This window comes from Paenibacillus puerhi (assembly GCF_009846885.1).
Classification (GTDB): domain Bacteria; phylum Bacillota; class Bacilli; order Paenibacillales; family NBRC-103111; genus Paenibacillus_G; species Paenibacillus_G puerhi.
Genome location: NZ_WUWM01000009.1, coordinates 115,344 through 226,395 on the forward strand (window position 1 = coordinate 115,344; position 111,052 = coordinate 226,395).

The following is a 111,052-nucleotide window of genomic DNA, read 5'->3' on the forward strand; positions in this document are numbered from 1 at the left end:
GCTGAGCAAGACGAGCTTCCTGATTGGAAGGCATGGCAGTGAGGTCGATTATGTACTGGATGAAGCAGGCGTCTCGCGTTTGCATGCTGAATTCATCGTGGAGCATGAGGGAGCGGTTGTGAAGGACCTCGGTTCCAGCAACGGCACCCGAGTGAACGGCGAGCTTCTGGTCCCCTACCAGGGAAGGCCATTATGCGATGGCGATAAGATCATGATCGTCACGACCGAGTTTACCTACAAGGCGTAGGCAAGTAAACAGAAAGAGCTGTCACCTGTATTTTTAGTTAAAGAGGAGACCTGATTACGGTCTCCCCAATTCTAATTAGAAAGGACTTCCTCAATAAGCTCAATAATATCTTGTGACTTGACAATGGCATTCGTTTCTTGAAGGAAATTAATAATTCCAATAAAGGAATTGTTTTCATGTTGGGTTGAGGTGTGTTCATTTTCAAGGTAAATAAATGTTATCTATAGGAAAATCCATAAAGTACTTTGTTAGATATGGCGTCGACGACAACGCTATATTCGGTGAAGGTTTTTGGAACTTGGCCTCTCACGCTCGTTTTACCCGGTCTTTCAATACCTATAAAAGTAACTATAAAGCATGGAGCGTTAGATATAAATCCGTTTTTGGATAATGTTGGATTACTTTTTAAGGCATCTTCAGAGAATAACTTAAAATCAGAATTCGTGATATGATGAAACTCCACTTCAATTATTTTAGCTTGCTCTGCGTAGCCTGGAGCATCTGTCTTTGCGGCATTTACTGCATCTTCGGATTGCTTTGCAGAAATGGAATGATCGTTTGGCTTTGAAAGATCATCATTAATCTGTATACCCAATTCTTTGAGTTCCGCCGGATCATGATGTGAAGATTCGATAAACTGAATTTTACTAGATATAGTGGATTGAGAAGCATCACTATTTCCAATGACCAATGCAGCAGCAGATAGACAAATAACAGCAATAATTAATAATCTCTTATTGTTCAATTTATCCTCCATTTCCATGAGTACTAGTAACTATAGTATATGTATATAAATTCCATCAGTCGTTATCCTCTTCCTCATGTGGAAAGCATACTCCCTAAGATGGGGAATTCTGGCTATTTTATTATAAAGGATGTTCCCTGCAATGGACAGTAGGAGGATGGGGCTCGTTATTGCTCACGTAAAATCAGGTATAGCCACTCGCTTCCATTCACGGAAGTAAGGTGGCTTTTTTATATGGTCAGATGTTGAGAAAAGGCAGCAAACCTAGGCATTTTCTGAACAATATTAGCTGCTGCACATTGGTTGGCTAAGAGCTATACCATCCGAAAACAGGCCGCTGTCGCCCGCGGAATGAGTTCGTTGGATGGGGGTTATATACGGTATAGTCGGCGGTACAGATAATGAGGATTGTAGCCGCTTCCATGGCGGACCAGCCATCCTGTGCCGGGTAAGCTATGAGGTCTCAGGTTATCATCTGATGATGCCCAATCAAACAAGAAAGAGAAGCTTCAGCCGGCAGGCCAATTCTATCGAAGGAGGGGTTGCGATCTGTTTTCGCATTCAGTTCGTTTAAAAGTCTCAAACAAAGCTGACCACAAAATTTAAGCAACACGCTCGGAGAGGAGGCTATCTGATGAAAAAATATGTATCTATCCTGCTTGCGGCTGCAATGCTTTTTTCCTGCATGCCTGCGAATGTCAGTGCGGATACCGGGAGCAGCACTCAGCTTCCGGCATTTCCGGGAGCCGAGGGAGGGGGCAAGTATACGAGCGGCGGCAGGGGAGGCGACGTGTACGAGGTGACCACGCTAGCCGACTATGGCGTCGGTGAGGCGCCGATCAAGGGCTCGCTTCGTGATGCGGTGAGCGACAGCAATCGAACGATCGTCTTTCGGGTAGGGGGCACCATTCGCCTTAAGCAAAGCTTGAAAATTACCGGCTCTAACCTGACGATTGCCGGTCAGACGGCCCCGGGTGACGGAATTACGGTAGCGGATTATACGACAACGATCGATGCGGATAACATCATTATGCGTTACATGCGTTTCCGGTTAGGGGACCGGTACCCCAGCGAGGATGACGCATTTGGCGTGCGCTACCACAAGAACATTATCATTGATCACTGCTCCTTCAGTTGGTCGGTGGATGAGGTTGTCAGTCTGTACGACAACAAGGATACTACCGTTCAGTGGTCTATCTCGCAAGAAAGCATGCTGATGACGACTCATCAGAAGGGACGGCATGGCTATGGAGGTATTTGGGGTGGCCAGAATGCCTCCTATCTGCATAATCTGATCGCCCATAGCGTAAGCCGCAATCCCCGCTTCGCTACAGCGGTTCTCATGTATCCGGACTATGTGGAAGCCTCCAATAATATCATCTATAACTGGGGCTTCATGTCCACCTATGGCGGCGGAGACAATTTCTCCTATAACCTGACCAACAACTATTACAAATACGGGCCAAGCACGTACAAGAACGTCCGGAGCCTGCTTTTTGGGGAGCTGTCCTCGGGCAGCCATATGTATCTAAACGGCAACATTATGGATGGTAACCTGGCGGTGACCGCCGATAACTGGAAGGGCGTACAGAAAATTGAGGACCGACAGGCTTCCGAACTGTCCGCGCCGATTCGGATTGCAGACGGTTATTCGCCCGAATCCGCTCAGGCTGCTTACGAGCATGTGCTGGCCGATGCCGGAGCTAATCTGCCCAAACGGGACGCTTATGATGCTCGCGTCATTCAAGATGTAAGAAACAGAACGGGCCAGCATATCAATTCCCCGCTGGAAATCGGAGGCTACCCGGATTATGAAACGGTGCAGTCGACGGTGGTCGATGCTGACCATGACGGCATGGACGACGCCTGGGAGCTCGCCAGAGGGTTAACTCCCCTTAGTGCCGAAGACCGCAATGGAACCGAGCTGTCTGCGGAAGGCTATACGAATCTGGAGGTCTATCTGAACGACCTGATCGTACAGTTGAAAGCGAACGGAGAGTATGCGGACAACCCGGCGGTGACCATTACGGCTCCCGCCAATAATACGGTTGTGGAGGCCGGCAGCAGCGTATCGGTAGCGGCCGACGCAAGCGATATCGACGGCATTGCGCGGGTGGAGTGGATACTGAACGGCAACAAGGTGGGCGAAAGCACATCCGCTCCGTATAGCTACACGTGGAATCATGCTACGGATGGCACTCATTACTTGGTAGCCAAGGCAGTAGATACCAAGGGTTTGTCTACCCAATCGAACAATGTGGCGATTCACGTCAATACCCCCGGCCCCATTGTTCCGTGGACTGCGAGCGATGTCGGCGATGTCGGCATTCCCGGCCACACGCAGCTTATTAACGGCGACCCGTCTGCTGTAGTTATAAAATCCTCGGGAGACGTCGGTCAGCCCATGACGGCGGAAGACGGCAAGCCGGTGCACGATGCGTTTCAATACGCTTACCAGTCCTTGACCGGCAACGGCGAAATCGTCGCGCGTGTCGATCGGATTACGGCGACGGATGACAACGCGGAAGCAGGCGTCATGATCCGCGATACCCTGGACCCCGGCTCCAAGATGGCTATGCTATCCATGGCCTATGTGAAATTCGGCAAGACGGCCGTCATGATGACCCGCAATACGGCTAATAAGGCCGCCACTCGCAAGGAGTCCGAGGATTTTCTGAACTTCCCTTACTATGTCAAGCTGGTCAGGTTAGGGAATGAGGTTACCGGGCTCATCTCGGCAGACAAGTCGGAATGGAAGGTCGTATCCACGGCAAACGTTCCGATGGGAGAGAAGGTTTACTTCGGTCTTTTCGCGGATGCATCTAAAGCAAACGATGAGATCCATAAATACAATACCTCCGCCTTCTCCGATGTCGTGGTACGGGAGCTGGCGGACGACTATCCGCAGATGCCCCAAAATCTCGCCGGTCAATCGGGAGACAGGCAGGCTGAGCTGAGCTGGAGTGCCGCAGAGACGGCTGTATCGTACAAGATCAAGCGCAGCGAGGTTCCGGGAGGGCCGTACAGTCTGATTAAAAGCGATGTGACGGAAAACGGATATATCGATGCCGGGTTGACCCCGGGCAAGCCTTACTATTATGTCATCACTGCGGTCAATGACCACGGCGAAAGCTTCCCTTCGCAAGAGGTAAAGGTCGAGCCTGCTGGCGAGCTGGAAAATGTTTATTATGTCCATGATGATTATGAAGCGGTGGAGCTGGAAACCGTGCCCGCTAACTATACGGTAACGCCGGACCCGAAGACGGACAAGCAAAAGACGGTAGTCGCCAGCGTACCCGGTACCAACACCGGCAATACGTCCGAGAGAGCCTTGTATCTGTATGATGCCGCAGTCGGAAATGTTGGCTTCACCCGGGCATTCGCCCCGCAGACGGGAGCATTCATCCTGGAGACGGATATGATGTTTCCTCAGGAGTCCGGCACCTCGGTAGCTCTGCAGGCAAGACAAGTCGTGGGGGAGCCGTTTATTTGACGGCATCAACTACACGCTCCTTGGGCTTATTGCCCTCATTACGATTCTCCCATTTATCAACGTCATTGCTGGCTCCTTTACGACCGTCCAGGAGCTGGCGCAAAAGCAGTTCGTCATCATTCCGACCGTATTTTCCCTTGATGCTTACCGGTATATTTTCTCCACCAATACGATATTCCGAGCGATGGCCGTATCGATCGGCGTGACAGGGATCGGCACCTTGGTCAGCATGGTGCTGACCAGTCTGATGGCATACGGGCTCTCGAAGCGCGAGGTGGTCGGGCGAAGTCAGGTCATGTTCCTGGTGATGTTTACGATGCTGTTCAGCGGGGGGATGATCCCTACCTTCTTGGTCGTCAAGGCGATGGGGCTGATCGATTCGTACTGGTCTCTCATTATTCCCGGCGCCATCAATGCTTTCAATCTGATCATTATGCGCAATTTTTTCTCGAATCTTCCGGACGGGCTGGAGGAGTCCGCCAAGATCGATGGCTGCTCGGACTGGGGCATTCTGCTGAGGATTGTCATCCCGCTCTCCATGGCCGCGATCGCCACGATCTCTCTGTTCTATGCGGTCACGTATTGGAACACGTATATGCAGGCGGTACTGTATCTGAACGACTCGACAAAATGGCCGATTCAGGTTATCCTTCGCCAGATCGTCATTCTGGCCAGCGGGATAAGCGCGGATACGTCCGGCTTCGACGATAGCTTCATTACGCCTCCGGAGCAAACGGTAAAAATGGCGGTCATTGTCGTCGCTACGCTTCCCATTCTGCTCGTATATCCGTTCTTGCAAAAGCATTTTGCTAAAGGGGCGCTTCTCGGCTCCGTTAAAGGATAGGCGGCTTGTACCCCTATGGAAACATCATTCGAATTACCTCCCTGGGTAATCCGATGAATGCCAAGGGGTATTTTTTTATGGACCTACCTCCGGTGGAGGTGAAGGTGGGGCAGAGCCCGTCGTCATGCAGCGAAACACCACGCACGGGAGCTGCGAAGTCACGGAACGAGACAAAACGGGATGCAACGAGATTAGACAAGACGAGACGAGACGTAACGTCAGTCAAGTACGACGCGAAAGAAAGGGGGCTTAGGAGGATTAGCAGGAACATGAGCTCAGCAGCATAAATGATGTGTAACATGGCGCATTGACAATGGTGTGTATTCTGTGTATTCTGTGTATGTAATAGATATACAGTTGTGGCTATTGGAGGATATATGAAAATTATCATTTCGAATGCGTCGGATCCGCCGATCTATCAGCAAATCAAAAATCAAATCAAGGATGCCATCATCCGGGGGGAATTAAAAGAAGGAGAAATGTTACCTTCTATACGAGCGCTGGCGAGTGATCTGCATGTAAGTGTGCTTACCACCCGAAGAGTGTATGACGAGCTGGAATCGGAAGGCTTTATTACAACCAGAGCAGGCAAAGGCTCTTACGTGGCTAAGGAAAATCTGGAGCTGCTGTGGGAATCCAAGCGGCATATGGTTGAAGTCAAGCTAAGCGAAGCTTGGGATACGGCCCGTTCATTGGGGATAAGCAAGGAAGAATTATATGCCATGATGGACCTATTGTTCGAGGAGGGGGACGCATGAAACCTATACTGGAGGTAAAGGGGCTAAATAAACAGATAGGCCAATTCAAGCTCGAGGATGTCAGTTTCTCGTTGACCGAGGGTTGTATTACGGGCTTCATCGGTGTGAACGGTGCTGGCAAAACGACAACCATTAAACTTCTTCTCGGATTAATACTTAAGGACGCAGGGGAGATCCAATTTTTCGGAAAGGATATTCAAAAGAATGAGCGGGAATTTAAAAATCGGATAGGAATTGTATGGGACGAAGGCTACTTCTATGACAACCTCACTTTGCTGGAAATGAAGAGCATCATTGCGCCGGCCTACAGCAGCTGGGACAACTCGCTGTTCCACCGGAATATAGAGCGATTCGGGCTGCCTTTGAATCAAAAAATAGGAACGCTCTCCAAAGGGATGCGCATGAAGTATGCGATTGCTTTGGCAATTTCCCACCATGCCGATTTATTAATTATGGATGAACCGACCAGCGGTATCGATCCTCAAGTCAGACGGGAGTTGACGGACATTTTTCTTGATTATGTCAGTGACGGAAAAAGTGTTTTTCTATCGTCCCATATTACATCTGACCTGGATAAAATGGCGGATATGCTTATTTTCATCGATAAAGGTCGAATCGTATTCAGCGAAGAGAAAGATACGCTATTGGACGCGCATGGGCTTGTCAAAGGAGATAAAGCGGAACTGAATGATCACAACCGAGCATTATTTCTGGCTCTGCATGAAACCGAGGTAGGCTTCTCAGGCTTGACGAATGATAAAGCAGCCGTCCGCCAGCAAATGAAACAGATTCTTATCGAAAGACCCACGATCGAAGACGTTATGCTAAGCTACATCAGGAGGTGATGGCGATGCTTTTTCATCTTGTGAAAAAGGATTTCCTGCTCGCGAAGCCCTATTGGATCATCATGCTTATTGCAGCGGCTGCGCTGCCCGTTTTTATTCATACGAGGCTGATTCATAGCGGGGGAGGAGGGTTCCTGCCTTTTTTCCTAAGTACGCTATACGTTATTTTCTTGCTGTTCAGTACGGTCTCGACGATGGAATACAAATACAGAGGAGCAGCGCTTCTTTGTGCGACTCCTTATACAAGAAAAGCTATCGTAAGATCAAGGTATTATTTTATTATGACTCTTTTTCTCGTTTGCTATATGATCTATGGCCTCACGGCTCTATTCAGTCCGATTAAAATCGAAATGCTTCACTTCGCCGATGTGGGACGTGCTTTCCTCCTGATTATGGTTGCATTCGGAGTGATTATCCCCGTTCAATATCGGTTTGGTTATGAAAAATCAAAATATATCTTTTTCTTTCTCGTATTTCTGACGCCCTTCGTCTTACCGTATTTCGCGAATCTATTCCAAACTAGAAGTAGTTTGCTTCCTATCGCCCCTCCTATTTCGCCGTTTTTCATGGAATGGTTCTTTATTGTAGCGGCATTAGCTATTGGGGAGCTATCATCGAGGATATCTATTCGGGTGTACGCGAACCAAAATCTTTGATGAGGGGTTACAAACGAGAGGAGAGGGGAAAGCGATGAACACCAATCGGAAAATAGCGCTATATTGTTTATTAGGGACAGTTCTTGCGGCAACCGCTCTAAGCCAAGCCATCGAAAAAAATGCCCTTGCCCTATTTCCATTCCTAGGTTCGGCCGCTTTCTTCATGTACGCATGGCGGACGAAAAATAAGTAAGGTCGAACTCAAACGAGGAGAGAGAAAACTGGTACACATCGTTTCATGACCGTACCAGTTTTCTTATTGCTGGATGGGGATGCCGAGGTGGAGCGGAAGTACCTATGGTGACAGTTCATCAAGAGTGGTTAGACCGCTTTTGGAGGACTGTTATTTATTATGTAAGCCAGTCGTATCCTGGGGAGGGGCAGTGCCTTGGCTAAGCTCCGCAGGTTTGTCCATAGTAGCAAGTGCGATTGCGAAAGGTCCCTTCAATTGAACAGCCAGCTTACGGATATCGATTGAGATTTTCATAGCGACGCTCCTTCAAGTGAAGATTTATCATAGTGTTCGGGAGTTATTACCAAAATAGCGTCCAGAATGAGGAAAATGGTGCTTAGCGCCTATGTACCATTAGGGAATGATAGAGGGGGCAGAAGGTCCCGAATCAAGAATATTAATCGCGTAATACGACAGGAAGACGAACTAAAAAAGGCAATAATATCCCCTTGTATAGGGAACATGTGTTTGGATATAATGAAAAACAAACATATGTTCTTATCCGGAGGCGGGTAGAGATGGAAAAATACGTGGGTCGGACGGTTGAAATCATATATATGGGCCGCAATAACCGAATATCCCAGCGGGTTATTGAAATTCGGCACGTAGAAGCAGGCGTCGTCAAAGCCTATTGCTTGACCAAACGGGCGCCGCGGATCTTTTTGATGGCCAGCATTTTGGCCGTGCAGCCCGTTCCGCGAGCAGTTGTTTCGTAAGGCCTCGGTCAGTCGAAGGTAAAGCAGAGCTTGCCTCCCCGGTCTATAAGGTTCTTCTCCGTAACAATTAGGGACAAGAGATGGTATAGTAGAAGAAGAACGTTGTAACGCCATTATCCTCCGGGGAGCTAAGGACCATTGAAAACAACCATTGCTGTCCACTGGCAGTACGGTGCGGCCACGCATAGCGGATGGCAGCGCACGTTTAACGATGACCGTTCTTTATTACGGATGGGCATGACGATAAAAGGAACCCCGTATGCCGCAGCGGCGTTGGCTGACGGAATGGGCGGCCTTGCGGGGGCCGGTCAAGCTGCGGAGTCGGCGATCGGGGGGCTCAGATCCTGGCTGGAGGAGGAGCTGCCCGGGCTGCTGGAGCACCGAAGAGGATGGGCCGTACTGGAAGCTTCGGTCCTGCAGCAGTTCGAAGCGATTCACGGGGCCACCCGCGAGCGTACGCGCAGCCAAGGGAAGAGACAAGGGACGACGCTTACGCTGCTGCTTCTGTTCGATTCCGTGTATTGGATTTTTCATATCGGCGATTGCCGGGTCTACCGGCTTGCCCGCCCCGGGAAGCGGCCGGTCCGATTGACCCGGGATCATACCTGGGTTGCCCGGCAGGTGCGGCTCGGGCTCATGTCGGCTGATGCGGCCCGCAAGCATCCGAGGCGGAATGTGCTGCTCCGTTATCTGGGGATGGCCGGTAAAGCCAGGGTCGACGTGAGATGCGGCTTGTATGATCCGCAGACTTTGTTTGTGCTGTCCAGCGACGGTCTTCACGGTCCGCTTACTGAGCCGGTCTTGTCGAAGCTGCTCGGAGAGGGCGGCAGCCGCCATAAAGATGTGCAGGCCTTGTGCGATGCGTTATTATCCAAGACGCTCGAGGGAGCTGCGCCCGATAATGTCAGCGTCCTTGCGATAAGGCCGATTGACCGGGGAAGAAGAGGGCTGCGGAGGTTCCGGGCTGCGTTGTCACTGATCGCTCATCGTATCCTGCACCCGAGGTTCGCTTTTTCGTTTCGCGAGTAAAACGTTCCCTGGCTTCGAATCTCTCTGGATTCGGGCACGAGGTAGATGCTATAATGAATTGTCAATCATAGCCTGAGTAAGGAGAAATGGAACTTCCATGAGTTTGTTAACTGTAGAGGACTTGAGCCACAGCTTCGGCGGGCGTGTATTATTTAAGAACGTTTCCTTCCGCCTGCTGCCCGGCGAGCATGTGGGCCTGGTGGGAGCGAACGGGGTAGGCAAGTCGACTTTGATGAACATTTTAACGGGGCAGCTGGTCAGGGATTCGGGCAAGGTCGAGTGGACGCCCAAGGTGCACTATGGCTATCTGGACCAGCATACGAAGCTGACCCCGGGCAAGACGGTGAGGGAAGTGCTGCAGGATGCTTTCCTGCCGCTGTTTGAGCTGGAGAAAGAGATGAACCTGATCGCGGAACAGATGGGGGATGCCGATCCCGACAAGCTGGAGCGTCTGCTCGAGGAGATGGGCGAAATTCAGGATCGCCTGGAGAACAGCGGGTTTTATCTGCTGGACATCAAGGTCGAAGAGATGGCGAACGGCCTCGGCCTGGACGCGGTCGGCCTGGATCGCGATGTCGCCCAGCTGTCCGGCGGACAGCGAACGAAGGTACTGCTCGCCAAGCTGCTTCTAGAGCAGCCGACGGTCCTGCTGCTGGATGAGCCGACCAACTATTTGGATGTCGAGCATATCGACTGGCTCACGAATTACCTGCAAAGCTATCCTTATGCGTTCATGCTCATTTCTCACGATACGGAATTTATGAATAAAGTCGTCAGCGTTGTCTATCATCTGGAGTTCGCCAAGCTGACGAGATATACGGCTAATTACGAGCGCTTCCTGCAGATGGCGGATATGAATAAGCAGCAGCATATCGATGCCTACGAAAAGCAGCAGGAGTTTATTAAGAAGCAAGAGGATTTCATCCAGCGCAATAAAGCGCGCTACTCCACGTCGGGCCGGGCGAAAAGCCGCCAGAAGCAGCTTGAGCGGATCGAGCGCATCGACCGTCCGGAGGAAGCGATGAAGCCGACCTTTAATTTCAAGGAGGCGCGGGCGAGCGGTCGTCTTGTTTTCGAAGGTAAGGATCTGGAGATCGGGTACGGCCACGCGCTGCTTCCCGCTATGAACGTTACGGTGGAGCGCGGTGATAAGATCGCCGTCGTCGGCTGCAACGGGGTCGGCAAGTCCACGCTGCTGAAGACGATTCTCGGCTTGATCCCGGCCTACAGCGGTAAAACGTACCTGGGAGATTTCCTGTTCCCGTCTTACTTCGAACAGGAAGTGAAGGCGCCTAATCTGACGCCGATCGATGATGTGTGGAACGAGTTCTCCCACATGAACCAGCACGAGGTAAGGGCGGCGCTGGCGCGCTGCGGGTTGAAGAACGAGCATATCACGCGTCCGATCAGCAGTCTGAGCGGGGGCGAGCAAGCGAAGGTGCGCCTGTGCAAGCTGCAAATGAGAGAAAGCAACTGGATCGCATTCGACGAGCCGACCAATCACCTGGACGTAGCGGCCAAGGAAGAGCTGAAGCGCGCGTTGAAGGAATTCAAAGGCACCGTCATTCTCGTCTGTCACGAGCCTGATTTCTATGAGGATTGGGTGACGAAGGTGTGGAATGTCGAGGAATGGTCCACGGTCAAGGCTAACAGCTAGAGGAGAATCAAATCCAAAGATAAGGGAGAATGAATAGATGCTGACTCATGTCGTTTTTTTCAAATTAAAGGATCGCAGCCCCGAAGCGATACAGGCTACAGCGGACGTGCTTCGCAACATGGAGGGCAAGATCGAGGTTCTGCGCCATATCGAGGTAGGACTGGATGTGCTTCACTCCGAGCGCTCCTATGACATCGCGCTGATCACGAAGTTCGATTCGCTGGAGGATCTGGGCGTGTACGACATTCACCCGCTGCATATGGAGGTTAAGGCCCATATGAAGCAGGTGCTTGACGGTACTAGCGTTTGCGTGGATTTCCAAAACTGAGGCATTCAACTCCTCTTGAGGCGCGCTTCTGAAGCAGATCAGCCCCATAAAGCAGGCTTCATGACCATCAGTCCGAGCATGACGAACAGCACGAACAGATATAAATATAGCGATCTGGCCAGCTTCCTTACGAGCGTCGTCCGATCCTGACCCTCTTGGCGGAAGCGGCGTATCGTCGGCGAGAATGCGCGGGCCATGAACAGCAGCGAAGCGAACAGGACGACGAACGTGCCGAATATCCAGGGCGTCGTCCAGGGATAGCCTCCGATCCACATCAGCAGAAGGCCGGAGACGACGAGGACATGGCCGGTATGCTTGGACAGCCGTACGACGAAGGTGAACGAGTCCAGATAAGTGTCGAGACGGTCTCCTTCGGCGTCCTTTAGCTTGCGTAGCATCGGCATCAACACAAAGAACGGTCCGATGGACACGATCGCGCTGATGACATGAATATAAAGAAGCCACTTATACATGAGTGCTATTCCTTCCTATTTGGGGGAAATCGTACGGTGAACAAGTGCAGCGGGTGATCGCTCAGGCGTCCTGGCGGTATCGCCGGGCGTACGGCAATCCCCGCTGCACTGTTTTGTTTGGGCGGCCTGAGCGGCGCCGCCCTGTGCGGTCCGCGAGTGTTACAGCTCGCGGAATTCGTGGACCCAGACCTTCATCTGAGGCATCCAGGGCATCCCGGCATGCATCGATGTGATGTACTCTTTGTACGCTTCCACCGTCGGGTAGCCTTCGGATTGAATGATCTCGTCCGTCAGCTCGCCGAGCGTCTGACGGTACACCTTGGTTACCACAAAGCGCCGGCCGCGCAGCTCGAGAATTTCTCCCGGGTCCGCATAGCGGCCGTTGCGGCGTGTAGACGTTTTTTGACCGCTGAGCACCTTTTCCACATCGGCTTCGACGGTGATCATGCGATCGATGGAACAGGTTTTCGGTGGCAAAGCTTCTGCTTCGGTAGACATGTACAGTTCCTCCTCGAGTAAAGGGCGATGCATCAGCCCAAGTGTAAATTCATCCCAAAGCTTACACGAATGTCGGCCGGGAATCAAATAGGAGGCGAACTTATGGCAATCCAATTGAACGAAGATTACATCATACGGCTGCTGAAAAGGCTTCTCGAAACCCCGAGCCCGACGGGATACTGCGGGACTATCATGAGGTTGATCCGCGAAGAAGCCGAACAGCTCGGCTTCACGATGGCCTATACGCCCAAAGGGAATGGAATCATCGCCGTCGAGGGAGCGGATCAGGGGCCTGCCATCGGGATCAGCGCTCACGTGGATACTCTGGGAGCGATGGTTCGCGCGGTCAAGCCGGGCGGAACTTTGCGGTTCACGCTGATCGGCGGCTATATGCTCGGTTCCGTGGAGAACGAATACTGCGTAGTCCATACGAGAGACGGACGGGCTTACACAGGGACCGTGTTGACCAACAAGCCGTCGGTTCATGTGTTTACCGACGCCCGAGATTTGAAGCGCGAGGAAGCGGTTATGGAGGTGCGGCTGGATGAGCCGGTGAAGTCAGCGGCGGATGTCAAGGCGCTCGGGATCGGGGCAGGAGACTTTATTTCCTTCGATCCCCGCGCGCAGCTGCTTGCCAATGGGCTTATCAAGTCCCGCCACCTCGACGATAAGGCAGGGGTCGCTGCCGTCTTCGGCATGCTGGAGTGGCTCAAGCGGGAAAAGGCTCAGCCGGCCCGTCCGCTCCGTATCCTGTTCAGCACCTACGAAGAGGTCGGGCACGGGGCAGCTTGGCTGCCTGCCGATATCAGCGAGCTGCTGGCCGTGGATATGGGCGCGATCGGGGACGATCTATCCTGCACGGAGTACGATGTCTCGATCTGCGCCAAGGATTCCTCGGGCCCATACGATTACGCGATGACCACGAGGCTGATCGAGCTGGCCGAGCGCGAGGGACTTTCCTACGCGGTCGATGTATACCCGCATTACGGCTCGGACGCCTCGGCCTCTCTGCGCGGGGGGAGCAACATCCGCGCAGCCTTGCTCGGTCCTGGCGTGCACGCGTCCCATGCGATGGAGCGTACGCACCGTCAAGCGATCCTCCATACCGCTTCCCTGCTCGGCGCTTACGTTCGGGAGCCGGCGGCAGCGTACGAATGAGCGTGCCGACACCCGTATAGGGATTAAGCGAGCTGGTGTACAACCAAGAAAGGAGCATGCCGCATGAATATCATTTCGGTAGACGATTTATACAAAAGCTACGGCGAGAAAGTGTTGTTCGACGGCATCGCATTTCAGATCAACGAGAAGGAACGGATCGGGCTTGTCGGCGTCAACGGGACGGGCAAGTCGACCCTGCTGCGCGTGATGGCGGGTCTCGAGCCGACCGAGCGCGGGAAGCTGACTCATGCCAATCATTTTCACGTCGAATATTTGCCGCAGCAGCCGGAGTTCGATATGGACTCGTCGGTACTGGAGCAGGTGTTCCATGGTGATACCCCGATTATGAAAGCGCTCCGGGCCTATGAGGTAGCGCTCGCGGAGCTGCAGCTTGCGCCGGAGGAAGAGAAGCGCCAGTCCAAGCTGTTTGCGGCACAAACACAGATGGATGCGACAGGCGCCTGGGATGCCCAGACGACGGCCAAGACGGTTCTCTCCAAGCTGGGGATCCGCGACTTCGGGCAGCGTGTCGGCACGCTGTCCGGCGGCCAGCGCAAGCGCGTCGCCATGGCCCGCGTGCTGATCCAGCCAGCCGACCTGCTCATCCTCGATGAGCCGACCAACCATATCGACCACGAGACGGTCGAATGGCTGGAGGGCTATCTGAGCTCATGGAAGGGCTCGCTGCTGCTCGTTACGCATGACCGTTATTTCCTGGACCGGGTGACGAACCGGATGTTCGAGCTGGATCGCGGTCAGCTGTACAGCTACGACGGGAACTACGCTTCCTTCCTGGAGAAGAAGGCCGAGCGGATGGAACGCGAGGCTTCGATGGAGGACAAGCGTCAAAATCTGCTTCGCCGGGAGCTTGCCTGGCTGCGCCGCGGCGCGAAAGCGCGAACGACGAAGCAGAAGGCGAGGATCGACCGCGTGACGGAGCTGCGGGACCGCAAGGTGGACGGTCCATCGGCGAATCTGGATATGACGCTCGGAGCGAGCCGGCTCGGCAAGAAGATCATGGAGCTGGAGGATGTGAGCAAGTCGTATGGCGATCGCAGCCTGATCCGGGACTTCAGCTATATCGTGCTGCCGGAGGACCGGATCGGTATCATAGGTCCGAACGGCTCGGGCAAGTCGACGCTGCTGAACATGCTGGCCGGGCGGCTTGAGCCGGATGGCGGGCGGATCGATACGGGAACGACCGTGAAGCTGGCCTACTATACGCAAGAGAATGTCGAGATGGACGATAAGCAGCGGGCGATCGACTACATCAAGGAAGCCGCCGAGGTGATCCGCACGGCCAGCGGAGATACGATTACGGCCGGGCAGATGCTGGAGCGCTTTCTGTTCACGCCTTCCCAGCAGTGGACGCCGATCGGCAAGCTGTCCGGCGGCGAGCGCAGAAGGCTGTATCTGCTGCGTACGCTGATGGGCGAGCCCAATGTGCTGCTGCTCGATGAGCCGACGAACGATCTGGACATTCAGACGCTGACCATCCTGGAGGAATATCTGGAGGATTTCCCGGGCGTCGTCATTACGGTATCCCATGACCGTTACTTCCTGGACCGGACGGCGGACCATCTGTTCGTCTTCGAAGGCGGCGGGACGGTACGCAAGTTTTTTGGCAACTACTCGGAGTATTTGGAGCAAACGAAGCAGGAGCGCCAGCAGGAGAGCGAAGCGGCGCGTTCCGTCAAGCCTGCAGCCTCTCCGGCTCCCGGTCAGCCGGAGCACTCGGCTCAGCAGACAGACGGCAGACGCGATGCGGGACGCCCCAGGAAGCTGAGCTTCAAGGAACAGAAGGAATGGGATGAGATCGAGGGCAAGATCGCCGAGATGGAGGAGAAGCTCGCACAGGTGAAGCGAAGCATCGAGCTGGCGGGCAGCGACTACGGCAAGGTCCAGGATTTGTATCGGGAGGAGCAGGAGCTTGGGGCGCAGCTGGAGCAGGCGATGGAGCGTTGGTCCGAGCTGTCGGAGCTGGTCGAAAGCATAGCGGCCCAGAAATAACCGCATCTTGTAACAATTCTTTGGGAAACAAGCTCAAGTTATGGTATAATCAACGTTTGGAAGCGTTTGGATTTCTGGCTGTCGCTTCAGTACTATAACCGAAAGTGGGTCAGCGAATAATGATTACGGTAACCGATGTCACGTTAAGATACGGAAAGAGGGCTCTGTTCGAGGATGTAAACGTCAAGTTTACGCCGGGCAACTGCTATGGTTTGATCGGCGCCAACGGTGCGGGCAAGTCGACATTCCTCAAAATTTTGGCCGGAGAGATTGAGCCGAATAAAGGAGAGGTCAGCATCACACCAGGCGAGCGTATGGCCGTCCTGAAACAGAACCATTACGAATACGATGAAATTGAAGTATTGAAAACGGTTATTAAAGGGCACACGCGCCTTTTCCAGATTATGGAGGAGAAGGACGCACTCTATGCCAAGCCTGACTTTTCGGAAGAGGACGGCATGAAGGCAGCCGAGCTGGAGGGCGAGTTCCAGGACCTGGACGGCTGGCAGGCGGAGTCGGATGCCGCTGAGCTATTGCTCGGCCTCGGGATTCCGAAGGAGCAGCATGATCAGAAAATGAAGGAGCTCGACGGCAACCAGAAGGTCCGCGTACTCTTGGCGCAGGCGTTGTTCGGCAACCCGAATATTCTGCTGCTCGACGAGCCTACCAACCATCTGGACATTGAGTCGGTGCGCTGGCTGGAGAACTTCCTGTCCCGTTATGAAGGCACGGTTATCGTCGTATCCCATGACCGTCACTTCCTCAACCAGGTATGTACGCATATCGCGGACATCGACTTCAGCAAGCTTCAGCTGTATGTTGGCAACTACGACTTCTGGTACGAGTCGAGCCAGTTGGCTCTCAAGCTGGTACGGGAACAGAACAAGAAGACGGAAGAGAAGCGCAAGGAGCTCGAAGAGTTTATCCGCCGCTTCAGCGCCAATGCTTCCAAGTCCAAGCAGGCGACATCCCGGAAGAAAACGCTGGAGAAGCTGCAGCTGGAGGATATCAAGCCTTCAACCCGCAAATATCCGTTTATCAAATTCACGCCGGAGCGCGAAGCGGGCAAGCAGCTGCTGACCATCGAGCGCTTGAGCAAATCGATCGACGGACAATTGGTCATCAACGATATTTCCCTGACCGTCAACAAAGGCGACAAGATCGCGCTAGTCGGATCGAACGGTATCGCCAAAACGACGCTGTTCCAAATTCTGATGGGCGAGATCGAAGCGGACTCCGGCGAATTCAGCTGGGGAATCACGACCACCCAGGCTTATTTCCCGAAGGACAACTCGGCTTACTTCCAGGACGATGTGAGCCTGGTGGATTGGCTGCGCCAGTACTCCAAGGATCAGGATGAATCGTATCTGCGCGGCTTCCTTGGCCGGATGCTGTTCTCCGGCGAAGAGGCCCTTAAGAAAGCGAGCGTGCTTTCGGGGGGAGAGAAGGTCCGCTGCATGCTGTCGAAGATGATGATGAGCGGAGCCAACGTGCTGCTGCTCGACGAGCCGACGAACCACTTGGATCTGGAATCGATCACGGCGCTGAACAACGGCATGATCGACTTCGACGGTACGATGCTGTTCGTCTCCCATGACCATCAGTTCGTACAAACGGTAGCCAACCGGATTATCGAGCTTACGCCGACCGGACTCATCGATAAGGTTATCAGCTATGACGAATATCTGGAGAATGAAGATATCAAACGCCAGCGCGAGCTAGCGTATGCTTAATCGAAGCTTGCCCGCTTAGGCAGCGGGCAGAGCTTCGGCTGACAACAAGAAAAAGGATGAGCGGCTTCCCGACCGGGAAGTCCTCATCCTTCTTTCACACCTGTGGGCCGATTAGCTCCCGCCGGTGCGGCGTCGCTGATTATTCGGCTTCTTGTTGTTCTGGCTGCGCATCGTAGCCTCGTTGCCGGCCCGCTGCTGCGGATTATTCTTGGCGTCGGCCTGGGCCTGCTTCTTCTGAGCCAGCTTCTGCTTCATAGCTTCCGCCAAGCTGATCTTGCGCGGTTCTTCCGGTTGATTGGTCTCTGACATAAGTTTCACACCTGCCTGTAGGTCAATATAGTACCATCATACCGGATTTGTCCACTTGTAAGCAACCATGAATCCGTCAAAGGAGCGTTATCCGTTTGAAACTGCCGGAATGGAACGAGCAGGAGCTTCTGTGCCGGAACCGCGTACTTAGCCTGTCCGAGCACAAGGCAGGCCCGCGATATGTGCTGCTGGTCACCCCATTTTGCGGAACCTGTCAGGCCGCCCGGCGCATGCTGGAGATCGTTGCGGTCATGGAGCCTGCGCTGCGCATCGGGATCGCCGACATCAATCTATGCCGGGAACTCACCCGGGAATGGCGCATAGAGAGCGTGCCGTGTCTGGTCGAGGTCCAAAGCGGACGCATGCTTCGCAAGCGTTATCGGATGGAAGGCGTTCCGGCTTTGCGCGAGTGGATGGCTGCTCCTTCGTTATGAAGAACGATAAGGAAAGGAAGAAGTCCTATGACAACACATGCATGTAAAGCAGGCGATATCGTCAAAGCCTCCTATAAAACCGGCGAATATATCGGCGAGGTCGTCGAGCTGATGGAAAGCGGTAAGCTCGCTGTCCGTATCCTGGCCGTCTCGGGGCATCCTACCCAAGGTGATTTGCATAATCCGATGGATCCGGATGTTCCTTTTTTCCATGAGCGCCGTGCGCTTGCCTACCAGGAAATTGCCTTGATGCCGCCCCAGACCGTACGCCCGTATCACGGCGCTGTACCGGAATATAAAGCTTCGCTGCTGCAGGCGCTCGATCAGGAGCATGCGCGGCTGGATCGGATGCGCAGATGGGCCCAGCGCTGTCAGGATGAGCTGGAGAAGCTGAAGCGGGATTACACATAGGGACGGATGTGATCGATCGTGCTGTTTGTGCTCGTAGGTCTGTGGACCATCGGCATTCTGCTACTCCTAACCGATCCCAAAAGGCTGACCACCCGCTGGATCAGCAGCATTGCTTTCACGGGTGGGTCCGGAGGCTTGTCGGCGGTTATTGCCGATCATATTATCCCCGCCTTTTCGGAGCGCGGCTGGCTGACCGAATCTAGCGCAGAGCTGCTCAGCCGTGCCGAGAACGTATCTTCGCTGCTCTGCTATTACGGCCTTCCTTACACCTTCCTGATGTTTGCACTCGTCTACCATCCGGGCTATCCTCATTGGCAGCGCGGCAGATGGCTGGCTTGGGCTTTGCTGGTGCCAGTAGCAGGCTCGCTGCTGTTCGAAGCGAAGCCGGGTGCCCCTATTCCTTACGGATATGTCACGGCCTGGGCGACGCCCTATATCTTGGCCGGCATCGGCTTGCTGCTGTCGGTAACCCTGCAGGAGCGGAATTCCTTCCTGCGCCGCAACCGGATGCTGGTGACGGCTGCCGCGGTTCCGACGCTGCTGTTCGCCTTGTTCACGCTGTATCTGCTGCCGACCTTCTTCGGGATGTACGAATGGTGGAGGTATAATACGGTGGTCATCGCCTTCACGATAGCTGTTATTATCGGCTCCAGCTTTCGATATGGCTTCATGGGACTGCAGATCTCGATCCAGAATCAGAAGCTGGATTACACGCTCCGCGCGATTACGTCGGGTACCTCGATCCTGAACCATGCGATCAAAAATGATGTCGGCAAAATCCGGCTCTTCGGGGAGAAGATCAAGCTGGACGCAGAGGATGGGCTGACCGAGCCGGAGGAACTGATCCGTGACGTGGAAGTGATTATGAGAGCCTCCCAGCATATTTACGATATGATCTACCGGATCCAGGGGCAGACTCAGGAGATATCGCTGCGCCTGGAAGAGGTGCAGCCCGCCGAATTGATGAAGGAATGCCTGACGATGCTTGCCCCCGACTTGCAGGCGGTTGAGCTGAACGAGGAATACGCTTATAAAGGCACGCTGCTGGCGGATCGTGCTCAGCTTTGCGAGGTGTGGACCAATGTGCTGACCAACGCGCTGGAAGCGATGCCGCAGGGCGGCGCCTTGACCGTAAGAGTATCCGAAACCAAGCGCAAAATTGTCGTGGAAGTTAAAGATAACGGCTGCGGAATGGAAAAGCATCAGCTCAAACGGGTATTCGATCCTTTCTACTCCACGAAAAGCGGCAAAAAAATGAACTTCGGATTAGGACTGTCGTATTGCTATGCCATCGTGCAGAAGCATAAGGGCACCATGAATATTCACAGTAAGCCGGGCCAGGGAACGAGCGTATTCATGCAGTTCCCGAAACCGAAGCAGAGCTTGTCGGGTGGGCCTGACACTGCTGGGCGGGAAGGCAAACAGTCGGAAGGGGGCTAAAGGAAGCATGGAAACGAACGACGTAATACGGGTGGTCATCGTAGAGGATGATCCGGAGTGGCTGGCCGGCTTGAAAAGCTATTTGCGCAGAGAAGCGGACATCGAAGTGGTCGGGACGGCTTCCGGGGGCGAGGAGGCGGTAAGGCTGCTGGAGAAGCTGGAGGCGGATGTCGTCCTGCTGGACATCATGATGTCTGACAACCCGGAGGGCTTGTGGGCGGCGGCCGAGATCGTCAAGTGCAGCGGAGTGAGAGTCATCATGCTGTCCTCGATGGAAGAGAAGGACATGATCTTCGAGGCGTTCAAGGCCGGCGCCGTCGATTATATGGTCAAATCCGACTTCAAGGACATTCCCCAGACGATCCGCAGCGCCTATGCCCACAGAAGCGCTATCCATCCTAGCGTCGCGGCCCAGATGCGCGAGGAATTCCGCCGGCTGAAGCAGCTTGAGCAGGAGGTCCGGGTGAAGGAGCTCCGCGATCTGCTGACTCCAACAGAGCTTCAGGTGCTTGACCTGATCGAGAAAGGGCTGACCCAGACCCAGATCGCGGATAAGCTCTTCGTCTCGATCCGTACGGTCAAGGTGCATGTCGGCAATATTCTGAAAAAGCTCGGCGGCAAGAGCAGCAAAGAGGCTGCGCAGAAGGCAAAAGATATGGGCATCCTCTAACGGTTGTGATATAGTAGGTACGACATTTATAAACCGACCCAGGGAAAAGTGGAGGAATCAAAAGCGATGGCTGCAAATGATCAAATCCAAATCGGTATTATCGGAGCCGGAGGCATCGGCAATGAGCACATTAAGGGCTTCCAGGCAACGGAAGGCGCCGTTGTTTGTGCGGTAACGGATACGTTCCAGCCGCTTGCGATCGAGCGCGCCAGCCAGTACGGCATCCCGAAGATTTATGCGACCTACCAAGAGCTGCTGGCCGATCCGGGCATTGACGCCGTAGTAGTTGCCGTTCCGAACGACGTGCATGCGCCGATCGCGATCGAAGCGCTTCAGGCAGGCAAGCATGTGCTGCTGGAGAAGCCGATGGCGCTGAATGCCGCATCCGCCAAGCAGATCGTCAAGGCATATCTCAAGAGCGGCAAAGTGCTGATGATGTCGCACCAGAACCGCTGGGAGTCCATCTATATGCTGGCCAAGGAGCAGATTGACAAGGGCGCTCTCGGTCATATCTACAACACCAAGACCGGCTGGATGCGTCGTAAAGGCATTCCGGGATGGGGCACCTGGTTCACGCAAATGCACAAGTCAGGCGGAGGTCCGCTGATCGACATCGGGGTGCACATGCTGGATCTGTCCCTGCATTTTATGGGCAGCCCGAAGCCGGTGTCGGTATTCGGCTCGACGTATGCCGAGTTCGGCCCGCATAAGAGAGGGATCGGCAACTGGGGCAAGCCGGATTGGAACGGCTTCTACGATGTGGAGGATCTGGCTACCGCATTGATCAAGCTGGATAACGGCGGCACGATTACGCTGGACGTCAGCTGGGCCGCTCATACGTCGTTCCAGGACAACGGTCCTTACATTAACCTGATGGGGACCAAAGGCGGTGCATCACTAAAGCCGTTCAAGGGGACGCTGCATACCGAGCTGTTCGACCGCACGGCCGATGTGGAGCTGGACTTTCCCGATGGAGACACGGGACCGCGTCTGCGGATGAACGCGCATTTTCTGGATTGCGTCCGAAACAACCGCGAACCGCTGACGTCCGCCATGTCGGGACTTGCGAACAGCCTGGTGCTGGAAGCGATATACGAGTCGTCGCGGACCGGACAGCTCGTTAATCTGGATTGGAGTCTAGATTAATCGCATGGATGAGCTGCTTCAACTTAACCTACAGCTTTTCAGCATGATCGGCACGATCGCGTTCGCTATCTCGGGCGCGGTCGTAGCTATGGAAGAAGAATACGATATTCTGGGCGTGTTCGTACTAGCCCTCGTCACTGCATTCGGTGGCGGGGTCGTTCGCAATGTGTTAATCGGCATCCCGGTTACTACGCTTTGGGAACAAGGGAATTTATTCAAGACTGCACTTATAGCGGCATTTCTCGTCTTTATCGTACCGGTCAGCTGGATTCGGAAGTGGAAAACCTGGGAATCGTTATTCGACGCCATCGGTTTGGCTGCGTTTGCTATACAGGGAGCTTTATATGCCAAGCAGATGAATGTACCGTTGTCGGCCGTGATGGTAGCGGCGATGCTGACGGGGATCGGCGGAGGGATGATCCGCGACGTGCTGGCTGGGCGCAAGCCGCTAGTGCTACGCGACGAGATCTATGCGGTATGGGCCATGCTGGCGGGGCTGTTGATCGGACTGGGCTGGGTGCAGGGCTCCTGGCAGCTGCTGACCCTCTTCGCTATCGTCGTCCTGCTGCGGATGCTGTCCGTTATGCGGAAGTGGCGGCTGCCGCGGCGTACGCTCAAGCTGTCGGACGAGCCATCGATGGAGAAAAGCTAGCAAGGCGAAAGGAGTCGTGCATGCTCTATGGAGCAAAACGCGGAACTATCCTGGAAGGAACGGAAGCTTGTATCCTCGGAATCTATGCAGGAGAGACTGGAGACGGTCCGCACCTTGCGAGAGGATGAGCTGGAGTTGTATGAAATCGGCAAGGACCGGTCAACGGGCGAGCATTATTTGCATTATGCCTACCTTCACCGGAACGTCGCTGCGATAGGAACAGGCGGACAGGATGAAATCTTCCATCAGCTGCTGCCACTGGAGTCCGACGATGTGCTGGGCATTCTGTTTGGCGAGCAGCCGTATGCTTATCCTGAGCATTGGGGCAAGCCTTTTCTGCGCAACGGCCCGGATGGCGACTATGTCTGGTTCGATCCCTCTTATGCGGAAGAGGAAGAAGATTATGAGGCGATCGGCCGGCAGATCGTGGAGGAGCTGAACCTTTTTAAGGCGCAGGGCGATTTGTCCGAGGCTGCCGTGGAGCGGCTGCTTCGGCGCCTGGAGCCGGGCGAGAAGGATTCGGAGGAAAAGTAGCGGGCCCTGGCGCATGAATTTGCTGCAGATGATTCATCCTAAACCTGGAGTCTCCACTAGCAGGAGAAACAGGAGGGAAGTGCAGGATGAATATCAGGATAACGGGCAAAGCAGCCGCTTATGGTCTCTGTCTGGCTGCCGTTTCAAGCTTGCTGCTAAGCGGCTGTTCGGGCAACAAGCCTTCCGACAGGGGGCCGGGGGCGGGGCTTGCGGATTATCGCCAGCATGCGCTGTATGACCGCGACTCGCGAAATAATGAAGATCCGTCGCTTGGCGTGAAGGACCGCTGGGTGAAGGATCAGGAGGAGCGTAAAGCTCCCGAATACATCGGCCGGACCCAGCTCGACATGACCAACCGTCATTTGGCGAATACGATCGCGTTCGACCCGGGTATCGCGGCCAAGATCGCCGAGCTGCCCGGAGTGCGGTCTGCTCAGGTGCTGATGACCGAGGTGAATGCTTATGTAGCGGTCGTCCTGGAAGGCCATAATCCCGACGAGGAAGCGAATCCTGACACGATGAGCCATCGGATGACGGAGAAGGGCGGTGCCGGTTTGTTCGGCACCGGACAAGGGACGCCGAACCGGATCTCCTGGACGGAGAACGGCGGTCTCGGCTACAGCAAGGCCGACGAGATCCGGAAGCTGGTGCATGCGGCCGCTCCTACGAATATTCAGGAGGTCTTTGTGTCCGCTAACCCGAACTTTGTACAGCGTGTGCGTTTGTATGCCAAGGAAGAGCAAGGTCCGGTCGGCCTTACACCGTACGTGAATGAGTTTAATACGATGATTCAATATGTGTTTCCGGATAATGCCGATACGCGTAAGTAGCGATCGGTTATCGACAGCCTTCTATCCCACTGCTAAGGTGGATGGGGGGCTTTTTTTAAACGAAATTTAACTTCCTATCCCGCCTGGAGTCCCCTAGAATATAAGGAACTTTAAGCGCGATTGAACGACTTTGAGATGGAGAAGCTGCCTATGAAAAGAATCTTGTATATCGAAGACGACGAGGAAATCGGCAATTGGGTGAAAACGGATCTGGAGCGGCGAGGATACTGCGTAACTTGGCTGACATCTGGCGAAGGGGCAGTGGAAGAAGCGAAGCAGGCCGATGTCGTGGTGCTGGACGTCATGCTGCCCGGTCTGGATGGATTTTCGGTCGGTCAAAGGCTGAAGCGGGAAGCGCCGCGGGTGCCTATTCTGATGCTGTCGGCGCTGGCCTCAATGGAGGACAAGCTGCAGGGACTTAGCTTTGCGGACGATTATATGACCAAGCCCTTCCATCCGGACGAGCTGGCGGCGCGTCTTGACGTATTGCAGCGGAGGTTCGGCCATGCTTTCGGTCAAGAAGTTCGTCTGGGACATATCCGGGTGCGGCTGGATCAGCAATCCGTCATCGATGAGCGGAGCGGCGAGGAAATTCAGCTGACCTCCAAGCAGCTGCATATTCTTCGTTTTTTCATCAAGCATGCCAATCAGATCGTGACGAAGGAACAAATCTACGAGTCCGTATGGGGCGAGCCTTATCTAGAAGGGGATAAAACAGTGATGGTTCACATTCGTTACCTGCGCGAAAAAATAGAGATTGAGCCTAGTGAGCCGGCGATTATCGAAACGATCCGAGGCCTGGGCTATCGGGTGAAGCTATGAGGGCATGGTTCCGGAACTCGCTGCTATCGAAATATATGCTCATCATTCTGGGGGCGCTGGTGCTGCTTCCGGCAACCTTCATCCTTGTGCCTATCCTGATGTTTCTGTCGATTGACACGATGGGCGGAGATAGCGGCGGCAAGGAGCGGTATGAAAGCGCAGTCCGGTTGGAAGCCATGTGGCATCGAGAAGCGGCGAAGCTTGGCGGTGCGTCCCCGGAGACGATAACTCGGGAACTGGCGGTGCTTCAGGAGCGCTATCCGGAAGCAGGCATGCTCTATGTGGACGCAGCGGGCGCTACCCGGGTACAGCTTCCAGTGACAAACGAGTATCCTGAAGTGTGGACATCCTCGTATTCGATTCGATTTATGAAGGAGCGGATTAACGGCGATCCGTTTACGGTCGTTGCTTTCCTCGGAGAGGCTCAGGAGGAAGGGTTCCTGATCTTTGAGCTTCCGCGTGAGTATCTGAAGCCGCAAGGAGGGCTGCTGTGGGAGAGCCATGGGACATTCGTTATGACAGGCATGCTGCTTATCATAGCGGCTTTCCTGAGTATCTCCTTCCTGTTCTTCAATCAGATCAGGCGGCGGCTCGTTCGCATGCAAAAGGCGATGACGGAAGCAGCCGACCATGGCCTGCCAGGTCCGATCACCGTGCAGAATGAGGACGAAATCGGACGGCTGGAGGCGACGTTTAACGATATGGTGCGGAAGCTGGAGGACAGCCGGACACGTGAAGCCGGAGAGGAGGCGCTGCGCAGAGATCTGATCGCCAAGCTGTCGCATGATCTGCGCACCCCGCTGACGACTATCCGCGGTCATGCGTATAGCTTAAGAGGCGAGAAGCTGTCGGACAGAGGGATCGAATCCACCCGGCTGATCGAAAGCAAAATCGATCATCTCAGCCGACTGATCGACAACCTGTTCTCGTATTCGCTGCTAGCCGCCGGCAAATACCCGTATCAGCCCCGTTCCGTCGAGATGGTGCGGACCGTTCGGACGCTGTTTGCAAGCTGGTATCCGGTCTTTGAGCAGGCAGGCTTTACGATGGACCTGGATGTAGATGACAAATCCGTCTATTGGCAGGTTGATCCGGCTTGGCTGGAGCGCGTATTGGACAATTATTTGCAGAATGTGCTCCGTCATGCCAGCTCTGGCCGCTATATCGGTTTGCATGTGACAAGTGAGCATGGAGGGGCCATTATCATCACCGATCATGGTCCGGGCATGACCGGAGAGTCTCCGGAGAAGGGGGCCGGACTTGGCTTGTCCATCATTTCCTTGATGCTGAAGGAGATGAGGCTGAAGAGCTCCATCTCAAGCAAGACCGGAGAGACCATCATTCGCATCTCGCCTAAAGCTCACGCTGGCGGAGTCGCCGACTCCGGTTAGCGTGTTTTTTCTGTGGGAGAGAGCTCAGGAGCTCCCCGAGAAGGACACGTTTCTGGTCCTTGCCGATTTTTAAACGAATTTTAAACGGAACGGGCTCCGGGATTTAACCTTGCGCATGTAAGATAGGTTGCGAGGTGATAGAAGGATGAATTCATGGATCGTAGAAACTGAGAAACTAACGAAAGCAATAGGTGGGAAGGCGGTCGTAAACGACGTAAAGATTCAGATCGGACAAGGAGATATTTACGGGTTCCTGGGGCCGAACGGCGCAGGTAAAACGACAACTATCCGCATGCTGCTGGGCCTCGCCAAGCCGACTCAGGGAAGTATCCGCATATTCGGAAAGGATCTGAGAAAAGAAAGGCTGTCCATTCTGCGCAAGGTAGGTTCGCTCGTCGAGTATCCGTCCTACTACGGGCATTTGAATGCACGAGAGAATCTGGAGGTTGTCCGCCGTCTGCTCGGCGCGCCGCGCGCCAGGATTGGTGAAGTATTGGACGTGGTGCGGCTGACGGCAGAATCCAGCAGGCCTGTAAAAGGCTTCTCGCTCGGCATGAAGCAGAGGCTGGGCATCGCCACCGCTCTGCTGGGGCAGCCTGAGCTGCTGATTCTGGATGAGCCGACCAACGGCCTGGACCCTGCGGGCATTCTCGAGATCCGTGAGCTGATCAAGCGCATGCCGAAGGAACTGGGGATGACCGTTCTGGTATCGAGCCATCTCCTGTCGGAGATTGAGCAAATGGCGACGAAAGTCGGGATTATTGCTAAGGGAAGAATGCTATTTCAAGATTCCATCGGTGCGCTGCGGGAAAGGGCGCAGGCAAAAGTCCGGCTCGGGGTAAGCGATCCGGAATCGGCTTGGAGGCAGCTGCTCGCGGCGGGCTATGAGGCGGAATGGGACCGCAGCCGGCTGACCGTGAACGGGGCATCCGATTCTAGGATTGCAGCTATCGTAGCCAGTCTGGTCCGGCAAGACTTCGACGTCTACCGCGTGGAGGAGGAGGGAGCTTCATTGGAGAGCATCTTCTTGAAGATGACCGGCGGGGAGGGGAGTCTATGATCGTTCGTGTGCTCATGACAGAGCTGTTGAAAATCCGCAAAAAGCTGATCTGGTTCCTGATTGTGCTGGGACCGCTCGGAGTAGTCGGTTTGCAAGGATTGAATTACGCTCTTCGTTACGACTACTTGATGAAGAGGTACGCGTCCGATCCGTGGAGCAGCTTGCTGGGCAATGTCTCGATGCTGACCGTGCCGACGCTCTTCATCGGGTTAACCCTGATCGCTTCCTTGACGGCCGGCATCGAGCATCAGATGAACGCCTGGAAGCAGACGCTTGCGCTGCCCGTGACGAAGACTCAGGTGTACATGGGCAAATTTCTGCTGACCTTGCTGCTGCTCGGCTGCTCGGCGACACTGCTTGCCATCGGGACGATCGGTCTCGGTGCGGGTCTTGGATTTGGAATAGGTCTGATCCCGTACCGTTCCCTGCTCATGATGGCTTACTACCCGTACCTGGCTATCGTCCCGTTCATCGCGCTGCAGGTATGGCTTTCCGTAACGATGCACAATCAAGCTGTTCCGCTCATGATCGGAATAGCCGGAACTGTGTTTTCGCTTTTTTCGGTCCGGTTCGGCGATTGGATGCCCTATAAATGGCCGTATTTGCAAAATGCAGCCGGCAACCCGCTTGATTCGGTAACATGGGGACTTCTCGGAGGGATAGTAGTCCTAGGTGCGGGCTTGCTCGAATTTATACGTAAGGATGTGAAGTAGTCCATGATCGCTATGATACGTTCGGAATGGCTCAAGCTCCGGAGAACGGTCATCTGGATGCTGGCTGCAGTCAGCCCGCTGCTTGCGGCGTCCATCGGTTTTTTTGAAGGTGAACGTGCTCAGGACTCTTCGGCGTGGCTGATCCTGCTATCCGAGATGTCTGTGCTGCATGCCATGCTGTTTCTTCCGTTACTGACAGGCGTTTACGCGGCGCTGGTATGCCGTTATGAGCATATCGGCGGAGGCTGGAAACAAATGCTTGCCCTTCCTGTCACGCGCAGCCAGGTATTTTTGGTGAAGCTTGGATTCGTCGTCCTGCTGCTTGTCATCACGCAACTGTTATTTCTGGGAAGCTTGCTGCTTGTCGGGATGGCATTAGGGCTAGCATCCCCGATCCCTTGGATAGTGCTGCTGCGCTCATTATTAGGCGGTTTGCTGGCTTGTTTGCCGCTGGCTGCGATGCAGCTGGGAATCTCGATGGCGTGGTCTAGCTTCGCGGCGCCGCTCGCCGTCAACGCTATTTTTACCTTGCCCAATATGCTGATTACCAACTCCGCCGACTATGGACCTTACTACGCCTGGGCTCAGCCGATGCTGGCCATGATGCCCGGCAGTCCTACTGCATTCGGCGCTTTCAATGTGTCTGCAGCCACGTTGTTCGGGATTATACTGGGCGGGTTTGCGCTGTTCCTGCTATCCAGTATGGTTTATTTCTCGAAGAAAGCGATTTGACTAGGTTTGGGCGGCTCAGCCGCAGATTCGGTTAATCCTCCAAAGCAGTAAGCAGAGCTACTAGCTACTGCTGTCGGATTGTTGCTCGTCCGCTTATCCAGATGCCGATCTGCTGCAGCAGATCGGCATCTGCTATGATAAGAAAGACCCGGTTTCGAAGTAAGACAGCATTAACATAGAAATACATTCCCCCCAAAAAAACACATCCACGGTCTTCCAATAAACTTTCATGCAGCTCCTCTCCGGATATATGCTCATAATAGGGGATGCCAAGCCCTCCCATTCGGCCATACCCTGATAAATAATCGGACCAACCCGTTTAGTTAACTTGGAGGTCAAGGGAGCTTAATGGGCAAGACCAGTTCTCTCCCGCGAATAAAAAAAATACCGTCCGGGGGTACGGGACCTCCGAACGGTCTTGATGCGGGCTCGTCCAAGGGAGGAGAGCCTACAGCCTACATCTCGAACTTATAGCCGACTCCCCATACCGTCTTGATGTGCTTCGGCTCCTTAGGTTCGCTTTCAACCTTCTTGCGCAGATTGGTGATATGAACATCTACAGACCTCTCGGTCACGAACGAATCGATCCCCCGGATTTTATTCAATAATTCCTCTCTAGAGAACACTTTGCCCGGATACAGCCAGAAGTTTTTCATAATTTCGAATTCCGAGTAGGTCGTTTCGATAGGCTGCTTGTGAATATAAATACAGCGTTTCTCCATATCGAGCACGATATCCCGCTTATCCTCGGCTACCGTTTCGGTTCCCGGAGCAGCGCTTGTTTGATGCGTCAGGGCCGAGCGCCGCAGCAGAGCAGTCGTTCGCGCGGCAAGCTCCCTCATACTGAAGGGCTTGCATAAATAGTCATCCGCGCCGTTCATCAAAGCGTTGACCCTCTCGGAAACTTCGTTCTTGGCCGAGACGATCATGATGGGGACGGAGGAGACCTTGCGGAGCTGCTTGCACAGATCAATGCCGTTCGTGTCCGGCAGCATCAGGTCGAGAATAATAACGTCGGGATGGTGTTCATTGAACATCCGGATGCCCTGTTGGCCGTCAGAAGCCCTGTTGACCGTATAGCCTTCCTCGCTCAAATAAATGGACATCATATCTGCGATACCATGATCATCTTCAACCAGCAATATTCTAGACATGACAGCCACCTCGACAATCGAAAATATTAGGAACTTGTTAGAGATATTCATATCTTATAAATTCCTTGCTGCTACTTTTCAAAACATTAGCATGCATAATAGGAATAAATGGAGATACGAAAAGAAAATACAGTTGGACTGGTTTCCAGCATTTTGAAATGGTTAAAGATAATGTAACAGAATGTAAGCGATAAAAACTATCTCGGTGTGGTTCGTAAGTACGAACACACGAATAGGAGGAAGCGACCTTGATTAAGACGTGTACCCGCCTGGAGCGGCAAATTCAGAAATGTGTCGATGAACTGGGCCAGCTGATTTCCGGCCAAAATTTGCAGTTAACCGACCCGAAGGTAGTCAGAAAGAGCATGGAGCTGGACCAGCTGATCCTGAGGGCCATGCGCGATTCCCGTCCGATCCGTAAAACCTCTTGATGAATTCAAGAGCGGCTCGATTCCGCAAGGAAGGACAGGACGGCTGCTTCGATCCTTCGAGCGTTAATTTTCCATACGGGGGTCTCTACAGATCCCCAATAACGATTATGTAGTTCATCAGAGTATGTCCCGGACGATCGGCAGCGATTCGTCCTTTTCTTTTTTACCTGATCATGATGAACCGGAGGGAGGACACCCGCAAAGCGCGAAGGAGCTGCGCAGGCTCCTCGGATGTCCCGAGCCAACCTGACGGAAGCGCTTTATTGAGTTATCGGCGGAATCCCTCCGGTAACAAGAAGGAAGAAGCGCGGCTACTCCTTCATGCACCACGATTCTCCCCAATGCTGGACGGCTTCCATAACCGGCTGCAGCGCTTTTCCCTTTTCAGTCAATTGGTATTCGATACGCACCGGCGTCTCGGGATATACGTGCCTGCTGATGACTCCGACGGCTTCCAGCTCCTTGAACCGCTCCGCCAGCATCCGGTCGCTCATACCGGGTATCATCTCCGAAATATCTTTAAATCTCCTTGGACCTTGCAGCAGCGCACGGACAATCAACCCCGTCCATCGTTTCCCCAAAATTTCAAAAGCTGCTTCAAACCTCGGACACATCGCTTGTGGATGATCGGACATCGTTCTCACCTCTTCTGTATTCATTTTAGCATAAGTTACTTCGATTAAGTAAGGTTTTTGTGTCGAGTTTGCGCATCTTGTCCGATTTTTGCTAGTCGGCAGCCAATTCGAAAGGGCTTTCTTGTCGACTGTTGCAATTTTTGGTTGAAAAAAAGCGTCAAATCCAGTATAAATGCGATAGGAGTCTGCAACATTATCGACAGGAGGAATAGGCAAACATGTACGGAGCACCTTATACAGGACAAGCCAAAAAGATGCTGCTGCTTGGTTCGGGCGAGCTTGGCAAGGAGGTCGTGCTCGAAGCGCAGCGTCTAGGCGTCGAGACCGTCGCCGTAGACCGCTACGCCCACGCCCCGGCTATGCAGGTAGCGCATCGCTCCCATGTGATCGATATGCTGGACGGCGAGGCGCTGAGGCGCGTGATCGAAGCGGAACGTCCGGACCTGATCGTGCCGGAGATTGAAGCCATCGCTACCCAGACGCTTGTCGAGCTGGAGGCAGAGGGCTATATGGTCGTTCCGACGGCCAATGCGGCTCGATTGACGATGGATCGGGAGGGTATCCGTCGCCTGGCAGCGGAGACGCTCGGTCTGCCGACCGCCCGATATGCGTTTGCGGACAGTCTGGAGGAACTGAAGGCGGCCGTAGCCGAGATCGGCACTCCTTGCGTCATCAAGCCGATCATGAGTTCGTCGGGCAAAGGTCAGAGCGTATGCCGGACGCCCGAGGACGTGGAGCATTCATGGAATTATGCGATGGAGGGCGGACGGGCTAAGAAAACCCGGGTCATCGTTGAGGAATTTATCCGATTCGATTCGGAAATAACGCTCCTGACCGTCCGCTCTGTGAGCGGAACGACTTTTTGCGCGCCGATCGGGCATATTCAGAAAGATGGCGACTATATTGAATCTTGGCAGCCGCACGGGATGAGCGATGCGCAGATTCAAGAAGCGCAGCAGATCGCCGGGGCCGTTACGGAAGCGCTCGGAGGCTGGGGCATCTATGGCGTAGAGCTCTTTCTTGCTCCGGACCGCGTTTATTTCAGCGAAGTAAGTCCGCGTCCGCATGATACGGGCATGGTGACGATGGCGACCCAGGATTTGTCCGAGTTCGCGCTGCATGTCAGAGCCATTATGGGCTTCCCGATCCCGGATGTTCGGCTACTGACGCCGGGCGCCTCATACACGCTCAAGGCGGATCGCGATAGCCGGGATTTCCGCATCGGGGGGCTGGAGGACGCTTTGGCCGTGCCTCATGCGCAAGTCCGCGTATTCGGCAAGCCCGAGACGAAGCCTGGACGCCGTATGGCGGTAGCTCTTGCCTCGGCTGATCGCGTGGAGACTGCCAGAGACCGCGCCAAGCAGGCAGCGCATTCGCTGCGATTGGAATACATAACGAGGAGTGGATCGGATGAACGCGCATGAGATTGATTACCGGATCGAAGGCTCGGAGATGCAATTTGTCGAAATCGAGCTGGATCCGGGCGAAAGCGTAATTGCTGAAGCGGGCAGCATGATGATGATGGACCAAAACATCACGATGGAAACGATCTTTGGCGATGGCAGCGATCAAGACAAGGGACTCGTCGGCAAGCTCTTCGGAGCGGGTAAGCGGCTTTTGACGGGAGAAAGCCTGTTTATGACGCTGTTTACGAACCGGGGACACGGCAAGGAGCGCGTAAGCTTCGCATCCCCTTATCCGGGCCGCATTTTGCCGATGGATTTGTCGGAGCTAAGCGGCAAGCTGATCTGTCAGAAGGATGCCTTCCTGTGCGCGGCCAAGGGAGTGTCGGTCGGCATTGATTTCCAGCGTAAGCTGGGTGTGGGCTTCTTCGGAGGCGAAGGCTTCATCATGCAGAAAATCGAAGGGGACGGACTTGCCTTTGTCCACGCCGGAGGCGCGATCTGCGAGCGGGTGCTGCGGCCGGGAGAAATGCTTCGCGTCGATACAGGCTGTCTGGTGGCGATGACACAGGATATCGACTACGATATCGAATTCGTCAAGGGAGTCAAGACAGCTCTGTTCGGAGGAGAGGGCTTGTTCTTCGCCACGCTCCGCGGACCGGGACGCGTATGGATCCAGTCTCTGCCGTTCAGCAGGCTGGCAGACCGGGTTCTGAGCGCTTCGCGTGCAGGAGGACGGAAGGAAGAAGGCAGTATCCTCGGGGGCCTCGGCAATCTGCTTGACGGCGACCGTTAAGAACGTTATCATTCTTAATACAGAGTTTTGACATTCAAAATGCTCAAGTGGAAAAGGAGTGCTGAAGATGGCATATAACCCACAGGTCGTCGATGCCAAAATCGTCAGCCACAATCCGAAGAATGGATTGTTCGAGATCGTAGCCCAACTCAAAGACCGGACCGTATGCCGTCTGATCTATGATACGGACGCCACCGGCAGTCTGCAGCCGACACATATCAACAGGCTGCTCAAGGAGCCCTGCCCGATTTGCCGCAAAGATTTCTTATGCAACTGCATGTCCAAGTTCAAAGGGACGATCTCCGAGCAAGCTCTGGAGATTGCAGGTAACCCGAACTGACGCCTGCCGTAATGAAAGCGCGATGAACCGCCCGCCCTGGAGGCGAGGCTGCTGAACAAGTGCTTTGACACAGAAAAGGTACAGCCCCTCAGACATGAGGAGGCCGTACCTTTTTTATTTGGATACTGGTTGGATGGCAGCGGCCAAAGAGTACTACATAAAGATAGTACTGGCCGGATTGCGGAAAGCTGGTAAGATATAACTATCAACACCAGGTACTAAAAGCTAATCATAAACTTAATATGAAGAGGTGTCGGACATGATGAAAAAACGGAATACCGGAGCTTTTACCTTTCTGGCTTGGGCCTCATTTACTTTCGCGCTGCTGGCCATGTTTATCGGCATTTATACGCTGGAAGAAACGCTTTCGGTGAAGGGATATTACGCAGTCACCGCCCTGTACCTGACGATGGCTTCGTTCGTTCTTCAGAAAACGATTCGCGACAACCAGGAAGACGGAGAAGGGGAGAGCCGCAGAAGAAATACCGGCGCGTTCACCTTCCTGTCCTGGACGGCCTTCGGAACGGCGCTGCTGGCCATGTTTATAGGGATCTTCAATCTGAACCAGCCGCTCTCCGTTCAAGGGTATTATGCGGTTACGGCATTGTTTCTGACCATGTCGTCCTTCGTTCTCCAGAAGACGGTACGCGACAACAAGGAGGATCAGGATGTATACGGCAGGACGGAAGTCCTCGAATAGCTCGTTAACCAAGGAGACCATCCGAGATGCGGAAGGTCTTTTTTGTTCTCGCCCGGACAATTATGGTAGAATGATATACACAGCCGCAAAGGAGATGAAGCATGCGTATCGGTATCGTGTCGGACACACACTTATACGATCACAAGCCGGAGCTTCCGGCCGCCTTGGTCGAGGGCTTGAGCGGTGTGGACTTGATTCTTCATGCCGGGGACTGGATCGCAGAGTCTATCGTTGATCGGTTCGCTGCGATCGCGCCTGTAGACGGGATTGCAGGCAATAACGACGGGCCGGGGATCGTCCGTCGATTCGGCAGGAGCAAGGTGCTGGAGCTGGCCGGGTACCGCATCGGTCTCGTTCATGGAGACGGAGGGCGCTCAACGCCGGATACGGCTTACCGGACCTTCTGCGCTTCTGGCGGGGAGGCGTCCGTCGATATCGTGCTGTTCGGACATTCGCATATTCCGTATCAGGACATGCGCGGCGGCGTTCTGCTCTTTAACCCCGGATCGCCTACCGACAAGCGGCGTCAAGACATGTACTCCTATGGCATTCTGGAGCTTACCGAACAGATCGGAGCCCGGCATTATTATTACACGGACCGCAGTCCGGCTAAATATTCATGAGATGGAGGATAAGCAAATGGCCAGTTGGAAGGAAATCAGCACGAACGAGGAATGGGAGCAAGCTCTGCAAAACAGCGATAACAAAGCACTCGTGGTGCTGAAGCACAGCACGGCTTGCCCGGTCAGCTTCAACGCGCTTCAGGAGTACGAGGCCTATTTGGGCAAGTCTCCGAACACTGAGGTTGACTATCTGCTGGTGAAGGTGATCGAGTCCCGTCCGGTATCCAATCAGATTGCCGAGGACACGGGAGTCAAGCATGCCTCGCCGCAAGTGCTTTATGTAAAAAACAAAGAAACCGTATGGAATACCTCGCATTGGGCGATTACCGAGGAACATCTGAACGCCGTCTTGAACTAAGGGCAGGACAAGGGCGAGAGGGGAAGTAATATGGGCCATTTCATTCCGTTTTCCTTTTTTTCCGGTTCGTTGTTTGCTCGAAAGGTTTGTCAGGTCTATCTCCCTGCCGGATATGAGGACGGCGAGGACAACCGTTATCCCGTCGTTTATTTGCTTCATGGGCTGAATGGAGACGAAACAAGCTGGACGGTAAAGGGGAACGCCGAAGCGACCCTCAATGCGATGATGGCAGCGGGGGAACTTAGTGAAAGTATCGTCGTGATTCCGAATGACGGCGGTTACGGTCACGGAACATTCTATGTGAACTGGTATGACGGCACCGGCCGCTTCGAGGATTATTTCTTGTATGACCTGATTCCGGCGATTGACCGTGAATTCCGTACGATCGCCGATCGCACTCGCCGCTCGCTTGTGGGCCTGTCCATGGGCGGCTACGGCGCCTTTTCGCTGGCCTTGCGCAATCCCGAAACGTTCGGGGCCGCAGGCAGCATAGCCGGAGCGCTGATCTCCACCTCCCTGCTGACGCCGCAGGAGTACAGATCGGAGACGCCTCGTATTATGGGCCCGCTGCATGGTCCTTATGCCAAGCAGCTTGATTTACATGTGCTTGCCGCACAGCGCGTCCGGGAAGACCTGAGGCCCGCTTTGCATTTCAACTGCGGGCGCGGGGACTATTTATTCCCGGCTAACCAGGCGTTCAAGGCGCTGCTCGATCAGATCGGCTATGAGCACGAGTATCTGGAATTCGAAGGGGAGCATCAGTGGTCCTACTTCGCCGAGCATCTGTCCGACGCTCTGCGTTTTGTAGAGCGGGAGCTTCACGGCTAAGCGCATCCGGCGCAGGCCAGTTGGCAAAAAACCGTGGGTTTTCTCTGGTCTTGACGACAGGAAAGTCCCACGGTTTTTTGCTATTATTTTTTTCCTGCAAGGTCGCCCTAGGAGGTAGGGACGGCCGGGTGGGAGTCGGGCTCGCGAAGACCGGCATTTTTATCCTGCTCGTCTTGACGCTTGGGCAGAACGACATGGAAGGAGGTGCCTTCATCCAGGAGGGACACACAGTCGATACGGCCTCCGTAATGCTCCGCATAATTTTGGGCGATATGCAGGCCAAGCCCCGAATTGGCCGATTCGGACTTGGTCGAGAAGCCTTTATCAAATATTCGCTTAAGCTTCTCTTCTGGAATATATGAGCCGGTATTAAACACGGTAAGGTGGTAGCTGTCCGGCCGCTCCGCAATCGTCAGCTTGACCGTCCTGAGCGTATCTTCATCGGGGATCGCTTCAACGGCATTCTTAAGTAAATTATGAATAATGCTTGAAAAATAGCTGATGGGCAGCGTAAGCTGCTCGAACGTGCAGTCAAGATCCCCGCTAATCTGGAGCTCGATCCGCTTGGAAATGCAGGTAAGAGAGAGGTGGTTTAGCACGACCCCAAGCACCGGGAATTTGACGGAGCCGACAATCGATTGGTGGACGATCTCCTTGCACCAGACCGAGATATAATCTTTGGCCATATCGTATTTATTCATCATCAATAGCGCATGAACCGTTTGAACGTTATTGATCAGCTCGTGCTGAGCCTTGCGGATATTCAGCATAGTCGCTTCGGATGACTGAACCCAGCGCTCCTTCTCGCTCAGTTGCAAACGGATACTCTTCTCCTGCTCTTCCAGCATCTGGAGCTTGTAATTTTTGGATTCCAAATGCTCCCAAAGCTTGGCATTCTCGATCAGTACGGCAATTTCCGAAGCAAGAAGCTTCAGGGTGTGCAGACGCTCCTCATGAAACACGTAGGTCGCGAGATTGTTTTCCAGATACAGCACGCCGACCAGCTGGCCTGAACGGGCGATCGGCACCGACAGAACCGAGCGAGGCCGGTGGGACTGAATGTACGGATCCTTCGCGAATAGCTCCGATCGTACCGCATCGACGAGCAGGACCGGCTCTCCCGTTCGGGCCGAATACTGCATCACGGAGACCGCGGCATGTTGGCAATGCTCAAGGGAGGAGCCGTGCAGAGCCTCGAACGGAGCATGCAGAGCTTTCTCCGCTTCGATGAACAGCCGCCCGTCCCGAACGAGCGCAAGCAAGCCTCGTTCGGCGCCAGCGTTCTCCAGAACGACCGCCATGATAAGGTCCAGCATTTGCTGGAAGATCGCTTCGCTATACATGGCCTGGGAGGCCTTCACGATGCTGGACAAGTCGATGGAGGACTCGGCCTGGCCCCGTTGAACGAGATGCGGATACCGTTCATCCAGCTCGGCGGCCTTCCGAACCATCCCGCATTGAAGATACAAGCTGCGCGCCTCGAGCAAATAGGGGCGGGCAACTTTCAGCTTGCCGAGCTGCCAATAGTGCTTGGCTGCACATTCGTTGGCCATTGCCTCATAGTGGACGAAGCGGAATTTACCCGCATAATGAATGGCCTGATCATACTTCTCCTCCGCGACGCTGCGCGACCCCGTTAACCGGTTCCACTCTGCTTCCAGCAGCAGCTGGAGATGCAGGAGATTGTCCGGGGTATGCTGGGCCCACTTGCCGAGGAAGCGCAGACTGACCTGGATGCGGCGGCGGTACCTCTTCTGCTCCGAAGTACCGGCATCCGGATATAAGCCCATCAGGACCATGGCATAGTTGAAATGATGAAGTTGCACATGCAGCATGCCGAACACCGTAAGCAAGGTAGCCTCCGCCTCGTCCAGCAGCTTCTTCGCTTCCGGCAGCCGGCCAAAAAGATAATACGTTTGCGCTTGCATGGCATAGTACGTATGAATAACGGCATTGTTGGTATAGCCGGAGAGCTGGGCAAGCTCCTCGTCGGTCATAAAGCATTCCGTTACCGGACTACCCGGCAAGGAGAGATGGGCCGTTTGTTCATTTAGATTGTGCGCATAACGCTGAAGAATGGTCAGGATCATGGACGTGTCGCGATCCTTGGCCCTAACTATGAAATTTTGGTATTGCTCGGTCTCCTTGAGCACCTCAGCCAGATGATCTCCTTTAAACAGCCGGAGAAAAAAACTGAACGTGATCGAGTAACCGGCGTACACGAAATCCCCCGATTCGACTCCGAAATGATAAGCCTTGCGAAGCTGCTCCACATTGGTGCCGACATGCTCCTTCAGCTGGCTCGTGAAGGCTCCGTAACCGAAATATACCTTGCACTTCACCGGCAAATACTCAAAGGTCTCGCTCAGCTTTACCCCAAGCATGCCGTAGTCGTAGCCCGCTTGCAGACGGCCGAGCATCGAGCTCATGATGACCCCGTATGTGGAGAAGGCGAGTGCGCTTGCCTCCGTATGCCCGTTTTTCAGTGAGTAATTGAACATGCGCAGCATCAGATAAATGTAGAGCTCCGAGTTCAAGTAATAGGCGGGCGCGATCAGATTAAGCAGAAGGCGCATCACGGCCTTATGCTCGGCATCGGTCATGACGGGAATATCGAGCAGATCGTCAATGCGGCGCGCGCCTTTGCGCAGCTGTGACTTCATCAGCTCCCAGAGAATAGCCGGCTTGCCGATCTTGGCGCTGATCCGGATGCCGAACAGCTGCAGTCCTTCCAGGCCGAGACGCAGGGCCTCTTCATGCTCGCCCGTGTTTGTACACAGCACCATCATGAGGGTGTAAGCTTCTGCTTTCTCCGATCGGGTACGGGCATGGCGAATAGTTACCGAGAAGGACTCCTTCGCCTCATCGAAGTAGCCGCATAAGTATTCCAGCTCCGCCTTCTCGAGCTGAAGCGCATAGGCCAGTTCATACTGGCTATGCCACCGGTCCGCCATCAGCAGCTCGCATCCGTGCAGGGCAAAGCGGAGGCCCATGTCGTAGGCGGAGCTTGTCTTGGCGCGGCGGCAAGCGAGCAGATTCAAGCGGGCAAGACGTTCGCGGTCCTCGACGGCTTGCAGCAGGGAGGCTCCGAGATTCAACTGGCTGGCGACTTCGAAGGCATTGCTTTCCAAGGTGCCCGCATGCCGGTAGCGCTGCTCCATCATCTGGCCGATATGAAGGTGGATGCCGATTTTGCGTTCATCGGAAACCATGGAGTACATGGCTTGATATACACGGTCGTGCAGAAATTTATAGGTGTGCTGGCCCCTATCGATGCCTTTGACCTTCCTCGAGCCATGTATCAGACCGTCCTGTTCGGCCGCCAACAGATGCTGACGGATCACTTCGGGGTTCAGACCGGTGGATAGCGCGAGAATATCGTCTGTAAATTGATGGCCGATGCAGGCGGCATGCATAAGCAGATGCTGAAGCTCCTCAGGCAGACGGAGAATTTTGTTAATCATAAAGTCGACGACGTTATCGGTCATATGAAGCTCTTGAATCTTGGCTTCGTCCCAAGTCCACTGGCAGGCGTCATAATCGAACCAGAGCAGTTGCTGATCATAGATGGAACGGAAAAATTGTTTGGTGAAAAAAGGATTGCCCTTCGTCTTCTGCATCATCAATTGCGACAGCTTACATACGGATTGTGCGCAGGGACGCAAGCTTTCGGCAAGCAGACGCTCCATATGGTCGGATCGAAGAGGCTCGAGACGTATTCCTGTGAGGGAGAAGCTTTTACTCCGTTGGATGCGGTCCAGCAGACCGCGCAGCGGATGTTCGCTTCCGACCTCCCGATCGCGGTAAGCGACGATGTACAGACAGTGGCTCCCAGCCGATCCTATGCTCATATCTTGAAAGAGCTGAAGGGATGCTGCATCGGCCCACTGCAGATCATCCAGGAAGAGGACAAGAGGCTGATCCTTGGATGAAAAGGCGGACAGAAAATGTTGCAGCGTCGATACGAAGCGGTTATGCATTTCAGCGGGCGGCAGCTTCGGCAGAGGCACCTGCTGCCCTAGAACGGCTTCGAGCGAGGGAATCATATCCACCAGAATTTGTCCGTTGGAGCCCACGACGTGAAGAATTTGCTTTCTTTTGCTCTCCAGTTCGCTTTCCACGAGCGTAAGCAAGTGCTGCTGCAACTGATTGCCTATTTGCTGAAGAGCATAGTAAGGCGTATCCCTTTTGAACTGATCGAACTTGCCGGCGACGAATAAGCCGCCCCGCTGCTGAACGATCTTCTGGAATTCATGAATCAGATACGATTTGCCAATTCCGGAGATGCCGGAAACCGACACGATTTCTTTGCTTCCTTCCGAAGCCCTCGTATAGGCGTCCTCCAGGGTTTGCAGCTGCTCCTCCCGGCCGTAGATCGTCTCCGAGATCGAGAATTGATCCGATATCGACTCCGCTTCAATCTCGTAGTCATCAAGAAACCCTTCGGTCAACAGCCTGTCGAGCGCCAGGTTCAGGTCCCGCCGCAGAGCGAAAGAGCTCGGGTACCGCTGCTCGGGCTCCTTCATCAAGCATTTGCCGACGATATCCGAGATCGGCTTCGGAATGTGCCAGGCCGTCAGCGGCACAGGCTCCTTGGCGACATGGGCGTGCATCAGTCCGGCGATATCCTCGGTGTCGAACGGGAAAACGCCGCTCAGCATGCGGTAGAACAACACGCCAAGGCCATAAATATCCGTACGCGCGTCCAAGCGGCGGCTCAGCCGTCCAAGCAGCTCGGGCGCGGCATACCATATTGGATCCTTGTCACGGGTCAGCATCGACAAGCTTTCCGATCCGAGCTCGGTTGCCGCAGAGAGCGGAGTCACCCGATGGAGCTCGGTTAATTTGCAGGATTTCCGATTTGATTCGACAAAAAAAGCTTGTGGCGAAAGCGCCAAATGGACATGCTTGGTCTGGTGCAGCCTGCTTACAGCTTCGGCCATTCCTGTAGCCAGATGGAGAAAAAGCGTCAGCTCGAGCGGACTGGACTTAAGATAGGAAGCGAGCGGCTGGCCTTCGATTACGGTCATTAACAGAGCGGGAGCGCCTTGCCAGCGGCCTTCCTGCTCGGGCATCCAGATGTCGGCGGCTTGAAGCTTGGCGGCTATATGGAATTCGGTTTGCAGCTTCCGGGAAGCGGGCTCGAGTGAATGCTCGGGAAGTATAGTTTTAAAGTATCGAATGAGGCCGGTAGTTCGTTCTTTGGCTCGGAATAGACCGGTTTGACCATATTCATCAACCGATTCGACAGATGTTTCATTCAAATCCCATACCAATGCAGCGACCTCCGATGCTAGATCTTCTGATGCTATTTTACTTTCATTAACTGGCATAATCAACCATAAAACGACTCATTTTCATTTGGAAGACGGTACAACTCCATCCAGCATAAGGAAAACTAACCGGCGTGACGAATCCTTATTTCTCAATCCCTCTTATATGAGATATAATGTAGGGCATAATCAATGGCGGAGGAATGCAGATGAAGGTGGCAATCACCGGTGGGACCGGTTTTATCGGGAAACACTTGATCGACTATTATATGAAACAGAAGGCGAGCCTGCTCGTCGTCGTACGCAAAAAGCAAAAATCGGATCATCCGCTGGTGCGGTACGTCACCTGGGATGAGCTGGACGCGAACAGCCGGCTGCTGGAAGGGGTCGACGCCATCGTCAACCTGGCTGGCGAGACGATCAATCAGCGCTGGACGGACGAAGCGAAGAAGCGGATCATGCAGTCCCGGCTGGACGCCGTTGCTCGTGTCCGAGCCTGGATCGAGGGCATGGAAACCAAGCCTGCGCTGATCAACGCTTCCGCAGTGGCCATCTACGGCATGTCGGAGACGGAATCGTTTATTGAGGAAAGCGAATGGAGGAAGGATGACTTTCTGTCCAGTGTCGTCGATGAGTGGGAAGCTGCCGCCGAGCAGATTCCCGATACACGGGTCGTGCTGCTGCGGCTCGGCGTCGTTCTGGGCAAGGACGGAGGCGCGTTCCCCAAGATGATAGCTCCGTTCAAATGGGGGGTAGGCGGCCGGATCGGGACCGGGACGCAGCCTATGTCGTGGATTCATATCGACGACTTATGTCGGCTGATCGACTTTTGCATCGGCGACGCGGAGCTGGAAGGACCCGTGAATGCCACGAGTCCTGTCGCTGTCAGCAATGACGAATTCGGCAGGAAGGTGGCGAAGCAGCTCGGCAAGCCTTACCGATTCCCGGTACCTGCGTTCATCATGAAGCTGATGTTCGGTGAGATGAGCCAGCTGCTGCTGAAGGGCCAGCGGGTTTTTCCCAAGGTCGCGCTGGATCGAAATTTTCATTTTAACTACCCGGTTATCGAGCTTGCGCTGATGGATCTGCTGCCGGAGCGGAAGCAGGTGAAGGCATAACGATGCTGACTTACGGGAGTACGGATGTGCAGGAGCTTCAGTTCACCGAGATGAAGCACGTCGTAGACATTCGCGATGGGCAATGGGTGGATGTCTATGTCCAGGTAGAGACGGCGGAGCCTAAGCTTATTCCGGCTTCGATCGCCGAGCTCGGCGCTTTGTTGATCGCCACGAGAGACGGGCTGCTGGTGGACATTGCCGCGCAGGATGAGGGAAGGGACTGCGAATACCAGTTTACAGAGTCGGAGAAGGCGCAGCTGCGTCTTTACTTCGAGCGTCACGTCCAGCCTGCACTTTTAACCAAATAAAGCTAAGCCCTGGCCGGGAAAATCCGGTCAGGGCTTTTGAACATTCGGCGTTAGCAGGAGCGGTTTCCCGCGTTCTCCTGGTACCAGGGCGTCAGCGGGGTCTATCCGGTTCGATCACGAGTTTTTCTTCTCCAGCGCGGCCCGCAGCGCCTCCTCCAGACTTGAGCCGAGCGATACGTTGTCGCTGAACTGCTCGACCATCTGCGACTGCTGCCGTTTAGCGCTTTTTCCTCCCCGGCCTCCCGGCGAATCCCCGAGCATCTCGATCACATTGCAGGGCTTGCATTGCGCATATTTGCCGGCTTTGCCTTCATGAAGCTCCATTTTTTTGCGGCATTGGGGGCAGCGCTTGTTTAACAGCGGGGCTTCAGCGGCCCGGCGGTAGCTGCATTCCCGGTTGCTGCATACCAGCCGCTTGCCCTGCTTGCCCTTGATCTCCTGCAGCGGATTGCTGCACTCCGGACAGCGGGAGCTGGTCAAGTTATGGGGCTTGTATTCGGCGCTGCTGACCTTGACCTCGCGAACGATGGATTCCGTTTGCTTGCGGATGCGGCTCATGAATGCGTCGGCATCGCCCTGGCCGGTGGCAATACGCTGAAGCTCCTGCTCCCAAGAGGCGGTGAGCTCCGAGGAACGAAGCTCGGGCGATACCAGATGGATCAACTGAGCCCCCTTACCCGTAGGCTGCAGGGTGTTCATCCGCCGTTCGATCGTATCGGTCTGCAGCAGCTTCTCGATAATATCGGCCCTTGTGGCCGGCGTGCCCAGCCCTTGCTTCTCCATCACGGTTAACAAGGCGGCTTCCGTATAACGGCCGGGAGGACGGGTCATCTGCTTGTGCAGGGAAAGACGGCGCGTATCCAGCTTCTGTCCTTGCGTCAGCGGAGGCAGCTCCTGGGCAGCGCCGGCGGAGTCCGGCGTCTGGCCGTCCGCATCGTCGTCTCCACTCTCGGCCCAGACCGCTTCCTCATATAGCTGTCTCCAGCCTTGCTCGCGCACGACACGTCCGCGGGCGTGGAAGGACTCTCCCCCAAGCTGAACCATGACCGTCGTTTCGTCGTAGCGGTAGGCAGGATAGAAGAGGGCGAGGAACCGTTTGACGATCAGATCGTACAGCTTGCGCTCGTCGGCCCCCAGCAGTTGAAGCGAGGGTCGTTCATCCGTCGGAATAATCGCATGGTGATCGGTGACCTTGCTATCATCGGCGATCCGCTTGGAAACGGGCAGCGGTTTGGCCAGCAAGGGCTTGATCAGAGATGCGTAAGGCGGCACCTGAAGCGCTCTAAGCCTTCCTGCAAGCGTTGGTACGATATCCGTGGATAAATAGCGCGAATCGGTTCGCGGATACGTGACAAGCTTATGCTGCTCATACAGCCGCTGCAGCACGTTCGACGTCTGCTTGGCCGTAAAGCCGTACCGCTTGTTGGCATCCCGCTGCAGCTCAGTCAGATCGTAGGCGAGCGGATGAGGCTCCTGCTTCTCCGTGCGCTTCAGACTCGCAACCTGAGCAGAGGCGGCGCGTTCGAGCTTCCGGACAAGGGCTTCGGCCGCGGACTGGTCGAAAAGCCGCCCATCCGGCACAGCCGAGCTTCTCCATTGGCCCTGGAAGGAGCCGAAGTCGCCTCGCAGCAGCCAATAGTCCTTGGACTGGAACGACTGAATCTGCTTCTCGCGGTCCATCAGCGCCGCTAGTGTTGGGGTCTGAACGCGACCCGCTGCAAGCTGAGCGCTATGCTTACAGGTGAGGGCTCGAGTCAGGTTCAGCCCGATCAGCCAGTCGGCCTCAGCCCGGCACACGGCAGACCGGTACAGCCGGTCATAATCGCGTCCTGGCTTGAGTGAGGCGAAGCCGTCGCGGATCGCTTTATCCGTCTGCGAAGAGATCCAGAGCCGCTTGTACGGCTTCCGCCATTGCACCAGCTCCATGATCCAGCGCGCAACCAGCTCTCCTTCCCGTCCGGCATCGGTGGCAATAATGAGTTCTTTCAAGTCGCCGCGCTTCGCGAGGGCGGAGATGGCTTTAAACTGAGGCGTCGTCTCGCGGATAACCTTGAGCTTCATGCGGGCCGGGATCAGCGGAAGATCCTCCAATCGCCATTCCTTGTAGCTCGGGTTATAGTCCTCAGGCTCCGCCAAGGTGACCAGATGCCCCAGCGCCCAGGTTACCACATAGGCTGATCCTTCATAATGATGCTTGTGTTTCTGCCCACAGCCCAGCACGCGTGCAATTTCTTTGGCGACACTGGGCTTTTCGGCCAATACCAGGGATTTCATAGTCAAGCGGCTCCTCTCGTCCGATCCGCATGCAAGGTCCTTGCGGATCTGGATGTTAATACTCCGTTTATTTGTTGTACCATATTTCTGAAGGAAGCGCTAACTATGCCATCCCATGTCTTAGTTATCGGCTATAATAAGGAGAGGATAGGACAGGAATTCGAGGTGGACCGGTAATGAGCAAATCCAAAAGATTGATGGAGCTGATGATCGCTGTCAACAAGAAGCGAAAATTTACGGTTAGAGAGCTGGCCGAGGAGTTCCAGGTGTCCAAGCGCACGATCATGCGCGATCTGCAAGTGCTGGACGAGCTGGGACTCCCCTTATATGCGGAATATGGCCCTCATGGAGGATACCGGGTGTTGAATGAACGCTTGCTGCCGCCGATCATGTTCTCGGAGCAGGAAGCGGTCGCGATGTTTTTCGCCTATCAGTCGCTGCAGCATTATGGAGCTCTGCCGTTTCATGAAGAGGCCGCGAGCGCCTTGACTAAGTTTTATTACTACTTGCCCGAGGACACGAAGCAAAAGATCGATATTATGAAGCATAGGGTCGTCTTCTGGTCTCCCAAACGGCAGATCCATGCTCCCTACCTGCGACTGCTGCTGGATGCCGCTATGCAGCAGCGCCCTTTGCAGGTTACGTACGATTCCAAGGAGGGCGCCAAGGAGCGGGTGCTGCAGCCAGTCGGGGTATATTCGCATAACGGCTTCTGGTATAGCCCGGCATTCTGCTTCCTAAAGAACCGGCTGCAGCTTTTTCGCGCGGACCGGCTCCTCCATGCGGATTGGGCGGCAGAGGGGCATCCGGTCATGGATATAAGCGGCTTCCCGATCAGCGACTGGTTTCAACCGCCAGATGGTCGGTCTTCATCGCAGGGAAGAGCCGAAGGGAGCGAGAAGCTGCAGCTGGAGGCGCGGTTGACTAAGGAGGCTGTGCGCCGGTTTCGGTGGGAGGCCTGGTTCGAGCGGGAAATGGTTGTAGAGGAAAATGGAGAAGGTCGGATTACTTTGAGCATTCATCCGGACGAGATCGGCTACTTCGCCCAATACTTCGCCGGTCTTGGACCTGGGGTAGTGGTGGAGAAACCGGCTGCGGTCATTAGCGAGATCCGGAACTGGCTGATAGAGCAAAACAAGGCCTACGGCTTGTAGGCGGCAGATTCTTGCAAGAAATCCGTTCTCTCCGGCCGGAGATGGCCCATAGCAAGCTGCTAAAGAGTCGCGCGACTGGGGGTTAACCCGCAAGGTCTGCGACTCTATCGGCTTGTCAGCTTGATTTATCCGGCAGGAATGACGGGGATGTATATCTCGAACTCGCTATGTTCATCCTCTGAACCCGTATAGCGTTCATCGTACCGTTCAAATTCCGGTGCCGGAGCGCGGGTATACGCTCCGTTCGAGCCGATCCAGCTATAGATCGCCCGATAGGTGTCCCCCAGGCTAGCAATCGCGCCCTTGTGAAGAAACGCAGCATAAGTTTGCGGCTTCAGCTCATACGCCTTCATGCCGTCCGGGACGGAAGAGGGACGACCGCTGACCAGCGCGCCTGCCGCATAATCCAGCGTATCTGAAGGCTCGGGCTTGTCGCATAGCGAGATGCCCAGCGTAACTCCCGTTAAGTCTTCAATCTCACCGATGCGCTCCATGAATTGGATCCATTGCGGTACGATCGTGTCGATCGGACCACCGGGCACAAACTTATGGTTTTGCTCCATGCCGACCACATGCAGCGCGTCTACCTTGCGAATTTCGGGGGTCATGGTTCTCATGCTCATAGGGCTCAGACTCCTGTTCTTTTAAGGAATGGGTTGCTTACAAAGCTCACTCTACCATAGAATGTGGTCAGTTTCTGTCATAGTTGATACGGAAAGCAGCGGACTATATGGAATGGCCTCCAAAAATAACGGCGGCTGCGTGGAGCATATCTGCCCGGACGTGCTATAATAGCGTACAACGCCTGGAATTGGGAGAGAGTGAGCGGGGGATGAATCCAAGAGAGCAGTTCGGTTCGATGGATATATATTTATTCGATCAGCTATTGAAAGGACGTATCGCGCCCGGTATGCGTTTGCTCGACGCAGGCTGCGGAGATGGGCGCAATCTGGGTTATTTTTTGCGGGAGCGTTATGAGGTCTATGGCGTGGATCGTTCCGAAGAGGCCATTAAGGCGGTTCGGCAGCAAGCCTCCGGTCTTGAGCCCGAGCAGCTGGAAGAACGCTTCCGGGTCGAGCCTCTGGAGAAGCTGAGCTTCGCCAATGATTCGTTCGACGTCGTAATCGCGTGCGCCGTTCTGCATTTCGCAGAGCATGACGAGCATTTCAGACAAATGATCACCGAGCTTTGGCGGGTGCTGAAACCGGGCGGACTGCTGTTTGTCCGTATGGCTTCCTCCATCGGCATCGAGAGCAGGATTATTCCGCTCGGCAACCGCCGGTATGCGCTGCCGGACGGCAGCGAGCGGTACTTGGCCGACCAGGAGTTTTTGCACAAGTGGACGGACAAGCTGCACGGGTTATTTCTGGAGCCCATCAAAACCGTTCAGGTGGAGCAGTTGCGTTCGATGACGACCTGGTGTGTGAAGAAGCCTCATATCTTATTCTTCGATCCCATCGAAGAAAGCGCCGTCGAGTACGAAGAACAGGTACAAGAGGAGAGAGAAGAAGGATGAAAATCAGAGTTTCCGCGGTCCAATATCATCTGCGCACCATTGACAGCTTTGACGACTTCGCCGCCCAGGTGGAGCATTATGTCAAAACGGCTGCCGAATTCGATGCCGAATTCGTCTTGTTTCCGGAGCTGTTTACGACTCAGCTGCTGTCCATAGGCAAGCCGGATAACCGTCGCGAGGGACTTCCCATTACGGCGCTGCCTGGCTTTACCGAAGCCTATGAGGAGCTGTTCAGCCGGTTAGCCCGCTCCACGGGCATGCATCTGATCGGCGGCACGCATATTGTCGAGGAAGGCGGCAGGTTGTACAACGCGGCTTACCTGTTCTACCCGGACGGAAGGATGGTTACGCAGCGGAAGCTGCATATCACGCCTTCCGAAGTCAAAGCGTGGGCGATGGGCGCAGGGGATGCCTTATCGGTATTCGACACCGATAAAGGCCGGATCGCATTGTTGACCTGCTATGATATCGAGTTTCCGGAAATTGTACGTATGGCGAAAGCGAGAGGCGCGGATGTCATTTTTTGTCCTTCCTGTACGGACGACCGCCACGGTTTTCATCGGGTGCGCTACACCTGCCATGCCCGGGCTATCGAAAATCAGGTGTATGTGGTCACGACGGGAACCGTTGGTTCGCTGCCCACCGTTGATTTCATGCGCGGCAACTATGGGCAGGCTGCGATCCTTACGCCCAATGACGTTCCTTTCCCGCCAGGCGGCGTGATGACGGCCGGCGAAATCAACGGCGATATGATCATCACCGGAGACCTGGACCTGGAGCTTCTCTATGAAGTGCGGGAGAAGGGATCGGTTACCACCTGGCGCGATCGCCGTACGGACCTGTATACGGACTGGAGTTAGGAAGGAGGCGCGATGACCATGTACCGGAAGGAGCTCTTCGTATTTGATGGAGACCGGCCGCTGAAAGCAGTGATCCGTCCTTATACCGAGGCGGATTTTGAGGCGTTGATCCAGATTCAACGGGAGAGCTTTCCTCCGCCATTTCCCGAAGAGCTGTGGTGGACAAAGGAACAGCTAGGCAACCACGTGAGGCTTTTCCCCGAGGGGGCGCTATGCGTGGAGGCGGATGGAGAAATTGTCGCTTCGATGACCGGGCTTCTCGTGGATTACGATCCTGGAGATCCGGATCATACGTGGGCGGAGATCACGGATTCCGGCTATATAACGACGCATCGTCCCGATGGCAATACCCTATATGTTGTCGATATCGGCGCCCGACCGTCCTATCGCAAGCTCGGCCTCGGGAAATGGCTGATGCTTTCGATGTATGAGGTTGTGGTCCGGTTGCAGCTGAAGCGGCTGCTCGGCGGTGGCCGAATCCCCGGCTATGGCCGGGTAGCGGACGAAATGTCGCCTGAAGCTTATGTGGAGGCGGTACTCCGGGGAACGCGCCGGGATCCGGTCATGACTTTCCTGCTCAAATGCGGCAGAACGCCGGTCAAGCTGGTCGCGGATTATTTGGAGGATGAAGAGTCGCGAAATTATGCGATGCTGATGGAATGGAAAAATCCTTTTCATTAACAACCAAGTACATGTGGAAAGTCTGTAGATGCGAATGCTCTGCAGGCTTTTTATTTGACTTCAACAAAAATAAGCTTCGACATGTAAACTTAATATACATTTTTATTGACTATGTATGTTATGGGGACGATAATGAGACGTACATACATAACCGCGCTTCGAATATGGAGGGCGGAATAGAAAGAAGGAATGTACGATGACCGCCATACCGCAAGCTCAGCAAAGCCAGTCCGGAGAGAAGCTGCTTCGCGTCCTTGTTTTTACTTTGATTTTGTCGGTGATGAATGCCTCTATGTTCACCGTCGTCCTGCCGGAGATCAGCAGGCAATTCCAGCTGTCGGCCTCGCAGGTGAGCTGGATTATCACGAGCTATATGATCGTTTACGCCATAGGATCGATGACCTTCGGCAAGCTGGCGGATAAATACCGTTTGAAGGACCTGATTACCATCGGGCTGATCTTCTTTGCCTTGGGCTCGATCGTCGGACTTGCGGCTACCCAGTTCTGGATGATTATCGCCGGGCGGGTTCTGCAAGCAGCCGGCGCTTCCGTCATTCCGGCCACGGCGATGATCATACCGATCCGTTACTTCGCCCCGGAGCAGCGCGGCCGGGCACTGGGGACGACGGCGATCGGCTTGTCTCTCGGAGCCGCACTGGGTCCTATCGTGTCGGGGTTTGTGACCAGCTTTGCCAGCTGGCGTCTGTTATTTGCCTTGTCTATACTGGCGCTGCTCACGCTGCCGTTCTACCGCAAATATCTGGATGACGAACGGGGGCAAGCCGGCCGAATTGATTTTATCGGGGGCATGCTGCTGGCGTTGGCTGTAGCGGCGCTTCTGCTGGCCATTACGCTTGCAGCCTGGCTTCTGCTGGCAGCCGGCATCGTGCTCTTGGTTCTGTTCGTCGTGCGCATCCGGACGACCGCTGAGCCATTCGTTCAGCCGTCGCTGTTTCGAAACAAAGCCTATGTCTCTGGCCTTCTGATCGCCTTCCTGGCGACCAGCTTCAGCTTTGGCATCGCCTTTACCATTCCCCAACTGCTGGCAACGATCAATCATGTCAGTCCGGCTGTCATCGGCTTTCTGATGTTTCCGGCGGCGATTTCCTCGGCCTTGCTGGGTCGAAAAGGCGGAAAGCTGGCTGATGAGCGGGGGAATTCCTATCTGGTGTACACCGCATCGTCGCTGCTGCTGCTTTGTTTTCTTAGCCTTTCTACGGTTGCGGGACTGTCCCCCTACTTGGTTGCCTTATTTCTAATCTTTGGGTTTGTCGGGCAAACCTTCATGCAGATTGCGATGTCGAATACGGTATCCCGCACGCTTGCTAAAGATCAGACCGGAATCGGCATGGGGTTGTTCTCCATGTTGAACTTCATCGCCGGCGCGTCCGCTACAGCCGTGCTCGGCAAAATCCTGGACCTTAAAGGAGCATCGATCCGCTTTAATCCGTTCGTTGACGGACGAGAAGGCATCCTGTTCAGCAATATATTTCTGGTGCTAGCTCTGCTGCTGGCGTTGGTTATCTTGCTTTACGCGCTGCTTTTCGGCAAGAAGAAGCTGGTGGCTCAGAAGGCGGGATAGCTGGAAGCTCCCGAGGAGAAGGCGTCGTCGAAGGTGTCCGCGAAGCGTATCGTTTAAATGTCCTTCATCTCGGCAACACTGGACCTTGAGTGTCATGCTGCTGATGAAGGAGGGTCGAACATGAAAACTAGTACATTGCGCAAGCTCGGAGCGATGGGGTTGGCCTTGTTCCTCACGGCCGGCTGCGAGAGCGCAAAGCTTCCATGGATGGGTGCGGATGCTCAGCCCAAGCGGGGGCATGAATCTCGTCAAGTCGAAGGAAGCACGGCTGTGATGGCTGCGGAAAACCCGGAGGGAGCCCTGCAAGTCCGGCTGCTGGGGACGAAGGGGGAGGCTCTCGGCCAGGTGCTCCTGACCCAAGAATCCGCTGGAGTAAGACTGCTGGGAGAAGTTCAAGGGCTCACGGCCGGCGAGCATGGATTTCATATCCATGAACAAGGAGCCTGCGTAGCGCCGGATTTTACATCGGCGGGGGGCCATTTTAACCCGGACGGGCATGACCATGGAGCGGAAAGCGCGGGTGGGGCGCATGCCGGCGATCTGCCCAATCTGGTCGCGGACAAGCAGGGGAAGGCTCGCATCGAGGTAGTAGCTAAGGCAGTTACTCTGGAACGGGGTAAACCAAATTCCTTGCTGAAGGAAGGCGGGACTTCGCTGGTCATCCATGAGAAGCCCGATGATTACAAGTCGGCGCCGGCCGGCAATGCGGGAGCACGTATCGGTTGCGGCGTAATCCAGAACAAATCCGAATAAGTCCGCCGGTTTCCGCAATACCAGGAAGCCCAAGAAGCACGCCTATCGTCCCGTTCGGGATGTAGGCGTGCTTCTTGGGCTTCAATAAGTGCTACTTCTTGTCGTAAAGAAGATTTAGTACGGTTCTTTGTTCGTCAATAAGTCGCTGCGGCTTCTGCAGCTGGTCCGCATACGGATATTGCTCGGCCAAATGACGGTACATACGGGCCGCATCTCCGAAGCGTCCGACGGCTCGCGCGATATCGGCGAGGGAAGCATCCGCCTTCCATCGTCCGATTTCGTAATCCGGGGTCACGGTTCCCCGGTAGGTGGAGAATCCGAGCTTGGCCTGCGAGAGGCTCGATTCCGCTTCCCGATAGAGCGCATAGCCTTGCTTCAGCTTGGCCATCGCCCGGTAGAACAGCGCGTCCGGAAAGTCGGGATGTAGGGCCAGCGCCTTCTCGCAGTTTTCTTCAACGGCGATCCAATCCGCTTCAGCGGCGTTGATCTTCGCAGTCAGCATATAGACGTCGAGCAGACGGGCGAACGACGGTACGTGCCTGGCAGCGGCTTCCGCCATCGACAGGCTCGCTTTCGCCTGCTCGGGAAGATCGGCCGCCAGCGATTCCCGGGCATGGTACAGCCACCAGCCAGGGTTCTCCGGCTGCTCCTGCGTCATCATATCCAGCAGCGTCAGATTGCGGGTGACTTTGTTTTTAGCCGCGACCACAGCTGGCTCATAGCCGTCATGCTGCACCCGGATCCGGACAGGCTGTCGATAGGCAGCGAAGTTGAAAGCATCCCCGTCAACAGGACCGATCTGTTCATGCACCCTTCCATGATACTGTAATCCGCGGCGCAGCGGGAATAATCGGGCCTGCGAAAATTCATGCCTAACCGCTCCCTGTATCTGATTCATCTGCCAGATGTTCAGAATCGGCGTATAGGGGATGTCATCGAACAAACCGGCGGCCTCACGAACAACGTCCCTATCCTCTTCATACAAATATTCGTCCGCATCGATCCAAAGCACCCAGTCTGCCTGCATGTGACGCATCCCTTCGTTGCGGAGCTCGGCAAAGCTGTTGTGCCAGGGGACGAGGATCGTCTTGACCTCCGGAAAGTCTGCCGCGATAGACAGCGTCCGGTCGGTCGACCCGCTGTCGACTAGGATGATCTCATCGGCAGCTCCGCGAACACTGGCGAGGCATCTGGCGATCGTGCGCTCCTCGTCTCTTGCGATGATCCCGATCGCCAGAGAAACAGGCTTGGTTCGAAGCAGGAGCTCGATATCCTCGCGACGGGGGCCTGGCGGGGCATGCTCGAGATGACGATGCACATGGGCGACCCAATCCGCTTGCGGGTCCAGCAGCCAGGCTCGGCCGAAGGCGCGCTTGGCTGCGGAGCCGAAGCCCTGATGGAGCAGAGCTTCGGCCAGCAAGGTCCAGCTCTGCGGAGCAAGAGGCTGCTGGCGGATGGAGAGTGTGGCCTCACGTTCCGCATCGGCATAGCGCTGCTGCTTCAGGTGATCGATGATGCCGGTATAATCGATTCCAGCCATGCTTGGGTTACTTGTCATATCGCGTAATCAATTCCTATTCCGGTCGGGATCGAAAACCACTTCATATATCGTCCCTTCGATGGAGCGAATAAGGAAGGTAGTCGGCGTAGGCTCATCCGGCATACTAAAGTAAATGCGGAACCGATCAGGATCGTCCGCTTCAATTGAAACAGTGGGAGCGTAGTCTGGATTGGTAGATTGGATCCCCTCCAAGTCCACGGTCTCGCCGGATAAGTAAAAGGGATTGTACACAAAGTAGGGACCATCCAGCCCGGATTGATAGACGTTCACGTCAAATTGATCGATAAAGCCGCTTTCCCCATCGGAGGTCGAGGCGATAAGTGTTATGGTATAGGGTCCAGTGTACATGCCGCTCTCCAGAACCATATCCTGACCGTCTGGAGATAAGGAGACGAATAGTTCCTCGCCATGGCTGCTAAACGCTTTGAACGAATAAGCTTCGGATAGCCCGTACATGTTCTTTAGATTTTTCAAGGTCAGCTTGCTTAGGGTGCCCACAGATCGATCCGGCAGCAGCTTTTGCGGCGCTTGGATCGGCTTTGCGATCTGGACGAGCTGCGAGGTCGAATTTCCGTGAATATCGGTAGCCAGGAAGCTGACGCTTCCGGAGGTTCCGTCTGCCGCTTCTTGATCGAAGCCCAGCTGTCCCGGTTGGTCAGGCGTAACGTTCAGCCAAGTCCCCCCTGACGAGATAACTTCGGAAAGCACGGTGAAATTATCCTCTTCGGGATCCGCGAACAGGTTCTGAGGATCGAGATTCCCAATGCCCGGGTACAGCTCGAAGCTCGAGGGCAGGAGCGATACGGGACCTTGATTCAGCTGAAAGAGATACGTCGTCTCGGCATAGCCATACCTATTCTCTGCCCGGACCCGGACCGGTATATTAGATGGTTCCTCTGTAACGTCAGCGTCCTTTGTCAGGATCAGATAGCGATGAATCCCCTGATCATCATAAACAAATTCCGCATGGTAACCAGGCAGAGGGGACTCATCTTCAACGAAGAGATAAAGCTCATTGGAGTAATGGTCCAAGAAATTGCCGCTAACCTGAATACGTGCGACTTCGCCGGCTTGCTGGTCCTTCAGATAGCTGACCCTGACCTCGGAATCCAGAGCCACAGGAAGATAGAAGATATCCCCCCACAGAGTGAAATCAAAGATGCCGCCTTTCCCGTCTCTGGCCCTTAAGCGAAGACTGAGGCTCGTATACGGTTCTTCGGTATTAAGCCGCCCCGTAAATTTCAGCGTATGGCCAACGATCTCTACGCTGTCGAACTCGGCGATATCCGATAGATCCAGATCCAGCTCATAGCTAAGCTCATCCCCGTCATTATCCGTGACAAGCGTGCTCAGATCCAGGTCGGCGATGGTGCCCGTTAGCGCAATATGGATGGGCTGCATGTTCTCCTGTGCATACTCGCCTGTGAAACGAGGGGCATGATTGGCCTTCACCTGGTAGACTAGCAAGGCTTCTTCCCCTAGATCATCCGCTGCCGCAATCGTAAATTCAGCGACCTCGTCAAGGCTCTCCGGCATGCCCGTAACGTTCAGCCTGATGCCATCGCCCTCATCAAGAAGCTGGCCCGTCAAGCCGTTCGCCATCGCCTGATCAGCCGGCTCTCCATTCTCCATCAGACTGAAGGATAACGGATCGTTATTCGGATCCGCAAACAGGGTAGAGAGAGGCTTGCTGAAGAAGCTGATCTCTTGGGCCCCATCCACTTGGTAGTAGCCGGTCACGAGCGGATCGGCTGCTATCGGAGCATAGTTGATCGCTTGAAGTTCAACGAATGCAGTGGCCGACAAAGCCGAGAGGCCATCGTTTCTCAGCTCGGTGGCGGTGACTAGGAAGCTGGCATCGGATTGGACCTGACCGGAGAACATCAGCGTAGTTCCCGAAATCATCGCCGATACTTGGCCGGCATCCAATGGTTCTACGCTATACGTTAACTCATCCTCGTCAGGGTCCGTGAACATATCCTCAAGATTAAGGGAGGCGGCCCCCATATTCCTGCCGACAGCCATGGTTACCGATTCACCGACCGGCGGACGGTTCCCAAGCTCAATCGTATAAGTGACGGTTCTTGTGCCGCCCATCGGATCGGTGCCCGTTACCTCGAACCATGCCGTATCGGTCTGCTGCCCAGAGAAGGTAAGCATGCCGCCTTCTTCGATAGAGGCTGTCAGGCCGCCGCTGAAGGGTGAGGTGAGGGTGAACTCCAGCTCGTCATCCCTATCAGGATCGCTGAAATTTTCGGTCAGCTGAATAGGGGCAGGCGTTGCGTTCCACTGTCCGGTGTACGATCGGTGTTCGGCTGTAGGCGGATTATTGACCGGCACCATCACATAGCTGGCGCTGGTCGACTCGCCCGAATCGTCTTGAGCCGTAACGGTAAAGGTTGCTTGCTCTAGCGGAACGCCGGAGAGAGTTAACACGTCGTTGTCCAGGCTGGCCGTCAGACCTCCGCTGTACAGAGGGAATACGGAGAACAACAAGGGATCTCCGTCCGGATCATGGAAATTATCCGTTAGATTCATAGGCGGAGCCTGATTGTGCACCTCGAATTCCAGCAAGGATGCAGCGGCGACGGGCGCCTGATTGATCGCGATAAACGAGAAGATTTCCTCAGCGTACAAGCCTTGGGTATCGTAAGCTCGTACCGTGTATTCAGTCGATCGGGCAAGCGTGCCGGTAAAGATCAGCTTGCCATTGGCGACTTCGGCCGTAATTCCGCTGATCGGCTGTGTTTCCCCCGGGAACAATTCGTAGGTCAGGACATCGCCATCCGGGTCTGAGAAATAATCGCTAAGCGTTAAGGAGTCAAGCGTAGAATGCTTGGCTGCTTCTATCGTGAAGGGAGCCCCCACTGGCGCGCTGTTAGGCAGGGTGATCGTAAAGGTCACCGTGGTTGAACCGCCCATCAGATCCGTACCGGTAATGGCAAATGCCGCTTCCTCGGTCTGCCCGCCTGTAAAGGAAAGGGAGCTTCCCTCTATAACTGCTGTTAACCCGCCGCTTGTTGCGGAGGAGGCCAGGGCGAAGTCAAGCGCGTCGCCCTCCGCGTCTTGAAAATAATCGGTCAATAAAATAGCATTCGGAACTGTATTCCGTGCCCCGACAAAAGTCTGCGCTTCAGCGGTGGGCGCTGTATTGGCCGGCGTCAGCTGATAAACTGCGCTTACCGAAGCCTGATTCGAGTCCATGGCCGTTACCGTGAACGAGGTCACTTCCGTAGGGATTCCGGCAATGCTCAGATGGTTGCCCGAGATGCTGGCGCTCAAGGAGCCTGCAGTTAGCGGCGACACGGTAAACGTAAGCTCATCCAGATCCGGATCGCTGAAATTAGCCGCCAAATCGATAAGTTCTACCGAGTTATGTACGCTTAATGGTACCCATTCCTGTGCGGCAATCGGAGGCCGGTTCCCGATGAGCAAGGTAAGGACGGACTCGGCATACAGACCGGCGTCATCAGACCCTCTTACCGTAAATTCCGCAGGTCCCGTGAGGGAGCCGGCGAAAGTCAGCATGCCGTCCGCGATCCCGGGGGTAACCCCGTTCATGGAGCCGGGCGAGACGGTGTAAGTCAGCGCGTCGCCGTCCGGATCGGTGACAAGAGAGGTTAGCGCGATTGGAGCAAGCTCCGTGTTCTTGTACACGACAGAAGTTACCGACGTTCCGACCGGTGCTTGATTCTCCACGGTGTAGGCAAAGACAGCGGTTGCCGTGGCGCCATGATTATCGGAGGCGGTGACCGTAAAAGCAGCATGGCTCGTAAGCTGCCCGAAAAAAGATAGCATGCCGTTCGTTATCGAGGCCGTCACGCCGCCTGAAGAGGCGGGGGATACGGTATAGGTTAACGGATCTCCGTCCGGATCATCGAAGTACGTAGCCAGCGTCACCGGCATCAGCGACGAATGTTTATTCACCTTGTACGAAAAGGATGTACCGACCGGAGGCCGGTTGGATGACGATAGTGACGGGTCCAGCGTGAGACTGAAAGGAGCCGATTCATATTGACCGTCGCTCGCGACGAGCTGGATAGCCGTCTTTGCCGCAAGCTGACCGGAGAAGCGCAGGACTCCATCGTTGTCGTCCAGGTATGGCACCAGAGGCTGCATAGGACCGCTATAAGTTGTTTCGGTCACCGTCATGCCCGTGATTCGGTAGCTGAGCTTGTCGTTTTCCGAATCGGTAAAGTAAGTGACAAGCGGCATGCTTTGAGGCTGTTGATACACCGCCGCGTAGACGCTGGCGGTCACGGCGACGGGAGTAGGCGCCGTGTTCGGCAATAGCTTAATGGAAGCAAAGGCTCCCTTGGCATCCGCCGCATAGACCGTGAAGGCGGATCTTGCGCTTTGCGACCCGGTTAATGTCAGCCTGCTTCCCGATATGGAGGCATGGACTCCATTCATGAAAGCGGGAAGGACGAGATACTCCAGCGCATCGCCGTCCGAATCGCTGAAGAACGGCGCGACATCCAGGGTGTAGCCGGACGTATACCGCAACGCGTAGGTGGCTTGACTTACCGTGGGAGCCTGGTTGGTCCTAGCCTCCGCAGACGCGAGCGTCTGCAGGTAGGCGGAAACGGAGGGCCGGTCGGTCATTAGACCGGGGTTAGTATGGAAATGCCGGACGAGTTTGCCGATATCCATAGGTCTTTCGGCTGCGCCCTCGAGTACCTTCACGGCCACTTGTCGACTGACGCCGTTGAGCGTGACGGTAAATGTCGCCTGTCCGGGCTGGAGGAAGAAAAGCTGCAGAGTACTGTCTTCGCGATTCATCGTTACGACTTGCTCATCGTCCTCCGTGCCCTCGATCTGAAAAGCTCCTCCGCTGCCATGGAACAGATCCTTCAGCTGAAGCTTCATCTGCTCGCCGGGCAAAGCGACGATATCATGTACGGGCTGAGGTATGATGCTGGCGTCGGCGGGGCCGACAGGATAGGCGATAGGCGCAATCACGAGAGAAGCGGTCAGGAGCGCTCTCCATGCCTTGGAGGAAAGCGGAACTCCCTGTTTACGATTGTTCGACATATAGAACCTCATTTCGTCAAATCTATAATTCTATCTTACCATGAATAAAGATAGGAATAGAATGTGATATCCGAAAAAAAAGGATAATTTTGTTGAAAATCATCTAAAATCGCTAGGTAAGAATACCCCTCTCTGCGATTTGCACTAGGAACGCCGGGGCCGCTGATGTATACTAGGAAAACGAATCATGGGGATTTAGGAGATAAGAGATTCGAGTTACGGCATGGAAGAGGGGAATTTTCGTGAGGTTCGACGTTGATTATATTTCGTTTTTTGTGATTCAAGTGGAGGGGGAAGAGGGACAGGGAGGCAAGCGCAGCAAGCATTTTCAGACGATGGACGGCGACGATTATGCAGGCAGCGAGCTTAGCGGCTTTCTGGACGGAGAATTCGCGAAGACGGCGAAGCGCAAAGCGGAACGGCATCCGAAGGCCGAGCAGGTGCCTACGAAAATCGGACGATTTCTCGTAGAGCCCGGGTATGATCTGGACAGCAATCCGAATTATAACCTGTTTGCCAGACTGCGCGCGGCTGATTCCCTGGAAGAATTCATGGGTCATTCCGATGAGCTGGTTACCGCTTATATGGAAGCAAGCGCGATCCGGGGCGGGGCGATGTTCGTCGTGCGAGCGCACATCAATCAATTGACGGATGAGCCTTTTCTGTTCGTGTTCAAATGCGATTTCGAGCAAAAAATTGCCCGAATCACCGATGAGCGCAGCCTGTTGAACCGTGTAGAGATGGCGATCAATGCCAAGAATCTGAAGTCGATCATGTATCCGCATATGCCGGAACCGGGCATTCTTGAGAGCTGGGAGCTGAAGATCCATCAATCCTCGCATGCTCGTTATTTCGAGGATTTCCTGAAATTTGTCGAATACGAGAAGTCGGTCCCCGAGCTGATGAATGAGCAGGTGCTTGGATTCGTTCAGCAGTATGTCGAGCAGGTGTATGAGGATAATACGGAGGCCAAGGACCGCGAGCTGGAGGAAATGGAGCTTTGGGCACACAGTGAGAAGCGGGAGCTTCAAGAGAAGTGGGAGCCCGCGCAGGTGATCGAAGCCACGTCGATTATGGTCGAGCAGAAGCCCGATCTGGAGATGAAGATCGACCTGGGAGGGCATATGACGGTTCGTGCGCTGCTCGCCGATTACGGGGACCGGCTGCACATCGCCAAGCTTGGGGACCGGTACGTCGTCGTGATGGAGACGGAGGCTCTCCAATTCGATAAGGGCATCTCGCCCATCGAGCTGCTGCTTCCCGAAACGCTGGAATCGCTTGTCGAGCGGATGCGCGAGAAAATGAAGGAGGAAGGCCGCGAGGCCGTGCTGCCTTATTAGGCTGCACGGGCTATGCGCCGGCCCTGCTTTACCGGACGGGCGGGCCGCCTGTTCGGCAAAGCAGGGCCTTTTTTCTAACTAGCGCCGGGTTCCCCGCCGCCGATCGTCGAACACATCCAGCAGCAGATCATGCTGCTCCTGCGCCTCCCAGGTCGCGGCGAAACGCACCTGATGGGACACGCCGGGCAGGTCGTAGCGCTGTGCCAGGTGCTGCCGCGCGGTTCCGACGATAAGCGTGTGCAGTCGGACGCGCCTGGACTGCCCCAGCGCCGACAGCTCGTCGCGCACGGCTGAAGAAACGGCGCCTACGCCGTCGGTCACCATGACGAAATCCGCGTCCTGGTACCGTCGCTCGGCCTCCACCAGTTCGATACCGCGGCGCAGCGGCGCGTCGAAGTGCGTGCCGCCGCCGAAGGCCAGCTGGGACAGCGAGTAGAAAGCCGGCCAGTCGGGCTTGCGCCAATAGAGCGGACGCTCCGCCAGCTCGCCCCGTGCGCCGAACAGCAGCAGCATAAAGTCGCGCTTCTCCAGCATGCTGAAGGCGGCGAAGGTGGCGACGAACACTTGAGCCAGCCGCAGCTTCGCCCCTCGCATGGAGTGGGAGGTATCCAGCATGCAGATAACGGGGCCCTTCTCCGGTTCTTTCGTCCAGCCTGAGATCTGGTAGCTGAGCAGCTTGCCTTCCAGCCACTTGATCAAGAAATAATCCTCGTAATCCGGATCGGACAGCAGGCTGGCTTCACTGGGGAGCATATGAGCAATGTCGCCGGACTGGCGCAGGTCATCATAGCTCTCCGGGATCCGAGGGGACCGGACTTTACGGCGAGAAGCCTTGAAGTGCTGCAACTGGCGTCCGACCTCCTGCAGGAAGTGCAACAGATCGGGGTAGCGCTTCAGCTTCTCGACCCACTCCAGGTAGTTCGCATAGTGCTGCCGGTGCAAGCGCCCGAGGTCGCTGCCCCAGCGCTTGTTAGCTATGCGCTGGCTGGCCTTCAGCAGCTCGGATAGATCCGTCTCCTCCTGCGCCTCGCGACCAAGCGACTCGTGAAGCGCTCGGCCGATCCATTCGCCGAGCCGCTCATCCAGCAGCCGGAACGTCTCCGCCTCTCTGCGGCGCAGCCGCTCGGCCTGCTTTTCGGCATCCTTAAGCTCCTGCTCGGCCTTCACCAGCTTCTGCCGAAGCTTGTCTCTCCGTTGAAAATCCGTGCGCATCTCCTCTTGCAGCGACCGGACGCGCTCTCTTAGCGCCTGTACTTCGCTGGCGGCCAAGGGTCTTGCATCCAGGGCGGCCTGCTTGTCCTCGATCTTCTGCTTGCCTTGCTGAAGCGTATATCCGACCAGCTTCAACCGTTCGATCTGCTTGTCCGATAAATGCTCCTGCACGGTAGAGGATTCCTGCTCCCGGCTGCCCTGCTGCTTGTCGCGCTCGCTTAGTCCGATCATGCGCAGCTCGGATTCCTCCTGCTTGCGCCGCTTGACCTCCTCCTCGAAGGTAGAGGTCAGCCACATCAATGCCTTGAGCGCTGTGCGAAAGGAAGAGTTAGGCTGCCCGATCGTCAGCGGATGCATCTTGCGGTAGAAATGCTGCCTGCGCAGCTCCTTCACCATCCAGCGGTGGAAGGGCTCGGCCTGGGCATAAGGCTCCTCCTCAGGGTTGGCCAAATAAAAGCAGTGGTAGAAGTCGGCGAACAGCTCGACCGTAAACCAGGATGTGCGAACCTGCACATCCCGCATCCATTCCTGGGCTGTCCGCGAATGGGTGACAAAACCGTCGAACACATAACGGTCGACCTTCGCTGCTCGGATGATCATAGGCTCACCTCGTCCCCTAGGTTAAAGCGTATAGTCGTATTCGACGCCGGGCAGCTCCCGGTCGAAGAGAGTGCGGTACAGGCCCTGCATCGTTTGCAGCGTGCGCTCTCCCTGTATGCGGAGGTGAGTGTACTTGACTGCATAATGCGCCGTTTGAACGACCAGGAAGTTGCGGTTGCGGATATAGCCAGGCAAGTCCTTCTCCCGCTGCAGCCATTGCACCAGTTTGCCCTGCAGATCGCGGGCCGTTTCCTCCAGCTCCCGCTTGCATTCCTCCAGATTCGTTCTCGCTCTCAGCTGATCCTCCTGGCTGAGGCGCGCCCCGATCTCTTTCTTGAACTGGAAAGCATGCAGGGAATCCTCCTGGCTGAGCCAGTGCTTGGCAATTCGATCATAGCGTCTGAGCGGAAGCTCGCGCTCCGTCTCCGCCTTCAGCGTGTTCTGGAAGCTCTGTTGAAACAGATCGTTCAACGTTCTGTAGTCTTCGGGATGATCCCAGAGCATATGCGGGGTAAAAATCGTGTCCCAGACATTTGCCTCCGTCCGGCCGTTCAAGGCCGCCGAGGTTTGCCACACGTGTCCGATTTTTTTCCAGCGGCGATCCGACAACGTAAACTCCTTTTCTTCCATAGCCGTTTTCAACTGATAAAGCATGTAGATCAGCGTCTCCGGCAGCGTTACCGAGGAGGCGGCGGCGCGCACCGTATCGATGTGGGACAAAGTAAGCGCCGGCGCTATCGGTTCGTCGGGGAGCTGGAACATGCGCTCGTAGCTGGACATCTGCTTCAAGTATTCGACCTCGTAGCGGATCAGGAACCGGTCATACAGAGCTTCGAGCTGTTCATTGTCATCCGGCAGCTCATTGGACGCGGCGATCAGAAAGCGCAGCGGAGCCTGCTGCTTTTCTTGTCCGTTGAAGAAAATCCGCTCGTTAAGAATGGAAAGCAACGCATTCAGAATAGCACTGTTTGCCTTGAATATTTCGTCCAGGAAGGCGAATTCAACCGCAGGAAGGTAGCCATCCGTTTGGCGGACGTATTGATCGAGCTTGAGCTGGCGAAGGGAAACAGGGCCGAACATCTCATCCGGCGTCGTAAACCGCGTCAGCAGGTAATCGAACCAGCTCCCTCCGTCGAACAGCTGGGCGATTCCCCGGGCAAGCTGGGATTTGGCTGTACCTGGCGGGCCGACCAGAAGGGCATTCTCGCCGGCCATCAGGCCGAGCAGCAGAAGACGGATCAGTTCCTCCCGTTCCAGGAAGCGAGCTTCGAGCTGCTCGATGGCTAGTTCAAGCTTCTGTTGGATGATAGCGATATCGTTCATCAGAGATTCCTCCGTTATGATCGTCGAATTGAAATTATTGTACCAGACCCTGTGCAATTTCACTAACTTGCCCTGACGAAGGGCGTGGTTTTTTGTTCCAGCCGCGCTGCCATGCTACAATGGCATCAGTACGGGGGGAGGGGACTGCCAGGGGTTCTCTTGCCTCCGCCGAACAAATCCGAGATGCGAAATGGAGGGCTCTATCCGATGAATGTGTACGATTTTAGCGCCAAGACGATCGAGGGCAACGAGCAGCCGTTGGCGGATTACGCAGGCAAGGTGCTGCTGATTGTGAATACGGCGAGCGCCTGCGGCTTGACTCCTCACTATAAGGGGCTGCAGGAGCTTCACGAAGCCTATGCGGACCGGGGATTGGTCGTGCTTGGCTTTCCCTGCAATCAGTTTGCCGGCCAGGAGCCGGGTACCGAGGCGGATATTAAGCAGTTTTGCGAGCTGAACTACAACGTGACCTTTCCCCTCTTTGCCAAAATCGACGTGAAAGGCGAGCAGGCTCATCCGTTATACCGTTACTTGACAGAAAACGTTCCGGAGCCGTACCGCACCGGGGATATCGAGTGGAATTTCGTGAAGTTCCTCGTGAATCGCGAAGGAGATGTCGTCAAGCAATTCAGCGCCCGTACGGAGCCGTCTGATTTGAAGTCCGATATCGAGGAGCTGCTCGGCTAAGGCATCCGTCTCACGCATCAAGCTTCCATTTCTATTCCCTCCGGGCCTTATGGAAAGGGCAGGCGGGAATAGGTCTTCAAAATGTTTTTGCGTCTTTTCCCTAAAAACGATTTCCTCTTTGCCCAAAACGTTCTATAATAGGCTACATCGGCCCACTCACGTGCAAAGTATGCTATGGAAAACGTGTGCATAACGGTTTAAGCCGTTGCCGGGTTGGAATAAGGAGGCTAAGCGTATGGCAGGAAATGAAGGAAGCATGGAAAGTAAATACGAAAAACTTCAACATATATTGCGGGATATGGGGAAAGTAGTGGTGGCCTTCTCAGGCGGGGTGGACAGCGCCTTTCTGTTGAAGGCGGCACTGGATACGCTGGGAACAGGCAACGTGCTGGCCATTACGGCGGATTCAGAGACGTACCCCGCGAGGGAGAAAGCGGAGGCGGTCGCGCTCGCACAATCGCTCGGCGCTCCTCACGAGGTTATCCCGACAAGCGAGCTTAACATTCCGGGCTACGCCGAGAATCCAACCAACCGTTGTTATTTTTGTAAAAATTCCTTATTCGATCATCTGATTCCAATCGCTGAAGCCAAGGGTTATCCTTTTGTGGTGTTCGGCGCCATCGCCGACGATCTAGGCGAGCATCGTCCGGGTCTGCAGGCCGCCCATGAGCGCGGCGTACGGGCGCCTCTGCTTGAGGCGGGCATTCGCAAGTCGGAGATTCGGCATATGTCCCGCGGCTTCGGGCTGGCTACATGGGATAAGCCCTCCTTTGCCTGCTTGTCGTCCCGCATTCCGTATGGGGAGGAAATTACCGCCCGCAAGCTGTCCATGATCGACCAGGCTGAGGATTTCATCATGCAGCTGGGATTTCGTCAAGTTCGTGTCCGTCAGCATGGCAACCTCGCCCGGATCGAGGTATCCGCTTCCGATCTCGCCGAGCTGCTGCCTGTGGCGGAGACCGTGCATGCCAAGCTTCGCGAGATCGGCTATGACTATGTTACGCTTGATCTGCTCGGCTACCGGTCGGGCAGCCTGAATGAAGTGCTTCCTTCTTCGGAGCAAGCATTGGGCGTCTAAGCATTTGCCTCAATTCACCTCAAGGAGATGACAGCGAAAGATGAAAAAGCCCAATATCTATATATCCAAGCCAGTGCCGCCCGAGGTGCTAAGCTACCTGGAAGAGCATGCAAGCTGCCGGATGTGGGACGGCACGGGGACCGCTTCCCGCGAGCGCTTGTTATCCGAGCTGGAGAGCGCGGAGGGACTGCTGATGCCCGGCGGCGGGTTAATCGATCGTGAGCTGCTGGATCGCGCCCCCAATCTGCGGGCTGTCAGCAGCATTTCGGTTGGGTACAATCACTTCGATCTGGATGCGATGAGCGAACGCGGCGTTATTGGAACGCATACGCCCTCCGTACTGGATGATACGGTCGCCGATCTGGTGCTGGCCCTGATGCTGTCCGCCGCCCGCCGCATCCCGGAGCTGGATGCTTTCGTGAAGCGCGGCGAGTGGCAGCGCGGCAAGGGCCTGGCCGAGGATGCCAACTTCGGCTCCGATGTGCATCACCGGACGCTCGGCGTCATCGGGATGGGACGTATTGGCGAAGCGATCGCCCAGCGTGCCGTATTGGGCTTCGGGATGAAGCTCCATTACTATAACCGTTCGCGCAAGCCGGAAGCGGAGGAGCGGTACGGTGCGGTCTACTCCAGTCTGGAGGAAGTGCTGTCCGTATCTGATTTCGTCGTGATGATGACCCCTCTGACACCGGAGACGAACCGGATGATCCGCAAGGAGCATTTCGCCCTCATGAAGCCGTCTGCCTTCTTCATCAATGCTTCCCGAGGTCAGACCGTCGATGAGGAAGCATTGGTCGAAGCCCTGCAAACAGGCGTCATCCGCGGGGCTGGACTGGATGTGTATGATCCGGAGCCGCCTAGAGGGGATCATCCGCTTCTCAAGCTGCCTAATGTCGTAACCTTGCCGCATATCGGCTCGGCCACACACGCCACGCGGTTCGATATGGCCATGCTTGCCGCCCGCAATCTGATCGGAGCATTGCAAGGCGACCAGCAGGTACATATTGTGCCGGAGCTGAGGCATTTGGCAGAAGGTAAGCCTGAATAAGAATAAAGAAGAATAAAGCCGTCCGGAAACATGAAGCATGAGCCGGACGGCTCTTTCTGTTCCCGCACGAGGCATCGAATCCGATGGCTCCCAAGCTCGCAATTGTATAGCAATTCCCAGTTACGGCACCGATCTTTTTGGCGAGTGCTTTTTTGAGTTGCATGTTGTAGGAGGAAATGATTGACAACAGCTCAGCATATATTTATATTATTAATATGCATATTGTGAATATGAAAAGAATTGTTCCATGAGGAGGCTCCATCATGCAGCTGCAAGCGAAATATGTCATTCTTGGACTGCTATCCACACGCACCATGTCCGGCTATGAGATCAAAAAAAGCTTCGAAGGCGATATCTCGTTTTTCTTTGATGCCAGTTACGGGAGTGTGTATCCGACCTTAAACAAGCTGGAGAAGGAAGGGTTAATCGTCAAGACTACGATTGTCCAAACGGACCGTCCGAACAAACACGAATATGCGGTTACCGAAGCCGGTAAAGAAGCGCTCTCCGATTATATGAAAGGTCCGCTTATTGAGGATCAAGTCCGATCCGATCTGACCATGCGATTGTATTTCGGTCAGAAGGCCGGGGAGAGCGAGATGGCGGGATGGATTCGACAAGGATTGGAGCAGCATCGTGCGAAGCTCGCAGAGCTCATCCTGCTGATGGAGGAGCATCAAGCGCATATGCCGAGATCGACGAAGCTATCGCTGCAATACGGCATCGATTACCATCAAGGGCAAGTGAACGCATTGAGCAGGCTGCTTGAGCAGCTGGATAGTTAGAAAAGATCGAGGGGGAGAGGCAGGATGGGGATTTTAGTCTTCTTGCATGTATTGGGAGCGATGATGTTTATAGGGAATATCCTGACAGCGGCGTTCTGGAAGTTAAAGGCGGAGCGGACGGGGGATATTTCATATATTCACCGGGTAACGAGAAATGTCATGACGGCTGATTATTGGTTCACGCTGCCGGGCATTGCTCTGATTTTATTGACGGGCCATATCCTCGCTATACGGGCAGGCTATGCGCTAACCGAATGGAACTGGGTCAGCGTATCCGAAGGCTTATTTGCGCTTAGCGGGCTGATCTGGCTGCTCGTATTGCTGCCGGCCCAGAAGAAAATGATCCGCGAGAGCGGAAGCTCCGTCGAAGCCGGCAGCTTGAACGCCTCTTATCGTAAAGCTTCCAGACTATGGGACGGCTTCGGCACAGTCGTAACGCTGATCCCGCTCGCCGTGTTATATCTAATGCTCAATAAGCCCTTTTGAGTCACGCTTTCTACAGCTTGGGTTGGCTCCTGGAATATGAATGTCTACGGCTTGCGATAGCAAGACGACGAAATCGGGTAAGATGAACCAAGCAGCATATCATCGACTCGATGGACGTCATATTCGTAGAGGAGGCCGTTATGGGGAAATTTTGGGAAATAGTGAAAAAAGGAAATACGTCTTCCGCCGCAGCGGCGCTCGGCAATACGGGCATAGCGGCGCTTAAGGCGGTCGCGGCTACCTTCAGCGGCAGCGGTGCCATGTTCGCTTCGGCCATGCACTCCGTTGCCGACGCAGTCAATCAGGCTTTCGTCTTTGCTGGCAGCGTATGGGCGGAGAAACAGCCGAACCGCAGGTTTCCTGTAGGTTATGGCCGCGTTATTAATATTTTTTGTATGGTGGCTGTTATCGTCGTCACGATCATGGCGTATGAGACGGTCAAGGAAGGCTGGCATCTGCTGACACATCCGGCCGAAAGCCACAGCATCTGGTTAAATGTCATCGTCCTGTTGATCTCGATAACGGTCGATGGAGCCATCCTGGTCAAGGCCATGAAGGAAATCGTCAAGGAAACCCGCGTCGATGCGAAGGGGATAGGAGTAGTTGCGGCTTCCTTTCAGCATGTCGGTCGTGCTGCACCTCCGACGCGGCTCGTCTTTTACGAGGATATCGTAGCGACATCGGGCGCGCTGCTTGCCTTAGTTGCTGTCATCGTATCGCAGCTCACGCCATTCAAGCAGTTCGACGGAATCGCGACGATACTAATCGGCTGCCTGATGGTCGGCGTAGCTTTCAAAGTCGGGTACGACAATATGGTCGGTCTCATTGGGGTAGCAGCCCCGATCGAAGTCGAGACGAAAATTGCGGCGGTTATCTTGAATGACCCGGATGTTACGGATATTAATAAGCTTCGCATCCTTCAAGAAGGGCGTTCTTATCATGTCGAAGGGTATATTGAGCTGCGTCAGGGTTTTTCTCTTGCCGATGCGGATGATATCAAGTTCAGGGTACGCGATAAGCTGCTCGCCGATCCGGATATTTCCGATGTAACGCTTGGCATTATCGAGGACAACGGCATCGCGGATTGGAAGCCGGTGGGCACTACCTGATCGAAGGGATCACGCAGCGTGCCGTGCGTCCGACCCTAACGAAAAGAGGGAGTTCCCCGCTTGCCGCGGAGAACTCCCTGTTTGGTTAAAGAAATAACTAAATCACGTCCCGGCTTGAAATCATCTGAAGCTCCGGTGCGGTAGGCAGAAGGGACAAGCTAGAATTATTCGAGTGTTCGTAGGACATCTTGCTATGGTTCCATTGACCGTGCTAGTCGGCAGCCAGAGGCGAAACCGCATCTTCATAGAACAGCTTTAACTCGTGAAGCGCGCGCGTGCATCCGACGTAGAGCAGCTTGGCATCCCAGGCGGTGGCCTCGTAATGCTCCGGGCTCACATCGATGAGTATGACCGAATCGAACTCGAGTCCTTTGGACATGTATACCGGCAGCACGGAAACTCCGCCTTCATAGTGCTGTTGTCCGGCTCCGATCCGGTGAATGCGCTCGCAGCCTTCCTGAAGCAGCTGCTCATACAGGTGTATGCTGCGGGCCTCGGTGCGGGTGAGGATGGCAAGCGTTCCCGCCTCGCTTCCGGACTGGAACAAGCGGATTTCCTCGGACAACCGGTCGATCAGCTGCTCCTCAGCCACGTGAGCCAGAGTGACTTCACGGCCGCTTCGGAACACAGGGACGGCCAAAGCCGGAGGCGGCTCGGTGGATCGTTCCAATACGCGATTCGCGAAATGGATAATCTCCATCGTCGATCGGTAGCTCCGATTGAGGGTGAAGTATCCGCGATCCTCTGCGGGGAAAATATCCAGCAGTTCCTCCCAGCGCTGCACCCCCTGATAAGCATGGATGCCCTGGGACACGTCGCCGAGTATGGTGAAAGACCCGTTCTTCGTATGGCGGCTCAATAGCGCCACCTGGAAAGGAGAGAAGTCTTGAGCCTCGTCAATGACGGTATGATCGAATCTTAGATCGCCAGGGATGCCGAAGAAGCGTTCCCGAATAAATAATAGAGCGGCCAAGTCTTCCGGCTGCACTCTTTTCTTCTTGGCCATTGCGAGAGTCGCTTCACGCAGCGGCTCCGGCAGCTCGAAGTCGCCCGAGTCTGACCAGCGCGCAAAGGGAGCGGCTTCCGCAGCAGGCGCGAATAATTCCTTGTAAAAAGTGAAGGGAGTATAGGCCGTCCAGCGTTTGCTGTATTCGCGAAGGCGCGATGACAGCTTTTTCTTGTAGGCTTTGCGGAGGTGAACCTCCCAAAGCTGTTCGAGCTGCATCTCAGCCCATCGCTTGATCCGGGCGAGCACGCGTTCGCGCCGCTTCATGAGCGGCTCATGCTTGTTCTCGACATCAAACCATTGCTTGATGGTGGAGGCGGCCAGGCTTTTCCCTTCCCAAGGGGAAAAGTCTTCTTCCGGCACAGCTTGACGCTCATAGGCATCCAGGCAGCGCTCGATCTCTTTCATATAAAGGAGAGAGCCTTTCACACGGCCGGGCGCCTGATCATTCGCAGACGGTCGATTCATGCCGACAGCGAACCACTCGTTCAACCTCGCCGAAGCATCGGGGAGCGAAACTTCGCGGTCCAGCAGCTCGAGCGCCCAATCGCTGAACGTCGTCTGTTGAATATGGCCGACGCCAAGCTCTGGAAGGACTCCGGAGATATAGTCAAGAAACATCCGGTTTGGGGCAAAGATAATCATGCGCTCCGCTCTTACTTGCTCGCGATAGTGATAAAGCAGGAAGGCCAGCCGATGCAGGGCAACCGTCGTTTTACCGCTACCGGCGACGCCTTGAATGACAAGAGCTTCATTTTTGCCGGCACGGATGATGGCGTCCTGCTCGGCTTGGATCGTCGATACGATATCCCTAAGCTTGTTGTCCTTATTCTCGCCAAGCCGGTACAGCAGGAATTCGTCCGTAACGGCCATCGCGTCCTGTGAACGGTCGAACGTATCGACAACACGCTGAAGCATCTGCTTACGGATCGCCAGATTGCGCTTCAGATAGACGAGTCCCTCTACAGTGCCATCAGGGGAGTCGTAGGCGGCCGTGTCCAGCCCGCCTGTGAAGGAGTAGAACAAGCTGGCTACCGGGGCCCGCCAATCGATGACAAGCAGCTCCGGAGAATCGGCCTTCTCCACTCCGAACTTGCCGATGTATAGCGGGGTCGGCTCCGGCTTGCCGGTTTCTTGAAAATCCAGTCGGCCAAAATAGGGCTCCGGCATCGCATGGGCAAGACTATGCCGCTTGTTCTCGCGTATCGATTCCAGGACCTGCTCCGACACATCATGACCGGTATACCTCGGTACGGCTTCAAGCTGGCTCAGATGGTCGTCCATCTCCCGGATCGTCCGGTTGAGCCGCTCCAATTCCTCTTCATAGGCTTGGTGCAAAGCGGTTTCCATGTGATTCCTCCTCTTCGTAGCTTGATGCTATGCCTTTAGGCAGAATGAAAATTATACCATAGGAGGATATTCAGGGCAACAGAAGACTGCAGCCGGCGAAGAAGGAAAAGGGCTTCGCTTCCTGAGGTTGCGTCATGCGTCCTTCCCGCTATATCATAATAAGGAAGGAACAGGTATTCACGCCGAAAAGCCGAACCTGGATCCCGGCGGATCGGCGGTTCGGCAGTGCCGGCCATGTCTGTATCAATTCCCGTTGCGGTGCTGCTCGGTCGGAAGCTTGCTTTCCGGATGCCCTCCGCCATGCAGCTTCCGGTTCTTTTCGTCCTTGGCCTGGGTATCGTGCAGCTTGTTGACAAACTGCTCCGTCGTTCCTTTCAGGTTGTCTTTCATTGAAGTTCCCTCCTTCCTTGTCAGTCATGTAGGTTGCCCCGTTGCCTCGCCTTCCTATACTCGAACGGCGAACTTGCGGATGAAGCAAGCCGGGTTTCGGCAAACTAACCAAGTGATTATTTTGCAGATTGAGGAGGTTCTAGTATGGATTACCGGATTGAGAAAGATACCATGGGCGAAATACGCGTTCCCGCCGACAAGCTGTGGGGGGCCCAAACGCAGCGCAGCCGCGAAAATTTTCGGATCGGGACAGAGCGGATGCCCCTTGAAGTCGTTCATGCCTTCGGGCTGCTCAAGAAAGCGGCCGCCGCCGCCAACCTGAAGCTGGGCAAGCATGAGCAGGCCAAGGCGGATGCGATTGCTGCGGCAGCCTCCGAGGTCGTCGACGGCCGATGGGACGAACATTTTCCGCTCGTGGTTTGGCAGACGGGCAGCGGCACACAGTCCAATATGAACGCGAACGAAGTGATCGCGCGGCTTGCGAATGAAAGTTTGGAGAAGCAGGGATCGCAGCTGCGCATTCATCCGAATGACGATGTGAACCGCTCCCAAAGCTCCAACGATACGTTTCCCACGGCGATGCATATTGCGGGCGTGCTGGCGCTGCACCGGCGCCTGTTTCCCGCGCTGGAGGCGCTCAAAGGAACTCTGAAGAGCAAATCCGAAGCGTTCGCCGATATCGTAAAAATAGGAAGAACCCATCTGCAGGATGCGACCCCGCTGACGCTAGGTCAAGAGATCAGCGGATGGTGGGCGATGCTGGACAAGACGGATCGGATGGTTCGTCAAAGTATGGAGACGATGTACGAGCTGGCCATCGGGGGAACGGCGGTCGGCACGGGATTGAATGCCCATCCGGAATTCGGCGACACGACCGCTGCAGAAATTGCCCGGGAAACCGGACTTCCCTTCGTATCGGCGGACAATAAATTCCATGGACTGACAAGCCATGATCAGATCGTGTACACGCACGGCGCGTTGAAGGCGCTGGCAGCCGATCTGATGAAAATCGCCAATGACGTGCGCTGGCTAGCTAGCGGTCCCCGGAGCGGCATCGGCGAGCTGACGATACCGGAGAACGAACCGGGAAGCTCGATCATGCCGGGCAAGGTTAACCCCACGCAAAGCGAAGCTTTGACGATGGTGGCTTGCCAGGTCATGGGCAATGACGCCGCGATCGGCTTTGCTGCCAGCCAGGGCAATTTTGAACTGAATGTTTTCAAGCCGGTCATTATTCATAATTTCCTGCAGTCCGTCCGGCTGCTGGCCGATGCGATGAACTCATTCAACGAGCACTGCGCTGTAGGTATAGAGCCCAACCGCACGGTCATCACCCGTCATCTGGAGCAGTCCTTGATGCTGGTTACTGCTTTGAACCCGCATATCGGGTATGAAAAAGCGGCGTCCATCGCTAAAACAGCCCATAAAGAAGGGCTGACCTTGAAGGAAGCCGCCGTACGCAGCGGTTATTTGACTGCAGAGCGCTTCGACGAGGTCGTGAAGCCGGAGGATATGATCCACCCGAAAGCATAGGGGATTTTCCTCCTATACACGAGAGAGAAACAAGCAACGCCCTTAATTTCCGCGATAAGCGAGAGAAGAAGGGTGTTGTTTGACTAGGGAGAAGGGAAGGTGAACATCGCGATGAAGCCGACTAAATATTGTGCAGCTCTTCTGATTGCTGCGGCTGTATGGACATCGCTTCCGCAGTCAGGGCATGCTCAAACGAAGCAAGTAAGCGTTGCTATTCCTACATTTCAGGTTTCCTTGAACGGTATTCAGGTGGATAACGCTTATCGCCAGTACCCTTTGCTTGTTTATAAGGACATTACTTATTTTCCCATGACGTACTATGATAGCCGATTTCTGGGCCTCGTCACCAAGTGGGATTCGGATCAAGGGCTTGAAATCGAAAAAACAGGCATATCGGCTGCCTATCGGGATTACAAGGGGAGCATTCGCAATGCCGGCAGGTATACGGCCTCTATTCCCGACTTTGCTGTTCGAATCAATGGGAAGAACATTATACAGTCAGAGGAAGTCTACCCGTTACTAGAATTCCGGGATGTCACCTACTTCCCGCTGACTTGGAGATTTGCCGCGGAGGAGCTTGAATGGAGCTACCGGTTCGATGCCCGGGAGGGGTTTGTCATCGAGTCCTCCAATCCGCAGGTGGAGCCGGTCGCTCTTCCGGGATATGCCGGAGGCGAGGTCGTAGCCGCTGCGGGGAGCTACTATTATGGCGGGGCCGAAGGGGAGATCTTCCAGGCTTCGATCGAACACCCGGACCAAGCGAAGAAGGTATACCAGCTCCCGATCTGGAGCTACGGGGACGGCAAGGCTTACGTAAGTCACGGGCTAACGAGAATAGACGGCGAGGTTTGGCTCAGGTACCATCAGGGCGGCGCGATTATGGGGAGCGATCACTATATTAAGCTGAAGTCTGATGGCACCTATGATGAAGCGGAATCCGGATATCTCAACTTTAAAACCTTCGGCAGCCTGACCGTGAAAGTATGGCAGGGAGTGCCGCCCAGTCCGGACAATTTGCGGGTGAAGGAGGGGGACGGGGAATATCGTTCGGCTGGCGATCCCGCTTATTTGTACGGTTGGAACTGGAACATCAAGGAGGGCTCAGCCGGAGGAGCGGGTAGCCGCAAGCTGTATATGGACGGGCGAAACCTCTATACCCAAGCCTACCATATGAAAAGCGACACCGACTTTAGCCGTCTTCATCGGGTGGATGTGGATACCGGAGAAACGACCAGAGTGAGCGATCTCCCGATATCAGACTTTATACTTGAGGGGAAAGAAATCTACGCCCTTAGTGAAAGGAAGCTCTATCGTATACCGGTGCAAGGCGGGGCTGAGGAACTTCTGCCCACCACGGGAACCGTAAGTTCTTCTGTACCCTTCGAGCTTGTTCAAGATACGATTTACTACGTCGACGGTTTGACAGATGAGCTGCATGCGTTCCCGGCAGCGGAAGCCCCGTTGAATCCCGGCGGGAAGGTAGCAGGTATGAAGGTCGAGGACGGCTATCTGCTCGTTACCTTCAAGGCAGAGAGCGGCAGCCGATATGGGCTGATGGTATGGGATGCCGACCGGCGGATCGCCTTCGCTACCTCAGATTCGGTGGCCCACGCTTCCATAGACAAATGCGTGCTTACGTATGTCGAGAGCGAAAGCAGCCGGATCTACCGTACGGTGCTTGCAAAAAACGCGGATAGCCAGCCGGTCAAGTGAATCGGCCTGCCGATAGATTCGAACTCCACATTGGGTTGAACAGTAACGCCATCATGCTCCTTGCTTCTAAGAAAAGTTATCACCAGAAGGCGTGCATTCTGAGTATAAAGACGCATTGCAAGAGCTGATAGATTGTGAGCAGCGCCATGCCGAGGGGACAGAAAAGCGGTCCTACGGGCGAATCTAGCTTGTCTCGCTCGCAAAAATAAAATCGACTGAAAGGGTCCAATGGCCCTTGCGGTCGATTTTTTTGTCGATAAACATTCTCATTGACAAAGCGGATCAAAACACTATATATTGATATGAGTTTGTTAAAAACACCTACATATGGTTTGATTACTCGTTTCATAGGGTAATGATAGGACGTCAGAAGGCCTGCGAGAGCGTTTAAGCCGCGAGGCAATTCGCGCTATAACGACACATTCCGAGCTATGCCGGAGGACATCTAGCGCCAGGCTGCGAAGTCTCAGGGCTATTCCTAGTATGGACCCAGGCCGTCTATATCATCATTGCTCATCGGGCATGCGCCTGACGAGTTATTTCTAACAGGAGGGATACCTCTTATGCTGGTTTTGTATGATTCGAAAACGGGCAATGTTCGCCGGTTTATTCGTAAGCTGAATGTACGCGCGCTGCAAATTGAAGACGACATGCTCGCAAGCGAGCCTTTTGTGCTGGTTACTTACACGACGGGGTTCGGACAAGTTCCTGAGCGAGTGGCGTCCTTTCTTCGAGCAAACGGCGCTTATATGCAAGGCGTCGCCGCGAGCGGCAACCGCAACTGGGGCTCAGGCTTCGCTCTAAGCGCCGACAAGATCGCTGCAGAGTATCAGGTGCCGATTCTGGCCAAGTTTGAGCTCGCAGGTACGCAGCGGGACGTGCAACAATTTATGAGGGGAGTGGACGAGGTTGCGGCATATTGAGCTAAATAACCTTCTGATGCAGAGAGGGACGGACGGATTTTTCCAGCTGGACAAGGATCGGGAAGCGGTCGAGTCGTTCATGGAGGAAGTGAGCGCCAAGAGCTTGTCCTTCGAGAGCCACGGATCCAAGGTTCGCTATATGATTGACGAGGACTACTACGAGAATGTGTTCGATACGTACACGACCTCCGAGGTAGAAGAGATTTTTCGTCTTACGCATCAATACGGATTTGAATTTCGTTCCTATATGGCCGCTTCCAAGTTCTATACCGACTACGCTGTAAAAAGCAATGACCGTTCGCTCTATCTGGAGCATTATCCGGACCGGGTGGCGATCGTTGCGCTGCATCTGGGACGCGGGCGCATGAATGTAGCGCGCACTCTGGCTTGCTCGATGATGGAGCAGCGGCTGCAGCCAGCCACGCCGACCTTCCTGAACGCAGGGAAAAGCCGCCGCGGCGAGATGGTGTCCTGCTTCCTGCTGGAGATGGACGATGCGCTCAACTCGATCAACTACGTGCTAGCCACCTGCATGCAGCTGTCCAAAATCGGCGGGGGCGTCGCCGTTAACCTGTCCAAGCTGCGCGGCCGCGGCGAGACGATCAAAGGCGTAGAAGGCGCGGCCAAGGGCATCATGCCGGTGCTGAAGCTGATGGAGGACGCGTTCTCGTATGCGGACCAAATGGGACAGCGCAAGGGCTCGGGAGCCGCTTACTATAATATTTTCGGCTGGGACGTCATGGAATTTCTCGATAGTAAAAAGATCAATGCCGATGAAAAAACGCGGCTGCAAACGTTATCGATCGGCCTGATCGTGCCGAACCGCTTCTATAAGCTGGCGGAGGACAATCAGCCTCTGCATGTGTTCGCGCCGTACACCGTATTCAAGGCCTACGGCCAGCATCTCGACGATATGGATCTCGATGCGATGTACGACACGCTGCTGGCCGACGAACGGGTGAAAAAGAAGGTTGTGATGAGCGCGCGGGACATGCTGGTGAAAATTGCGGCGATTCAGCTTGAATCCGGCTATCCGTACATCATGAACCGCAGCAACGCGAACAAGGGGCATGCTCTGAACGGGATCGGTTCCATTAAGATGTCCAACCTATGTACGGAAATTTTCCAGCTGCAGGAAACGTCGACCATCGGCGACTACGGACAAGCCGATCAGATCCGCCGCGATATCTGCTGCAATCTCGCTTCCTTGAACATCGTGAACGTGATGGAGCACCGCAAGGTGCGTGAGTCCGTGCATGAAGGAATTGTCGCGCTGACCTCGGTTAGCGATATGACGGAGATTAGCAACGCGCCGGGCGTAGCCATGGCGAATCGCGAGCTGCATGCGGTCGGTCTCGGAGCGATGAACCTGCACGGCTACCTGGCCAAGAACCGGATCGCTTATGACAGCGCGGAAGCCCGTGACTTCGCCGGTACGTTTTTTATGATGATGAATTATTATTCCCTCGAGAAAAGCGCCCAGATCGCCCGCGAAACCGGTAAGCGATTCGACGGCTTCGAACAATCGGACTATGCGAGCGGCCTTTATTTCGAACGCTACCTGGCGACGGATTATACGCCTTCAACCGCGAAGGTGAAGCAGCTCTTCGAGGGTATCGACGTGCCTACGCCTGACGATTGGCGCAAGCTGAGCGAGCAAGTGAAGCGCGACGGTCTCTACCACGCCTACCGGCTGGCCATCGCTCCGACGCAGAGCATCTCCTATATCCAGAATGCAACCAGCAGCGTGATGCCGATCGTCGAGCAGATCGAAACCCGTACCTATGCCAATTCGACAACGTATTATCCGATGCCGTACATGGAACGGGATAATGTCTTCTATTATAAGTCGGCCTATCAGACGGACCAGTTCAAGGTTCTTGATCTGATCGCGGAGATTCAAGCTCATGTCGATCAAGGCGTCTCGACGATTCTTCACGTCAACAGCGATATCACGACGCGGCAGCTTGCCCGTTATTATATATACGCAGCCCGCAAAGGGTTAAAATCCTTATACTACACCCGCACGAATCGGCTGTCGGTCGAAGAATGCATCAGCTGTTCAGTATAAGATGTATCAAGCACAAGACATAGAAAGGGGCGCCTGAATCCATGAGCGTCTTCAAAGCAGTCAATTGGAACCGGCCGGACGATGACTTCTCCATCATGTTCTGGAACCAAAATCTGATGCAGTTCTGGACCGACGAGGAGATCCCGCTGTCGGACGATAAGATGTCCTGGATCACGCTTAGCGCGGAAGAAAGAGATACTTATATGAAGGTATTGGGCGGACTGACGCTGCTCGATACGATCCAGGGCGGTATCGGGATGCCCAAGCTGCTGGAGCATGTGGAGGGGCTGCAACGTAAGGCGGTTCTGGGCTTTATGGGGATGATGGAACAGATCCATGCCAAGTCGTACAGTAGTATCTTCACCACACTTGCTACGACAGAGGAAATCGACGGCGTGTTCCGCTGGGTAGAAGGGAATCGCCATCTCCAGCTGAAGGCCGAGACGATCTCGCAGTATTACCAAAGCATCGATACGTCGAAGGGGCTTTATCTGGCGATGACCGCCTCGGTGCTGCTGGAAAGCTACCTGTTTTATAGCGGCTTTTTCTATCCGCTCTATCTGGCCGGACAAGGAAAGATGACGAGCAGCGGCGAGATCATCGACCTGATCCTGCGCGATGAAAGCATACACGGGCTGTACGTCGGCGTGCTCGCGCAGGAAGTGTATGGGACTTTGTCGGAAGAGGAGCAGGATGAGGCATTGGAAACGCTCCAAGGGTTGCTTCGATATTTGCATGCCAACGAGGAGCAGTATACGGAACAGCTGTACGGCCCGATCGGGCTGGCGGCCGACGTGAAGGCTTTCCTGCGCTATAACGCCAACAAGGCGATGATGAACCTGGGCCAAGAGCCTTTATTCGAGGAAGAGGAAATCAATCCGATCGTCCTGAACGGAATCAGCACCCACACGAAGCAGCACGACTTTTTCTCCAAGAAAGGAAACGGTTATGTGCGCACGCTTCATATGGAATCGCTGACCGACGACGATTTTCGGTTCGATTGAACCGTTTTATAAAGAATAGCTCAGAGCTTGGAGAGAGGCTCCGTTCCTGCGTGATTCCGACGCGCAGGTGCGGGGCCTCTTTATTCGGGGCGCATGATGGATTTTTTGTATGAAATTATCGTTTTTCAAGCATAATGACCGAAGGAAGGAGGTGAAGTTATGGGTAAACTGGCTATCATGTCCATACTCTTCTCTGCGCTGATTGCATTATCCTCTGCATGCGGAGGGGGCGGAGCCGGGGCAGATAAAAGCGGCACAGCTGCAGGAGGTACCGGCGGCACGGGAGGCGCCGTGAGCGGCGGGACAGCGGAGGCGGCTGGCGCAGAGGCTGTGTACAAGGCCAATTGTCTTGCCTGTCACGGGAACAATCTGCAGGGGGCATCGGGACCGAATCTACAGAAGGTAGGGGCTAGACTAACCAAGGATCAGATTGTCGCCAAGATTCAAAATGGAGGCGGAGGCATGCCCGCCTATAAGGACAAGCTGAAGGCAGAAGAGATTCAGGCGCTTGCCGACTGGCTTGTCACCCATAAATGACCGATAAAGACCTTCGTTTCCGGCGAAGGTCTTTAGCTTTGTCTGGGCAGTCCATCAGCCATTTCGAAGGCAGGTTCAAATGGCCGCAAGGAAATCCAAGCTTGGTCCCATTTGCGCGGATATGGTATTATTCTCATATACGACTAAGCATCCACAGCAGCGGCGTATCCGAAAAAATGGTTTACACCGAGGAGCGATAACCGTTTGAAAACTCTTATCATCGCCGAAAAACCCGATATGGGGCGGAATATCGCCGCAGCGATCGAGCCGAAGGCGAAAAATCAGCGAACCTATATCGAGGGCGAGCGCTATGTGATTACATGGGCGATCGGTCATCTTATAGGACTTGCTGAGCCGGATTTATATGATGAACGTTATAAAAAATGGAACTTTAACGATCTGCCGATTATACCCGATACGTTCAAGCTCATCCCGAATCCTCGGACCAAGGATCAGCTGAAGGTGATCAAGGAGCTGGCCCAACGCTGCGATTCGCTAGTGAACGCTTGCGATGCCGGGCGCGAGGGACAGCATATCTTTTCGTTGATCCAGCGTCATCTTAAGCTCAAGCAGCCGGTCAAGCGGCTCTGGATCTCTGACTTAACTCCCGAGACGATCCGCAAGGGCTTTGCCGAGCTGCGCGAAGGCTCGGATTTCGATCCGCTGACCCGGGCCGCTAAGGCGCGAAGCGAAGCGGATTGGCTTATCGGGATGAATGGCTCGCGCGCCTTCACCACGAAGCATCGGGAGCTGTTGTCGGTAGGTCGGGTCCAGACGCCGGTGCTGGCGATTCTCTATGACCGTCAGAAGGAAATCGAAGCGTTCAAGTCCAACAAGTATTATGAAGTCGAGGCTTGGTTTGTCCAGGAGGATACCGAGTACCGAGGGTTATGGCAGGGCGAGAGGCTGACCGACAAGGAGAAGGCGGAGGGCATCGCTGCCCGGGTCAAGGGCAAGCCGGGACGCATAGACAGCTATGATGTCCGGGACAGCAGGGAATATCCGTTCAAGCTGTATGACCTGACGCTGCTGCAGCGGGAAGCGAACGCCAAGTTCGGCTTTTCCGCCAAGAAGACGCTGGATCTGGCCCAGGCGCTCTATGAAAAACATAAGGTCATCAGCTATCCGCGTACCAACTCAAACTATGTAACAGAGCAAAATGTGCCGGAGATGCATCGCACGCTGGAGCAGTTGAAGCGGACCGAGTATGCCGGGCTCGCCGAGCAGGCGGACAAGAAGCTGGTCCATACGGGCAACCGTGCGGTGTGCAATCCGACCAAGGTGGAGGATCACCACGCGATTTTGCCGACGCATAAGATGCCGGGAGCGCTCGCACCTGATGAGAAGAAGCTGTACGACCTGGTCGTCAAGCGGTTTCTTTCGCATTTTTACCCTCCTGCTCTCTACAAGATTCATACCGTGCTTACGGTCTGCGAGAAGGAGACGTTCAAAAGCACGGTCAAGCAGGAATTATCTCCGGGCTGGAAGACGGTATATGCCGGAGATCCCAAGGAGTCCAAGCCCGCCTCCCGTGGAACCAAGAAGGGCGGAGACAAGGAGGATGAAGAGGAGGCGGCCGAGGAGGAGATCACGACCCCGTTCACCCTCGACGCAGCTGCGGCTGTGGATTGCCGCAAGTCGGCTGCCAAGGAAAAGGAAACGAAGCCGCCCAAGGCCTATACCGAAGGTACGCTACTGAAGGCGATGGAGAGCGCCGGGAAGCAGATCGAGGATGAGGAGCTGCGCGACGTGATGAAGGACTCCGGTCTGGGTACGCCTGCGACACGCGCTTCGGTCATTGAGCGGCTCAAGCAGGTCGGATATGTGGTGATGCAGGGCAAGCGCATCGAGATCACGACCAAGGGCAGGACGGCGATCGAGCTGATCCGGGGAGCGGGTGTCGAGCTGCTGACCTCCCCCGAGATGACCGGCCAGTGGGAGCGGCGTCTGAACGAAATTGCCCGTGGCTCGGCATCCGACGAGACCTTCATGCAGAACGTCAAGCGGTTCACGATATCGATCGTCGATAAGGTGAGGGGGCAGCGGCCTGCAGAGAAGCAGGCTTTCGGCACGGAGGCTGAGGCCAAGCAGGAAAAGCCGAAGCGGAGAAGCGCGGCCAAGTCGGAGGCAGGCGCGGAGTCGGGGAGCGGAAAGGCCCCCGCCAAGCGAAGCAAGCGTTCGCCCGTCTCGGCGGCGGCTTCAACGGACACGGCAGCCGCTAGCCGGACCTCAGCCAAGCGGACTGCTGCTGGAGCTGCCTCCGCCCATCAGGAGCCGGCGGGTCGGACAAGACCGTCAGGGTCCCGCGGTCCGGCCGATGGGCAGTCGGCGGCCGCTGCGCATGGCGGGGATGCGGCCGGTCGGCGTGCAGGCGCCGCGCTGAGCGAGCGGCCGGCAGCGAAGTCAGGCGGAGCCGGTGGCAGTGATGCGGCAACGGCTGCCGGGTATACGCAGCTCGGCACATGTCCGCGTGACGGCTGCGAAGGCCGTATCATCCGCGGCAAGCGCGGCTATGGCTGCAGCGCGTACAAGTCGGGCTGCACGTTCGTAATATGGAAGGACAGCTTCGGAGCCTCCTTGACAGATACCGCTGTCGCCTATCTGCTTCGCCATGGTAGAACCGCCCGCATGAAGCTTCAGGACGAACAAGGCCACTGGCTGGAGGGAAGCATCGTGCTGCGTAACCGGACCACAGGGGAGCTGGGCATTGAACCGGTGCAGGGGTAATCTTAAGGCATAAGCAGGGTTCGGAAAGACAATGTACCTCACTCAGGACCGCGGGTGGTGAGGAAACCGGGGCAGGCCATCGGAATGCGTATTCCCGCAGGAAGACTGTCCGTTAAGAAAGGAGGAAAGCGAATGAAGGAAGTGCCCGTACCCTTTGTCCGAACGAACCAATTCGGTATCGTTCTCTTCGTAGCCGCCGCCATGCTGCTGCAGGCTCCTGCCTGGATTGCGGCGCTTTGGGCGGTACAGGTGTTGACCCTGTGGCGGGGCGTGCAGGCCAACCTGTTCGTTCAGCTGGCTGCGCCTTTACTGAAAAATAGGCTCGCCGGCGCGCAGACCGAGTCGCGCGAGCTGCAGCGGTTCAACAACTCGATAGCCGTCATCCTGCTGACCTTGTCGCTGATCGGCTTCTGGCTCGACCGCGACGGCTGGACCGGCTACGTGTTTGCCGGCTTCGTAGCATTGGCGGCGCTCGTCGCCTTATTAGGCTTTTGCGTGGGCTGCTTCATGTACTATCAATGGAAACGCTTGAGAAGATAGAGAGAAGAAGATTACGCACGTTCACTCCTTCGAGCTGCCTATGGCCGCTTCAGTTATGAAGAAGCGGGTTAACTCAAAAAAAATAGTCCGCAACCCTGTAGATAAAGGAGGGGCGGACTGTTTTTGGATATACGGGTCATTAGGCTGGCAGAACATAAAAATAGATAGAGACGAAATGGCAGATGCTCCCCAGCAGGACGAACAAATGCCAGACGGCGTGATGATAAAAAAGCTTCTTCCACAGATAGAAAACCGTACCGAGCGTATACAGGACTCCGCCGGCTACGAGCCAGGCGATGCCGGGCTCGGGCAGTTGCTGCTGAAGCGGCTGGAAGGCGAACATCACCATCCAGCCCATGCCTATGTAGAAGAGCGTGGACAAAACGTTGAACCTGCCCGTAAAAAACAGCTTAAACAAAATGCCTGCCAAGGCTAGGCCCCAGACAATCCCGAATAGGCTCCAACCGAGCGGACTGCGTATCGTGACCAAGAGAAACGGCGTATAGGTTCCGGCAATCAATACATAAATAGCGGCGTGATCCATAACTTCGAAAACACGCACCCAGCGCTCCTGACGCGCGCTATGGAGCAGAGTCGAGCATACATAGAGCAGCAGCAGCGAGACACCGAAAATGGCAAAGCTGACCACGTGCCAGGGCGAGCCGTACAGCGCGGATCGGACGACTAGGAGTACGAGGGCGACTAGACTGAGGACGGCTCCGATGCCATGACTGATCGCATTGGCCCGTTCCTGCTTAAGGATAGCGGCATTCACTATTTATCACTCCTTCTCTATCCATTATAACCTCTTAACCGGTGAGGGGCCAAATGGGTTACTCGAAACAGCCGGGAATCCGGATCTGGCAGCCGGGGGATGTTCCGTGACCTGGCATTCCTTTCAGCAGCCAGCGGTCGGGCGTATCCGTTACCCCGGAGATGTGAAGCACGAACGAACCTGCCGGGAGAGAAGCTGCTCGCAGCAGAAGGAACTGACCGTCCACCTCTATATCAGCTGAAAGGTGCTCTTGCTCCAAGCTAGGCTGCCTGTGCAGAAGTCGGCTGATCGCCGCTCGAGGCATGCCTCCGCTTCCGCTTGCATCCATTCCCGTCGCCGGCATCTCAGTCGAGATCCTGTACGCAGCCGATCGGGCAGAGTTGCTGTCGATGCGCTTGTTAAACGCCACCCTTAATTGGTTCGGCCCAGTCCGGAAGGCTTCGAGGGGAACAGGAGGATCTTCATACATCCAGAGGCCGATGGAATATTCGTACGCCGTCCAAAATCCGTAGCCCAGCTTATGTGTCTCTGCTGCAAAGCGTTTCACCCAGGCGGAGTTCCGCCGCATCCGGCGGAGCGAGCCGATGTCGGTCTGGATGCCAAGGGAGACCGAAGGGAAGGCTTCCCGGAGGGGTGCGGCGAACGCTTCGTACCGGCGTGCATAGTCAGCCGGCAAGCGGGGGCGCATCCAGTCCGGCCAATGGGTTTGGAGCACGTGAGCGTCGGGACGTACCTGCCTGATCAACGAGACGGCGTCCATCCCCTGCAGCTCCCGTACGCCCATGACGGCCTCGCGACCTGCATCGACGGCTACCGACCAGGTAGCCACGTCGATGTCGCTTTGCGTTTCTCTGACGCCTCCAGCACCATTGATCAGCTCGTCGACGAATCGATTGACCGCATCCACGCGGCACTCGATCCAGAGTGCGTACCGCTCGGGGTCCTTCTTGTAATAAAGCGGTGAGCGGACCTCCCGGAACTCGGGCAGCCGGCCGCCGCCAAACTTGCGGAAAGCCGCTTGAGCTTGAGGTCCGATGTCCCCGTACACGCCGGTAGACAAGCCATTCCATTCGGGGAAATAGCATTCCGCTACCTCTACGCCGGTAAAGGGTGCTTCGCGGACGAGCCGGGCCAGCGCTTTCTTTTTCCATGCGTTATAACCAGGATGAAAGGGAGAGAGGCGAATATACCCGTCATGGACCGGCTTTATTAGCTCCATCTGCCACTGGCCCCAGCCCGAAGGAAGATGAGCGGAGGAATAGGCCCCGTTGCCGAGAACCATGGCCCAAACCTGCAGCCCCTGCTCGCGCAGCGCCTGTACGAGCGCGCTGTTGATGCGCGTTTCGTCCGTGACGAAAACTCTCACGGCTTCGTATCCGGCGGCAGCCAACTCGGCAGCTACGCTGCCCGGGCTCCGTTCCGTATAATACGCGAACGACGGATCGATTTGGATGGTAGCCTTTCCAAGGAATTGCTTGTTCATGGGTCATCCCCCTTACGAGCTGGAGTGGCTGATCATTGCCGTAATATTTACTTTTAATTGACTTTCGAGTCTGTCAAGCATACAATTTGAAGAAAAACGGAGGGATTGCTCTCATGAACCCGGATCAATCGCTAACTGATTCTACTTCCACTTTGCAGACGGCTCCGCAAGCTATCCCTGTTCATATATTGAGCGGCTTCCTCGGAAGCGGCAAGACGACGCTGCTGACGCGGGCGCTCGATTACTACAAGCTGAACGGGCGTCGACCGGCGGTGCTCATGAATGAGCTGGGCGAAGTCAATCTCGACGGCATGCTGCTGGATGCAGAGGTGCCGACGACGGAAATGCTGGGCGGCTGTATATGCTGCACGGTGCGGGGCGACCTCGGGATGGAGCTGAAGCAGCTGATCGATGAGCATCAGCCTGACGTGATTTTTGTTGAATCGACGGGGGCGGCTAATCCGATCGAAATGCTGGACGGCGTGACCGACGCTTCTCTGCTGACGCATGTGAAGCTTGCTTCCGTCATTACCGTAGTGGATGCCGCCCAGCTGTCCGAGAAGCTGCATACGCCGCGTTCCAAAACGTTTCGCCTTATGTCCGACCAGATCCGCTGCGCAACCCTGTTGCTGCTCAATAAGACCGATCTGGTGCCTCAAGCGGAATGGGCTGGGCTGGAAGCGGCCGTTCGCGAGCTGAATGACACGGCTCCGATGCTGCCCACGATCCGCAGCGAGATGGACTTTACCTTATTCGATAAGCTGGAGCGAGGCTCAGTGACGCTCGCAACCGGAGCGGCATCTGCCTGCTCCTGCGGCAGCCCGGGCGAGGGTATGAATCAAGGGCATGAACATGAGTCTCATGCGCCCTCATGCGCCCATTCGCTTGCGGGGGAGGGGGCATCCGCCCATTCACCGCATGCCAGCCATGAGCATGTGATGGCCTACACCCATTATTTTAGCGGACCGATCGATAGCGAGCAATTCGAAGCGCTGATAGGCCGGCTGCCTCAGGACATCTTCCGGGCTAAAGGCATATTGCGTTTCACCGATACGGCAAGTCCGTTCATGTTTCAATACGCTTACAGGCAGGCTGATTTTATCAAAATCGCCCCGAAGGCAGAGGTGCCCAGCGTAGCGGTCTTTATCGGCGAGCATTTCGACAAGACTTGGCTGGAGCATCAGCTCGCGGAGCTTGAAGCGGGGGAACACGCTCCAGACGGCTCCCTTTCTTGACGGAAGACGCCGGGTAGGGCATTATTAGAAGAAAGACGCTAACGATGCTTAGAGAAGAGGTCGCTATGGGAACACATGAACATAAGCACGAACATGAACGCGAGCATGCTCATGAGCATCATCACGAGCATGGTCAAGACCAAGAGCCGGATGTTCAGGAATTAATCCGCGATATCATCAGCGCCATGTCATCCAAGGGCTGGCGGATTACGGACCAGCGCAAAAGCCTGGCTGCCTTGTTCGCCGAGTCCCCGGGTTACTTGTCGCCCAAGGATGTCTACGATTATATGCGAACGTCATACCCTGGCGTGAGCTTTGATACGATATACCGCAACCTGCGCCTGCTCAGCGAGATGGGCGTATTGGAGCAAATTTATTTGAACGACGGGCTGAAGTTCCGGGCTCGCTGCCGATCTCATCATCATCATCATCTGATCTGCCTGAGCTGCGAGAAGACGATTCCGTTCGAATTTTGCCCGATGAAGCATATGCCGAATTTGCCGCGGGATTTCCGTATCGTCAACCATCGCTTCGATATTCTGGGGTATTGTCAGGACTGTAGTCCGTCAGGAGAAGCTATGGCGGAAGGGAATTAAGTAAGGAATAGAGGGCTCTAGCAAACCTGTATGCACCGTGAAAGCGGAGCATGCAGGTTTTTTTCTGCATGCCCCATAATTTTATCCAAAAAACAATTGACAGGACGAAAAGGCGAATGATAATATACATCCATAACAAAGTAAGTTTATCGGAATTATAAGTTAGTGACCGGACGACCGGAGCGCTTATGTCGGGCTAGGACTTGCAAGACTTGCAGTCTCAGCTTCCGTAAACTTCATCCAAATCATAAGTTTTATTGATAAAAGGGGAGAGAAGTTCTTATGTCAACTCTACAAAAAAGCGCGCTTCGGTCTTTCGGTAAATGGTCTTTATTCGGAGCTTTAACCATATCCTTAATCGGTCTCACCGCATGCGGCGGAGGAAGCGGGACGAAGGCAGGAAGCGGCGGAGCCTCACCGGCGCCTGCGGATAACTCCAAGCCTGCTGTAGCTGCTAAGCCGGCTGTCGAGCTGCTGAATGTCTCCTATGACCCTACCCGCGAGCTTTATGTGAGCTATAACAAAGCGTTCGCCGCTTATTGGAAAAATAAAACCGGTCAAGACGTTACGATCAAGCAATCTCACGGAGGCTCCGGCAAGCAGGGCCGATCCGTTATCGACGGTATTCAAGCCGATGTGACTACTTTGGCACTCGCCTACGATATCGATGCGATTCAAGAAGCAGGAGTGATTAATCAAGGCTGGCAAAGCAAGCTGAAGGACAACAGCACACCGTATACGTCCACCATCGTATTCCTGGTGAAGAAAGGAAATCCCAAGGGAATTAAGGATTGGGACGATCTGATCAAGCCTGGCGTCCAAGTCATCACACCGAATCCAAAAACATCAGGCGGTGCTCGCTGGAACTACCTGGCAGCCTGGGGCTACTCCTATCAGAAGAACAACAAGGATGAGACCAAGGCGCTTGAGTTCGTCCAGCAGCTATTCAAAAACGTACCCGTACTCGATTCCGGAGCTCGCGACGCGACCAACACGTTCGTACAAAAGGGTATCGGCGACGTCCTGCTTGCCTGGGAAAATGAAGCGTATCTGTCCATCAATGAATTCGGCAAAGACAAATTCGAGATCGTAACGCCTTCGATCAGCGTGCTGGCGGAACCTCCGGTCGCCGTCGTTGATAAGGTCGTCGACAAGAGAGGCACGCGCGAGGTAGCGCAAGCTTATCTGGAATATTTATATTCAGAAGAGGGGCAGGAGATTGCTGCCAAGAACTATTATCGTCCGCGTCTCGAATCCGTGGCTAAGAAATATGAAAACCAATTCGCCAAAGTCAATCTGTTCACGATTAACGATGAGCCGTTCGGCGGCTGGGCGAAAGCGCAGAAAACCCATTTTAGCGACGGCGGGACCTTTGACAAAATCTATAAACCGTAGCAGGGAGAGACAACCGGTATGAAAAAAGCTTGGAAAGAGCGCAGTATTTTACCCGGGTTTGGGCTGTCGATGGGTTTTACTGTATTATACTTGAGCCTGATTGTGTTGTTCCCGCTATCTGCCATATTTATCAAGACCTCCGGCATGGGATGGGCCGACTTCTGGGCTACCGTATTCGATGACCGGGTCGTCGCCGCGTTGAAAATCAGCTTCGGAACGGCCTTCACTGCCGCGCTTATCAATGCCGTCTTCGGCTTTATCGTCGCCTGGGTGCTGGTCAGGTATTCGTTCCCGGGGAAGCGTGTCGTCGATGCGCTGGTCGATCTGCCTTTTGCTCTGCCAACCGCTGTCGCGGGTATCGCCTTGACGACGATTTACTCGCAGAATGGCTGGATCGGCAAGCTGATCGAGCCATACGGCATCAAGGTCGTATTCACGCCGCTTGGGATTACGCTGGCTCTGACCTTCATCGGCATCCCGTTCGTCGTTCGAACGCTGCAGCCGGTCATTGAGGAGCTGGAGAAGGAAGTGGAGGAAGCCGCGGTCAGTCTCGGTGCTGGCCGCTGGCGGACCTTCCGTTCGATTATTTTCCCGGCGCTGCTGCCGGCCCTGCTTACCGGCTTCACGCTGGCTTTTGCCCGAGGGGTAGGGGAATACGGCTCCGTCGTATTTATCGCAGGCAATATGCCGATGAAGACCGAGATAGCGCCGTTATTGATCATGACGAAGCTGGAGCAATATAATTACGCCGGAGCTACCTCGATCGCGCTGGTCATGCTATTGATTTCCTTCGTCACCCTGTTCGTCATCAATCTCATACAGTGGCGGGCTAACCGACGCTTCACGACAGCATAGGACGGAGGAGAAGAATAGATGGCCGGATATGTAACGACAACGACCAAGGCGGCGCCGGCAGTTTCCAGCCGTCCCCGCCATATTACGGAAGCGCCGTTAGTAAAATTCATCCTGATCGGAATCGCTCTGCTGTTCCTGGGACTGCTGCTTGTCCTGCCGCTGATCAGCGTATTCGCCGAAGCTTTCCGCAAAGGCTGGGAGGTATACCTCGCCGCATTGACCGAGCCGGACGCCGCGGCCGCGATATGGCTTACCCTCCAGGTAGCGGTTATCGCCGTTCCCTTGAATCTCGTATTCGGGATCGCGGCGGCCTGGGCGATAACGAAGTTCCGCTTTAAAGGAAAAAACCTGCTGCTGACCTTGATCGATTTGCCATTTGCGGTATCGCCGGTTATTGCCGGTCTGATCTTCGTCCTGCTATTCGGTGCGAGGGGCTGGTTCGGACCCTTCCTACAGGAGCATGATATAAAAATCTTGTTTGCCCTCCCCGGGATCGTGCTCGCAACGATCTTTGTAACCTTCCCGTTCGTGGCGCGAGAGCTTGTTCCCTTAATGCAGGCACAAGGAACCCAGGAGGAGGAAGCGGCCGTCACGCTCGGAGCAAAGGGCTGGCGGGTGTTCTGGAAAGTGACGATTCCGAACATCAAGTGGGGCCTGCTCTACGGCATCATTCTCTGCAACGCGAGAGCGATGGGCGAGTTCGGAGCCGTATCGGTCGTCTCCGGTCACATCCGCGGCGAGACGAATACGATGCCGCTGCATATTCAAATTTTGTACAACGAATATAATTTTGCCGGATCGTTTGCGATCGCATCGCTGCTCGTCCTGCTCGCCGTCGTGACCCTGCTGGTCAAATCGGCCGTCGAATGGAAGCATGCCCGAGAGCAAAGCCGGGAAGGGGAATAACGCCTATGCATATCGTTGCCAAACACTTGACGAAAAGCTTTGGCAGCTTCCAAGCGACCAAAGATGTCAGTTTCGAGATCGAGAAGGGAAAGCTGATCGGGCTGCTAGGACCTAGCGGCGGCGGGAAAACGACGATTCTGCGCATGCTCGCAGGGCTGGAAGAGCCGGACTCCGGCGACATCCTCTTCCACGGCAAGCGGGTAAATGAAGAGCCGCCTCAAGCCAGAGGCATCGGCTTCGTCTTTCAAAACTATGCCTTGTTCCGGCATATGAGCGTTTTCGATAACATCGCCTTCGGCCTTACCGTCCAAAAACGGAGCAAGGCGCAAATTAAGGAGCGTGTGCAGGAGCTTATCGAGCTGACCGGCCTGAAGGGAATGGAAAAGCGCCTTCCCCATCAGCTGTCAGGCGGACAGCGTCAGCGGGTCGCCTTCGCCCGGGCGATTGCACCCGAGCCGCAGCTGCTGCTGCTCGACGAGCCCTTCGCGGCTATCGACGCCAAGGTCCGCAAGGAGCTTCGCACCTGGCTCAAGGATATGATCGACCGGGTAGGAATTACGACGATCTTCGTAACTCATGATCAGGAGGAAGCCGTCGAGGTCGCGGATCAGATCATGATCATCCACGACGGCAGGCTTGAGCAGCAGGGGACGCCGATCGATATTTACAAGCATCCTAGAACGCCTTTCGTGGCCGGATTTATCGGAGAGTCGAATCCGATCGAGGATATTTCCAATCTGAAGGGCTTTGATCCGAATCGTCTTCCGGGAGCGAAGGCGATCATCCGACCGGAATTTATCGAGCTGGGAACCCGGGACGAGATTAGTTTTCCTTCCGCCGCCGAGCGCGGCATCGTGAAGCATGTCTACTTCCGGGGAATTCACTGGCAGATCGAGGTGGAGGTGGAAGGAGACCGGCTGTTTGCCTACCGGTCGCTGGAGCTTCCCGAGCTGCATGTGGGCGACGAAGTGGCTGTATTGATCCACAGGCTCTATTTATTTAATGAAAAAGAACAGCTCATCCTGGAGAACGATCTAAAGGTTGATCCATTACCTGTTCATATTTAATCGGCAAGAGAGGGATTCGCTATGGAACATCACATCACGATACAAAGCGGCAGCGTCGAGCTCGCGGCCACACTTCACTATCCGGACCTCGGGGAGGGGAAGGACGGACAGACGTCCGGCGACCGCCTCCCGGTCGTCATCATCGCCCACGGCTTCATCGGCAGCCGGATCGGCGTAGACCGTCTGTTCGTCCTCACGGCGAGGGAACTGGCGAGACATGGCTATATGGTGCTCCGCTTCGACTATGGCGGATGCGGCGAGAGCACAGGCGAGTACGGAGAAGGAGGCCTCGACGAGCTGATCGATCAGACACGCAGTGTCATCGACTACGTGCATGGCATCGACTGCATAGACCCCCAGCGGGTCGTGCTGCTCGGCCATAGCCTCGGCGGCGCCGTCGCTTTGCTCACCGCCGCCCGAGACAAGAGGGTGAAGACGCTGGTCATGTGGTCTTCCGTAGCCTACCCTTTCAATGATATTGTCGGCATAACCGGGAAGAATGCCTATGAGCAGGCTGTGCAATCAGGCTCTACCGATTATTTGGGCTATTCCCTCAAGCCGGTATTTTTCGAAAGCTTAACGCGGCACCAGCCCTTTGAGCAGCTGCGGAAGTTCGGCGGCGATGTGCTGCTGGTACATGGAACGTCAGACGAAGTGATACCGGTGGATTACTGCTTCTTGTATCAGAAGCTGTTCTGGCTGCGCAGTCAGGGCCAGTGCGATAAGGAAGTCATCTTTCAAGCGGATCATACTTACTCGGGCGGTCATGCCAAGGAGCAGCTTATTTCGAAAACACGGGATTGGCTGTTGGTCCAGGATAAGCGCAAGCTTGATTGGAATGACTGGACGATTTAACAAATTGTAGAGGGTACCGGGAGGGATAATGAAATGGCCAAGCCGCTCGATGTTGACGATCTTTGGACAAAACGAATTATTCAAAGTGTGAATGGGCTGGAATACGGCAGTGTACAAATCGTCGTACATGATGGAAGAATTGTGCAAATCGAACGCACGGAGCGCAAAAGATTCGAATCCTCCTCGGCGGAAGCTCCAGTTAGAAGAGCCGTCTCTGATCCTAAGCAGCAGCGGACGAATCCGTAAGTGAAAGGAGCTGGAGCCGATGCTTTTGGAAGCCGAGCAATGGCAGCACCCCGATGTGCAGCTTCCCGATATCCAGTTCGTCACTTACTGCTTTGAGCATTATGGACTGAACCGCGGCATTTACAATACCGTGGACGAATGGTTGTATGAGTTTGGTATCCGGGATATCATCAATCGCCGCAGGCTGATCGTGGAATTTCTGGAATCGCTGCAGGGAACGGAGCGCACGCGGGGAACTTATTTGAAATTCGGTAAGGGCGGACTGACCAAGCAGCTATCCGATTTTATTGCCGGCCAGGCCGAGCAGCAAGAAAAACGGTAATTTCCTTGTGGAAATACCGTTTTTCTTTGTTTTCGAACAGGGATCAAGCAGGCTCGCCGCCTGGAGGAAGCTCAGCCTTGGAGTTCCGGCCTGCGGACTCGGGCTTGATGGCGAATAACCCATAAACAAGCGCAATTACCGTCAAGCCGCTTAAGGAATAGAAGAGCAGCTGCGGAAAGCGGCTCATCCCGATCGAGACGAAGGGCGGACCCAGAGCGACCCCGATAAATCGCATGCTGTTGTACAAGGAGGTGACCGTCCCGCGCTGTTCCTTGCGGATTCCTTCGGTAATCAGGGCATCCATGCAAGGCAGGGCTGCTCCGATCCCAACACCGCCGATCCCGATAACGACGAACAACAGCCAAAGCGGATTTGTTCCGATAATGGCGATTCCCAATAAGGCCAGAGCAAGCAAGGCCAGACCGATAACGGAAATCCACTTCATGAGGTTTTTGTTTTCACCAATCCATTTCCCGGTTAAGAAAGAGGATAAGCAAAGCGCAGACAAAGGGATAGCGAGCAAGACGCCCTTCAGCACGCCATCAATACCGAATAGCTCCTCCAGCACATTGGATAAATAGAAGAGAATCCCGAACAAGACAAGCATAGCAACAGCTCCGATCGTAAAGATCGCGGCCAGCCACCGTCCTTCTTGCCTGCCTATAGCGGCCAGCGAGGAGAGAAACTGCCGGAATCCTTGTCGTTCCTGCTTTTTTTCCTTGTCGGACTTCGGAACTTGTATCAGGAAAATAACGAGCAGAACGGATACCAGGCAAAAGACCGGAATTGACAGAAAGACGGCATACCAGGTCCAAATAGCTAACAGGGAGCCAAGTATGGGACTGACCACTTTGCCGAAAGTGTTGGAGGTTTCGATAATGCCCAGCGACTTGCTCACCTCCCGTTCATTCGAGTACATGTCTCCGATCAAGGGCATGACGATAGGAGCTGCACCTGCTGCGCCGATCCCCTGGATAAACCGACCGATCAGGATCATCGGATACGTAAAGCCGCCTGCGAACCAGCCAGCCGTCCCGCTGAGCAGCCCGCCTATTCCGGCGATGATGAGACTTGGGATCATTATTTTTTTGCGCCCGAATCGGTCGGACAAATAGCCGGCCAAGGGAATGAGAACGATGGCTACGATAGAATAGACCGTAATCAGCAGGCTGATCTGAAGGGAGTTGACCTTCAGCTCCTTTTGCAGGGTGGGTAAAATTGGGATAAGCATCGAATTGCCCAAGGTCATGATCAGCGGGACAGAGGCGGCCGCGATGAGATCCTTAGTTTTACTAGTTTCCATATAATGTAATCCCCTTTCGCATTAAACCATATTCCGTTCAGGGTACAAAAGGAGTCTCCGGTCAACCGGTTGACGCTTATACGTCTATATACTTAGGAAGAATCCATTATTTTATACATAAACTCATCTAATCATACGGTTGTCAAAAAACGGCCTGTATAATATAATGTTAAGGTTAATCGGAAGGGGGAATTAACCAATGTTTAAAAAGAAAACGCTAGGCTTATTGATTTTATGCTCTGTTCTCGTACTGTCCGCTTGCGGAACCAAACCCGCGGCTCCTTCTGCCGGAGGAGAGAACCCTGCGCAGACGCCAGTAGCCGTACAGGAAAATAAGCTTGATGCCATTAAGAAAAACGGAAAAATCATCGTTGGCACCAGCGCGGATTATCCGCCGTATGAGTTCCACAAGGAAGTGGACAAGAAGGACACGATCGTTGGGTTCGATATTGAGATCGCTAAGGAAATCGCCAAGGATCTGGGCGTAACGTTAGAGATGAAAGATATGAAATTCGACGGATTGCTTGCCGCGCTCGAGGCCGGAGCGATAGATTTCGTGATTTCCGGTATGACTCCGACAGAAGAACGGGCGAAAAGCGTGGATTTCACCAAAGTCTATTACACCGCGGTCCAATCGGTAGCTGTCCGTGCGGATGACAAAAACAAATACAAAACGATCGACGATCTCAAGGGCAAGAAGGTCGGCGCTCAAAAAGGCGCGATTCAGGAAATGATCGTCAAGGAGCAGCTCCCTCAGTCGGAGGTGAAGGCAATCAGTAAAATTTCTGACCTGATGCTGGAATTGAAGAACAAGAAAATCGAGGCATTGATCGTAGAGAAACCGGTCGCTGCTTCGTATCTGAGCAAGAACAAGGACCTAGTCTTGGCCGATATAACGTTGGCTACCGAGGATGCAGGCTCCGCTATTGCAGTAAAGAAGAATAATCCTGAACTGATTGAAGCCATGAATAAGACGCTGGACAGGCTGATAGCGGACAAATTAATCGATAAGTTTGTAACGGAAGCCAATGAGCAGGTGGAGACGCAGTAGGTGGCCGAAGAGCCAAGGGGATTGTTCCTAAGTGAAAAAACCTGACCGAAGCCGGACTTCGGCGGGTTTTTGTTCCGTTAAAGCCCTAATTCAGCTGTGAGAAGGGAGGCGTACCGGTGGATTTTTCATTTTTACCTCAATACTATATGTTCTTTATCAATGGAACGAAGATCACCCTGATGCTCGCATTTTTCACCATCATCTTCGGTGTCGCATTCGGTCTGATGTTCTGTCTGATGCGGATGTCGCGGGTCTGGCCGTTGAAGGCTCTGGCAACCTCCTATATCGAGTTTATCCGGGGAACCCCGTTTTTGGTTCAGTTGTATATGATCTATTATGGACTTCCGAATCTGGGGTTCAAATTGCCTGACTTTTCGCTGATGGGCGTATCATTTCCCGATTTTTCCTTCGCCGTTATCGCGCTGTCCATCAATAGCTCCGCCTATGTCGCTGAAGTATTCCGTGCCGGTATTCAGGCTATCGACAAAGGGCAGATGGAGGCTGCGCGCTCACTTGGGCTGTCTCAAGTGCAAGCGATGAGATTTATCGTGCTTCCCCAGGCGTTCAAAAATGTACTGCCAGCGCTCGGCAACGAGTTTATTATCGTTGTAAAGGATTCGTCGCTGGTATCCGTTATCGGGATCAGTGAGCTGATGTACAGCTTTGATACCGTTCGCGGTAACACCTTCCAGACCTTCGGCCCTCTGGCCGTCGTTGCGGTCATTTATTTCATCATGACCTTTACGTTGTCCAAGCTGCTCGGATTGGCCGAAAGGAGGATGAGAACGTATGATTAAGGTGACTGGGCTTCGTAAAACGTTTGGGAAGCATACGGTTCTGAACGGGATCGATATCGAGATAGCCAAGGGTGAGGTTGTCGTTGTCATTGGTCCGAGCGGGTCCGGCAAAAGCACGTTTCTGCGCTGCCTGAATCTGCTGGAGCTGCCCAGCGGCGGTGATATCGTATTCGATGGCGTCTCGCTCATGAATGCGAAGCATGATCTCAATGCCCTCCGGCGCAGGATGGGAATGGTGTTCCAGCAGTTTAATTTATTCCCTCATCTGACCGTACTGGAGAATATCACGCTTGCGCCGCTTAAGCTGCAGCTCAAGTCCAGAAGCGAAGCCGTGGAAACGGCGGAGCGCCTGCTTCAGCGGATCGGTTTGTCTGAGAAGGCTGGCGCTTACCCCTCCAGCTTGTCAGGCGGGCAGAAGCAGCGTATCGCGATTGCCCGAGCGCTGGCGATGTCTCCAGCGGTCATGCTCTTTGACGAGCCTACGTCGGCGCTGGACCCTGAGATGGTCGGCGAGGTGCTCGATGTGATGAAGGAGCTCGCAGCGGATGGGATGACGATGGTCGTAGTAACCCATGAGATGGGCTTCGCTCGCGATGTTGGGACCCGGCTTATTTTTATGGATGGCGGACAGATTGTGGAGCAGGGGGACCCCGCTCGTGTCTTTGCCAATCCCCAGCATCCAAGAACGCAGGAGTTTCTGCGTAAAGTCCGGTAATCGGCAAGCTAAGCATGCTGCAAGCTATGGAACTGTTTAAAAGCAATATAAGGAGTTAAGCGGAATGCATCTGCTTAACTCCTTTATTTTTTTGCATTTACGGCCGCTATTTTCGTAGAGGATAGGATGTTGCTTCCATGTTAAAAGGAGATGTTTCGGTTTGTTTTTCCTTAGTCGTATTTCGAGGGGGCAGCATTTTTCTGCATTAATCTAGTATAGTTGTTATTAGACTACTGAATTATGATAGATCTATCATATACAAGGTATGCATGTCCGGTTCGATTTTTTGAGTTTTATTATCATTATATTCAATAATAAGCGGTTTTATTTGAACTTTATATTGCCCTGCTGGGACAGGCACCCCATTCATGTCTTTCTTATCCCATATCAATAGAGGCGATTCTAGCCCCCAATACAGACGCGTATTAGCTCCTGGTATTAGGTCAACCGGGGTTACTGAATCTGGTACTGGCGAATGGACTTCTGTATTCCATACAAGATTATTTTCATTATTAGTAATTTCAATTTGAATTTTAAATGGCTTAAGTCCCACTTCCTCTTGTCCGGTATTGTAAATGTTAGCGTAAAAACCAACTGCGGAATCCGATTGTGGTAACTGTGCTTTAAATAACCTTACAAAGAGGGGAGAACCAGATTGATTGCCTGCTCCCAAATAAGTAAGTTTCCAGGGTTGTGAAGGTATGTACACGTCTATTTGTGGTAAAGTTCCTTGGGTTGGATCCGTGTACTTTACTGTCGATCCCATATTTTCTGAAAAAGCTCGTAATGGGATATAGACGCTATTGTTGTAATTCAATACTTCATAATTGCTGCCAAGAGTGACTGTTGAATTTCCTTTGTGAATGTTGATGGTACTTGGAAACAATACTGCTTGAACTGCCGGGCTTGCAGCAATAGCTCCAGTGGCGACAGAGAAGAGAACTCCCGAAGTAATACCAATTAACGTTTTTTTCAAAAGGTTCATCCTTTCGTGAAACATTTTGTTTTGGGTTAAAGTAAATTATTTCGCGGATAGTTAAGTGTTTTTTTAATTCTATCTATTAATTAAGTTAATTGCGCTTTATAATGTTCCGTATTAATATTAAAGAAACATCTAAGGTTACAATTATTGGAACGTTGGTGCCATGCGATTAATCATATTTCATTAGTTTTCCTTTTGAAAAAGAGGGGGAAATATATAAAGAAGCGCCTGTTCGCAAATCGCTCGACTCATTGAGAGCTTATGTTGAACGCGAAGTCCTGAGAAGCAAACAATTCAGAAAGAGAGGGCTTAAGTATGGGGAATAAAAAGTGGTCTACGCCTTTGGCAATTCCGATTGGCATATCCTTAGGCGTTGGTATAGGGGCTGCCATCGATAATATCGGAGCCGGCATCGGAATAGGGATTATTTTTGCCATCGCATTTGGTGCTTTTAGTTCCAAGAGGAAACCGCCAATGTAAGAAATCGTAGCAATGAAATGCAGTATTTCCTTGTCGAGGGAATACTGCATTTTTGCGGATTACTCAAAGGATTCATGGGAAGCCGGAGATAATATATTTAAAGAAGATTAAAAGATAGGCGCGAGCCGGCCAAGAGCGGCGCAGGCCCGCAAAAAGGAGCAAGGGTTGTTGGTTTGCTCCCTATGGGGGCCTGGTGCGAGCAAGTTGCCGCCCCCGTATCGATGCTTGCCGAAATCCCCGAACAGCTCACGGAGGCCGGATCCGACGAAGTGATCATTGGATATTCCGCAATTTCATCAGCCCGCCAAATCCGGCCGTACGGTCTGATCATCGATTCAGTAGGCGGCGATACACTAGCGGCGTTGCTGCCGCAGCCAGCGCCACAAGTGGTTTGCGTCGCAGTAGGATTTTCTTCTTCGAATACCGCAACGATCGATATGATGAATCTGGTGAGCAGCGGAGGGATTTGGCCGTAATCTGATAGAACGGAATTTTTCCGTCAAAGCCGTGCTTCACATAGGCTGATTGGATAAGCTTGCATATGACACCGTGGAATTCTAGCCGCCGTAATAGCTCAATTGCCAGGAAACCCCGAATTTATCGGCTAGCCAGACATACTTGGGACTGAACGGATACGAACCCAAAGGCATGAGGACCGTACCCCCTTGAGATAATTGCTCATAAATCCGGGTGATTTCTTCATCCGAGTCGCAGGTCACATACAAGGACATGGACGGCGTAAACGTAAATTGATGAGTGACGCTGCTGTCGATGCACATGAATCGTTGACCCTTCAGGGAGAAGACGGCTTGGACAACAGTCCCTTCCGCGCCTGCTTCATTCGGACCGTAGCGGGAAATACTGATGATTTCGGACTGGTCGAACAATGAGATGTACATCTTCATGGCTTCTTCGGCCTGGCCTGTGAACATCAAGAACGTCATTACTTTTTGATCGGTGTTAGACATACATCATCCGCTCCTTTCGCCTCATTAGGATTCCCCGCCGACGCTCTTTTGAAACTGTTCTTTTATTAGCGCGAGCAGCTCGGGAGAGGTTGCAACCTCACAGGCCGTCATAGCCAATGCCTTTGCTCCGAGCAGCATACCGGTATACGCCCGGGGCTGCTGGGCCTTGTCGCGGAATTCGGCCGTATGCAGCAAATGCTTCTCGTCGATGACCTTGACATAGGGGTGGATGGCAGGGCAATGCCGAGATACGTTGCCGAGATCGAGGGAGCCATGATCTTTGCCGACCTGGATTTCTTCTTCCCGTACGCCCAGCCGATAAAGCTGACGAGTGAAGGTGTCCGAGAGCGCTTCATTCGTGATCAGCTCATCGTAGGAATATTCGTAGTTGGACCAGCCCATCTCGCAGCCAGTCTGCAGGGCGGCCCCTTCTGCGCAGCGGATGACTTTGCGGGCGAGCTCGTCGGTATATGGCCGGTCGGCCGATCGCACGTAAAATTGAGCGACCGTATAGTCAGGAATAATATTGGGCGCCTGGCCGCCTTCCTTGATGATTCCGTGGATGCGCGCGTCGGAACGGAGCTGCTGCCGGAGCAGCCCAATCGACTGAAACATCAGCAGGAGGGCGTCCAGGGCGTTGATGCCCTCATAGGGACTTGCAGCGGCATGAGCCGCCTTACCGGTAAACTCAATCTGCAAGGCATCCATAGCCAACGATTGTCCGGAACGCTCATAGGCATAATAGGGGTGAGCCATCAGGGCGATGTCGACATCGTCAAACAAACCTTCGGCTGCCATCGTGACCTTGGCTCCCTTGGTCTCCTCCGCAGGGGTTCCGTAGACGCGGATCGTGCCGCCTATCTCTTCGACGACACTTTGGTAGCCTACGGCTGCAGCGAGTCCCATAGCGGCGATCAGATGATGCCCGCAGGCATGGCCGAGCTCGGGCAAGGCATCGTATTCACAGAGGAACGCTACGGTTGGGCCAGGCTTGGCGGCCTTATAGACAGCTAGGAAGGCCGTAGGCAATCCTACCACGGGAGAGGTCACATGAAACCCATGCCGAGTCAGCGCTTCCTTCAATCTTCCCGATGCTTCCCATTCCTCGTGACCCAATTCGGGGTGCTGGGCGATGAAGGCAGAGAGCTCGGTAAATTCATCTGCGTATTTGTCGATGCAAGAAGTAATGGTTGTATGCATAGGGGCTTGGCCTCCTGAACGTTCGTCTCCTTCAAGTGAGCAATATTATTATAGACGTTGATGATGGGAAGAGCAACGAAAGGGGGATGAGGACAAAATGAAAACCCGCAGGACAGGGAGTCCGGCGGGTGGGTATAATCCATCTATTGAATATTTTTACGGCGGTCAATTAATTGCTCTTCGAGCTGCTTCTTGATCTTGTGCATAGCGTCGGCTTCTAATTGGTGATTTTGCGGAAAACGGACGCCTGTCAAGGCTAGTGCTTCATTCCAGGTAAGCTCAACGGAAATCTTCTTCTCCTGCGGGGATTGCTGCGCTTCATAAGTCATGGTGCATCGCTCCTCTTTGCTTAGTGGTGAGTGGTGCATCAGAAAGTGCGGCTATGTGGGAGGATAAGGCATCGTGTCAGGTACAAACCCTTGATTTTACTTGATTTTAATATAACACATCATGTCAACTTTATCAAGCCCGGATGCAAAAAAGAGGCGCATCTGCTCGGGCGGCCTCTGTTCTACTCGACGCGCTGCTTCATCTTGATTCTTTGGATGGTCAGGACAAGGCGATCGATTTGCTGACTGAGTTCAACCACTTGGGGATCGACAAAGCTGCCGCGTTGTTCTACCAGCATGTACAACTGGATTTGCATTATCTCCAAGCGACGTTTCAATTCCACTTCTTCCATCTTACCTTACCCAACTCCCACCAAATAAGTTGTCCGTATCTCGCATCATTATAATATGGATTACTTGTAAAGTTTGTAAATCGTTGTCGAATGCCCAATAATATTTTTCTGACATAATGAAACAAGTTTCGAATAGCTGTTTGGTGCGTGCGGCATATTACAGCTGAAGCGGAGGTGAGACACCACATGAGCAGAATGGATGAGAGACCAGGAAAGAGCCCGAATTATAAGGAAAACAAATATGTGCAAGAAGAATCCGCCTTACATGCGGAGAAAGCGGCCAAGCGGCCTCCCAGCTTGAACGGCGTGACGAAAGAGAACAATCCCCAGTGAGGATGAGTTGCCATAGTACTTGGCAAATTTAAGTGCCGCCCGACATTTGACTGCACCCCATTGTTAGACTTGATCTAACCGCTGGAGGTGCAGTTCGCTTTGTATTCGGTTCTTGGTATGGGAAATTGTTCGGTTCAGAAGCGTATACAGGAGCTAGGAGCATGGGGAAGAAGCGGGCTAAGAGGGAGTGTCCTTACATAGGGTGGTATTCCGCAGGAAAAACATGCTATAGTTAGGGAAAAGGCTGTTCCCGCGATCGGTTAACCGGGAGAGCGGGTATACGCCGCGCCGTATAAAGGAGCAATCGTCCGCAATGATCATCGTACGCAATCTATCGAAGACATATCCGCCTGACCACCAGGTGCTGCAGCGTCTCAGCTTTCAGGCCGACGAGGGGGAGCTGGTGGCGTTGATCGGTGCCAGCGGCAGTGGTAAAACCACGCTGTTCCGCTGTTTAATGCTCAAGGAAAAGTGGGATGACGGGCAGTTTATTTACGATGGCCGCGACATTACGGGCATCGGAATTTGGGACAAGCTGAGGCTTGGCAAGCAATGGGCGTATCTCGAGGAGAAGCCGCAGTTCAACCCGAAGAAATCCGCCTTGAAAAATGTTCTTGGCGCTCTGCTGTTCAAAAAATCTTGGTGGCGCTTCCTTACCAACACTGTCTCACCCGACGATCACATGGAAGCTATGGATTATCTCGATAGGGTGGGGCTGCTGGATAAGGCCCATGAGCCGATAGAGAAGCTGAGCGGGGGGGAGAAGCAGCGCGTCGCGTTATGCCGGGCACTTATTAAGGGAGCAAGGGTCATCTATGCGGATGAGCCTGTATCCGGACTTGACCCGGAAGCCGCCAGCGTGATCCTGCAGGATTTCCAGGCCATCTGCAAGAAAGAAAAGCTGCTTGTGTTCTGCAGCCTCCACCAGGTTGAGCTGGCGGAGAAATATGGTTCACGGATCTGGGGGCTTGCAGGCGGCAAGCTGGTAGTCGATATCGCCGGGAGAAGACTCACTCAGCGTGAGAAAGATATGATTTTCTAAACATTAAGGCCGGAAATGCCGTCTGTCTGAAGACGGATATCCGGCCTTGTGTCGATTATTTTACAAGCAGACCCTTCTTCGAGGCCAGGTGCTGGGCGATCCAGCGCCCGTGGAGACGGCCCGTCTCGATGAACACTTCATTGGCATTGCGGCCCGATGCAGCAACGCCCGCGATATAGATGCCGGGAACGGTGGTTTCCATCGTCTCCGGGTTATAAATCGGCACTTCATCATTTTCCTGGAAGGCTGCGCCAAGCGATCTTAACAAGCTGCGATCCGGGCGGAATCCGGTTAGCGCCAGCACAAAATCATTGCCGATCACTTCCTGCTTCCCTTCCGAGGAGATGGTTACGGTCGAAGGCCCGATCTCCACGACTTGAGAGCGGAACCTCATCTGAATGCGGCCCTTATTGGCCATGCTTTCAAAAATAGGCCGGACCCACGGTTTAATGACCGGCGAATAGGTCTCTCCTCGATATACAACCGTCACTTCCGCTCCTGCCCGCTGCAGCTCCAGCGCTGCGTCTACGGCGGAATTGCTGCCTCCGATGACGGTCACCCTTGTTCCCGTATAAGGATGTGCCTCGCGGAAGTAGTGGCTTACCTTGGAAAGCTCTTCTCCCGGGATGCCGAGCAGGTTGGGGTGGTCAAAATAACCCGTGGCGACGATAACAGAACGCGCCGCTACAGTTGTTACGCTCCCGCTTCGATCGACGACGTTGAGCTCGTAGCTAGCCCCGTCCGTTCCGCGCTTGATCTCCGTGACGCGGTGATATGCGCGCACACGCAGCTCGCGGCGAGCTGCAATCGTTCGATAGTACTGCAAAGCCTCCAGGCGGAACGGCTTTTCATTAGGGGTGGAAAAAGGGTAGTCTCCGATCTCAAGCAGCTCTGGCGTGCTGAAAAACTGCATATAAGTAGGGTACAAATAAATAGAATGAACGACATTTTCCTTTTCGATCAGGAGCGGTTCAAGCCCGATTCGCTGCAGCTCCACTGCGGCGGACAATCCGCAAGGACCGGCTCCGACGATAACAACTTCTTCCAAACCTACGCTCACCTCACTGATGCGGCTTCTTATTGAATGAAATGATATCAGCTATCCTTTCTATAGTAACCGAACAGATGGAGAGATTCCAGTATGAGATGCGCGCCAAGGCGGGTTCAACTGTGAAGGAAGGCCCGCTTCCGCAGAGTCGGACGATCAAAGCCAAACAAGGCGGCATCGGCATGCCTTCCAGACGTGATAAGCCCGACTATGATTTTGGAGGCCATCGCACTGTAGATCATCCCGTTTCCGCCATAGATGAGCGCGAAATAGCAGTTCGGAAATCCATCCTGCTCGCCGATCAAGGGCAGCCCGTCGTCGGTGCTGCAGAAAGTGCCTGACCAGGCGTAGTCAATCCGAATACCTTCAAGAGAAGGAAACAGCTTGATCGTATCGGCCAGCAGCCGCTTGCTCTTGCCCTCCAGCCTTCGGTCTCGTTCTTCCGGCTCCGCTAGGTCGATATCCAAACCGCCAACGATAACACGTTCATCGGCTGTCCTTCGCATATACAGGTAAGGCCTTGCGGTTTCCCAGATCAGGCAGCGGTCAGGCCAGCCGCTGATAGTTCCCGCTACGACGGGTTCGGTCGCAATCGCATATGTACTGCTGAGCGATGCACTCGAATTACATTGGATCTCCTGCGTCTCATATCCCATGGTCAAGACGGCTTTCCTCGCTTTGATTTTCTTCCCCTCTGCGGTCACAAATGTGACGCTGCTTCGATCGGATGCTAGCCGCCTTACCTCGGTCCGCTCGAAAATACGCATGCCCCGCCGATGGCCCGTAAGGGCGAGGGAACGGGCATATCCGAAGGGATTGACCTCGGCATCGCCTTGCGTCAGGATCGCGGCCGGCTTCTCGAAGGCAAACAGATCGTTCAGATCGCAGGAGTCCAAATATCGGGCGGGAAAGCCATGAGCAGCAAGTGCATCGAATTCCTTCTTAAGCAGGGGCACATCCTGAGTTTTCGAGGCGAAGCAAAGACTGTCCCGGCGGTAAAAATCAGGAAATACATCGAGCTCCGAGGATTCCCTCTCCAAGTGATCCAGCGCCTCAAGACCCAGTCGATAAAATCTAACGCCCGCCTGCTCGCCGAAGTTTTCGATACAGGAGGTCAGCATAATATCGTTGCTGTACTGCAGTAAGCCTGTATTGGCTGAGGTGCTGCCGCAACCGATCCTCCGTTTGTCGACCAATACGGTGTCGACGCCCGCTTTGTGAAGGGCATAGGCGCATGATGTGCCCGCGATACCGCCTCCGACTACGAGAACATCGCAAGCTATGTCTTCCTCGAGCTTGGGATAAGGCATACCCTGATCCGATTGAATAGCAGGCCAATAGAGTTGACCGGATGTAAGATTCATAGAATGTGCTCCTTCTGCTGCACGGATGCGTTATCCTCTACCACTGTAGTATGGAGGCATTTTTTCTTTTTCATTCGCCTTGGAGACGAAGCGGCAATCGAAGGATAAGGAGGTCCCTTGGGTGCCTGAGTCTATCCGGGGTCCCACTTAACTTCCAAGCATAATGAGCAAGCGAGGTTCATAGAATAGATGCTAGACAGGGCAGTACTGTCGGCAGAGGATTCGGAGGAGGACAAGAGGGATGAGGAGACAGCGCAGCAGGCATTCCATTCATCGAAAACGTTCTTGGGCGGGTGTGAGTCCAGGCCTGGGCTGGCTGCTGCTGTCAGGCTTCGTTCTAGGCACATGGCTGGGAGTGCAATGGGGAGTCCTAGGTCATGCCACAACGGCAAAGACCAGACCGTCTGTTCAGACTCCCTACCAATACGAGGCTTACCGGGCTTCGGACGGAACGCTCCTGCACACCATGCGGGCTCACCCGGACGATGTCAAGCTGCTCGCTATCCGCAGCAATGTAACGGATACGGAGGAGTATGGGATTAACGGAGGATTTTTCTGGAATGGAGATCTGCTCAGCATCGCGGTCATGGACGATCTGCCCTTGAAGGGAGAGCCCCATGCATATGGCTCAGGCTGGAGTAATATCGATAAGCCGAAGGGGACGCTCGTATGGGACAAGCTGAGCCGTCGGTTCTCCGTTCAGATCGTAGAAGCGGCTAACCAGCTCCAGGTAACCGACCGCAGGCAGTATTGGGCTCAAGGCGGGGTCAGTATGTCGCTGCAGCTTGGAGAGAGCTGGCACTCGCAGGCTATGGCGGAGGACATGCCTTTGATCGACGAGAGGAGATTGCGCTCTGCGGCGGTCTATGACCTTGACGGACAACTATGGCTGGTCGTTTCCGATAAGCCTCATACCGCGGGCCAATTCCGCCGCGCGATCATGGAGACCGTCGCGCGGGGAAGGCTGGTGGACGGTGTATTTCTGGATGGAGACGGCTCTTCCCAGATGAGGAGTGAGGAGTCCAAGCTGGCGGGCGACAAACGTTATGTGTACCAGATGATTTCTTTGAATCGGCATCCTATCGACCGTTAAGACGAGCAAGAGCGTCTGCGGTCTTTTTTTTAGCGGAAAATCGGCCGAATTTTGTCAAATGGGAGGAAATGTGCAACTATATGGAGATTTTAACGTATAAACTATTGAATACTTCAATAAAGAAGCGGGAGGGATGGAGATGCTGGAGATTTACGCAGGCATGCTGATAACCGGTGTGCTGTTCGCTCTGGTAACCGTGCTGTTCGGCGATCTGCTTAGCAACGCGCTTGACGGGATGTTCGATTGGCTGAGCGGGGACCTGCTTCATTTCTTTCAGCCGATGGTGCTCTTCAGCGGGATCACGATTATGGGAGGCGCGGGGTGGCTACTTACGCGATACAGCGCCTTCGGCACACTGGTCATCATCGGATTGGCGTTCCTTGCGGCCGCGGGCAGCTCCGTCCTGATTTACCTGCTCTATGTGAAACCGATGGAGAATACGGATAATTCGGTGGCATTCTCCATGAAGGATCTGGTTGGACGCATCGGCGAGGTTTCGATTCCGGTGCCGGCGGCCGGCTGCGGCGAGGTATTGTATCGGATCGGAGGCAGTCTGACGAATCAGATCGCCGAAAGCTTCGATGGGGAAAGCATTCCGACAGGAACGCGAGTAGTGACCGTTGAAGTCCGAGACGGGGCGGTACGGGTCTCGCCGCTGGAAACTCAATCTACGGTTAGGAGTGGTGATGAATGATAGGCAGCGACGTATTGGTGATTCCAGGGATTATCGTAGGGGTTATCGTAGTGCTTGGTCTGGCGTTCTGGGCCCGGTACAAGACAGTCAGTCCGGATGAAGCGATGATTGTTACCGGTTCATTCCTGGGCAACCGCAATGTCTTGGAGGATGAAACGGGACGGCGCATTAAAATCGTCCGTGGCGGAGGCTCCTTTATCCTCCCGGTCTTTCAGCAGGCGGAGTTTCTTTCCTTGCTCTCTCATAAACTGGACGTATCCACCCCTGAGGTTTATACGGAGCAGGGCGTGCCTGTTATGGCGGACGGCGTAGCCATTATTAAGATCGGCGGAGCGGTGGAGGATGTGGCAACGGCCGCCGAGCAGTTCATGGGCAAGCCTACCGAGGCTCTGAAGGGCGAAGCGCAGGAGGTGCTCGAAGGGCATCTGCGGGCCATTCTCGGCTCGATGACGGTAGAGGAAGTGTATCGGAACCGGGATAAATTCGCTCAGGAGGTGCAGGGCGTCGCAGCTAAGGATCTGAAGAAGATGGGGCTGCAGATCGTTTCCTTCACGATCAAGGATCTACGCGATAAGCACGGGTATCTCGACGCGTTAGGGAAGCCACGGATCGCAGCGGTCAAGCGCGATGCGGAGATTGCCGAGGCGGAAGCGGTGCGGGACTCGCGGATCAAGAAGGCCCAGGCCGAGGAAGAGGGTCAGAAGGCCGAGCTTGTGCGCGATACGAATATTGCGGAAGCGAGCAAAGAGAAGGAGCTGAAGGTTGCTTCCTTTAAGCGGGATCAGGATATGGCCCGCGCGGAAGCGGATCAGGCCTATCATATTCAAGAAGCCCGCGCGAAGCAGAGCGTTGTCGAGGAGCAGATGCGGGTGGAGATCGTCCGCAAGGAGCGCGAGATCGATCTGGAAGCGAAGGAAATCCTCCGCCGCGAGAAGCAGTATGACGCTGAAGTGAAGAAGAAAGCGGATGCTGACCGCTACTCGGTCGTTCAGGCGGCGGAAGCGGACAAAGCGAGACAGATTACGCAAGCGGAAGCGATGCAGTTCCGGATCGAAGCCGAAGCCAAGGCGATGGCCGAGCAGAAACGTCTGGAAGGTCTGGCGATCGCGGACGCCGAGCGGGCTAAAGGTACGGCGGATGCCGAGGTTATCCGGCTGAAGGGTCTGGCTGAGGCAGAGGCCAAAGAAAAACTGGCCGAAGCGTTCGAGAAGTTCGGCGAAGCGGCGATTCTGGACATCATCGTCAAGATGCTTCCGGAGCTGGCCGGTAAGATCGCCGATCCGATCAAGTCGATCGACAAGCTGACAGTTGTCGATACCGGCAATGGCCAGGGAGCTACGCGTGTTAGCAACTACGTAACCGAGCTGATGGCGACGGCCCCCGAGATGCTGAAAAGCGTAAGCGGACTGGATGTGGAGCAGCTTATTAAAAACTTCACTGCTAAAACGGCATCCAAGCCGGCTGCAGCAGCTGCCCCGGTCTCCCCGCTTCCGGTTCAGGCCGCCGACCAGTCTGGAGCCGCGGGAACGGAATGAAGCTTTGTTTAGCGACAAGTTTACTTTGGAAGTTTCGCTAGGTATAATTATAGGTAAATACGTGTAACAACTCAAAAAGGCAGCTTCCGCTGCCTTTTTGTATGGGTGGAGGGAAGCTGCATGGCTGCACCGCTGCAAAATGGAATCAATCTGACCGAAGGGCCTTTGGCGAAAAAACTGTTCGTGTTCGCGATGCCCATCTTATTCGGCAATGTCATGCAATCGCTTAACGGCACGATCAATGCGATCTGGGTAGGCAAGTATTTGGGCGAAAGCGCATTCGCAGCCACCTCCAACGCCAACAACATCATGTTTTTTCTGCTCAGCCTTGTATTCGGGATTGGGATGGCTTCTACTATCATGGTCGGCCAGCGCATCGGAGCGAAGGACGAAGAAGGAGCCAAGCGAGTGGTCGGGGCAAGCGCGTTATTCTACGTTCTGCTCTCCGTGGTGATCGCAGCGGCGGGACTGTCGCTGTCTACGCAAATCTTGGGATGGCTCCAAACCCCGCCCGACTCCATGGGCTACGCGCTCGATTATATCCGCATTACGTTTCTCGGCATTCCCTTCATGTTTTTCTTTAACTATATCATGACTATTCTCCGCGGAGCGGGCGATGCGAAGACGCCGTTCTACTTTCTGTTGATGTCGGCCGTCCTCGATATTGCGTTGAACCCGCTGCTGATTTTCGGTTTCGGCCCCATTCCGCGTATGGAGACAGCGGGGTCGGCGCTCGCTGCGGTCATCGCGCAGGGCTTCAGTCTGGCCGCTTTCATCGTTTATTTATATAAGAAAAAGCATCCGCTCCGACTGACCCGAGCTGACAGCCGCTACGTCCGGTTCGATCCCCAGATCATCAAGCTGCTGGTTCGCAAGGGCATACCGATGGGGTTGCAGATGCTTATCGTATCGACTAGCGCCATCGCGATCGTCGCACTTGTGAATGGTTTCGGCTCAGCCGCTACGGCGGCTTTCGGCGCCGCGATGCAAATATCCAGCTATGTGCAGATGCCCGCGATGGCGATAGGAGGAGCGGTATCCGCCGTGGCCGCTCAAAATGTCGGCGCCGGCAAGTGGGACCGCGTCCATCGGACGACTTGGATCGGGACGATCTTTAATTTGGTCATGACAGGGATTCTCGTCATCCTTATTTATGCCTGGAACGAGAGAATTCTTCACATCTTCCTTCAGGATGAGGCGGCCATCGCGATCGGAATGAAAATCAATCATATTACGCTTTGGGCTTATATCGTATTCGGGATCACCTTCGTCGTATCGGGAGTGATCCGTTCGACCGGATCGGTTATGGTTCCGCTGCTGACTACCTTCCTTGCGCTTTGGTGCTTCCGCATCCCGCTTGCTTATTATCTGGGCCAAGCTTACGGGCTGGAAGCCGTGTGGTGGAGCTTTCCCATCGGATTTTTATGCGGGCTCGTATTGTCCGTCGCTTATTATATATGGGGGGGCTGGCGGAAAAGCAGCATGAGCCTCGGCCATTCGTCTGGACATGCGCCCTCTGAAGCTTGATCCCCCTCCCCAAGACGGCTGAAAAAAATAAACGACATGAATGATTCATGTCGTTAAGTACTTTTCGGTTAAGATCGAAAGTAATTGGATGCCGACTTCGTTCTGCCCGCCCTCGGGTATAATGATGTCGGCATATTTTTTGGATGGCTCGATAAAAGCTTCATGCATCGGCTTGACGGTACCGAGGTATTGGTCGTGGATAGATTGGATCGACCGGCCCCGCTCGTGGATATCCCGGAGCACACGTCGCAGGATGCGGACATCCGGGTCCGTATCGACGAAAACCTTGATATCCAGAATGCTCCGCAGCTGCTCGTCCGACAAGACATGCAGCCCTTCGATCATGACGATCTTATTCGGCTTCAGCTCCAGTGTCTCCGTCTTGGAACGGGCATGGCTGGAGAAGTCGTAGACAGGGGCCTGAATGACCTGCCGCTGCTTCAACTGCTGTAGGTGGGCGAACAACAGCTCATTGTCGAAAGCGAGCGGATGATCGTAATTGATAGCTTCCCGCTCGCTGAAGGAAAGCTCGGGATGGTCTTTGTAATAATTGTCCTGGGAGATGAAAGTCACCTTGTTCTTGCCCAGACGGTCGATGACCGATTTGGCCACTGTCGTCTTGCCGGACCCGGTGCCTCCTGCGATACCGATAATCAACATGTTGGGGCTATCCTCCTGGCAGCTTACGTATTCGATTGTTAATTGTAACATATGGAACGGGGGAAAACGAGCGTGATTCGCTCTTCCAGAACTTCTCACGGAACACTCTTGCGTCGTGGAATAAAAGGTGATTAACTTGTCTGTAGGACGACGGATTTTGTACAGACAGGAGTGCTTGTAGCTTGCGTGTGCTTGTTGTGGAGGACGATGAACGTTTGCTGGATGCGATCGCCTCCGTTTTGGAGGACGAACATTATAGGGTGGACCGCGCGGATAACGGCCACGAGGGCTTTCTGCTGGCCAGTCAGGACTGCTATGATTTACTGGTGCTGGACATTATGCTTCCTGCCATGGACGGGATCTCGCTTATCCAGTCCCTGCGGAAAAGAGGCATCCATACGCCGTGCCTGTTTCTGACGGCCAAGGATTCGGTGGAATCCAGGGTGCGGGGTCTTGATGCGGGCGCGGACGATTACCTCGTCAAGCCCTTTGCGATCGATGAGCTGCTCGCGAGGCTAAGGGCGCTGCATAGAAGGAAGGGAACCGAGACGGAGGCCGTACTCGGCTACGGGGGCTTGACCTTGGCCGAGCAGGACTGCGAGGCGATCTATCGGGGCAGCCGGATCAAGCTTACGACCAAGGAATACGAGCTGCTGGCTTTCCTTATCCGGCATAAGGAACAAATCGTGAAGCGAGATCAAGTGTTTGCGCGGGTATGGGGCATGGATTCGGAAGCGAATGAAACGGCTGTCGATCTATATGTGCATTATTTGCGCAAAAAACTGCACAGCTGCGGCTGCGATCACTATATTCGCACGATTCGCAGCGTCGGATATATGCTGAAGGCGGAAAGCGTTCATGTTTAATCGGACGAGGTACCGGTTGGCGTTATTGTTTTCATTCGTTTTTTTCGTGCTGCTCAATGCGCTTGGAGCGACGCTGTATTTCACGACGGAGAAGCGGCTGTACTCCCAAACGGACCGGGTGCTCGAAAATGAAATGAGAGCTTTCGAAGGGGCGGTAACCCGGCAGCCCCGGCGGGATTTTCTTTTTCGTCCCGTTCGCTTGATGATTTTCCTCCATTGGGATACGGAAGGAAAGCTGCTGCTGCAGGTGCCGCGGGAAAATATGGACGAGAAGCTGCCGCCGCTGTTGAGGGATGCGGGAGTGGAAGGAAAGATCGTGGACGTGAATGCAGACAGCACGTATTACCGGCTGCTAACCAGAGATTTACCCGGCGGTCGCTTGCAGATTGCCTATAATCTGGAGCCGGAGCGGAACGTACTGAATGATCTGCTCGTGGTTATCGCAGCCGGGAGCCTGGCTAGTCTGCTGATCGCTGTGCTCGCCGGCCTGTTCCTGGCCAACCGAGCGCTGGTGCCGATTCGGAAAGCGTGGGAGCAGCAGCAGCAGTTCGTGTCCGACGCTTCACACGAGCTGCGCACCCCGTTATCCGTCTTGCAAATTCATCTCGAACGCTTGTTCCGTCACCCGGATCGGACCATCGAGCAGGAAAGCGAGAAAATTGCCGTCATGATCGACGAGACGCGCCGGATGAGCAAGCTGGTCGGTGATCTGCTCATGCTGGCCCGTTCCCAGACCCATGAGCTAAAGCTGAATGAGTCCAGTATCGAGCTGCGCGAGCTTGTCGTCAAAGCGGCGAAGGGATTTGAGGAACTGTGCGAGATGCGGCAGATCCGGCTGGAAGCCCAAGTGCATGATTCCGCGATACTTATCGGGGACCCGGATTATTTGCATCAGCTGCTGGTCATCTTGCTGGACAATGCATGGAAATATACCCGGGAAGGCTCGATTTCCCTACAGGCGGGGACAGACGGCAGCCTGGCGGTTCTACGGATCGAAGATACGGGAATAGGGATTAGCAGCGAGGACCTGCCTTATATATTCGACCGTTTTTACCGGGCTGACAAGGTTCGGGGCCGCTCGGACGGCGGGTCCGGACTTGGACTTTCGATCGCCAAATGGATTGTTGAAGCGCATAATGGCGTGATTCGCGCCGAGAGCATGGAAGGGGTAGGGACAGCCATCGAGGTGCGGTTGCCTCTGGAACGTCACGCAAGACCCGCCTCGGGAAGATACCGGATCCAATGAGAATCCGGTCAGATTGTGGACAGAAGATCGCCTCTTATCCAGCTCTATGGGCTAGGTTGGGGGCGATTTTCTTGATGTTCGGGCATATAGAGGCCCTCAATGCCTGCTGCCGCACTTTTTGCGGGCCTTCCCTAGATTTTTGCGCGGTGAGCTATACAGGAATCAGTTATAATGATCGTATCCAATTCACTAGTTAGGGCTTGCTGAATGCGAATAAATCCATATTTCACAAGGGTTACCGGGCATTTCCGTCGAATATATCTGCAAGGAAAACGTGGCAAAACGCTCAAAAACCTTGCAGATGGAGTGACGAAACATGTT

General features: G+C 54.5%; 105 protein-coding genes and 2 pseudogenes (1 of these 107 running past the window's edge). 80 read left to right on the plus strand and 27 right to left on the minus strand.

All coding sequences use genetic code 11. From position 1 onward, the window contains the following. A protein-coding gene (locus GSF01_RS10235; RefSeq protein WP_159883536.1) for a DUF6382 domain-containing protein crosses the window boundary here: on the plus strand, nucleotides 1-247 show its final stretch. It extends 1,532 nt beyond the left edge of the window; 247 of the gene's 1,779 nt are visible here — the last part of the coding sequence; the start codon falls outside the window, past its left edge; its stop codon occupies nucleotides 245-247. A 217-nt stretch (nucleotides 248-464) separates the two neighbouring features. Here the strand turns inward: GSF01_RS10235 and GSF01_RS10240 are convergent, their stop codons facing one another. Continuing rightward, nucleotides 465-992 (minus strand): hypothetical protein, encoded by a 528-nt coding sequence (locus tag GSF01_RS10240; protein WP_159883538.1) that lies wholly within the window; start codon nucleotides 990-992, stop codon nucleotides 465-467. A gap of 634 nt (nucleotides 993-1,626) precedes the next feature. On the opposite strand from GSF01_RS10240, the gene GSF01_RS10245 reads away from it, so the two are divergent. The 5 genes from GSF01_RS10245 to GSF01_RS10265 all read left to right on the plus strand — a co-directional run bounded on the left by GSF01_RS10245 (nucleotide 1,627) and on the right by GSF01_RS10265 (nucleotide 7,588). Beyond that, on the plus strand, nucleotides 1,627-4,485 hold the full coding sequence (locus GSF01_RS10245; protein ID WP_159883540.1) for an Ig-like domain-containing protein: 2,859 nt from the start codon (nucleotides 1,627-1,629) through the stop codon (nucleotides 4,483-4,485). A 4-nt stretch (nucleotides 4,486-4,489) separates the two neighbouring features. After that, nucleotides 4,490-5,329 carry a carbohydrate ABC transporter permease gene (locus GSF01_RS10250; protein ID WP_159883753.1) on the plus strand — a complete coding sequence of 280 codons (840 nt, stop codon included), beginning with the start codon at nucleotides 4,490-4,492 and terminating at the stop codon, nucleotides 5,327-5,329. Nucleotides 5,330-5,706: 377 nt separating this feature from the next. Next, the gene (locus GSF01_RS10255) at nucleotides 5,707-6,087 is read left to right on the plus strand and encodes a GntR family transcriptional regulator (RefSeq protein WP_159883542.1); all 381 of its coding nucleotides are present in this window, start codon (nucleotides 5,707-5,709) and stop codon (nucleotides 6,085-6,087) included. Beyond that, complete coding sequence (locus tag GSF01_RS10260) at nucleotides 6,084-6,932, plus strand: ABC transporter ATP-binding protein (RefSeq protein WP_159883544.1); 849 nt, start codon at nucleotides 6,084-6,086, stop codon at nucleotides 6,930-6,932. Before GSF01_RS10255 ends, GSF01_RS10260 begins: the two co-directional genes overlap by 4 nt. Nucleotides 6,933-6,937: 5 nt before the next feature. Further along, entirely contained in the window at nucleotides 6,938-7,588 is a 651-nt protein-coding gene (locus tag GSF01_RS10265; RefSeq protein WP_159883546.1) for an ABC-2 transporter permease, read from the plus strand. 343 nt (nucleotides 7,589-7,931) lie between these two features. Here GSF01_RS10265 and GSF01_RS10270 read toward each other — a convergent pair whose 3' ends face one another. Next, nucleotides 7,932-8,075: a hypothetical protein gene (locus GSF01_RS10270; RefSeq protein ID WP_159883548.1), complete on the minus strand. Its 144-nt coding sequence runs from the start codon at nucleotides 8,073-8,075 to the stop codon at nucleotides 7,932-7,934. 263 nt (nucleotides 8,076-8,338) lie between these two features. Here GSF01_RS10270 and GSF01_RS10275 point away from each other — a divergent pair, with 263 nt between their 5' ends. The 4 genes from GSF01_RS10275 to GSF01_RS10290 all read left to right on the plus strand — a co-directional run bounded on the left by GSF01_RS10275 (nucleotide 8,339) and on the right by GSF01_RS10290 (nucleotide 11,550). Then, nucleotides 8,339-8,536, plus strand: coding sequence for a hypothetical protein (locus GSF01_RS10275; protein WP_159883550.1), 198 nt, complete (start codon nucleotides 8,339-8,341; stop codon nucleotides 8,534-8,536). A gap of 138 nt (nucleotides 8,537-8,674) precedes the next feature. Further along, nucleotides 8,675-9,565 carry a PP2C family protein-serine/threonine phosphatase gene (locus GSF01_RS10280; RefSeq protein WP_159883552.1) on the plus strand — a complete coding sequence of 297 codons (891 nt, stop codon included), beginning with the start codon at nucleotides 8,675-8,677 and terminating at the stop codon, nucleotides 9,563-9,565. Nucleotides 9,566-9,662: 97 nt separating this feature from the next. Continuing rightward, nucleotides 9,663-11,222, plus strand: coding sequence for an ABC-F family ATP-binding cassette domain-containing protein (locus tag GSF01_RS10285; RefSeq protein WP_159883554.1), 1,560 nt, complete (start codon nucleotides 9,663-9,665; stop codon nucleotides 11,220-11,222). A 37-nt stretch (nucleotides 11,223-11,259) separates the two neighbouring features. Continuing rightward, nucleotides 11,260-11,550, plus strand: coding sequence for a Dabb family protein (locus GSF01_RS10290; protein WP_159883556.1), 291 nt, complete (start codon nucleotides 11,260-11,262; stop codon nucleotides 11,548-11,550). A 38-nt stretch (nucleotides 11,551-11,588) separates the two neighbouring features. On the opposite strand, the gene GSF01_RS10295 is transcribed toward GSF01_RS10290, so the two are convergent. Both GSF01_RS10295 and GSF01_RS10300 read right to left on the minus strand, forming a co-directional pair. Continuing rightward, the gene (locus GSF01_RS10295) at nucleotides 11,589-12,023 is read right to left on the minus strand and encodes a DUF2269 family protein (protein WP_159883558.1); all 435 of its coding nucleotides are present in this window, start codon (nucleotides 12,021-12,023) and stop codon (nucleotides 11,589-11,591) included. Between the two features lie 159 nt (nucleotides 12,024-12,182). Next, complete coding sequence (locus tag GSF01_RS10300; protein ID WP_159883560.1) at nucleotides 12,183-12,521, minus strand: ASCH domain-containing protein; 339 nt, start codon at nucleotides 12,519-12,521, stop codon at nucleotides 12,183-12,185. A gap of 102 nt (nucleotides 12,522-12,623) precedes the next feature. Here GSF01_RS10300 and GSF01_RS10305 point away from each other — a divergent pair, with 102 nt between their 5' ends. The 3 genes from GSF01_RS10305 to GSF01_RS10315 all read left to right on the plus strand — a co-directional run bounded on the left by GSF01_RS10305 (nucleotide 12,624) and on the right by GSF01_RS10315 (nucleotide 17,422). Next, the gene (locus GSF01_RS10305; protein WP_159883562.1) at nucleotides 12,624-13,679 is read left to right on the plus strand and encodes a M42 family metallopeptidase; all 1,056 of its coding nucleotides are present in this window, start codon (nucleotides 12,624-12,626) and stop codon (nucleotides 13,677-13,679) included. A gap of 63 nt (nucleotides 13,680-13,742) precedes the next feature. Beyond that, nucleotides 13,743-15,689 (plus strand): ABC-F family ATP-binding cassette domain-containing protein, encoded by a 1,947-nt coding sequence (locus tag GSF01_RS10310; protein WP_159883564.1) that lies wholly within the window; start codon nucleotides 13,743-13,745, stop codon nucleotides 15,687-15,689. Between the two features lie 119 nt (nucleotides 15,690-15,808). Beyond that, nucleotides 15,809-17,422: an ABC-F family ATP-binding cassette domain-containing protein gene (locus GSF01_RS10315; protein ID WP_159883566.1), complete on the plus strand. Its 1,614-nt coding sequence runs from the start codon at nucleotides 15,809-15,811 to the stop codon at nucleotides 17,420-17,422. A 111-nt stretch (nucleotides 17,423-17,533) separates the two neighbouring features. On the opposite strand, the gene GSF01_RS10320 is transcribed toward GSF01_RS10315, so the two are convergent. Further along, nucleotides 17,534-17,731, minus strand: coding sequence for a hypothetical protein (locus GSF01_RS10320; protein WP_159883568.1), 198 nt, complete (start codon nucleotides 17,729-17,731; stop codon nucleotides 17,534-17,536). A gap of 95 nt (nucleotides 17,732-17,826) precedes the next feature. Here GSF01_RS10320 and GSF01_RS10325 point away from each other — a divergent pair, with 95 nt between their 5' ends. The 13 genes from GSF01_RS10325 to GSF01_RS10385 all read left to right on the plus strand — a co-directional run bounded on the left by GSF01_RS10325 (nucleotide 17,827) and on the right by GSF01_RS10385 (nucleotide 28,566). Further along, nucleotides 17,827-18,165 (plus strand): thioredoxin family protein, encoded by a 339-nt coding sequence (locus tag GSF01_RS10325; RefSeq protein WP_235941394.1) that lies wholly within the window; start codon nucleotides 17,827-17,829, stop codon nucleotides 18,163-18,165. A 27-nt stretch (nucleotides 18,166-18,192) separates the two neighbouring features. Next, nucleotides 18,193-18,576, plus strand: a complete 384-nt coding sequence (locus GSF01_RS10330; protein ID WP_159883570.1) for a kinase-associated lipoprotein B — start codon at nucleotides 18,193-18,195, stop codon at nucleotides 18,574-18,576. An 18-nt stretch (nucleotides 18,577-18,594) separates the two neighbouring features. Next, complete coding sequence (locus GSF01_RS10335) at nucleotides 18,595-20,016, plus strand: sensor histidine kinase (RefSeq protein ID WP_159883572.1); 1,422 nt, start codon at nucleotides 18,595-18,597, stop codon at nucleotides 20,014-20,016. 7 nt (nucleotides 20,017-20,023) lie between these two features. Beyond that, complete coding sequence (locus GSF01_RS10340; RefSeq protein WP_159883574.1) at nucleotides 20,024-20,686, plus strand: response regulator; 663 nt, start codon at nucleotides 20,024-20,026, stop codon at nucleotides 20,684-20,686. 66 nt (nucleotides 20,687-20,752) lie between these two features. Then, nucleotides 20,753-21,832 carry a Gfo/Idh/MocA family protein gene (locus tag GSF01_RS10345; RefSeq protein WP_159883576.1) on the plus strand — a complete coding sequence of 360 codons (1,080 nt, stop codon included), beginning with the start codon at nucleotides 20,753-20,755 and terminating at the stop codon, nucleotides 21,830-21,832. A gap of 4 nt (nucleotides 21,833-21,836) precedes the next feature. Beyond that, entirely contained in the window at nucleotides 21,837-22,484 is a 648-nt protein-coding gene (locus GSF01_RS10350) for a trimeric intracellular cation channel family protein (RefSeq protein WP_159883578.1), read from the plus strand. Between the two features lie 27 nt (nucleotides 22,485-22,511). After that, nucleotides 22,512-23,018, plus strand: coding sequence for a hypothetical protein (locus tag GSF01_RS10355; protein WP_159883580.1), 507 nt, complete (start codon nucleotides 22,512-22,514; stop codon nucleotides 23,016-23,018). Between the two features lie 86 nt (nucleotides 23,019-23,104). Further along, nucleotides 23,105-23,848 (plus strand): hypothetical protein, encoded by a 744-nt coding sequence (locus tag GSF01_RS10360; RefSeq protein WP_159883582.1) that lies wholly within the window; start codon nucleotides 23,105-23,107, stop codon nucleotides 23,846-23,848. 150 nt (nucleotides 23,849-23,998) lie between these two features. After that, nucleotides 23,999-24,670, plus strand: a complete 672-nt coding sequence (locus GSF01_RS10365) for a response regulator transcription factor (RefSeq protein WP_159883584.1) — start codon at nucleotides 23,999-24,001, stop codon at nucleotides 24,668-24,670. Then, nucleotides 24,667-26,061, plus strand: a complete 1,395-nt coding sequence (locus GSF01_RS10370) for a sensor histidine kinase (protein WP_159883586.1) — start codon at nucleotides 24,667-24,669, stop codon at nucleotides 26,059-26,061. Before GSF01_RS10365 ends, GSF01_RS10370 begins: the two co-directional genes overlap by 4 nt. A 145-nt stretch (nucleotides 26,062-26,206) precedes the next feature. Beyond that, nucleotides 26,207-27,121: an ABC transporter ATP-binding protein gene (locus GSF01_RS10375; RefSeq protein WP_159883588.1), complete on the plus strand. Its 915-nt coding sequence runs from the start codon at nucleotides 26,207-26,209 to the stop codon at nucleotides 27,119-27,121. After that, nucleotides 27,118-27,834 carry an ABC transporter permease gene (locus GSF01_RS10380; protein WP_159883590.1) on the plus strand — a complete coding sequence of 239 codons (717 nt, stop codon included), beginning with the start codon at nucleotides 27,118-27,120 and terminating at the stop codon, nucleotides 27,832-27,834. Before GSF01_RS10375 ends, GSF01_RS10380 begins: the two co-directional genes overlap by 4 nt. A gap of 3 nt (nucleotides 27,835-27,837) precedes the next feature. Then, nucleotides 27,838-28,566: an ABC transporter permease gene (locus tag GSF01_RS10385; RefSeq protein ID WP_159883592.1), complete on the plus strand. Its 729-nt coding sequence runs from the start codon at nucleotides 27,838-27,840 to the stop codon at nucleotides 28,564-28,566. Nucleotides 28,567-29,021: 455 nt separating this feature from the next. On the opposite strand, the gene GSF01_RS10390 is transcribed toward GSF01_RS10385, so the two are convergent. Next, nucleotides 29,022-29,720 carry a response regulator transcription factor gene (locus tag GSF01_RS10390; protein ID WP_159883594.1) on the minus strand — a complete coding sequence of 233 codons (699 nt, stop codon included), beginning with the start codon at nucleotides 29,718-29,720 and terminating at the stop codon, nucleotides 29,022-29,024. 248 nt (nucleotides 29,721-29,968) lie between these two features. Here GSF01_RS10390 and GSF01_RS10395 point away from each other — a divergent pair, with 248 nt between their 5' ends. Next, nucleotides 29,969-30,151 carry an aspartyl-phosphate phosphatase Spo0E family protein gene (locus GSF01_RS10395; RefSeq protein ID WP_235941396.1) on the plus strand — a complete coding sequence of 61 codons (183 nt, stop codon included), beginning with the start codon at nucleotides 29,969-29,971 and terminating at the stop codon, nucleotides 30,149-30,151. Between the two features lie 311 nt (nucleotides 30,152-30,462). On the opposite strand, the gene GSF01_RS10400 is transcribed toward GSF01_RS10395, so the two are convergent. Beyond that, nucleotides 30,463-30,786 (minus strand): winged helix-turn-helix transcriptional regulator, encoded by a 324-nt coding sequence (locus GSF01_RS10400; RefSeq protein WP_159883596.1) that lies wholly within the window; start codon nucleotides 30,784-30,786, stop codon nucleotides 30,463-30,465. Nucleotides 30,787-31,004: 218 nt separating this feature from the next. Between GSF01_RS10400 and purT the strand changes: the two genes are divergently transcribed. The 8 genes and pseudogenes from purT (at nucleotide 31,005) to GSF01_RS10435 (ending at nucleotide 35,834) form a co-directional block, all read left to right on the plus strand. Continuing rightward, nucleotides 31,005-32,210, plus strand: a complete 1,206-nt coding sequence (gene purT / locus GSF01_RS10405) for a formate-dependent phosphoribosylglycinamide formyltransferase (protein ID WP_159883598.1) — start codon at nucleotides 31,005-31,007, stop codon at nucleotides 32,208-32,210. Further along, nucleotides 32,197-32,985 (plus strand): TIGR00266 family protein, encoded by a 789-nt coding sequence (locus tag GSF01_RS10410; protein WP_159883600.1) that lies wholly within the window; start codon nucleotides 32,197-32,199, stop codon nucleotides 32,983-32,985. Before purT ends, GSF01_RS10410 begins: the two co-directional genes overlap by 14 nt. A 67-nt stretch (nucleotides 32,986-33,052) precedes the next feature. Continuing rightward, the gene (locus GSF01_RS10415) at nucleotides 33,053-33,325 is read left to right on the plus strand and encodes a hypothetical protein (protein ID WP_159883602.1); all 273 of its coding nucleotides are present in this window, start codon (nucleotides 33,053-33,055) and stop codon (nucleotides 33,323-33,325) included. Nucleotides 33,326-33,587: 262 nt separating this feature from the next. Next, nucleotides 33,588-33,788: pseudogene (locus GSF01_RS29620) on the plus strand (YiaA/YiaB family inner membrane protein); the annotation flags it as partial. Beyond that, entirely contained in the window at nucleotides 33,762-34,025 is a 264-nt protein-coding gene (locus GSF01_RS29625; RefSeq protein WP_235941404.1) for a YiaA/YiaB family inner membrane protein, read from the plus strand. The pseudogene GSF01_RS29620 and the gene GSF01_RS29625, both read left to right, overlap by 27 nt. Before the next feature lie 101 nt (nucleotides 34,026-34,126). Beyond that, a complete protein-coding gene (locus tag GSF01_RS10425; RefSeq protein WP_159883604.1) occupies nucleotides 34,127-34,648 on the plus strand; it encodes a metallophosphoesterase family protein in 522 nt (173 codons plus the stop codon). A gap of 16 nt (nucleotides 34,649-34,664) precedes the next feature. Further along, nucleotides 34,665-35,006 carry a bacillithiol system redox-active protein YtxJ gene (gene ytxJ, locus GSF01_RS10430; RefSeq protein WP_159883606.1) on the plus strand — a complete coding sequence of 114 codons (342 nt, stop codon included), beginning with the start codon at nucleotides 34,665-34,667 and terminating at the stop codon, nucleotides 35,004-35,006. 30 nt (nucleotides 35,007-35,036) lie between these two features. Continuing rightward, the gene (locus GSF01_RS10435; protein WP_159883608.1) at nucleotides 35,037-35,834 is read left to right on the plus strand and encodes an alpha/beta hydrolase; all 798 of its coding nucleotides are present in this window, start codon (nucleotides 35,037-35,039) and stop codon (nucleotides 35,832-35,834) included. Nucleotides 35,835-35,941: 107 nt separating this feature from the next. Here GSF01_RS10435 and GSF01_RS10440 read toward each other — a convergent pair whose 3' ends face one another. Continuing rightward, complete coding sequence (locus GSF01_RS10440; RefSeq protein ID WP_159883610.1) at nucleotides 35,942-41,110, minus strand: AAA family ATPase; 5,169 nt, start codon at nucleotides 41,108-41,110, stop codon at nucleotides 35,942-35,944. Between the two features lie 206 nt (nucleotides 41,111-41,316). Here GSF01_RS10440 and GSF01_RS10445 point away from each other — a divergent pair, with 206 nt between their 5' ends. Both GSF01_RS10445 and GSF01_RS10450 read left to right on the plus strand, forming a co-directional pair. Next, complete coding sequence (locus tag GSF01_RS10445; RefSeq protein ID WP_159883612.1) at nucleotides 41,317-42,225, plus strand: TIGR01777 family oxidoreductase; 909 nt, start codon at nucleotides 41,317-41,319, stop codon at nucleotides 42,223-42,225. A gap of 2 nt (nucleotides 42,226-42,227) precedes the next feature. Then, entirely contained in the window at nucleotides 42,228-42,533 is a 306-nt protein-coding gene (locus tag GSF01_RS10450) for a hypothetical protein (protein WP_159883614.1), read from the plus strand. A 114-nt stretch (nucleotides 42,534-42,647) separates the two neighbouring features. On the opposite strand, the gene GSF01_RS10455 is transcribed toward GSF01_RS10450, so the two are convergent. Next, nucleotides 42,648-44,807, minus strand: coding sequence for a DNA topoisomerase III (locus GSF01_RS10455; protein WP_159883616.1), 2,160 nt, complete (start codon nucleotides 44,805-44,807; stop codon nucleotides 42,648-42,650). A gap of 176 nt (nucleotides 44,808-44,983) precedes the next feature. Between GSF01_RS10455 and GSF01_RS10460 the strand changes: the two genes are divergently transcribed. Beyond that, nucleotides 44,984-45,961, plus strand: a complete 978-nt coding sequence (locus GSF01_RS10460) for a helix-turn-helix transcriptional regulator (protein WP_159883618.1) — start codon at nucleotides 44,984-44,986, stop codon at nucleotides 45,959-45,961. A gap of 125 nt (nucleotides 45,962-46,086) precedes the next feature. Here the strand turns inward: GSF01_RS10460 and GSF01_RS10465 are convergent, their stop codons facing one another. Continuing rightward, nucleotides 46,087-46,584 carry a GyrI-like domain-containing protein gene (locus tag GSF01_RS10465; protein WP_159883620.1) on the minus strand — a complete coding sequence of 166 codons (498 nt, stop codon included), beginning with the start codon at nucleotides 46,582-46,584 and terminating at the stop codon, nucleotides 46,087-46,089. Between the two features lie 209 nt (nucleotides 46,585-46,793). Here GSF01_RS10465 and GSF01_RS10470 point away from each other — a divergent pair, with 209 nt between their 5' ends. From GSF01_RS10470 to GSF01_RS10490, 5 genes are all read left to right on the plus strand, one after another. Continuing rightward, nucleotides 46,794-47,477, plus strand: a complete 684-nt coding sequence (locus tag GSF01_RS10470; protein ID WP_159883622.1) for a class I SAM-dependent methyltransferase — start codon at nucleotides 46,794-46,796, stop codon at nucleotides 47,475-47,477. Next, entirely contained in the window at nucleotides 47,474-48,337 is an 864-nt protein-coding gene (locus GSF01_RS10475) for a carbon-nitrogen hydrolase family protein (RefSeq protein ID WP_159883624.1), read from the plus strand. The genes GSF01_RS10470 and GSF01_RS10475 overlap by 4 nt, the downstream gene beginning before the upstream one ends. Before the next feature lie 18 nt (nucleotides 48,338-48,355). Next, entirely contained in the window at nucleotides 48,356-49,018 is a 663-nt protein-coding gene (locus GSF01_RS10480; protein WP_159883626.1) for a GNAT family N-acetyltransferase, read from the plus strand. Nucleotides 49,019-49,214: 196 nt separating this feature from the next. Continuing rightward, nucleotides 49,215-50,600: an MFS transporter gene (locus GSF01_RS10485; protein ID WP_159883628.1), complete on the plus strand. Its 1,386-nt coding sequence runs from the start codon at nucleotides 49,215-49,217 to the stop codon at nucleotides 50,598-50,600. A 120-nt stretch (nucleotides 50,601-50,720) separates the two neighbouring features. Beyond that, complete coding sequence (locus GSF01_RS10490) at nucleotides 50,721-51,353, plus strand: superoxide dismutase family protein (protein WP_159883630.1); 633 nt, start codon at nucleotides 50,721-50,723, stop codon at nucleotides 51,351-51,353. Between the two features lie 91 nt (nucleotides 51,354-51,444). On the opposite strand, the gene GSF01_RS10495 is transcribed toward GSF01_RS10490, so the two are convergent. Together GSF01_RS10495 and GSF01_RS10500 are read right to left on the minus strand one after the other, a co-directional pair. Continuing rightward, nucleotides 51,445-52,911: a glycosyltransferase family 2 protein gene (locus GSF01_RS10495; protein WP_159883632.1), complete on the minus strand. Its 1,467-nt coding sequence runs from the start codon at nucleotides 52,909-52,911 to the stop codon at nucleotides 51,445-51,447. A 9-nt stretch (nucleotides 52,912-52,920) separates the two neighbouring features. Next, entirely contained in the window at nucleotides 52,921-57,948 is a 5,028-nt protein-coding gene (locus GSF01_RS10500; protein WP_159883634.1) for an Ig-like domain-containing protein, read from the minus strand. Between the two features lie 242 nt (nucleotides 57,949-58,190). On the opposite strand from GSF01_RS10500, the gene GSF01_RS10505 reads away from it, so the two are divergent. Then, nucleotides 58,191-59,288 carry a DUF3900 domain-containing protein gene (locus tag GSF01_RS10505; protein WP_159883636.1) on the plus strand — a complete coding sequence of 366 codons (1,098 nt, stop codon included), beginning with the start codon at nucleotides 58,191-58,193 and terminating at the stop codon, nucleotides 59,286-59,288. 78 nt (nucleotides 59,289-59,366) lie between these two features. On the opposite strand, the gene GSF01_RS10510 is transcribed toward GSF01_RS10505, so the two are convergent. Both GSF01_RS10510 and GSF01_RS10515 read right to left on the minus strand, forming a co-directional pair. Beyond that, nucleotides 59,367-61,100 (minus strand): vWA domain-containing protein, encoded by a 1,734-nt coding sequence (locus GSF01_RS10510; protein WP_159883638.1) that lies wholly within the window; start codon nucleotides 61,098-61,100, stop codon nucleotides 59,367-59,369. A gap of 21 nt (nucleotides 61,101-61,121) precedes the next feature. Then, a complete protein-coding gene (locus tag GSF01_RS10515) occupies nucleotides 61,122-62,423 on the minus strand; it encodes an AAA family ATPase (protein WP_159883640.1) in 1,302 nt (433 codons plus the stop codon). A 207-nt stretch (nucleotides 62,424-62,630) separates the two neighbouring features. Between GSF01_RS10515 and GSF01_RS10520 the strand changes: the two genes are divergently transcribed. The 6 genes from GSF01_RS10520 to GSF01_RS10545 all read left to right on the plus strand — a co-directional run bounded on the left by GSF01_RS10520 (nucleotide 62,631) and on the right by GSF01_RS10545 (nucleotide 67,616). After that, nucleotides 62,631-63,110, plus strand: a complete 480-nt coding sequence (locus GSF01_RS10520; protein WP_159883642.1) for a glutathione peroxidase — start codon at nucleotides 62,631-62,633, stop codon at nucleotides 63,108-63,110. 235 nt (nucleotides 63,111-63,345) lie between these two features. Beyond that, a complete protein-coding gene (gene larE / locus GSF01_RS10525; protein ID WP_159883644.1) occupies nucleotides 63,346-64,188 on the plus strand; it encodes an ATP-dependent sacrificial sulfur transferase LarE in 843 nt (280 codons plus the stop codon). 40 nt (nucleotides 64,189-64,228) lie between these two features. Continuing rightward, entirely contained in the window at nucleotides 64,229-65,236 is a 1,008-nt protein-coding gene (locus GSF01_RS10530; protein ID WP_159883646.1) for a 2-hydroxyacid dehydrogenase, read from the plus strand. A 263-nt stretch (nucleotides 65,237-65,499) separates the two neighbouring features. Continuing rightward, the gene (locus tag GSF01_RS10535; RefSeq protein WP_159883648.1) at nucleotides 65,500-66,021 is read left to right on the plus strand and encodes a PadR family transcriptional regulator; all 522 of its coding nucleotides are present in this window, start codon (nucleotides 65,500-65,502) and stop codon (nucleotides 66,019-66,021) included. Between the two features lie 24 nt (nucleotides 66,022-66,045). Then, on the plus strand, nucleotides 66,046-66,507 hold the full coding sequence (locus GSF01_RS10540) for a DUF2269 domain-containing protein (RefSeq protein WP_159883650.1): 462 nt from the start codon (nucleotides 66,046-66,048) through the stop codon (nucleotides 66,505-66,507). Nucleotides 66,508-66,647: 140 nt separating this feature from the next. Further along, on the plus strand, nucleotides 66,648-67,616 hold the full coding sequence (locus GSF01_RS10545; RefSeq protein ID WP_159883652.1) for a cation diffusion facilitator family transporter: 969 nt from the start codon (nucleotides 66,648-66,650) through the stop codon (nucleotides 67,614-67,616). A 211-nt stretch (nucleotides 67,617-67,827) separates the two neighbouring features. Here the strand turns inward: GSF01_RS10545 and GSF01_RS10550 are convergent, their stop codons facing one another. After that, nucleotides 67,828-69,972: a HelD family protein gene (locus GSF01_RS10550; protein WP_159883654.1), complete on the minus strand. Its 2,145-nt coding sequence runs from the start codon at nucleotides 69,970-69,972 to the stop codon at nucleotides 67,828-67,830. A gap of 243 nt (nucleotides 69,973-70,215) precedes the next feature. Further along, the gene (locus GSF01_RS10555) at nucleotides 70,216-70,362 is read right to left on the minus strand and encodes a DUF4023 domain-containing protein (protein ID WP_159883656.1); all 147 of its coding nucleotides are present in this window, start codon (nucleotides 70,360-70,362) and stop codon (nucleotides 70,216-70,218) included. Between the two features lie 144 nt (nucleotides 70,363-70,506). On the opposite strand from GSF01_RS10555, the gene fumC reads away from it, so the two are divergent. The 8 genes from fumC (at nucleotide 70,507) to GSF01_RS10595 (ending at nucleotide 81,410) form a co-directional block, all read left to right on the plus strand. Next, nucleotides 70,507-71,895: a class II fumarate hydratase gene (fumC, locus tag GSF01_RS10560; protein WP_159883658.1), complete on the plus strand. Its 1,389-nt coding sequence runs from the start codon at nucleotides 70,507-70,509 to the stop codon at nucleotides 71,893-71,895. A gap of 99 nt (nucleotides 71,896-71,994) precedes the next feature. Further along, the gene (locus GSF01_RS10565; protein WP_159883660.1) at nucleotides 71,995-73,608 is read left to right on the plus strand and encodes a hypothetical protein; all 1,614 of its coding nucleotides are present in this window, start codon (nucleotides 71,995-71,997) and stop codon (nucleotides 73,606-73,608) included. Between the two features lie 563 nt (nucleotides 73,609-74,171). Continuing rightward, complete coding sequence (gene nrdI, locus GSF01_RS10570) at nucleotides 74,172-74,531, plus strand: class Ib ribonucleoside-diphosphate reductase assembly flavoprotein NrdI (RefSeq protein ID WP_159883662.1); 360 nt, start codon at nucleotides 74,172-74,174, stop codon at nucleotides 74,529-74,531. Beyond that, complete coding sequence (gene nrdE, locus GSF01_RS10575; protein ID WP_159883664.1) at nucleotides 74,518-76,602, plus strand: class 1b ribonucleoside-diphosphate reductase subunit alpha; 2,085 nt, start codon at nucleotides 74,518-74,520, stop codon at nucleotides 76,600-76,602. Before nrdI ends, nrdE begins: the two co-directional genes overlap by 14 nt. Nucleotides 76,603-76,643: 41 nt before the next feature. Then, nucleotides 76,644-77,606: a class 1b ribonucleoside-diphosphate reductase subunit beta gene (gene nrdF, locus GSF01_RS10580; protein ID WP_159883666.1), complete on the plus strand. Its 963-nt coding sequence runs from the start codon at nucleotides 76,644-76,646 to the stop codon at nucleotides 77,604-77,606. 159 nt (nucleotides 77,607-77,765) lie between these two features. Continuing rightward, the gene (locus GSF01_RS10585; protein WP_159883668.1) at nucleotides 77,766-78,143 is read left to right on the plus strand and encodes a c-type cytochrome; all 378 of its coding nucleotides are present in this window, start codon (nucleotides 77,766-77,768) and stop codon (nucleotides 78,141-78,143) included. A 204-nt stretch (nucleotides 78,144-78,347) separates the two neighbouring features. Beyond that, nucleotides 78,348-80,870: a DNA topoisomerase 3 gene (locus tag GSF01_RS10590; protein ID WP_159883670.1), complete on the plus strand. Its 2,523-nt coding sequence runs from the start codon at nucleotides 78,348-78,350 to the stop codon at nucleotides 80,868-80,870. Nucleotides 80,871-81,002: 132 nt separating this feature from the next. Continuing rightward, nucleotides 81,003-81,410: a DUF4395 domain-containing protein gene (locus GSF01_RS10595; RefSeq protein WP_159883672.1), complete on the plus strand. Its 408-nt coding sequence runs from the start codon at nucleotides 81,003-81,005 to the stop codon at nucleotides 81,408-81,410. A gap of 139 nt (nucleotides 81,411-81,549) precedes the next feature. On the opposite strand, the gene trhA is transcribed toward GSF01_RS10595, so the two are convergent. Next, on the minus strand, nucleotides 81,550-82,185 hold the full coding sequence (trhA, locus tag GSF01_RS10600; protein ID WP_159883674.1) for a PAQR family membrane homeostasis protein TrhA: 636 nt from the start codon (nucleotides 82,183-82,185) through the stop codon (nucleotides 81,550-81,552). 58 nt (nucleotides 82,186-82,243) lie between these two features. After that, on the minus strand, nucleotides 82,244-83,668 hold the full coding sequence (locus GSF01_RS10605; RefSeq protein WP_159883676.1) for an N-acyl-D-glucosamine 2-epimerase: 1,425 nt from the start codon (nucleotides 83,666-83,668) through the stop codon (nucleotides 82,244-82,246). Between the two features lie 113 nt (nucleotides 83,669-83,781). Here GSF01_RS10605 and GSF01_RS10610 point away from each other — a divergent pair, with 113 nt between their 5' ends. The 9 genes from GSF01_RS10610 (at nucleotide 83,782) to GSF01_RS10650 (ending at nucleotide 91,145) form a co-directional block, all read left to right on the plus strand. Continuing rightward, nucleotides 83,782-84,903, plus strand: coding sequence for a CobW family GTP-binding protein (locus GSF01_RS10610; RefSeq protein WP_159883678.1), 1,122 nt, complete (start codon nucleotides 83,782-83,784; stop codon nucleotides 84,901-84,903). Nucleotides 84,904-84,968: 65 nt separating this feature from the next. Beyond that, nucleotides 84,969-85,499, plus strand: coding sequence for a Fur family transcriptional regulator (locus GSF01_RS10615; protein WP_159883680.1), 531 nt, complete (start codon nucleotides 84,969-84,971; stop codon nucleotides 85,497-85,499). A gap of 282 nt (nucleotides 85,500-85,781) precedes the next feature. Further along, nucleotides 85,782-86,894 (plus strand): sulfate ABC transporter substrate-binding protein, encoded by a 1,113-nt coding sequence (locus GSF01_RS10620; protein ID WP_159883682.1) that lies wholly within the window; start codon nucleotides 85,782-85,784, stop codon nucleotides 86,892-86,894. An 18-nt stretch (nucleotides 86,895-86,912) separates the two neighbouring features. After that, complete coding sequence (gene cysT, locus GSF01_RS10625; protein WP_159883684.1) at nucleotides 86,913-87,749, plus strand: sulfate ABC transporter permease subunit CysT; 837 nt, start codon at nucleotides 86,913-86,915, stop codon at nucleotides 87,747-87,749. Nucleotides 87,750-87,767: 18 nt separating this feature from the next. After that, entirely contained in the window at nucleotides 87,768-88,655 is an 888-nt protein-coding gene (gene cysW, locus GSF01_RS10630; protein WP_159883686.1) for a sulfate ABC transporter permease subunit CysW, read from the plus strand. Nucleotides 88,656-88,660: 5 nt separating this feature from the next. Continuing rightward, complete coding sequence (locus GSF01_RS10635) at nucleotides 88,661-89,722, plus strand: sulfate/molybdate ABC transporter ATP-binding protein (RefSeq protein ID WP_159883688.1); 1,062 nt, start codon at nucleotides 88,661-88,663, stop codon at nucleotides 89,720-89,722. A 21-nt stretch (nucleotides 89,723-89,743) separates the two neighbouring features. Then, on the plus strand, nucleotides 89,744-90,577 hold the full coding sequence (locus GSF01_RS10640) for an alpha/beta hydrolase (protein WP_159883690.1): 834 nt from the start codon (nucleotides 89,744-89,746) through the stop codon (nucleotides 90,575-90,577). A 33-nt stretch (nucleotides 90,578-90,610) separates the two neighbouring features. Further along, nucleotides 90,611-90,823, plus strand: a complete 213-nt coding sequence (locus tag GSF01_RS10645) for a YezD family protein (protein WP_159883692.1) — start codon at nucleotides 90,611-90,613, stop codon at nucleotides 90,821-90,823. A gap of 19 nt (nucleotides 90,824-90,842) precedes the next feature. Next, on the plus strand, nucleotides 90,843-91,145 hold the full coding sequence (locus tag GSF01_RS10650) for an RNA-binding protein (RefSeq protein ID WP_159883694.1): 303 nt from the start codon (nucleotides 90,843-90,845) through the stop codon (nucleotides 91,143-91,145). Between the two features lie 43 nt (nucleotides 91,146-91,188). On the opposite strand, the gene GSF01_RS10655 is transcribed toward GSF01_RS10650, so the two are convergent. Further along, nucleotides 91,189-92,448: an MFS transporter gene (locus tag GSF01_RS10655; protein WP_235941398.1), complete on the minus strand. Its 1,260-nt coding sequence runs from the start codon at nucleotides 92,446-92,448 to the stop codon at nucleotides 91,189-91,191. Nucleotides 92,449-92,647: 199 nt separating this feature from the next. Here GSF01_RS10655 and GSF01_RS10660 point away from each other — a divergent pair, with 199 nt between their 5' ends. The 3 genes from GSF01_RS10660 (at nucleotide 92,648) to GSF01_RS10670 (ending at nucleotide 95,011) form a co-directional block, all read left to right on the plus strand. Then, nucleotides 92,648-93,499, plus strand: coding sequence for a transporter substrate-binding domain-containing protein (locus tag GSF01_RS10660; protein ID WP_159883696.1), 852 nt, complete (start codon nucleotides 92,648-92,650; stop codon nucleotides 93,497-93,499). 116 nt (nucleotides 93,500-93,615) lie between these two features. Then, nucleotides 93,616-94,296 (plus strand): amino acid ABC transporter permease, encoded by a 681-nt coding sequence (locus GSF01_RS10665; protein ID WP_159883698.1) that lies wholly within the window; start codon nucleotides 93,616-93,618, stop codon nucleotides 94,294-94,296. Then, entirely contained in the window at nucleotides 94,289-95,011 is a 723-nt protein-coding gene (locus GSF01_RS10670) for an amino acid ABC transporter ATP-binding protein (protein WP_159883700.1), read from the plus strand. Before GSF01_RS10665 ends, GSF01_RS10670 begins: the two co-directional genes overlap by 8 nt. A 238-nt stretch (nucleotides 95,012-95,249) precedes the next feature. Here GSF01_RS10670 and GSF01_RS10675 read toward each other — a convergent pair whose 3' ends face one another. Further along, nucleotides 95,250-95,987 carry a hypothetical protein gene (locus GSF01_RS10675; protein ID WP_159883702.1) on the minus strand — a complete coding sequence of 246 codons (738 nt, stop codon included), beginning with the start codon at nucleotides 95,985-95,987 and terminating at the stop codon, nucleotides 95,250-95,252. Between the two features lie 321 nt (nucleotides 95,988-96,308). Here GSF01_RS10675 and GSF01_RS29305 point away from each other — a divergent pair, with 321 nt between their 5' ends. Next, the gene (locus GSF01_RS29305; protein WP_201305355.1) at nucleotides 96,309-96,473 is read left to right on the plus strand and encodes a glycine zipper family protein; all 165 of its coding nucleotides are present in this window, start codon (nucleotides 96,309-96,311) and stop codon (nucleotides 96,471-96,473) included. 122 nt (nucleotides 96,474-96,595) lie between these two features. Continuing rightward, nucleotides 96,596-96,937: pseudogene (locus GSF01_RS10680) on the plus strand (zinc-binding dehydrogenase); the annotation flags it as partial. 93 nt (nucleotides 96,938-97,030) lie between these two features. Here the strand turns inward: GSF01_RS10680 and GSF01_RS10685 are convergent. From GSF01_RS10685 to GSF01_RS10700, 4 genes are all read right to left on the minus strand, one after another. Beyond that, nucleotides 97,031-97,441, minus strand: coding sequence for a VOC family protein (locus GSF01_RS10685; protein WP_159883704.1), 411 nt, complete (start codon nucleotides 97,439-97,441; stop codon nucleotides 97,031-97,033). Between the two features lie 24 nt (nucleotides 97,442-97,465). Further along, nucleotides 97,466-98,641, minus strand: a complete 1,176-nt coding sequence (locus tag GSF01_RS10690) for a M20 family metallopeptidase (RefSeq protein WP_159883706.1) — start codon at nucleotides 98,639-98,641, stop codon at nucleotides 97,466-97,468. Nucleotides 98,642-98,784: 143 nt separating this feature from the next. Continuing rightward, the gene (locus tag GSF01_RS10695; RefSeq protein WP_159883707.1) at nucleotides 98,785-98,970 is read right to left on the minus strand and encodes a hypothetical protein; all 186 of its coding nucleotides are present in this window, start codon (nucleotides 98,968-98,970) and stop codon (nucleotides 98,785-98,787) included. Between the two features lie 182 nt (nucleotides 98,971-99,152). Then, complete coding sequence (locus GSF01_RS10700; RefSeq protein ID WP_159883708.1) at nucleotides 99,153-99,323, minus strand: Spo0E family sporulation regulatory protein-aspartic acid phosphatase; 171 nt, start codon at nucleotides 99,321-99,323, stop codon at nucleotides 99,153-99,155. A 186-nt stretch (nucleotides 99,324-99,509) separates the two neighbouring features. Here GSF01_RS10700 and GSF01_RS29310 point away from each other — a divergent pair, with 186 nt between their 5' ends. Both GSF01_RS29310 and GSF01_RS10705 read left to right on the plus strand, forming a co-directional pair. Continuing rightward, nucleotides 99,510-99,656 (plus strand): hypothetical protein, encoded by a 147-nt coding sequence (locus GSF01_RS29310; RefSeq protein WP_201305362.1) that lies wholly within the window; start codon nucleotides 99,510-99,512, stop codon nucleotides 99,654-99,656. Nucleotides 99,657-99,969: 313 nt separating this feature from the next. Continuing rightward, nucleotides 99,970-100,698 carry a phosphonate ABC transporter ATP-binding protein gene (locus GSF01_RS10705; RefSeq protein ID WP_159883709.1) on the plus strand — a complete coding sequence of 243 codons (729 nt, stop codon included), beginning with the start codon at nucleotides 99,970-99,972 and terminating at the stop codon, nucleotides 100,696-100,698. A 55-nt stretch (nucleotides 100,699-100,753) separates the two neighbouring features. On the opposite strand, the gene GSF01_RS10710 is transcribed toward GSF01_RS10705, so the two are convergent. Beyond that, nucleotides 100,754-101,746, minus strand: a complete 993-nt coding sequence (locus GSF01_RS10710) for a YpdA family putative bacillithiol disulfide reductase (RefSeq protein WP_159883710.1) — start codon at nucleotides 101,744-101,746, stop codon at nucleotides 100,754-100,756. A 116-nt stretch (nucleotides 101,747-101,862) separates the two neighbouring features. After that, nucleotides 101,863-103,110, minus strand: a complete 1,248-nt coding sequence (locus GSF01_RS10715; RefSeq protein ID WP_159883711.1) for an NAD(P)/FAD-dependent oxidoreductase — start codon at nucleotides 103,108-103,110, stop codon at nucleotides 101,863-101,865. Between the two features lie 241 nt (nucleotides 103,111-103,351). Between GSF01_RS10715 and GSF01_RS10720 the strand changes: the two genes are divergently transcribed. From GSF01_RS10720 to GSF01_RS10735, 4 genes are all read left to right on the plus strand, one after another. Next, nucleotides 103,352-104,203, plus strand: coding sequence for a phosphodiester glycosidase family protein (locus GSF01_RS10720; protein WP_159883712.1), 852 nt, complete (start codon nucleotides 103,352-103,354; stop codon nucleotides 104,201-104,203). Between the two features lie 139 nt (nucleotides 104,204-104,342). Continuing rightward, complete coding sequence (locus GSF01_RS10725; RefSeq protein ID WP_159883713.1) at nucleotides 104,343-104,897, plus strand: NfeD family protein; 555 nt, start codon at nucleotides 104,343-104,345, stop codon at nucleotides 104,895-104,897. After that, entirely contained in the window at nucleotides 104,894-106,432 is a 1,539-nt protein-coding gene (locus GSF01_RS10730; protein WP_159883715.1) for a flotillin family protein, read from the plus strand. Before GSF01_RS10725 ends, GSF01_RS10730 begins: the two co-directional genes overlap by 4 nt. 120 nt (nucleotides 106,433-106,552) lie before the next feature. Next, nucleotides 106,553-107,959 carry an MATE family efflux transporter gene (locus GSF01_RS10735; protein ID WP_159883717.1) on the plus strand — a complete coding sequence of 469 codons (1,407 nt, stop codon included), beginning with the start codon at nucleotides 106,553-106,555 and terminating at the stop codon, nucleotides 107,957-107,959. 45 nt (nucleotides 107,960-108,004) lie between these two features. On the opposite strand, the gene udk is transcribed toward GSF01_RS10735, so the two are convergent. Continuing rightward, nucleotides 108,005-108,619, minus strand: coding sequence for a uridine kinase (udk, locus tag GSF01_RS10740; RefSeq protein ID WP_159883719.1), 615 nt, complete (start codon nucleotides 108,617-108,619; stop codon nucleotides 108,005-108,007). Between the two features lie 182 nt (nucleotides 108,620-108,801). Between udk and GSF01_RS10745 the strand changes: the two genes are divergently transcribed. Together GSF01_RS10745 and GSF01_RS10750 are read left to right on the plus strand one after the other, a co-directional pair. After that, nucleotides 108,802-109,485 (plus strand): response regulator transcription factor, encoded by a 684-nt coding sequence (locus GSF01_RS10745; protein ID WP_159883721.1) that lies wholly within the window; start codon nucleotides 108,802-108,804, stop codon nucleotides 109,483-109,485. Then, nucleotides 109,478-110,731, plus strand: a complete 1,254-nt coding sequence (locus GSF01_RS10750; RefSeq protein WP_159883723.1) for a sensor histidine kinase — start codon at nucleotides 109,478-109,480, stop codon at nucleotides 110,729-110,731. Before GSF01_RS10745 ends, GSF01_RS10750 begins: the two co-directional genes overlap by 8 nt. The last annotated feature ends 321 nt before the right edge of the window (nucleotides 110,732-111,052 follow it).

Bases quoted from the DNA above. Each gene is read 5' to 3' on its own strand.
- GSF01_RS10245 (WP_159883540.1), top strand. From the start codon at position 1,627: ATGAAAAAATATGTATCTATCCTGCTTGCGGCTGCAATGCTTTTTTCC.
- GSF01_RS10255 (WP_159883542.1), top strand. From the start codon at position 5,707: ATGAAAATTATCATTTCGAATGCGTCGGATCCGCCGATCTATCAGCAA.
- GSF01_RS10260 (WP_159883544.1), top strand. From the start codon at position 6,084: ATGAAACCTATACTGGAGGTAAAGGGGCTAAATAAACAGATAGGCCAA.
- GSF01_RS10265 (WP_159883546.1), top strand. From the start codon at position 6,938: ATGCTTTTTCATCTTGTGAAAAAGGATTTCCTGCTCGCGAAGCCCTAT.
- GSF01_RS10270 (WP_159883548.1), bottom strand. From the start codon at position 8,075: ATGAAAATCTCAATCGATATCCGTAAGCTGGCTGTTCAATTGAAGGGA.
- GSF01_RS10275 (WP_159883550.1), top strand. From the start codon at position 8,339: ATGGAAAAATACGTGGGTCGGACGGTTGAAATCATATATATGGGCCGC.
- GSF01_RS10285 (WP_159883554.1), top strand. From the start codon at position 9,663: ATGAGTTTGTTAACTGTAGAGGACTTGAGCCACAGCTTCGGCGGGCGT.
- GSF01_RS10290 (WP_159883556.1), top strand. From the start codon at position 11,260: ATGCTGACTCATGTCGTTTTTTTCAAATTAAAGGATCGCAGCCCCGAA.
- GSF01_RS10295 (WP_159883558.1), bottom strand. From the start codon at position 12,023: ATGTATAAGTGGCTTCTTTATATTCATGTCATCAGCGCGATCGTGTCC.
- GSF01_RS10300 (WP_159883560.1), bottom strand. From the start codon at position 12,521: ATGTCTACCGAAGCAGAAGCTTTGCCACCGAAAACCTGTTCCATCGAT.
- GSF01_RS10305 (WP_159883562.1), top strand. From the start codon at position 12,624: ATGGCAATCCAATTGAACGAAGATTACATCATACGGCTGCTGAAAAGG.
- GSF01_RS10310 (WP_159883564.1), top strand. From the start codon at position 13,743: ATGAATATCATTTCGGTAGACGATTTATACAAAAGCTACGGCGAGAAA.
- GSF01_RS10315 (WP_159883566.1), top strand. From the start codon at position 15,809: ATGATTACGGTAACCGATGTCACGTTAAGATACGGAAAGAGGGCTCTG.
- GSF01_RS10320 (WP_159883568.1), bottom strand. From the start codon at position 17,731: ATGTCAGAGACCAATCAACCGGAAGAACCGCGCAAGATCAGCTTGGCG.
- GSF01_RS10330 (WP_159883570.1), top strand. From the start codon at position 18,193: ATGACAACACATGCATGTAAAGCAGGCGATATCGTCAAAGCCTCCTAT.
- GSF01_RS10340 (WP_159883574.1), top strand. From the start codon at position 20,024: ATGGAAACGAACGACGTAATACGGGTGGTCATCGTAGAGGATGATCCG.
- GSF01_RS10345 (WP_159883576.1), top strand. From the start codon at position 20,753: ATGGCTGCAAATGATCAAATCCAAATCGGTATTATCGGAGCCGGAGGC.
- GSF01_RS10350 (WP_159883578.1), top strand. From the start codon at position 21,837: ATGGATGAGCTGCTTCAACTTAACCTACAGCTTTTCAGCATGATCGGC.
- GSF01_RS10355 (WP_159883580.1), top strand. From the start codon at position 22,512: ATGGAGCAAAACGCGGAACTATCCTGGAAGGAACGGAAGCTTGTATCC.
- GSF01_RS10360 (WP_159883582.1), top strand. From the start codon at position 23,105: ATGAATATCAGGATAACGGGCAAAGCAGCCGCTTATGGTCTCTGTCTG.
- GSF01_RS10365 (WP_159883584.1), top strand. From the start codon at position 23,999: ATGAAAAGAATCTTGTATATCGAAGACGACGAGGAAATCGGCAATTGG.
- GSF01_RS10370 (WP_159883586.1), top strand. From the start codon at position 24,667: ATGAGGGCATGGTTCCGGAACTCGCTGCTATCGAAATATATGCTCATC.
- GSF01_RS10375 (WP_159883588.1), top strand. From the start codon at position 26,207: ATGAATTCATGGATCGTAGAAACTGAGAAACTAACGAAAGCAATAGGT.
- GSF01_RS10380 (WP_159883590.1), top strand. From the start codon at position 27,118: ATGATCGTTCGTGTGCTCATGACAGAGCTGTTGAAAATCCGCAAAAAG.
- GSF01_RS10385 (WP_159883592.1), top strand. From the start codon at position 27,838: ATGATCGCTATGATACGTTCGGAATGGCTCAAGCTCCGGAGAACGGTC.
- GSF01_RS10390 (WP_159883594.1), bottom strand. From the start codon at position 29,720: ATGTCTAGAATATTGCTGGTTGAAGATGATCATGGTATCGCAGATATG.
- GSF01_RS10400 (WP_159883596.1), bottom strand. From the start codon at position 30,786: ATGTCCGATCATCCACAAGCGATGTGTCCGAGGTTTGAAGCAGCTTTT.
- purT (WP_159883598.1), top strand. From the start codon at position 31,005: ATGTACGGAGCACCTTATACAGGACAAGCCAAAAAGATGCTGCTGCTT.
- GSF01_RS10410 (WP_159883600.1), top strand. From the start codon at position 32,197: ATGAACGCGCATGAGATTGATTACCGGATCGAAGGCTCGGAGATGCAA.
- GSF01_RS10415 (WP_159883602.1), top strand. From the start codon at position 33,053: ATGGCATATAACCCACAGGTCGTCGATGCCAAAATCGTCAGCCACAAT.
- GSF01_RS10425 (WP_159883604.1), top strand. From the start codon at position 34,127: ATGCGTATCGGTATCGTGTCGGACACACACTTATACGATCACAAGCCG.
- ytxJ (WP_159883606.1), top strand. From the start codon at position 34,665: ATGGCCAGTTGGAAGGAAATCAGCACGAACGAGGAATGGGAGCAAGCT.
- GSF01_RS10435 (WP_159883608.1), top strand. From the start codon at position 35,037: ATGGGCCATTTCATTCCGTTTTCCTTTTTTTCCGGTTCGTTGTTTGCT.
- GSF01_RS10445 (WP_159883612.1), top strand. From the start codon at position 41,317: ATGAAGGTGGCAATCACCGGTGGGACCGGTTTTATCGGGAAACACTTG.
- GSF01_RS10450 (WP_159883614.1), top strand. From the start codon at position 42,228: ATGCTGACTTACGGGAGTACGGATGTGCAGGAGCTTCAGTTCACCGAG.
- GSF01_RS10455 (WP_159883616.1), bottom strand. From the start codon at position 44,807: ATGAAATCCCTGGTATTGGCCGAAAAGCCCAGTGTCGCCAAAGAAATT.
- GSF01_RS10460 (WP_159883618.1), top strand. From the start codon at position 44,984: ATGAGCAAATCCAAAAGATTGATGGAGCTGATGATCGCTGTCAACAAG.
- GSF01_RS10465 (WP_159883620.1), bottom strand. From the start codon at position 46,584: ATGAGCATGAGAACCATGACCCCCGAAATTCGCAAGGTAGACGCGCTG.
- GSF01_RS10470 (WP_159883622.1), top strand. From the start codon at position 46,794: ATGAATCCAAGAGAGCAGTTCGGTTCGATGGATATATATTTATTCGAT.
- GSF01_RS10475 (WP_159883624.1), top strand. From the start codon at position 47,474: ATGAAAATCAGAGTTTCCGCGGTCCAATATCATCTGCGCACCATTGAC.
- GSF01_RS10480 (WP_159883626.1), top strand. From the start codon at position 48,356: ATGTACCGGAAGGAGCTCTTCGTATTTGATGGAGACCGGCCGCTGAAA.
- GSF01_RS10485 (WP_159883628.1), top strand. From the start codon at position 49,215: ATGACCGCCATACCGCAAGCTCAGCAAAGCCAGTCCGGAGAGAAGCTG.
- GSF01_RS10490 (WP_159883630.1), top strand. From the start codon at position 50,721: ATGAAAACTAGTACATTGCGCAAGCTCGGAGCGATGGGGTTGGCCTTG.
- GSF01_RS10495 (WP_159883632.1), bottom strand. From the start codon at position 52,911: ATGACAAGTAACCCAAGCATGGCTGGAATCGATTATACCGGCATCATC.
- GSF01_RS10500 (WP_159883634.1), bottom strand. From the start codon at position 57,948: ATGTCGAACAATCGTAAACAGGGAGTTCCGCTTTCCTCCAAGGCATGG.
- GSF01_RS10510 (WP_159883638.1), bottom strand. From the start codon at position 61,100: ATGATCATCCGAGCAGCGAAGGTCGACCGTTATGTGTTCGACGGTTTT.
- GSF01_RS10515 (WP_159883640.1), bottom strand. From the start codon at position 62,423: ATGAACGATATCGCTATCATCCAACAGAAGCTTGAACTAGCCATCGAG.
- GSF01_RS10520 (WP_159883642.1), top strand. From the start codon at position 62,631: ATGAATGTGTACGATTTTAGCGCCAAGACGATCGAGGGCAACGAGCAG.
- larE (WP_159883644.1), top strand. From the start codon at position 63,346: ATGGCAGGAAATGAAGGAAGCATGGAAAGTAAATACGAAAAACTTCAA.
- GSF01_RS10530 (WP_159883646.1), top strand. From the start codon at position 64,229: ATGAAAAAGCCCAATATCTATATATCCAAGCCAGTGCCGCCCGAGGTG.
- GSF01_RS10535 (WP_159883648.1), top strand. From the start codon at position 65,500: ATGCAGCTGCAAGCGAAATATGTCATTCTTGGACTGCTATCCACACGC.
- GSF01_RS10540 (WP_159883650.1), top strand. From the start codon at position 66,046: ATGGGGATTTTAGTCTTCTTGCATGTATTGGGAGCGATGATGTTTATA.
- GSF01_RS10545 (WP_159883652.1), top strand. From the start codon at position 66,648: ATGGGGAAATTTTGGGAAATAGTGAAAAAAGGAAATACGTCTTCCGCC.
- GSF01_RS10550 (WP_159883654.1), bottom strand. From the start codon at position 69,972: ATGGAAACCGCTTTGCACCAAGCCTATGAAGAGGAATTGGAGCGGCTC.
- GSF01_RS10555 (WP_159883656.1), bottom strand. From the start codon at position 70,362: ATGAAAGACAACCTGAAAGGAACGACGGAGCAGTTTGTCAACAAGCTG.
- fumC (WP_159883658.1), top strand. From the start codon at position 70,507: ATGGATTACCGGATTGAGAAAGATACCATGGGCGAAATACGCGTTCCC.
- nrdI (WP_159883662.1), top strand. From the start codon at position 74,172: ATGCTGGTTTTGTATGATTCGAAAACGGGCAATGTTCGCCGGTTTATT.
- nrdF (WP_159883666.1), top strand. From the start codon at position 76,644: ATGAGCGTCTTCAAAGCAGTCAATTGGAACCGGCCGGACGATGACTTC.
- GSF01_RS10585 (WP_159883668.1), top strand. From the start codon at position 77,766: ATGGGTAAACTGGCTATCATGTCCATACTCTTCTCTGCGCTGATTGCA.
- GSF01_RS10595 (WP_159883672.1), top strand. From the start codon at position 81,003: ATGAAGGAAGTGCCCGTACCCTTTGTCCGAACGAACCAATTCGGTATC.
- GSF01_RS10605 (WP_159883676.1), bottom strand. From the start codon at position 83,668: ATGAACAAGCAATTCCTTGGAAAGGCTACCATCCAAATCGATCCGTCG.
- GSF01_RS10610 (WP_159883678.1), top strand. From the start codon at position 83,782: ATGAACCCGGATCAATCGCTAACTGATTCTACTTCCACTTTGCAGACG.
- GSF01_RS10615 (WP_159883680.1), top strand. From the start codon at position 84,969: ATGGGAACACATGAACATAAGCACGAACATGAACGCGAGCATGCTCAT.
- GSF01_RS10620 (WP_159883682.1), top strand. From the start codon at position 85,782: ATGTCAACTCTACAAAAAAGCGCGCTTCGGTCTTTCGGTAAATGGTCT.
- cysT (WP_159883684.1), top strand. From the start codon at position 86,913: ATGAAAAAAGCTTGGAAAGAGCGCAGTATTTTACCCGGGTTTGGGCTG.
- cysW (WP_159883686.1), top strand. From the start codon at position 87,768: ATGGCCGGATATGTAACGACAACGACCAAGGCGGCGCCGGCAGTTTCC.
- GSF01_RS10635 (WP_159883688.1), top strand. From the start codon at position 88,661: ATGCATATCGTTGCCAAACACTTGACGAAAAGCTTTGGCAGCTTCCAA.
- GSF01_RS10640 (WP_159883690.1), top strand. From the start codon at position 89,744: ATGGAACATCACATCACGATACAAAGCGGCAGCGTCGAGCTCGCGGCC.
- GSF01_RS10645 (WP_159883692.1), top strand. From the start codon at position 90,611: ATGGCCAAGCCGCTCGATGTTGACGATCTTTGGACAAAACGAATTATT.
- GSF01_RS10650 (WP_159883694.1), top strand. From the start codon at position 90,843: ATGCTTTTGGAAGCCGAGCAATGGCAGCACCCCGATGTGCAGCTTCCC.
- GSF01_RS10655 (WP_235941398.1), bottom strand. From the start codon at position 92,448: ATGGAAACTAGTAAAACTAAGGATCTCATCGCGGCCGCCTCTGTCCCG.
- GSF01_RS10660 (WP_159883696.1), top strand. From the start codon at position 92,648: ATGTTTAAAAAGAAAACGCTAGGCTTATTGATTTTATGCTCTGTTCTC.
- GSF01_RS10670 (WP_159883700.1), top strand. From the start codon at position 94,289: ATGATTAAGGTGACTGGGCTTCGTAAAACGTTTGGGAAGCATACGGTT.
- GSF01_RS29305 (WP_201305355.1), top strand. From the start codon at position 96,309: ATGGGGAATAAAAAGTGGTCTACGCCTTTGGCAATTCCGATTGGCATA.
- GSF01_RS10685 (WP_159883704.1), bottom strand. From the start codon at position 97,441: ATGTCTAACACCGATCAAAAAGTAATGACGTTCTTGATGTTCACAGGC.
- GSF01_RS10690 (WP_159883706.1), bottom strand. From the start codon at position 98,641: ATGCATACAACCATTACTTCTTGCATCGACAAATACGCAGATGAATTT.
- GSF01_RS10695 (WP_159883707.1), bottom strand. From the start codon at position 98,970: ATGACTTATGAAGCGCAGCAATCCCCGCAGGAGAAGAAGATTTCCGTT.
- GSF01_RS10700 (WP_159883708.1), bottom strand. From the start codon at position 99,323: ATGGAAGAAGTGGAATTGAAACGTCGCTTGGAGATAATGCAAATCCAG.
- GSF01_RS29310 (WP_201305362.1), top strand. From the start codon at position 99,510: ATGAGCAGAATGGATGAGAGACCAGGAAAGAGCCCGAATTATAAGGAA.
- GSF01_RS10705 (WP_159883709.1), top strand. From the start codon at position 99,970: ATGATCATCGTACGCAATCTATCGAAGACATATCCGCCTGACCACCAG.
- GSF01_RS10715 (WP_159883711.1), bottom strand. From the start codon at position 103,110: ATGAATCTTACATCCGGTCAACTCTATTGGCCTGCTATTCAATCGGAT.
- GSF01_RS10720 (WP_159883712.1), top strand. From the start codon at position 103,352: ATGAGGAGACAGCGCAGCAGGCATTCCATTCATCGAAAACGTTCTTGG.
- GSF01_RS10725 (WP_159883713.1), top strand. From the start codon at position 104,343: ATGCTGGAGATTTACGCAGGCATGCTGATAACCGGTGTGCTGTTCGCT.
- GSF01_RS10730 (WP_159883715.1), top strand. From the start codon at position 104,894: ATGATAGGCAGCGACGTATTGGTGATTCCAGGGATTATCGTAGGGGTT.
- GSF01_RS10735 (WP_159883717.1), top strand. From the start codon at position 106,553: ATGGCTGCACCGCTGCAAAATGGAATCAATCTGACCGAAGGGCCTTTG.
- udk (WP_159883719.1), bottom strand. From the start codon at position 108,619: ATGTTGATTATCGGTATCGCAGGAGGCACCGGGTCCGGCAAGACGACA.
- GSF01_RS10750 (WP_159883723.1), top strand. From the start codon at position 109,478: ATGTTTAATCGGACGAGGTACCGGTTGGCGTTATTGTTTTCATTCGTT.